Here is a 115343-nt window from a genome sequence, read left to right on the forward strand (position 1 = left end):
AAAAAAATAATTGACAAAAAAGAGCCTGTAGTTTGGGACATTCTTGAAAATGTAATCAAAGGACACCCCGTATTACTGAATCGTGCTCCTACTTTGCACCGTTTAGGTATTCAAGCGTTTCAACCCAAATTAATCGAAGGAAAAGCCATCCAGCTACACCCTTTAGTGTGTACGGCTTTCAACGCAGATTTTGATGGTGACCAAATGGCGGTTCATTTACCATTAGGACCAGAGGCAATATTGGAGGCTCAATTGTTATTATTAGCTTCACACAATATATTGAATCCAGCTAATGGAGCTCCAATTACTGTACCTTCTCAGGACATGGTATTGGGTCTGTATTATATGACCAAAGAACGTTTATCTACTCCAGATCATATCATTTTAGGACAAGATTTAACTTTTTATTCTGCCGAAGAAGTCAATATTGCTTTAAACGAAGGCAAATTGGAATTGAATGCTCGAATCAAAATTAGAGCCAAAGATTTTAATGAAAACGGAGAGTTGGTTTACAAAATCATTCAAACTACTGCAGGTCGTGTATTATTTAATGAAGTAGTACCACAAGCAGCAGGATATATAAATGATGTATTAACCAAAAAGAATTTAAGAGATATTATCGGACACATTTTAAGTGTTACGGATGTTCCTACAACGGCTGCTTTCTTAGATAACATGAAAGATATGGGATACAAATTTGCTTTCAAAGGAGGTTTGTCTTTCTCTCTTGGGGATATTAGAATTCCTGAGCAAAAAACAAAATTAATTGCAGATGCTAGAGAGCAAGTGGAAGGTATTTCTGCAAATTATAATATGGGTTTAATTACCAACAACGAACGTTACAATCAAGTTATTGACATTTGGACATCTGCCAATGCTCAATTGACAGAATTGGCCATGAAAAACATTAGAGAGGATCAACAAGGATTTAACTCGGTGTACATGATGCTTGATTCTGGAGCGAGGGGTTCAAAAGAACAAATTCGACAATTGACAGGTATGCGTGGTTTGATGGCAAAACCAAAAAAATCAACAGCTGGAGGTGGAGAAATTATCGAAAACCCGATTCTTTCTAACTTTAAAGAAGGGCTTTCTATCTTGGAATATTTCATTTCTACACACGGTGCTCGTAAAGGTCTTGCCGATACGGCACTTAAAACTGCCGATGCAGGTTACTTGACAAGAAGATTACATGATGTATCTCAAGACGTCATTGTTAATTTGGTAGATTGTGGTACTTTGAGAGGTATAGAAGTTTCAGCTTTGAAGAAAAACGAAGAAATTGTTGAATCTTTAGGAGAAAGAATCCTTGGACGTGTGGCATTGCAAGATGTTATCAATCCATTAACGTCTGAAATTTTAGTACATGCTGGTGAACAAATTACCGAATCTATTGTAAAAGCTATTGATGCTTCGCCAATTGAAAAAGTAGAAGTACGTTCGCCATTAACTTGTGAAGCCACAAAAGGTATTTGTGCTAAATGTTATGGTCGAAACTTGGCTACGGGCAAAATGACACAAAGAGGAGAAGCTGTTGGTGTAATTGCCGCACAATCTATTGGTGAACCAGGTACACAGTTAACACTCCGTACTTTCCACGTAGGTGGGGTTGCTGGAGGTATTTCTGAAGAGTCAAGTATTTTGGCTAAATTCCCTGGTCGATTGGAAATTGAAGATTTGAAAACTGTAAAAGGCGAAGATTTAGAAGGTAATGAAGTAGATATTGTGGTATCTCGTTCAACAGAATTGAAATTAATAGACGAAAGAACGGGTATTTTATTGAGTACTCATAACATTCCTTACGGATCGAGTATCAATGTTATTGATGGTCAGATTGTGTCAAAAGGAGAGTTGATTTGTAAATGGGATCCATATAATGGGGTAATTATTTCTGAATTTACAGGAAAAATTGCTTACGAAGATTTAGAACAAGGACAAACTTTCCAAGTTGAAATAGATGAGCAAACTGGTTTCCAAGAAAAAGTAATTTCTGAGGCTAGAAATAAAAAATTAATCCCAACTTTATTGGTTTATGGAAAAGATGGCGAATTAATACGTTCGTACAACTTGCCTGTTGGAGCCCACTTGATGGTAGAAGATGGAGAAAAAATCAAATCGGGCAAGATTTTAGTAAAAATCCCTCGTCGTTCTTCAAAATCAGGCGATATTACAGGAGGTTTACCAAGAATTACCGAGTTGTTAGAAGCTCGTAATCCTTCAAACCCTGCCGTAGTTTCTGAAATTGATGGAGTGGTTACATTTGGTAAAATCAAACGTGGCAATCGTGAAATTATTATAGAATCTAAATTCGGAGATGTCCGTAAATATTTGGTTAAATTGTCTAGTCAAATATTAGTTCAAGAGAATGACTTCGTTCGTGCAGGGGTTCCTTTGTCGGACGGCGCTATTACTCCAGAAGATATTTTAAGAATTCAAGGGCCAGCTGCAGTTCAACAATATTTGGTAAACGAAATTCAAGAAGTGTACCGTTTGCAAGGGGTAAAAATCAACGACAAACACTTTGAAGTTGTGATACGTCAAATGATGCGAAAAGTAAGAGTACAAGATCCAGGCGATACTTTGTTCCTTGAAGATCAATTGATTCATACTAAAGATTTTATTTACGAAAATGACAAATTGTATGGTATGAAAGTGGTAGAAGATGCAGGACATTCCTCTCATTTAAAACCAGGACAGATTATTACTTCTCGACAATTGAGAGATGAAAACTCTTTGTTAAAAAGGAATGATCAAAACCTTGTGGTGGCTCGTGATGTGATTACGGCTACTGCAACACCTGTTTTGCAAGGTATTACAAGAGCCTCTCTTCAAACCAAGTCATTTATTTCTGCTGCATCTTTCCAAGAAACGACTAAAGTTTTGAATGAAGCTGCTGTGGCTGGAAAAGTAGATTTACTTGAAGGTTTGAAAGAAAACGTGATTGTTGGACACAGAATCCCTGCTGGTACTGGTATGAGAGAATATGATAATATTATTGTAGGTTCTAGAGATGATTACAATGATATGATGATAAAAAAAGATGAATTTAGTTTTATAAGATAAATCAATGAACGAAAATCAAGAAGGTCAAATTAACATAGAACTCGACGAAAAAATTGCCGAAGGAGTTTATTCAAATTTAGCAATTATCAATCATTCATCGTCAGAATTTGTTGTAGATTTTGTTTGTATTATGCCTGGTGCACCTAAAGCAAAGGTAAAATCAAGAGTAGTATTAACACCTCAACATGCTAAACGCCTCATCAAAGCATTAGCAGAAAACGTACACCGATATGAAGCCCTACATGGCGAAATTAAAGATGCCGATGTAGCTGTACCAATGAATTTTGGAACTAAAGGTCAGGCTTAAATTTTCAAAAAAACCCTCAAAATTGAGGGTTTTTTTATTTAATAAACTCAAATCAATATATTTGGTATAACTTATTCAGAAAAATGCGACATAGATTTTGGAAAAAATGCAAATCATGATATATAGCAAAAAAAATCCTTTTAACAAATGCTAAAAGGATTTTATGTTTTTATAAACGAAATTTACTTGATTATTGTTTGTTTTCTATCAGGTCCAACAGAAACTACTTTTATTGGAACTTCTAAATAGTTTTCGATAAATGCTATATAGGATTTTAATTCTGATGGCAATTCGTTGTAAGTTGTCATACTTGTCAAATCGGCTTTCCAACCACTCAAATGGGTGTAAATAGGTGTAACATTTTCAGGCTCAATATTATATGGCAAATGACTGATTTCCTGGCCTTTATAACTATAAGACGTGGCTACTTTTAAGGTTTCAAAACCCGAAAGCACATCGCCTTTCATCATCATCAGTTGTGTTACACCATTAACTTGAATGGCATATTTTAGAGCCACCAAGTCAAGCCATCCACATCGGCGTTTGCGACCCGTAACAGAGCCAAATTCATTTCCAATTTTTGCCATAATATCTCCTGCTTCTTCAAAATCTTCGGTTGGAAAAGGCCCACTCCCCACTCGAGTAGTATAGGCTTTAAAAATACCAAAAACTTCTTTGATTTTATTGGGAGCTATACCCAATCCTGTACAAGCACCAGCAGCCGTTGTATTTGAAGAGGTAACATAGGGATAAGTTCCAAAATCAACATCTAATAACGAACCTTGAGCACCTTCGCAAAGGATGGATTTGCCTTCTTTTTGAGCTTTGGCCAAATATTCTTCACTATCAATAAATGTCAATTTTTTGAGTTGTTCGATGGCTTCAAAAAATTCTTTTTCCATTTCGGGCAAATTGTACTGAATATCCACATCATAAAATTGGATCATTTCTTCGTGCTTGTCGGCCAAATTACGGTAGCGGGATTCAAAGTCGGCTAATTCAATATCGCCTACTCGAATACCATTTCTTCCTGTTTTGTCCATATATGTAGGGCCAATGCCTTTGAGTGTAGAGCCAATTTTTGCCTTTCCTTTTGATGCCTCCGAAGCGGCGTCCAGCAAGCGGTGTGTGGGCAAAATGAGGTGGGCTTTTCTTGAAATAATCAATTTCTTTTGGATGTTCAACTGGAATTTTTCAAGACCTTCTATTTCTTTTTGAAAAACAACGGGATCTATTACCACACCATTGCCAATAATGTTAATGGCGTTTTCATGAAAAATTCCAGATGGGATAGTTCTTAAAACATGTTTGATGCCATCAAATTCTAGCGTGTGCCCAGCATTTGGGCCACCTTGAAATCGGGCAATAATATCGTATTTTGACGTGAGTACATCGACAATTTTACCTTTGCCTTCATCGCCCCATTGTAGTCCTAATAATAAATCTATCGTCATGTTGTTGTAATGTGTTGTTTGTTTTGTAATTATTTTCTTTTTGTTCCGTAAAAATACAAAGAATGGGTTTGAATTTCAATGCCAAAAATCTCTTCAATAGTTTGCTTGATGTTTTGAATTCGAGGGTCGCAAAATTCAAAGACTTCTCCCGTATCTGTCATGATAACATGGTCGTGTTGTTTGTCGAAATAGGATTTTTCATAATGTGCTTGGTTGTGTCCAAACTGGTGTTTTCGAACCAATCCACAATCGAGTAATAACTCAATAGTATTGTATAAGGTTGCCCTGCTAACTCTATAATTCTTATTTTTCATTTTGATATATAAATTTTCTACATCAAAATGTTCATTATTGTCGTAAATTTCCTGAAGTATAGCATATCTTTCAGGAGTTTTTCGATGTCCTTTGGTTTCAAGATATTTTGTAAATACATTTTTTACAATTTCTTGATTGTTGCTGTTATCTGCGGATATTTGTGTCATAATTTCGCAAAGATAAATTTATTTTTTTTACTAAAAAAACTTAACTTCTTTTTTTTAAATTTTAAGAGCCAAATTCAAAATAAAACAGCAAATAGCATTGACCGATATTGGTCGTTCCCCAAGGGTTGGGCAATCCGTTTCAAACAACGTTCATTGAGCTCCAAAAAAAATATAATATTGTGAAATAATCTTTTTGGATTACCACTTTCAGAAACTATATTCGTGCAATACAACACCTCCATTTGGGGGTAGGGGAGCTTCTTAATGATTTCCACTACTATCACTAACGCAAAATAAATAGAATTTAACCTAATGTAAGAAACATTTTTTTTTCAATTCAAATTAAAAAAACAGCTCCCAAAACAGGTTATTTTTTCAATAAATGCAGATGCTAAATTACTAAACAATTACCTAAAAAAAATGATTATTTGCTAAAATTTTAAAAAAAGAGTGTATTTTTTTTGTTAGTATCAAAAAAAGTGTTAATTTTATGAACTATTTTTTTACTAATAAATACATTCATTTATGAAGAACAATTACGATTCGGTTGTTTTCCGTATAGACACGGGGCCAACACATGTTTCAAATCAAAAAAACACAGCGCCACCATCAGTGCAACGAACCTGGCTTTCGTTTGTAATGTTGTTTGTTGCGTTGTTTACTTTTTTGACTTCACAGGCACAGACTACTTTAATTTCGCCCTCTGGTGATGGTGGCTTTGAACTTGGAAGTACTTTTGCAGATAACGGCTGGACAGCTGTAAACGCTTCTACGGATGGTTGGGCAATTGGAACAGCTCCAGTAGTTGCTGCTGGAACAAAATGTGGCTATGTATCTGCTAATGGCGGTACTGCATGGACATATTCACAATTATCAACTTATACGCATATTTATAAAGACGTGACGATACCTGCGGGTGAAAGTATTTTAACTTTAAAATTCAAATGGAAAGCTAAAGGAGAAGGAACAACCTCCTCAGATTATGATAATATGAAAGTCTTTATTGCTACTACTACAGTAACACCAGTTACTACTGCAGCTGTTAGTGGGGCAACTAATTTAAGTGGGCCAGGAGCTACAAACGGTATGTATAAATTAAATGATGCTGCATGGAATTCTGAAACAATTATTTTATCAGGAACACCAGGAACAACGTACCGATTGATTTTTTCTTGGAAAAGTGACGGTACTGATATTGTAAATCCACCTGCAGCACTTGATGAAATTTCATTAATTTCTAGAGCACCTGGAGATTTTATATCTGTTGCTACAGGAAACTGGAGTGCGGGTGCTACTTGGGATGCTGGATTTGCACCAACAAGTTTAGATAATGCAAAAGTAAGCACAGGACACGTGGTTACAGCAGATAATGTAAATAATTTAATCAAAAATTTAACGGTTGAGGGTACATTAGCTTATGCTTCTGCAGCTTCTTCTGTTACTGTTGGTGCGAATTTAACAGTAAATTCAGGTGGTTTAATAAATGTGTTTAATGGAACAACTGGAAAGTCATTAATAGTTGCAGGCAATATTACCAATAATGGTAGAATTGATGTTTCTGTTGGTTCAACAACTGCTGGTGCATTAACTTTAAATGGGACTGCTGTCCAAACCGTTTCTGGAACAGGTACTTTTGGAGGTACTGTTATTTCAACAGGAACAACTAATACAGCTGATGTAATTAGAAATTTAATTTTAAATAATACTAGTACAGCAATACCTAATATTATTTGGTCGTTTAACAACATAAAAGTTGCTTATAATTTAACTTTTACAAATGCAAAAGTGAATTTAGGTAACAATAAAATGATTTTTGGAAATTATGCCGCTGGAAATACTCTGACTGCTACTGCACCAAATGGAATAATGCCAGGTGGTAAATTTTCTAGATGGTGGACAACAGGAGCAACAGGAACTTCTTTTACAGCTGGAACAGATCCGTCAAATGGCACATCTAGATATCCATTTATTAATCCAATGGGTTTAAATAGAGCTATGTATATCACTCGTACCAATGCAACTGGAGCAGTGGCAGGTGAGTTAGCGGTTGTTTACACTGATGATACTACTAATAATACGGGGCTTTCTGTAGCTGATGGTGCTTATACCGTTACCGAAAGATTTAATGGAAATTGGACAGTTTCTAATGAAGGAACTGCTGTTTCATCATCATCTTATTTAGTTGCATTATTAGCACCAAATACACTATATCCATCAAATGGAAATGCAAGAGTAATGGCTGCTAGTGCTGCTATAAGTGGTACACATCAAAACGGAACAAATACACCAGGTGCTCAAAGAACAGGTGTTTCACAAACTGATTTATTAGCGGGGCCTTTATTCATTGGAATTGCTGCTTCTGATATTCCATTCGTTTCTACTGCAAGTGGAAATTGGAACGCAACTACAACTTGGAACAAAGGAACTTTGCCAACTTGCACAGATAATGTAACTATTGCTTCAGGACATAATGTAACGGTTAATTCGGAAACAAATGAATCTAAAGGAGTTACTATTACTACTGGAGGAACATTAACTATTGCATCAGGCGATCTAAAAGTAGGTTGTACTAATAATAACAATAATTTTACAAATAATGGAACGTTAACAGTTTCAGGAGGAACGCTTAACATTAATGGTAATTATTTGGGTAATGTGGGTGCAACTTTAAATCAAAGTGGTGGCGACATCAATGTTGATGGAAATGCTGCTGGAGTTACTGCAAATTCTGTTGCATCGGGTACTCATTTGTTTAATCATATTGCATCTGCTGTTGCTAATTTGAATTTAACTGGTGGTAGAATAACCATAGTAGATCCACATACGAGTACATCTAGTTCAGATTATGTATTTAGAATATCTCAAGGAGGGGCATATAATTCGGCATCTGCAAACCATACACTACGATTTGGTGATGGAATTTCTAATGATAATGGAGGAAATACTACTTATGGATTTTACTATTATTTATATCCTGGATCTTACCTTTATGGTCTAGGTAATTTAGAAATCAATGCTGGAACTACTGGTACAAACCGTTGGGTTTATAACGGTACTACATATTTAAATGGTAATTTAAATATTGTATCTGGTGAGTTAAGACAAGTGGGCTCTAGTATTACATGTCCTGGAAATATCACTAATAATGGTATATATACAAATGGAACTACTTTAACTTTAGGATTATATAATGGATCAGCTACGGTTGCATCAAATAACACTCAAACTATTTCGGGTTCTGGAGTTTTTAGAAATTTAATTACTGCAGAAACTGCTAATTTAAGTTCTTTAACAGTAAATAATTCAAATGCAACGGGGGTTACATTGAATATTCCATTATCAATTAGCGGTACTTTAACAATGACTTCTGGTTTAATAAATACTACAAATACTAATTTATTAAAATTAGGAACTGCATCTGTTGCGGGTACACTTTCAGGTATTCCTAGTGCTACAAATATGGTAAAAGGTCCTTTTGCTAGAACTATTGCTTCAGGAAATGCAAACACTAATTTTATCATGTTCCCAGTTGGGAAAAGTGCTTATACTCCAATAGAGTTGGCACCTGCAACAACAGCGGTAACCGTAATGAAAGCTGAAGCATTTGATAGCAATACTGGAACGTCAAACGCTTCTATTATCAACATGACAACAGGAAGAAGATGGGAAGCACCCGTTGTTTCAGGAACAGTAACAAATGTAAATGTAAGATTAACGGATGCTAATATATTAGCAACAAGTATTCCTGTTCAAGCATCTGCTGCTGCTGGAGAATATAATAACGTATTTGGTTCTGTAGCTACTGCTACAGCTGGAGTAAATACCAAATCTAATATGGCAGTATTGAGTGCTAATTATACTGGATTTTTAAGTTTTGCAGATTCTAATGCTTGTAGCGGAACACCAACGCCAGGTAATACAATTCCATCTGTTAATTCTATATGCTTGGGTACTTCTGTGAATTTAAGTTTAGAAAATGTCGTTTCTGGGTCTGGTGTTACTTACCAATGGAAATCATCAACAGATGGAACAACATATACTGCAATTACGGGAGCAACCAATGCTACATTAACAGTAACTCCAACATTACCTTTGTATTATAAATGTGAAGTAACATGCTCAACAGGGCCAGCAACAGGCTCTTCTACAGCAGTACAAATTACATTTGCAAATAGCATTACTGCTACTACACCAGCTACACGATGTGGTATAGGAACAGTAAGTTTAGCAGCAACAGCAAATTCAGGTGCTACTGTGAAATGGTATGCTGCTGAAACTGGTGGTGTTGCACTAGGGTCAGGAGCTACTTTTACTACACCAAACATTGCTGCAACTACTACTTATTATGCTGGTGCAGAAACAGGTACAGCTGGAAATGTAACATTAGGCACGGGAACAAACACATTAGGAACAGATTTGTCAGCATTTAATAATTATAGAACAAGTGCAAAATATCAAATGATTTATACCGCTACCGAATTAGCTGCAATAGGTCTATATGCGGGTGATATTAGCTCTATTGCATATTATGTAACCTCGTTGGGGGATGCTGCTACAAATCCAAATTATACTGTAAAAATAGGGACAACTACATTAGCTTCATTTGCAAATACTACTTTTACAACACCTACCCTTACAACATGTTATGGCCCTTCAACTTATACACATACAGCTAGTGGGTGGCAGACTATTAATTTTACTACTCCATTTACTTGGGATGGTACTTCAAATATTATTATTGAAGTAAGTCAAGACGGTGCTAATCTTTATTCTAGTGCAAGTACACGATATACAGCAACAACGGGTAATACGGTTTTATATTCATATAATGGAGCAAACAACACATTGTCTTCAAATAGATTTAATGTAATGTTTAACGGTCAAGTTGCATGTTCTTCTAGTAGAACTCCAGTTGTTGCAACTGTAACTACACCACCAACTTTAACTTTAAATACAAATAGCACAACTATTTGTTCTGGTAGTACTTCATCGGCTATAACTATTAGTACAGGAGCATCAGATTATGATACTTACAATTGGACTCCTGCAACTGGTGTAACTGGCAATAGTACTACAGGCTGGACATTTAACCCAACAATTTCAACAGTTTATACTTTAAATGCTTCACAATCAACAGGTACAACACCATGTAATAATATAGTTACTTTTCCAGTTACTGTAAATGCGGTACCTGCTGATATTGCAATTACTCCAGCTTCTGCTTCAATATGTGTAGATACTATTCAAAAATTAGAAGCTGCTCCAATAGATACTACTGTAACGAGAACAGTTGGAACTGCAACTACAATATCAGGAAACACTTCTCTTCCTACTGCTTTTTGTAATAGATTTGATCATTATTGGGGGCAAATGGTATTTACTGCGGCAGAGTTGAACGCTTTAGGTATTAATGCGGGTAACATAACAGCTCTAAAGTTTAATATAACTACGCAAGGAAGTGCCACTAATGTTACGGATTTTAAATTAAGAATAGGTACAACTGCCAATACCACTTTGAGTACATTTGTAACAACAGGTTTGACAACTGTTTTCAGTACGGCTACTTATAATCATGTAGTTGGCGAAAATACAATTACATTTCAAACCCCTTATACTTGGGATGGTACTTCAAATATAGTAGTCGATATTAGACAAACTGGTATAGATTCAACAAACAATGCTACTACTTATTATACCGCTACAACGGGTAATACAGTATTATATGCTGTTACTTCAACGCCAGTTGCGTCTAGTGATGCTTATGCGGAGTCTAATCCTTCTCCAAGTACAAGTGTTAATAGATTAAATACTACTTTTGTTGCTACAAATGCGCTACCATCAACTATTACATGGTCGCCTGCTACAAATTTATATACAGATGCTACTGCAACAACGCCTTATACAACTGGAACTGTCGCCTCTTCTGTGTATGTAAAATCTACATCGGCGGTTACAACTACATATACTGCAACTGCAACAGCTAACAATTCATGTACTAAAACCAAAACAGTTGAGGTAGTCGTTAAACCAAATACGACATTGACATTGACTTCTGCAACAGGAACAGATGCTCAAACCGTTTGTATAAATACGGCTTTTTCGGATATTACTTATAATATTACAACAGCTACTGGAGCATCTGTAACAGGATTGCCAGATGGTGTAACAGGTTCTTATGCAAATGGAGTATTTACTATATCGGGAACACCAACAGCATCTGGAACATTCAATTATACCATTACTCCATCAGGAGGTTGTGGAACGGCTACTGCTACAGGATCTATTGTTGTAAAACCAAACGCTACTTTGACTTTGTCATCTGCTACAGGAACAGAGGCACAAACTGTTTGTATTGATACAGCTTTGACAGATATTACATACAATATCACAACAGCAACTGGAGCTACAGTAACAGGATTGCCTGCAGGTGTAACAGGTTCTTATGCTAGTGGAGTATTCACTATTTCGGGAACACCAACGGAATCAGGAACGTTTGATTACATATTAACACCATCAAATGGATGTGGAACTGTTGCTGCATTAGGCTCAATAGTCGTTAAACCAAATACTACATTGACATTGACTTCTGCAACAGGTACCAATGCACAAAATTTCTGTTTGAATTTAACACTTATAGACATTACTTACGATATTACTACGGCAACAGGAGCCACTGTTTCGGGATTGCCCGACGGTGTAACAGGATCGTATGCTAATGGTGTGTTTACAATATCTGGTTTCCCAACGGCTTCAGGCACATTCAACTATACTATTACCCCTACAGGAGGTTGTGGTACAGCTACGGCCACAGGTTCAATTGTTGTAAAACCAATTTCAACGCTAACATTGACATCAGCCACGGGTACAGACGCGCAAACACTTTGTATTAATTCAGCAATTACTGATATTCAATACACGGTTGGTAATGCAACTGGAGCTAGCATAACAGGATTGCCAAATGGAGTTACAGGAACTTATTCAAATGGAGTATTTACTATTTCGGGTACACCAACGGAATCAGGAACGTTTGATTACATATTAACACCATCAAATGGATGTGGAACTGTTGCTGCATTAGGCTCAATAGTCGTTAAACCAAATACTACATTGACATTGACTTCTGCAACAGGTACCAATGCACAAAATTTCTGTTTGAATTTAACACTTATAGACATTACTTACGATATTACTACGGCAACAGGAGCCACTGTTTCGGGATTGCCCGACGGTGTAACAGGATCGTATGCTAATGGTGTGTTTACAATATCTGGTTTCCCAACGGCTTCAGGCACATTCAACTATACTATTACACCTACAGGAGGTTGTGGTACAGCTACGGCCACAGGTTCAATTGTTGTAAAACCAATTTCAACGCTAACATTGACATCAGCCACGGGTACAGAGGCGCAAACACTTTGTATTAATTCAGCAATTACTGATATTCAATACACGGTTGGTAATGCAACTGGAGCTAGTATTACAGGATTGCCAAATGGAGTTTCAGGTGCTTTTGCAAATGGAGTATTTACTATTTCGGGTACACCAACGGAATCAGGAACGTTTGATTACACATTAACACCATCAAATGGATGTGGAACTGTTGCTGCATTAGGCTCAATAGTCGTTAAACCAAATACTACATTGACATTGACTTCTGCAACAGGTACCAATGCACAAAATATTTGTTTGACAAATGCAATTGTCGATATTAAATATAATGTCGTAAGTGCTAGTGGGGCAACAGTTACAGGATTACCAGCGGGTGTGAGTGCAACTTTTGCTAACAACATGATAACTATTTCTGGAACACCAACAGCTACAGGCACATTCAACTACACAATTACTCCTTCAGGAGCCTGTGGAACGGCCACAGCCACGGGATCTATTGTGATTAATAATTGTCAGGTAGAATGGGCAAATTTACAAGCACCAGGAACAGCAAGTATCAATGTTGGACAATCTGTTACTGTAACAGGTCAAGTGTATAAAACGGGAGTTACTCCAGGCACAGGACAAGGTGCAAACATCACCGCTTGGATTGGATATTCAACAACTAATACCGATCCTTCTACTTGGACAAACTGGGTAGCAGCTACATACAATAGTGCTTATACTGGTTTTAGTAACGACGAATATAAAGCTACTATTGGTGCATCTTTACCAGCGGGTACTTATTATATTGCCAGCAGATTCCAATCAGTAACTGCTCCTTATGTTTACGGAGGATATAGTACAACAGGTGGTGGATTTTGGGATGGCAGCACTTTTGTAAATGGTGTATTAACCATTAGCTGCAACGTAGCTACACCAACAGGTAGCACCACACAAACATTTGTAGAAGGACACACTGTTGCAGACATCATGGTTACAACGCTTTCTGGTGCAACAGTAAATTGGTATGCCTCTGCAGCCGATGCAGCAGCAGGAACAAATGCCATACCTACAACTACAGTTTTGGCAAATAACACTACGTATTATGTAACACAAACAGTAGGCTCATGTACAAGTACGGCTCTTGCTGTTACAATTACTGTTACTTTGAAAAATGATTCGTTTGATAGTAAAGCATTTACTTATTATCCAAACCCAACATTTGACGTATTGCATTTGAATTATTCAAATGCCATTACAAAAGTAAAAGTAACAAACATGATTGGTCAAGAAGTCATTTCGATTTATCCAAATGCTACAACAGCGCAACTGGATTTATCGAGTTATGCAGCAGGAACTTATTTTGTCGAAGTAACCGCCGACACCGTATCTAAAACGGTTAAAGTGATTAAAAAATAACCTAATATGCCGTATTGAAATGAATTAAACTTCTAAACTACCCTTTTTATTATAAGAGGGTAGTGGTGAGGTTTGTAATAATTGTAAAAAAAAGGGCTGTCCTAAATGTATAGGGCAGCCTTTTTTTATTTTATATGTATATTTGGTATTATATCAAATAAATGTATAAAATGATTCTTTAATTAATTCTGTAGTAATGCTTTTAATTATGTTTTCTAAATTTTTTTATATAAGATCGTGATATTAAACTTTTTATGTAAAATTGCTTTAAAAAAAATCTAATTTTTTTTAAGATTGAAAAATATTTATAAAACATAATTATTTTACAATTTATTTTATATCTATAAATTTATTTTTTTTGTAAATACATTAAAATAAAGATTAATTAATTATTTTTTTAATGTATTTATTGAATTACTATAATAATATTTTACAATTTCAAAACGATTTAAGTTTGTTATAAATAGAAAAACGTTTTATTTATTCAATAAAACGTTTTTCTTTTAAAATAACTTTTCGATAATCATTTCTTCTGAAATTCCTTCGGCATCGGCTTTATAATTTTTAATAATTCGATGTCGTAAAATGCCTTTGGCAACTGCTCTAACATCTTCGTTATCAGGCGAAAATTTGCCGTTAAAAACAGCATGCGTTTTAGCAGCCAAAATCAAATTTTGCGAGGCTCTAGGTCCAGCTCCCCAGTCTAAATAATTTTTTATATAATCTGAAGCAAAATTGGAATCTGGTCGGGTTTTGCTAACTAATTTTACAGCATATTCAATAACATTGTCTGCCACAGGAACTCTACGAATAAGTTGTTGAAAATCAATAATTTCTTGTGCTGTAAACAACGGGTTTACAGTCATTCTAACATCAGAAGTTGTGCTTTTTACTACCATAACTTCTTCCTCAAAACTTGGATATTCAAGTTTAATCGAAAACATAAAACGATCCAACTGAGCTTCTGGCAAAGGATAGGTACCTTCTTGTTCTATTGGGTTTTGAGTTGCTAATACAAAGTATGGCAAATCTAATTTATAATGCTGCCCCGCAATAGTTACTGCCCTTTCTTGCATGGCTTCTAATAATGCAGCCTGAGTTTTTGGAGGAGTTCTATTGATTTCGTCTGCTAAAATGATGTTAGAAAAAATAGGGCCTTTAATAAATTTGAATTGTCTATTTTCATCCAAAATTTCACTTCCCAATATATCAGAAGGCATTAAATCAGGTGTAAACTGAATGCGCTTAAATTGCAAACCCAAAGCTTCTGAAATGGTATTGACCATTAATGTTTTGGCCAATCCAGGCACTCCTACTAATAAGGCATGACCTCCTGAAAAAATACTCAACAAAATCTGATCTACAACAATGTCTTGTCCAATGATGATTTTGGCAATTTCTTTTTTGAGATTATTTTTCTTTTGGACTAAATTTTCAATGGCATTTACGTCTGACATATTGTTTTAATGTTTTATTTTTTTAACCAATTGTTTGTAAAGGCACAATCCTGATAATCGGCATTGATTTTTACATACGTTTCTTTTATTTTGTTATCCATCCATTTGGCTATGGCTTTAATTTGTTTTTCTTTCAAAGCCAATTCTTTTATTTTAATATAATCTTTACCATAATCTGCCGTGTGTTCAGTAATTCTATTGGTTATAGTGATTATTTTGTATTTTTTTCCACCTTTTTGATCTTCTTCTACTAATGGAATTGTTATTTCTTTGGTTTTCAAATTAGAAATATCTGCATACAATGTAGGATTCATTTTTGTTAAGTCAAAACGAGTGTCTTGTGTTTTTGGGTTTATCAATTGTCCGCCGTTGGTACGGGTTTCTTTCTCGTCAGACATTTGTCTTGCAGCTTCTGCAAAACTAATTTCTTTGTCCTCAATACGTTTTTTTATCAAACTAATTTTCTCTTTTGCTTCGTCTAATGAGGCTTGTGTCGTTTTTGGTGTTAATAAAATGTGACGCAATTCTACATCCTGACCTTTTATTTTTTCGACCATGATGATGTGATACCCAAAATCGGTTTCAAATGGTTCAGATATTTCGCCTTCGGCCAATGAAAATGCTACATCTTTAAATTCTTTTACAAATGGTGTTTTTCTATTCATTTTATAAAAACCACCATTGGCTCTCGATCCTGGGTCTTGTGTATAAAGTACTGCTTTTGTAGCAAAACTAGCCCCTTCCATTACTTCTTTTTTAAACCCTTTGAGTTTGTCTATTACAGCTTGTTTTTCTTCTTGAGCCACTTTTGGGGCAACTACTATTTGGGCAACTTCTACTTCAGTTCCAATTATTGGTAATTCGTTTTGAGGGATTTTTTTAAAAAATGTACGCACTTCTTCAGGTGTGATTTCTACGCCATCAATAATCTTTTTTTGCATATCCGAAGTCAATTTGTTTTCTTTCAAAATATCAAAAAAATAGGACTTAAAATCCTCTTCGCTGTCTTTTTTATAGTATTTTAATACTTTTTCCATCGATCCAACATTTTCTACCATATAGTTGATGCGTTCTTCCATCATCAATTTCACATCGGCATCAGATACTACAATACTATCCTGAATGGCCTGATGGGCATATAGCTTGTCTTCTAACAACTTGCCCAACATTTGGCAACGGCTAATGTCTTTTATCGAGTTGCCCTGACTTGAAATTTCTATAAATGCTTTATCTATATCTGAATCTAAAATGATATAATCGCCCACATTGGCAACAATGCCATCTACTTTTCTTTTTTTGTTTTTGGTTGTATCTGTTTTTATTACTGCAGAAGTTTCTTTGATAATTTCTTGAGCATGTCCAATTGTAAATGCCAATAAAAACAGGCAAAAGGTTGTAAATTTAATTTTTTTTAAGTATTTCATGTTGTTATTTAGTTTGTATTTCTTTTTTTATTTTTTCAAAAATAGTCGAATTGATTTGTACTTTAAATTCTTTTTTCAAATTTTGAATCCAATTGGTTTCCAAATAATTTTGATAATCATTGATGAGACGTCCTTTGGCTTCTTCAAATGTTTTAAGTCTTTCGGGTATTACTTGATTGATTTTAGTTACAAAATAGTAATCACCTTCTTTTGTAATGTCTGATACTCCTTGCTCGATTTTGGTGTTTTTCGGAATAATCGTTTCATTATTTTCATAAATACCTTGATTTACAATAATATTTATGACCTCTTTTGTATTCAATGCTTCTTTTATTTCAGCAGCTGAAGCATTTTTATTCATTAATTTTTGAGCCTTTTTCACAACATCTTTATTAATAGACGATGCAATAATTATAGCCACACTTTCTCCTTGTTTATATTGATTTTTATTCCAATCAAAATAGTTTTTTAAACCGGTGGTATCACTTTTCGATTTTTCCCAAATTTCTTTTTCCATCAAATCAAAAAGTAGTAAACCTTCTTTATATTCTTCAACAACATATTTAAATTCTGGATATTCCATTTCTAAATGTTGATCGTAATAAGTTCTTAATTTTTCACTTTCAAACTCGTCATACAAATGATCCACCAATTGATCAATTGGTTTCAAAGTCAATTTGTTTTTTTCTTGTTCTTTAACATAGTTTAAAAATGATAGGGTGCTGATTTTTTCTTCATTAATTGTTAAAATGTCATTATTTAAAGCGGGTGTTGCCAGGGGTACTATCCATTTTTCGTTATAAATATCGTTGGTTACTGTTTTTTTGGCAGCCTCAAACGACTTCTGATTTTTTTGAATCTTGTATTTAGCTTTCAATTTTGAAGTAAGTGATTGTATGATCAATTTTGAACGGTCGTCTTTTGCCAATCGATCTTCTAAAAATGGTTTCATGTCTGTAAATGATTTTACAGGAAATTTTTCTATTAATTTTACAATATGCCATCCATAATTGGATAAAAAAGGAGCCGAAATTGGTTTTTCCAATGTCAGTCCTAAGGCCGTGTCTTCAAACTCTTCAGAATTGAGTTGTCCAGCTCCAAATCGACTTAAAACACCCCCTTTTGGTGCCGATGCTTTGTCTTGTGAATAGGTTTTAGCTAAACTTTCAAACGACTCTCCTTGTTGTAATTTCTTGTAAATGTCGTCTATCATTGCTTTGGTTTTCATATCTTCTGCTTCGCCACTTCCTAGTGTTTTACCAATCATGATATGGGCTGCAATCACCTCGCCTCTATTGTCTCTAATGTCTTCTACTTTGATCAAATGATAACCAAAACGGGTTCTAATAATTGACGACAATGCTCCTTTTGGGGTTTGATATGCCGCTGTTTCAAATGGATAAACCATTCTAAAAACCGAAAAATAACCTAGTTGTCCACTATTGGATTTTGCCGACGGATCTTGCGAATACAATGCGGCCAAAGTACCAAAGTTTTCGCCATTTTCAGCCCGTTTCTTAATATCCAATAGCTGCTGATAAGCTTTTAAAGTATCGGCTGCTGGAGCATTTTCATCACAGGTTATCAATATATGTGAGGCTTTAATTTCTTTTAAAGCCCTTTGATATGCTTCATCCAACAACTTTTGGGTTATTTTGGTATCCGTAAAATAAGTCCTAGACAATTGAGCTCTATAACCAATCAATTCATTTTTATAACGATCATTATTTTGTAAGCCAATTTTTAATGCTTTTTGAACTTTCAATTTATAACCAATATATAAATCCAAATATTTGTCTAAATCTTTTTGTGAATCATCTTTTACCAAATCTAAATTTTTCAAATACACTCTTGCAAATTCATCTGTATAAAAAGGTTTATCGTCTATTGTAAACAATATATCTTTTGATTGACTTTGAGCATAACTCTTTGTTAGTAAGATAATTATAATAAAAGAGAACCATTTTTTTAAATTCATTTTCATTTTTTTTAGATTAAACTACCGATTGATTAGCACTTTTTTTGATGTAATAAATAAGTTTTGTTACAATCAACAAAAATAACAATTTCAAAGCATTATACAACAATAAAAATTAGTATTAACAAAAAATTATAAAGTTTTAGCCTTTTTGATATGTAAATTGTATTGAAATATCCTGATTTTACATAATCAAATATCGAAAATAATAGTATTTTTGCACCTCAATTTTATATCAAAACATGAGTTTTTTAGAAGAAATACAAAGACGTCGCACATTTGGAATCATTTCCCATCCTGATGCTGGTAAAACAACACTTACAGAAAAATTGTTGCTTTTTGGAGGCGCCATCCAAGAGGCAGGGGCTGTAAAAAACAACAAAATTAAAAAAGGAGCCACCTCCGATTTTATGGAAATCGAACGTCAAAGAGGAATTTCAGTTTCGACTTCGGTTTTAGCATTTAATTATAAAGACAAGAAAATCAATATTTTAGATACTCCAGGGCACAAAGATTTTGCCGAAGACACTTTTAGAACGCTCACCGCCGTAGATAGTGTTATTGTTGTAATCGATGTTGCAAAAGGTGTTGAAGAGCAAACCGAAAAGTTGGTAGCCGTTTGTAGAATGCGAAAAATTCCAATTATTGTGTTTATCAACAAATTGGATAGAGAGGGTAACGATGCCTTTGATTTGATGGACGAAGTAGAACAAAAACTAGGGCTAACCGTTACACCTTTGAGTTTTCCAATTGGCATGGGCTATGATTTCCAGGGTATTTACAATCTTTGGGAACAAAATATCAATTTATTTAGTGGCGATAGTCGCAAAAATATCGAGGAAACCATTGCTTTTTCTGATGTTCAAAATCCAGAGTTAGAAAAAATAATTGGCCCAAAACCAGCCGAAAGACTGCGAGAAGAATTGGAATTGATAGACGAGGTTTACCCAAAATTCGACCGTCAAGCGTACTTAGATGGGCGGTTGCAACCTGTGTTTTTTGGGTCGGCCTTAAATAATTTTGGGGTTAGAGAACTTTTGGATTGTTTTACAGCAATTGCCCCATCGCCAAGACCAAAAGAATCTGAAACCCGACTGATTGATCCGAAGGAAGAAAAAATGACGGGTTTTGTGTTTAAAATTCATGCCAATATGGATCCAAAGCACCGAGACAGACTGGCTTTTATTAAAATTGTATCGGGAACTTTTGAACGAAATAAACCTTATTTTCATGTCCGACAAAAGAAAAATTTAAAATTTTCGAGTCCAAATGCTTTTTTTGCGGAAAAAAAAGAAATTGTTGATATTTCATATCCTGGAGATATTGTTGGACTACATGACACAGGCAATTTCAAAATTGGAGACACTCTTACGGAAGGGGAATTTACCAATTTTAAAGGCATTCCTAGTTTTTCGCCAGAGCATTTTAGATACATTAATAATGCAGACCCGCTCAAATCTAAACAGTTAGAAAAAGGTATAGACCAGCTGATGGACGAAGGGGTTGCACAGCTTTTTACGTTGGAACTCAACAACCGTAAAATTATTGGAACCGTTGGTGCTTTGCAATATGAGGTAATTCAATACCGATTGGAACATGAATATGGAGCCAAATGTTCTTACGAAAACTTTCCTGTTCACAAAGCATGTTGGGTAAAACCCGACGATTTGAAAAGTGACGAATTTAAAGAATTTCGTAGAATCAAACAAAAATTTTTAGCACACGACAAATACAACCAATTGGTGTTTTTGGCCGATTCTGATTTTACAATTCAAATGACTCAAAGTAAATTTCCAAGCGTAAAATTATTTTTTACATCGGAATTTGATTAAAAATAAGAAACGGATAAAACTCAAAAAAAAGGACTTCTACACGAAGTTCTTTTTTTTGCAAAAAATGATTATTAATTTGCTAAGATATTATTTTCCATAAAAAATCCGTTCTCATATAAAAATGAAAACGGACTTTTCGAATTGCAACTAAACTAAAAAACTATTTTGAATATCCTAGTAATAAGTAAAACGTCTTACTTTTGATATGTATTTGGCTAATCTAATCACTTGGTGGCTGTATCCATATTCGTTGTCATACCAAATGTAGAGTACTACATTTTTGCCATCGGCAGATACTATTGTAGCATTACTATCATAAATAGCGGGTTGAGATGTACCAACAATATCTGAAGATACCAACTCATTGTTCATCGAATATTTTATTTGCTCTACCAATTCGCCTTCCAAGGCATATTTTTTCATAATAGCATTTACCCCTTCTTTAGATGTTTTTTCCGAAACTTCTAAATTCAAAACAACCAACGAACCATTTGGCACGGGTACTCTAATGGCATTGGATGTCAGTTTGCCAGTAAGGCTTGGTAATGCTTTGGCAACCGCACTTCCGGCACCTGTTTCTGTTATTACCATGTTCAATCCTGCAGCTCTACCTCTACGGTATTTTTTGTGCATATTGTCCACTAAATTTTGGTCGTTGGTATAGGCATGAATGGTTTCTAAATGACCTTTAACCACACCTAAAGTATCTTCGACTGCTTTCAAAATAGGGGTAATGGCGTTTGTGGTGCACGAAGCTGCCGAAAATATTGAGACTTCATCTGGGTCAAATTCGGTATGATTGACACCGTGCACAATATTTGGCACCCCTTTTCCTGGTGCAGTGAGCAATACTTTTGACACCCCTTTTGATGTTAAATGTCTGGAAAGGGCTTCTTCTGTTGTAAAAGCTCCTGTATTGTCTATTACTAAAGCATCTGATATGCCATGTGTGGTATAATCAATTTCTTCTGGGCTGTTTGCTGTGATAATGTGTACCGTTGTACCATTGATAATTAAAGCATTATTGGCAGCATCGGCTACTACAGAGCCTTGAAAATCACCATGAACCGAATCGTATCGCAACAACGAAGCTCTTTTTTCGAGCGAAACGGCATCATTTTTATCACGTGTTACAATGGCTCTCAATCGCATTTGATTCCCTTGACCCATTTTTGACATTAATTCACGGGCAAGCAATCGGCCAATACGTCCAAACCCATACAATACAACATCTTTAGGTTGTATTTCGTGAAAGTCTTTTGCGGCTTGCAGTTTGTGAACTACAAAAGATTTTGCATTATTGTATATATTATTTTCATCATGAAATTCAAAAGTCAATTTACCAATGTCTAGTTTAGATGGTGGCAAATCGCTGGTTAAAATGGCTTTGGCAATTTCTACCGAATCAAAAACAGATATGGGTTTTCCAACAAATTCACCCGCATATTCGTGCAAATTGATAATTTCTGAAACGTTTTTGTCTATTAATTGGTTTCTAAAAAGCACCATTTCAATAGATTTTTCGTACCAAAGATCACTCACTATTTTGATGAGTTCTACTCCAGCCCGTCTTCTGTCTGCCTGAAAAGACAATTCTTTTTCGTATTGTGCAATTGTTGTCATGAATAAAAATAAATAATTTAAACTTGGGGTTTGCTTTAATTTGTGGCAAATGTAAATAAAATATATTATTCACGAAATCGATTTCGTGAAAAAAAATTAATTTTTTTTAAAAATCGATTTTTTAAGTAAATAATTGTCAAATTCATAATTTTGATTGGGTTACTCAATTAATTTAATACCTTTGTAAAAAATTAAAAGTTTTAAAATAAGCCCATTTTATCCATGAAAACGTCTCAAAAAGGAAAATTATACCTCATCCCAACAACTTTAGGCGAGGGAAATCCGTTTTTGGTATTGCCTCAAACCATTCAAAGTACAATAGCATTATTAGATGATTACATTGTTGAAAACGACAAAACAGCTCGAAAATTTATTAAAAATGTTTTGCCATCAAAAGTGCAATCCAGTTTGAGACTTCAAACACTCAACAAGCATACTGATGTAACAGCGCACCAACGGATGATACAACCATGCTTAGAAGGCAAAAATGTGGGACTCATGAGCGAAGCAGGTTGTCCTGGCGTTGCCGATCCTGGGGCTGTTATTGTAAAGTTGGCTCATGAAAACCATATTCAGGTTGTGCCTTTAGTGGGGCCTTCCTCTATTTTGTTGGCCATAATGGCATCTGGAATGAACGGACAAAGTTTTGCTTTTAATGGCTATTTGCCCATAGACAAATCTGAAAAAAAAGCCTCGCTCAAAACGTTAGAAAAATTGTCGTTTGACAAAAACCAATCTCAACTGTTTATTGAAACACCTTATCGAAATAACAAAATGTTGGATGACTTATTGCAAACCCTGCAACCTAACACTTTTTTGTGTGTAGCCACCGACTTGACCCTTGAATCGGAATTTATCAAAACCAAAAGGGTATTTGAATGGAAAAAAGACTCTGTTGATTTGCATAATCGACCTACAATTTTTATTATCCACAAAATCTAATCAATTAGTTAAGGTTCAAATCAAATTAATCATTCCATTTTTTTAGCACTTTGAAGGCTTTTGACCGACACTATCATTAAAAAAAATCAATTTTTTAACCATTCTCATTCATATAAAAGTTTACCTTTGCTGTTTGGATAGTTTATTTTTTATACGACTATAAAAAACCTAGTCTTTATTGATGAAAAAACATATTGCCTTTCTCGAATTTGAAACTCATGCTCCTTTATTAGAGCAATGGTATTTGCTATTAAAAGAGATGCAATTGCTTGATTATCATTTTTTTGTATCAAAAAAAGTAGCCAATCACCTTCAAAACATACCCCAAAAACATATTACGGTTTTGGATCAAATAGCAGATTTTAAATCTCAGATTCAGCATTTTGATGCAGTGGTTGTCAATACTTTTCACCGACATTTCGATCAGTACCACTTTATTTTTCGTCAAAAACCCAGTATGTGCTTGGTTCATAATATGAATTTCAGTGTTTTTTTTAATCCGTTATGTATTCAGACCATTTTCAAAGAAAAAAATAGACTTACCTATTATCTTAAATTGTATATCAAAGAAAAAATAGATTCAAAACGGAAAAATATACTTCATTTTACACAGTTGGCCGTGCTATCAAAGGCTTTGCATCAAGAACTAATCAGCAAAAATGCAATTGCTGCATCCAAAACGGTTTGCCTCAATTTGAATTTTTGCGAAACTATTCAATGTCCGCCACAAAAGCCAATAAAAATAGTGATTTCGGGTAATATTTCCAACAAAAGAAAAGATATAGACTTGATTATTAGTGTTTTAGAAGAGTTAAATCCTGAAAATCATTTGGAGTTTGAATTTTTGGGTAAACCAGAAAATACCCAAATAGAAAAAAAATTGATTGATTTGGAAACCAATTTGCATCCAAATGTTCGTATTTCGTATCATCAAAAATACATTCAATGGGACGATTATCAAACGGCCATTTCAAAAGCTCATTTGTTGCTTTGTCCAATCAAACAACAAACGTCGTTTTATTGGGTAAAAGAAAAATATGGACATACTAAAATGAGTGGCAACGAAAATGATTGTATTGTACACGGCAAGCTTGGTTTGTTTCCCTCGTATTATCCAAAAATGGAATGGCACAATTTATTTTATGAAAACAAATCTGATTTAATCGAAATATTGAATCATTTAAGCAGCGATTATTTACAAAAAGAATATAAAATATTACAAAATTACAACACAAGTTACCAATTTAATGGTGTTAAAAACCAACTCGAAAACCAATTATTAACATTAGCATCTTTACCACAAAATGTTTAAATTTTTCATACAATTGGCCTTCCATTTTTGGCCAGAACTCTACAAAAAACGATTTTTTAAATCATTAAAGTCTTTAAATACAGATACTTATAAGTGCGAACCCGAATTGGGATACCTCAATAAAATATTACATCCCAATGCTACTTTTATCGACATTGGAACCAACAAAGGAATCTATTTGTATCAAGCAGAACAAATAATTACAACGGGCAGGATTATTGGCTTTGAACCCAATTCCGATATGGTAAAATTGGCCAGTCATTTGTTTCCAAAAGCACAAATTGTTCCTTTGGCTATTTCGTCAAAAACGGGTACTGCTACTTTATTTATACCCAAAATAGCCACAGGTTTACAAGATACCCGTGGCTCATTAGAAGCGTTGGGAGATAATGTAGAAAAAGTTGAAATTCAGACTATTACTCTCGATTCATGGGTGCAAAACAATCATTTAACTACTATCGATGTGGTCAAAATCGATGTGGAAGGCCATGAATACGATGCCATTTTAGGTTGTCAGCATATTTTACAACATTTCAAACCAATTTTTATTATAGAAATAGAACTCAGACATGCCCATTATCCTATTGAAGCCATTTTTAATTTTATAAAAAATTTCAATTACAATGTGTATTATTTTGACAGAAAAAGCAAACAACTTACTCCATTTGATTACACTAAAATGCAGCTTTTTCAAGAAGATGCCTTTTTAAATAATTTTAATTTATATATCAACAATTTTATTTTTATTCCAAATCAAAACTAAAATGGGAATTGTAGCTAGACAAAGTATCAAATATAGTTTTGTAGGATATTTTAGCGTGTTAATTGGCGTTTTTACAACGCTATTTATCTATCCTTATAATTTAGAATTTGCAGGCAAATTGCAATTTGTATTGGCTACTGCATTACTCATTTTGCCCGTTGTTTCACTTGGGATTGCCCATGCCAATATCCGATTTTACCCCCGATTATCCAAAACCAACGACCACCAGCATTTGTTGCGGTTTTCGATGTTTTTTTTGGTTGCAAATGGTATTTTTGTAAGTATTTTATATGTAATTGCAGCCCTGATTTTTCCAAGTATTCAACTTACAGACATGTGGGAAATGGCTTTTTATATCTTTCCTTTATTGTGTCTTTTATCTATTATTCAATTATTATCTAGGTATATTTCTATAAAAAAACGAATAGTTGTCCCCAATATTTTTGAAAATATTTTTCCGAAATTAGGTATGATTGCTGCCTTTACGGCTTACCATATCGGTCACTTTTCTGAACTTGTTTCTATACTGATTTTTCTGTTTTTTTATGTGTTATCACTTATAGGAATGTATATTTATGTACAAAAAATAGATCCTTTTCAAAGCCGTTTCTCCTCTTTTTTTCTACATCAAAACCATTTCAAATCCGAGTTGTTACAATTTTCTTTATACACCTTTTTGGGCAGTATAGGCTCTGTAATTGCTTTAAATATAGACACTTACATGATTGGCGAGTTTTTAGGCTACGCAGAAGTATCTGTTTATAACACCACGTTCAATTTAATTCGTATGATTACCGTGCCAGCACTAGGCATCTATACCATTTCGGCACCCATAATTGCACAATATATCGAAGAGGCTAATTGGTTAGAATTGAAGGCTTTGCATCACAAAACTTCTTTATATTTATTTACTTTAGGTGCTTTACTTTTTAGTTGTATTGCCATTGGAATAGACGATTTATTCTTACTTATGAAAAATGGCGAAGCACTAAGCAAAGGTAAAAATGTGGTTTACATTATAGGATTTGCTTTATTGTTTGATTTAGCAACAGGGTTTAATGGCTACATTATTACTAACTCAAAATATTATAAATTCAACAATACATTAACTGTTGCATTGGCTTTTTTAACTATTTTGTCAAATTTATTTTTTCTTTTTTATCTAAAATTAGGAATTATTGGAGTAGCTTGGGCAACTTGTATTTCCATGAATTTATACAACTTAATCAAAATTGCCTTCAATTACAAAAAATTTGGCGTGCATCCTTTCAGCTTTCGCTATGGTTATGTTATTGGTTTTGTAATATTATCTGTTGCTATTGGATTTATATTACCCAATTCATCTTACAAAATAATCAATCTTTTCTACAAACCACTCATCCCAATAACCATTTTTATAATGGGCAATCAACTATTCAAAATTATTCCCATTCCCCAATGGTTATCCAAAAAAATGAAAATATAAATGTTTTGGGCGTTCCCACAAGGGGCCGGGCTATTCGCTATATCTTTTTTAAAACAAAAAAACAAGGCAGAAAAAGCCTTGTTTTTTTGTTTTAAAAAAGGATACCGCTGCTATCCCTAACGCACTTTCAGGACAATAGCAACACTTTTTTTCAAATAGTAAATTTATTGGTATCTGTATCCAATACCCGTTTTAATATTTTGAGAACCTCCCAATTGATTAGAGTTATAACCCACTGTGGCTTTGTCTGAAGTCATCAATACAAATGGACAACCAATGGCCGCAGCAGCCATTTTCAATTTTTTCTCGGCTTTTTTGTCTCCAGTATTTCCAGTTTGAAAATTAATCATACCTGTTTTCCCTCTCACTTCGCCTCCTTTTTTCAATCCAGCAATATATGATTTTTCTTCTAGTATCACTACTTTTTCCCAATCATCTTCGCCATTTACTACAATTTTTTCAGTAACTTCTTCAACTCTACCGCTTTTTCCATAAACAATTTTTTCAATGGCATATTTTCCAATGCTGTTTTCTGCATCTTCTCCGTCATATTTGAATACCACGGTATATTCTTCTACCTTAATAACTTTACCTTTTACTACCTCGCCACTGTGTTTAGTAATCACATCTACTTGTGCAAATGTGCAAACGGACGAAAGCAAAAACACCCATAATAAAATAATTTTTTTCATTTTTTTTGTTTATATTTGATTGATATTAATTTTTACAAAAATATTAATTTTAATTTAAAAACCAAGAAAAAATGAATAAAAATAAAGATATCGAAAACCAAGAAGATTTATACTTTTTAGTTGATAATTTTTACAAAAAATTACTTTCAGACCCTCAAATAAGCTATATTTTTACAGATGTAGTCAAAATAAAACTCGAAGAACATTTGCCCATTTTAGTAACTTTTTGGTCTCAAGCCATTTTAGGCACAGGAGGCTATACCCGAAATTTAACTCAAATTCACTTAGACATCAGCCAAAAAGAATATTTATCTCCCGCACTATTTGATATTTGGTTGCATCACTTTTTTGTAAGTGTTGAGGAACATTTTGAAGGTACAAATGCCGAAAAAATTAAAACTCAAGCTTTAAATTTAGCTACGATTATGAAGATTAAAATAATAAATCAATCAAAAAACTAAAAATAATTCAAATTAATAGTTAAAATGTAATAAATTCATAATAATATGCAAGCATAGTATTTTTTTGTTTTTGCATCAAATAAAAATGTAATTTTGCATTCAAAATCGGCAACAGATGAATATAAAAATAATTGGGTCAGGAAGTTACATTCCAAGTATATGTGTAAGTAATAAGGATTTTAGCAATCACGAATTTTTAAATGAAGACGGTACTCCTTTTGGTTATCCAAACGACGTAGTAGTTAGAAAATTTAAAGGTATCACAGGTATCGAACAACGACGGTATGCTACAAACGAACAATGTTCGTCTGATTTGGGGTTTTTGGCTGCACAAAAAGCCATAGAACATGCTCAAATTGATCCCCAAACTATAGACTATATTATTGTAGCTCACAATTTTGGCGATGTCAAACCAGGTTCTGTACAATCTGATATTTTGCCAAGTTTAGCTACCAGAATCAAAAATAAATTACAAATCAAAAACCCAAAATGTGTGGCTTTTGATATTCTTTTTGGATGTCCAGGTTGGATTGAAGGTGTTTTGCAAGCCAACGCTTTTATCAAATCTGGAATGGCTAAACGCTGTATGGTTATTGGTTCTGAAACCCTTTCCAGAGTTGTGGACGACCACGACCGAGACAGCATGATTTATGCCGATGGGGCAGGGGCTACTATTTTTGAAGCTGCAACCGATAATTCGGGTCTTTTGTCTTATGAAAATGCCACTTTTGCCATAGACGAAGCAAACTATTTGTTTTATGGAAGCTCCTATAATCAAAATTTGGACCCAAACATCAAATACATCAAAATGTATGGCCGAAAAATTTACGAATTTGCCTTGAGCCATGTGCCTCATGCCATGAAAGATTGTTTAGACAAAAGTGGCATAGCAATAGAACAGGTAACAAAAATATTGATCCATCAGGCCAACGAAAAAATGGACGAAGCCATCATCAACAGGTTTTATAAATTGTATGACAAACTCGTACCTCAAGGGATTATGCCAATGAGTATCAATTTGTTAGGCAATAGCAGTGTGGCAACGGTACCAACACTTTTCGACTTGTTAATTCATAATCAAATTGAAAACCACCACATCGAAAAAGGCGATATTTTGATTTTTGCCTCTGTGGGTGCAGGTATGAATATCAATGCTTTTGTTTATCGTTATTAATTTTTATCAAAATCTTTTGTGTTTTTGGGATGCCTTTTTCAAATTTATACTAAATTTGAACCTTCAACAATGTTTATCCTTATTCCATGAAAAAATTACGATTTCCTATTATGGCTTTAGCAGCTTTTGGGGTTATTTGGCAACAAAACAAAGCACAACAAAATATATATATCCTTTGTATTTGTGTGGTTGTTTTTATGTATGGAATGATGCAATTAAGTGGGAAAACACCAAGTAAAAATATACAAAAAGACGATGAAAAAGATTAATATAGGCGACAAGGTGGCTGTTTTGGACGATGATTTTAGTGGTATTGTAAAAAATATTAAAAACAATCAAGTAGAAATAGAAACAGCCGATGGGTTTACAATGACGTATGAAAATCATGAACTTATTGTAATGAATCATACCGAAAATTATGTAAACAATCAAAATTTTAATTACAACCAAGTCCTAAAAGAAAAAGAAACTCCCCTAAAACCCTATACTGTCAAAGACAAGAAAGTTAAAAACGAAAGAGGGGTTCCAGAATTTGATTTGCATATAGAGCAATTGGTTCCTAATAAAAAAGGCATGAGTAATTATGATATTTTGACCTTGCAAACCGAAACCGCCAAACGGCATATAGAATTTGCAATTAAAAACAGAATCCCAAAAATAGTGTTTATACACGGTGTGGGCGAAGGAATACTCAAAGCGGAACTCGATTTTTTGTTAGGTCGCTATGACCAAATCATGTTTCAAGATGCCAATTATCAAAAATATGGCTTAGGAGCTACAGAAGTATATTTTAAACAAAATAGTTAACTTAAAACAGCAATAAAAAAGGTGCCGAAATTTTTTTTCGACACCTTTTTTAGCCTTAAATTCCAGCTATGACTTTGATTTCAGCTATGATTTTTAAAGCCAATGCATCTGCAATTTCTTGAGAAAATGCTTCTGTATAAATTCTAATAATGGGTTCGGTATTCGATTTGCGAAGATGAACCCAGTTTTCTGCAAAATCTATTTTAACACCATCAATGGTAGAGATGTTTTCGTGTTTATATTGCTCCGTCATGGCTTCTAAAATAGCATCTACATCAATTTCTGGCGTAAGTTCTATTTTGTTTTTACTCATATAATACTCTGGATACGAAGCTCTTAACTCAGAAACTTTACAATTTTTATAAGCCAAATGGGTTAAAAATAAAGCCACACCAACCAAACTGTCTCTTCCATAATGCAACTCCGGATAGATGATGCCACCATTACCTTCGCCACCAATAACGGCTTGGTTTTTTTTCATCAAAGCTACTACGTTTACCTCGCCAACAGCACTGGCTTCATATTGCCCGCCATGCAAGTGGGTTACATCTCGCAAGGCCCTCGACGACGACATGTTAGACACCGTATGGCCTGGTGTTTTGCTCAATACATAATCTGCACAAGCCACTAGCGTATATTCTTCACCAAACATGTTGCCGTCTTCAGATATAAAAGCCAGTCTGTCCACATCAGGATCAACCACAATACCTAAATGGGCTTTTTCTTTGACAACCAAAGCACAAATATCGCCCAAATGCTCTTTCAACGGTTCTGGATTATGCGGAAAATGACCATTGGGTTCGCAGTATAATTTGACAACTTCTACCCCCATTTGTTCTAATAGTTGAGGTATTATGATACCTCCCGATGAGTTTACGCCATCTACCACAACTTTAAATTTTGCATCTCGTACAGCTTCAACATCTACAAGCTTCAACTTAAGCACTTCGTTGATATGAATATCCATATAAGCCTCGTTTGTAGTAACCGTACCCAAATGGTCCACATCTGCAAACGTAAAAGCATCACTTTCAGCAATATCCAATATCAATGCCCCTTCGGCACCACTCAAAAATTCTCCTTTTTCATTCAACAATTTAAGGGCATTCCATTGTTTTGGATTGTGCGATGCTGTAAGAATAATACCGCCATCGGCTCCTTCCATCGGCACGGCTACTTCTACGGTGGGAGTAGTAGAAAGCCCCAAATCTATCACATCTATACCCAATCCTACTAATGTGTTCAATACTAAATGGTGGATCATTGGCCCCGAAATACGAGCGTCTCTGCCCATAACCACTTTTACTTTTGTCTTCGATAAATTATTTTTCAAGAAAGTACCATAAGCGGCGGCAAACTTTACAGCATCTACGGGTGTTAAGTTATCGCCTACATTTCCGCCTATTGTTCCCCGAATTCCTGATATTGATTTAATTAATGTCATGTGTTCCAATTTAGGTTTAAAGTATTCAAAGGTAAAATTTTTATTTTTATTTCCAAATTTTTTTATAATTACCCTTTCTAAATTATAAACCAATCCTTTGCCTCTTCAAATATTATATTAAATCATGTTCCATAAGTTTCATTACATATACTAAACAAGACATAAACAACCTCATTTTTAATACAATTAAAATTGCATTAATATTATTTGGGCGTGTCCCTCCGCAAGCTACGGGTCGGGCTTTCCGTTACAATCTTTTTTGTTTTTAAAGAAAAAACAAAAAAGGATTTTCACTACAATCCCTCACGCAAAAAAACAACTGCATCAAAAACATTTTTTTTTTAGTTACAATACCTTTATTTTTATACTTTTCACAAAAATTAAAGTCAATGTCTTATAGTTAAACGAAATAGCATAATAATTATACTTATATATATGTCGAAATTTAAAATTTCGACATATATTATTGATACAAATAAATGCTTAACTAAACAGCAAAGATGAAATATGTAAAACCAAAAGTTGCATTTGTTAGTTGAATCTAGCTCATTTCTAAGAAATAGAAAATATTATGAAGGAACCATGATTGCACATTTAAGCGATAGGGATATGTATGATTTTGAACTAGCTCAAACATATAAAAAAAAGCTGGAACGATTATATCTTGGGAAAAACTTGCATTTATTACAATGAAAACAAACCGTAAAATTTATGGAAAATACTAAAAAAGTCTTTGAGGATTTAATAGCTAGAATTGAAAGTGATAATACACATGATGAAGACTGGGTTTAAATGCCCAGTTTTTATTAAAGTATCTTTAACTTAGTGTTTTATTTCATTATTAAATTCAAATTTAGAATTCTTGTATTTTGAGCAATTAATTCTGTGTTTTTTTCTTTTAGTTCTACTTCAATTTCTTGAATTAGGTTAGTATCAATTACATTTACTAAAAGTATTGGTTTTAAAAATAATCCGTTAAATTCTTGCAATTTTTGAAGTCTTGCCACATCATTGATTAATTTACCAAAATGTTTTCTGATTTTATTTTTTAGCTTATTAGTGGTTGTGTTTAGTTTAAACATCTTAGCTTCAACTATGTACGTATAATTTGAATCTTTAAAAATACAGTCAATTTCGATATCGTCTAAAAAGTGTTGGTTTGTTTTGTAACGATATTTTTTACTTTCCAATATATTACAGTAAGCATCTAAAAGTAATCCGTCTTTGCTTTTTACTATTTCATAAATCTCTTTATGCAATTGATAAGGAACAAAATAGGTAACTTCTTTTGAGCAAACAGGACATTTTAAGTCTTTGAGTTTACTGGGATTTATTCGTAGTTGGAATACTCCTTTGTAAGTGCCAGGATCACAATGCGAACATTCTATAAAAGCATCTTCACTACTTGGAGCAATGATTCTATTGTCATATAACAGATGAAATAATTTCAAACGAGAAGTAAAGTTATCTTCACTGTTTAACGTATTTACTAAAATTTGATTGGTGTTGTAAAGTTTTTTATAAGAATGGTTTATATACAATTCTTTAATGAATTTTATACATTCAAAAAAAGTGTTTATTGTATTCTCGTTTATTAATTCGTTGCCCTTTTTGGGTATTAATCTTCTTTCAAAATTGGTTTCAATTTGTTTAAACGTTTCAATGTTTTGGCCAATGAAACCATATTCTTTTAAGAATTTTATGCTATGCTTTTCTCTGTTTTCTGCATCGGTGAGAATTTTTATTGCTCTGAAAAACAAATTCAAACCTTTTTTATCAAAGTCATTAATTAATTTTTCAAATGATTTACGAAAATGCTTATCAAAAAAGTCTTCCAGTATTGGTGTGAAATATTCTATTTTGGCGTTTAACGAACCATCTAAAAAAATGTTATGGGTTTCGTTTCTAAATTTTATAGTATTGTGAACATTATAGCCACTTTCTTGTGCATTGGAAATAGTAATTCTTGGTAAGGAGTAGCTAAACGCATTTTCTCCATCACCAATAGTTGTTGTTTCTAAAAGTTCTTCTTTAGAAAGCATAAATAAATTTTGACAAGATTTATTTTGCCAAAATAGATTATAAAATATTTTTTTTGTTTCAGTCATTATGGATTAACGGCTTGTAGTTTGTATCATTTGTGGTTTAAATTTTATTGATCATTTACAAATCAAACTCTATTTTTGAGAATTTTTTATTTACTATTGCAGGACACATAAAAACAAATTGCTCATTTATTTCAGGGAAATAATTAAACCCTATTTTTATAAAATAACTCAACAGTTTATAGGTGATTTTTTCATAATCATCGTCCATTGCATCGTATTTCATTTTTTCTGTAAACTCATCACTAATAAGTTCTTTATCAAAATTTGTCTGAATATAAAATGGCTCTTTACAAATTGCAACGATAGCGCAACCTTGAACGAAATTTGTAACAAAATCTTTAATAAATTTGGTTCCTATTTTATGCCCTTGATATTCTGGTAAAATTTCTATTGAAGCAATAAACAAAACATTTGGATCTATAAGATTATCATTGTATTTTTCATTCAATTGTTGGTTCCAATCTTGATTTTGAAAATCATAAATTGCATTACCTAAATCTAAAGTATGTTGTTCGTTGTCAAAAATAGAATAAGCATCCCAGCCATCATTTGCACCTTCGCCAAGTAATAATTTATTGCCTGTAAGTCTTCCAATTAATTTTTTATTGTTTCCTGTGGAGTCTTCCAAAAAAACTTCTCCTTTAATTTCTTGAGAGTATCTTGCGTTTTCTCTCGCACCTAGTGAAGAACATATTTTGTACTTGGTGCTAAAATTCATATCGTCCCAGTTTATAATTTCATTCATATTTTCAAAATTTTCTAATTAAATATTTCTTTCTCAAATTCAACTATAGCTTCTTCCTTATTTTTTGCACTCAAAACATTCAATTCTTTTATTTGTGATTTAAAGGAATTGATAGTATTTATTATTTTGGTTTGTATTTCAAAAGGTGGAATAATAACATTATAATCTTTAAGCATTTGAGCATTTAGATTTGGTTGATTATTACCGCTTGCCATTTCTCTCATTCTGTCATATTCGCCCATTAAATATAACCAAAGATAATCTGTTAAAATAACTGAATTATTAATGTTAAACAATACAGCACAAGCCTGATTGGTCGATGCGTCGATACCTAATTTTGCAGTACGTCCTCTTGTTGCTCCTTGACCGTACATTGCAATAATTAAACTATCTTTTGGATAAATTTTTGCACTACTATTTTTAATGGCTTCTATTGTTATTTTTTCTTCTGTATCATATATTATATCATTAACAACTTCGCCAGTTTTTATCCAAGGAATGTTTCCTTTGTAATATTCTTTTCTTTCTCTACTTGGTGTACCTCCGCTACTAACAGTACATATATCTTTAATCTTTTTTAATTTAAATGAATTATTAGAAATTATTTTATTTGAATTGTTTTGATTTGCTCCCCATTTGTCAAATTCTGAATATTTGTAAATTTTCATAAATGACCCTATTTTTTTCTCGTAACTATTTTTTTTATGTTCAACCCCCAACTCCTCAAACAAATACCTTTCAATATCCATTTCAAGTGTTTTGGCTTGTTCTTCTTGTTGCTGGGCAAGTTGCAGTTTTGCATTATAACTGGCAACTATTCTGTTTTGTTCTTCTAATGTTGGTAATGGTATTTCAATGTCTAAAAACTCATCTTGCTTAACTCTTGCTTTTGAAATCCCTGATGTTTTGCTGTTTAATAATTTTTTAAAAGCATTACTTCTTAAAACTTTACGTAAAAAGTCGCCTGATATTAACGTTTCATCAAAAGTAAAAGTTGGATATTCATTACTTACACCAAAAGGAGTATTTCCAATTTCATTGAAATAAATACATCCGTGTCGAACATTTATTTTAGAATAAATTATAGCATTTTCGGGAACTAAATTTAGCCCTCCTTTATAGGTGTGTATTTCTTCAAAATCTCTTAAAAATAACTGTCCACCAAAATTAATTTTGGCTATAATTTGCCATTTATTTTTAATCATTTCTTCTTTTGAAACGTTCTTTTTATAAGGAATTAAAATATCTCGTAACCTAACTACATTTTCAAATGAAATATTTAAACCTTTGGTATAGCGTTTTACATCCCACAAATTAAATCGGGAAAGTGGTACTAATTTTAAGTAACTTAATTGTTGCATACTATTTACCATAAAAAATATTTTAGAAGATCTAATTTGATGCTGTTATTATATGTTTTTTTGTTCATTATTATTTTTTGGCTAAAGCCTATTTTATTGTTTATTTTTTTTTATTGGGATAAATCCCAATTCTATTCAATTCATTATTATTAAATGGGATAAATCCCATTTCTATTCAAATTCATTATTATTGAATGCAATAAATTACATTTCTATTCAATTCATTATTATTAAATGGGATAAATCCCATTTCTATTCAAATTCATTATTATTGAATGCAATAAATTACATTTATATTCCATTCATTTTTTCAAATGGCTTAATCCCATTTTCTATTCATTATTATCAAATGGGTTGCAACCCATTCCTTTTCAAATTCATTGCCTCAGTTTTATATGAGGATTTTTTGATTCAATTGCCTCCAGATTCATCTGAAGGGGTTTTGATTTCAAATTCAATTGCCTCCAGATTCATCTGGAGGGGTTTTGATTTGTAATTCAATTGCCTCCAGATTCATCTGAAGGGTTTTGATTTGAAATTCAATTGCCTCCAGTTTCATCTGGAAGGATTTTGATTTGAAATTCAATTGCCTCCAGTTTCATCTGGAGGGAGTTTGATTTGTAATTCAATTGCCTCCAGATTCATCTGGAGGGATTTTGATTTGAAATTCAATTGCCTCCAGATTCATCTGGAGGGGTTTTGATTTGTAATTCAATTGCCTCCAGTTTCATCTGGAAGGATTTTGATTTGAAATTCAATTGCCTCCAGTTTCATCTGGAGGGAGTTTGATTTGTAATTCAATTGCCTCCAGATTCATCTGGAGGGATTTTGATTTGAAATTCAATTGCCTCCAGATTCATCTGGAGGGGTTTTGATTTGTAATTCAATTGCCTCCAGTTTCATCTGGAAGGATTTTGATTTGAAATTCAATTGCCTCCAGTTTCATCTGGAAGGATTTTGATTTGAAATTCAATTGCCTCCAGATTCATCTGGAGGGATTTTGATTTGAAATACAATGGGCTTTAGCCAAAATAATATGAAATTAATCATCAATTTTTTGAAAACCATATTTCTCAAAAAATTCATCATATTCTTCTTGAAATGTTTTTTTACTATGATGTACTTCTTGATTTTTAATATAATTCCGAACTCTGTCAATCATAGATTCTGAAACCGAAACAGCAAAATATTCATCCTGCCATTGAAATTTTTCAAGTATCAATTTTTGATTATTAAACCAAAATGAAGATTCACCTTTAATCAATTGCATTGTTTTTTGAATCGTTTGATCTACTCCAAGCGATACTAAACAATGACAGTGATCCGTATAACCTCCTATAAAATCTATGAAAATACCTTTTTCTTTAGCATTTTCTCTAATATGATTCCACATTTTTATTCTCAACTCTTTTGTAGAAAGAAAAGGTTGTCTGTTTTTAGTGCTCCACACAAAGTGAATATAAATTTTTACAAAAGGCATACAAAAGTTTCATTTAGTTTCCATAAAAAGGTTTTGGTTCTCCAAGTTCCATTCTAAAAATGTTTTCGTCTATTATTTCATATTTTACTTCTTCAAGCACATTTTCCCAGAGTTTGTTGGCTTTTCTGTATGCTGTAAATTCTATTTCAAGCGGTTCTAATTCATTTTCTATTACTGAACCTGTTGTACTAATTCCTGCTTTTTCTACTTCGGCAATTGGTATTTGGTAATCAAAACACTCTTTAATTTTTTGTTTGGTTTTATTTTCTAATTGAGCTTCTAATAGCTTTAATTTTTCTTTTAATTCTTTCTTTTGTTCGGCATTTGGTTTTTCAGGAAATGTTTTAATTATCTGTTCACTTTCTACTTTGTATAATGCTGCTTCTGTTGCTTTTTCTGTTTTAACAATATGCTTGTATTGTTTTAATTCGTCATCTGTAAATTTCTTAAAAAACAATAAACTTGGTTTTACAGTTGCACCACTGGCAATAAATACATCTTGTGGAATAGAGGTAATGAGTATAATTTTTGCAATACCCTCTACATAATCTCTAATTTTTTGCAAGTTGGTATTATTTAAAACTCCTTCGGGTAAAACAATACCCAATCTTCCGCCAGGTTTCAATAAATTAAGGCAACGCTCTATAAATAACACTTCGGTAAGTGTACTCATTGTGCCTGTTTTATACAAACTCAATAACGGTTTACCTATGTTGTTGTTTACTTGTTTCAACGCTTCATCATAAGCTTTGCCGTAACGCTCTCTGTATTTTATAATTCTTGCTTCGTCTGTATATTTATCGGCTTCGCTTATTTTTAAAGATTTTTCAACCCTTGCCCCAAATGGTGGATTTGTTAAAATAACATCAAAACGATTTTCAAATATTCCGTTTACATTCAGTAAGCCATCGTTATGGTGTACGCCTCCGTGTCCGTCGCCGTGCATAATCATATTCATTTTAGCTGTACGGCTCATTCTTGGGTTGGCATCTGTACCAAAAATGCAATCGTAACTTAATATTCGTAACCTGCTTTTTTCGTTGTTTATATCAAGTTCAGCATTTAGTTTAGAAAACAAATCGTTTACAACTTCGTCCACTTTTTCTTTTTCCTTTTCAGGCATTTTTTCAAAAGCATCATCAAAATAAAGTTTTTTGATACGTTCTTTTTCTTCGTGTATTTCTTGCTCAATTTTTGTTCTTACATATTCAAACGCTTTAATTAAAAAACCACCACTACCACAACAAGGGTCACAAATAATTTCACCTTCTTCGGGGTCAAGGACTTTTACCATAAAATCAACTACAGTTCTTGGAGTAAAAAATTGCCCTAATTCTCCTCTAAATGTTCTGCCTAAAAATTGCTCAAATGCAATCCCTTTAACATCATCACTGGTAGTAGAAAGATTATAAATTTGCAATTCTTCAACAATAGCTTCAAAGCTATTTTCACGTATTCGGATAATTTCTGATGCTTCAAACAAATCATCATCTTTGAAATCTTCTTTGGTTTGCTCAAATAAAAACTGATAAAATTCTTTACCGTCTTTAGGTTTAAATTGCTCGTAACTATCTTTAGCTTTTTTGAAATTTTCTTTTGAAAATATTTGAGAACCTGTATTACTTCGTTCGTATCTAATTTTAATGAATAAAATTTTGCTTATTTCATCAAATGCGGCTTCTGGAGAAAGTTTGTCATTATTACGAATAATATTATGGCATTTGAAGAGCAGTTTAGAAAATTCATCTCTTGTAAATGCTTTGGTTTGTTTTAATAAATCGGTAATTTTCTTTTCATCATTAACAATGTCCGCTTTCGGAATATCAATAATTTCCTCTAATTTTTTGGGAATATTACCTTTAATTACTTTAAAAATTCGTGTTTCTTTAATGTTAGAAGTAACAAAAAAATCAGCACCTGCCCACGAAGCATAATTATAACCTTGAAAGTAATCATCTTCTCGAACTGTTATATGTTCAGCTTTACATTCAACAACTATAATTGGACTTTTGCTGTCGTGTTTGTCTTTGAGATTTCTCCAAATGACAATATCAGCCATTGCTCGACCTTGTCCACGTTGCGAGTTGCTTACTTTTATTTCTTGCCCCATTTGATCCAAAGTGAAACCGTAATCATTTATCAAACGACAAATATATTCTTGTCTTACTTTTTCTTCGGGTTTTAAAACTAAATATTTACCTAATAATGGAGCAAATATTTTATTGTCTTTAATTTCAACTTGCATCATTATTTTGAAATTTTAGTAGGGTTTATTAAATCTCTAACATCTATTTCAAGAAGTTTTGCTATTGTTACTAATTTATCCATTGACGGTTGCACTTCGTTTGTACACCATCGGGAAACAGTAGTTTCATTATTTTCTAATTTTTCTGCAAGCCATTTGTTAGTTTGATTTTGCTCTGCTAAAACTACTTTAAGTCTATTTATTGCTTTATTTGCCATATTAATCTGCATTTGCTGTAAAGGTATTAACTTTTAATGTATTTATAACAACACAAAAGAAAAACATAAAAACATTTTAAATCTGTGCAAAGTGTATCTATATGGCAGTTGTTAAGTATAGAAAAATAAGCTTTAAATTACATAGCCAAAAATATAATATTTTAACAACAATTATTACTACATTAAATTATTTTATTGTAAGTAAAAATTTTAAAATTATTTTTCTTATAAAATAGTAAAGATGCGACGTTATTTTTTTTTCAAGATTTTATAAAAAAATCATTTCATAGCTGGGCTACATAATTATTTTTTTTGACTCATTTTAGCAAAAAAGAACAAGTAGATTGGATTATTTTATATGTATATTTGGTATTACCATGCTTGAACCATTTTTTTTATTAAATTGGCATACATTCAACTGCTTTTCAAAATCATGTTCATCTAAAAGGAATCAATCTCATTTCAATCCATTGCCTCCAGAAATAGTTAGGAATTTATTTCTTTTATTCAATTTATTGAAATGCTTTTCGATTGATTTGTAGGGAGTTTAAATTGAAACACAGTTGATTTTAGATCAAAATCAGTACCAATTTTTGTTAAAAATACAAAAAAGCAGATTCAAACCCTTTCAAATACTTTGTTTTTTGAATCGTTAAAATGCCCACAAGAGATACAATACCAAAACAATGATCACGATCAGCGCTTTTTACATCAAAACACAAACCACTAACTTCAAAAATAAAGGTTAAATCTGTATCAATAGAGGTTAAACCTATACTAATAAAGGATAAACTTGTATCAGTAAAGGATAAACCTGTATCAATAAAGTTTAAACCTATGTTAATAAAGTTTAAACCTATACTGATAAAGGATAAACCTATAACAATAAAGGATAAACCTGTATTAATAAAGTATAAACCTATACTGATAAAGGATAAACCTATAACAATAAAGGATAAACCATTATTTTTTGTATATTTGCCTCAAAGTTTAATCAACCAAAAACCATCAACCAAAAACCATCAACCAACAACCAACAACCAACAACCAAAAACCATCAACCAAGAACCAACAACCATTAAAAAAAAATAGTATGAAAAATTTGAAGCACCGCCTAACCAACAGCACAGAATTTCCGGCAAATGGCAATTTTGTTCATTATTATTTGCATCAAAATAAGATAAGCAAAGCCGAAGTGTCACGAAAATTAGGGGTAACCCATACAACCGTTTCGGGCTATATGAAACAACAGTCGTTGCAGTTTGGAATATTATGGCAATTGAGCAAGGTGCTGGAGTATAACTTTGTGGCACACTTGGGCGAGTATTTGAAAATACCGTATCAAACAAAAGTCGAACAGGAACTTCGAGCTACGATAGAGCAACAAAATGCCCACATAAAAACCCTTGAAACCGAAATTCAGATTTTGAAAGGGCTGCGGCAGTAAGTATTACCAAATATCAAATATTCCCATTTATAGGATTATTTGTGCTATAATATTCAAAAAAAATAGTTCCTAGCCAGTGATGCCATGTTGTTTTTTTGACATTTTTTTCTAAAAAACAGCATCGCATTTTTGGACAGTATCTATATTTGGTATAAACAGTAGGGGAGGGGGTTGTGTTACTTTATTTAGGAGTATAAAAAAAGCGTCTTGAAAAACTCAAAACGCTTTTAAAAAAAAATAACAAATTAAAAAAAACTATAACGGTATGTTGCCATGTTTGCGTTTTGGTGCAACGGCAACTTTATTTTCGAGCATGCTAAATGCTTTAATTAATTTCCTACGGGTGTCTTGTGGCAAAATCACTTCGTCCACAAAACCACGCTGAGCAGCTGTGTATGGATTGGCAAACAAGTCAGCATATTCGGCTTCTTTTTCGAGCAATTTTGCAGCAGGATCGGCAGCTTCGTTGATTTCTTTTTTGAAAATAATTTCCGACGCCCCTTTAGCACCCATTACGGCAATTTCTGCAGATGGCCATGCAAAATTCAAATCGGCTCCAATGTGTTTGGAGTTCATGACATCATAAGCTCCACCGTAGGCTTTTCTAGTAATTACGGTAACTCTTGGCACGGTAGCCTCGCTAAGGGCATACAACAATTTGGCTCCATGAACAATAATTCCGTTCCACTCTTGGTCTGTTCCTGGTAAAAATCCGGGTACATCTACCAGTACAAGCAACGGAATGTTGAAGCAATCGCAAAAACGGGTAAATCTAGCGGCTTTGATTGATGAATTAACATCCAATACTCCAGCTAAAATCATGGGCTGATTGGCAATAATTCCGACACTGCGGCCGCCAATTCTGGAAAATCCAACAATAATATTGTCTGCAAAATTTTTATGAATTTCATAAAATGAATCTTCATCAATAATACCCGAAATTACTTCGTGCATGTCGTAAGGTTTGTTAGGACTATCTGGAACAATAGAAGCCAATTTTTCTCGAACCTCGTTACCTAAAGCAAATGGGATGTTTTTTGGTTTTTCGGTATTGCTTTGAGGCAAATAACCCAACAATCGTTTGATGTCTTCTAGGCATGCTACATCGTTTGCCGATGTGCAATGGGCCACCCCCGATTTGGTAGAGTGCGTGCTTGCCCCACCCAATTCTTCGGATGTAACCGTTTCGTTGGTCACGGTTTTTACTACGTTTGGCCCTGTTACAAACATATAGCTGGTGTTTTCAACCATCATTGTAAAATCGGTCATAGCAGGCGAATATACTGCTCCACCAGCACAAGGGCCCATGATAGCCGAAATTTGAGGAATAACGCCCGAGGCTTGCACGTTTCGGTAAAAAATATCGGCATATCCGCCTAAAGAACGAACCCCTTCTTGAATTCTAGCCCCACCAGAATCGTTGAGACCAATCATGGGAGCTCCCATTTTTAGGGCCATGTCCATTACTTTGCAAATTTTTTCGGCATGGGTTTCAGACAGCGAACCGCCAAAAACAGTAAAATCTTGAGCAAAAACATATACCAATCGGCCATTGATGTTGCCATATCCTGTAATAACCCCATCGCCCAAATACACTTCTTTTTCCATTCCAAAATCGGTTGTTCGGTGGGTAACCAACAGGCCAATTTCTTCAAAAGTTCCTTCGTCCATCAAATAATTGATGCGTTCACGGGCGGTTAATTTCTTGTTTTGATGTTGTTTTTCAATACGTTTTTCGCCACCACCCAAGTGAGCCAAAGCCATTTTATCGTTTAATACTTTTATTTTTGCTTCCATAAATTATTGATTTGGTAATCGTACGATTTTTTGATCTTCAAAATATTGTTTTAATGCCACAAGAGCAGCAATTTCGGCTTCTTGGGCCATTTGTTTTTTCAAAACTTCTGCATCATAGTATTTTTTTACAAAATGAGTATCAAAATTCCCTGAACGGAAGGCTTCGTGTTCAAAAACAAATTTTCCAAAAGGCAACGTTGTCGAAACCCCCTGAATTTTATAGTCTTCAATGGCTTTTAACATGATTTGCATTGCTTCTTCACGGGTTTCGCCATAAGTGATGAGTTTAGAGAGCATTGGGTCATAATAAATTGGAATGTCCATGCCTTGTTCAAACCCGTTGTCCACACGAACGCCTTTGCCTGTTGGCAATATATATTGGTCTAAATGTCCAACACTTGGCAAGAAATCATTCAAAGGATCTTCTGCATATACCCTCAATTCTAGGGCATGACCTTTTATTTGAAGGTCTTCTTGTTTTAGTGTTAAAGCTTCGCCACGGGCTACTCTGATTTGCATTTCTACTAAATCTACCCCAGAAATAATCTCTGTTACAGGATGTTCAACTTGCAAACGGGTATTCATTTCGAGGAAATAAAAATTATGGTTTTCGTCCAACAAAAATTCTACAGTACCCGCCCCTAAATAGTCGCACGATTTGGCAACTAAAACGGCAGCTTCGCCCATTTTTTTACGTAGTTCGGGTGTCAATACTGCCGACGGAGCCTCTTCTACTACTTTTTGATGGCGGCGTTGCACACTACATTCTCTTTCAAACAAATACAATATATTGCCGTGGCTATCGGCCATAATTTGAATTTCGATATGACGAGGTGAGGCCACATATTTTTCTATAAAAACAGATCCGTCTCCAAAAGCAGCTACGGCTTCGCTAATGGCACGATTCATTTGCGATTCAAATTCGGCTTCGGTTTCTACTACCCGCATCCCTTTTCCGCCACCACCTGCCGAGGCTTTTATTAATATTGGAAAACCAATAAATTGTGCGGCTTCTTTGGCTTTTGCAATATCGGTTATGGCTTCATCTACGCCTGGCACCATTGGAATATCGTAAGCTTTTACGGCTTCTTTGGCCGCTAATTTGCTTCCCATTATTAAAATAGCTTTTGATTTTGGCCCAATAAATGTGATGTTGTTTTTTTCTGCTTCTTCTGCAAATTCTGAATTTTCGCTCAAAAAACCATATCCAGGATGGATGGCATCTACCCCTAATGATTTGGCTACGGCTATAATTTTGTTCCCTAATAAATAGGATTGACTCGAAGGTGCTTCGCCAATGCAAACGGCCTCGTCTGCAAATTTTACGTGTGGTGCATTTCTATCGGCAGTAGAATAAACTGCAACGGTTTTGATGCCCATTTTTTGAGCCGTTTGCATCACTCGGATTGCAATTTCGCCTCGATTGGCAACTAATATTTTTTTCATTTTGTTATACTATTTTTATTTTTTTTTGAATTGGAAATTAAAAGATTTTGGATTCTAAATATGCTATTGTGTAACTTAAAAAAACGGTGGGTTACTATTTACCGTATTTTGCATTAGGATAGCGGTAGAAATCCTTTTAGAAGCCACTTCCAGTACCCAAAAGGGTGTGTTATATTGCACGAATATAGTTTCTGAATGTGGTTATCAAAAAAGATTATTTCACCATATTTCATTTCTTTTGGAGTTCATTGAACGTTGTTTGAAACGGATAACCCAACCCTTGTGGGAACACCCAAATAAACATTTTATAGAATTAATCCCTTAATAATTTAGAATTCAAAATATAAGGTTATTCAAATTCGATTAACAATTGTCCTTTGTCCACGGCATCGCCCGTATTGACGGCAATCGATTTGATAATACCATCTCTTGGCGAAAGAAAACTGTTTTCCATTTTCATGGCACCTAAAATCAATAAGTTGTCATTTTCTTTTACTTCTTGTCCCACTACTACACTTATTTCCAATATCAAACCAGGCATTGGAGCTTTGATGGCGTTTACTTGTTTTGAAGTACCAACTTCGAAGCCCATTTTTTTTATCAATACATCCAATTCATTGGCAATGGCCACTGTATAGGTGTTGTTATTCACTTTTACAGTATAGGATTTGCGGTTAAAATCTGTTGAAACAATTTCGGCTTTAAAAGGTGTGTTGTGGTGCAAAACATGAAATTGGTTTGCTTGTACACTAACAGCATCTAATTTTGCAACACTTTCATTATCAAGTTCATAATGAAAAGTGTCGTTTACTTTTATGTTATAATTATTACCCATGTAATTTTTTTTTTTATTGGGTGTAAAAGTAATTATATATGCTGTATTATTGTTAATGAAACCGACCTATATTTGCTAAATTAATATACATAAATTAAAAATAATGTATCATTATAACGAAATTGATACATTTTTATAATAAAATCAATCCTTTTGTTTTTAAAATTTCAATGTTTTTACTAAACCAAAAGGGTTCAAAATCATCAAAATGGTTTTCAAAATCGGATTGAATCATTTTGAAAGTGGGCAACGTGGGCTTGTTTATATGGGCTTGATTTAAAATGGCAACCAACCAATGGGCCAAAGGGGTTGCTAATCGGATTTCGAATGAGTGGTTTTTTTGATGAAATTCGAGTACCGACATTTGAAACTTTTGTCCTTTTTTGGATTTGATGTAGTCTGTTTTTTGTGGCATTGGCCCTAGCCAAATCATTTTGCTATTGGCTTTTGGTAATACCAAAAGGGGCGATTGTGCTAAGCATTTTTCTATAAAATCAGGTTTGATTTTGGTTTTTGGAATTTTAAAATCAAACCATTCTTGGAGGTTGTAGTCCAAGCAATAGCCGTGCATAAAATTGTATAACGATTTTTTTAAACCATACGAAAATTGCTCGTGCTTGATGCCTGTTGTGTCTGTAAAAGCGATGTCGTTATGGGCAAATTGAATGTTGTTTGTTATGGTTTTTAATCCAAATTGTTGCGGATTTTGACCAATGGGACTGTGAGCAGTAAGGGCAAACTGGTGCCAAAAACCCGATTGTAGTATGCCAATTTCAAACAATTGCCTTACCATTTCGAGGCTGTCGATGGTTTCTTGAACCGTTTGTGTAGGGTATCCATACATCAAATAGGCGTGTATCATGATGCCATTTTCGGTAAAATTTCGGGTAACTTGAGCCACCTGAGCCACTGTAACTCCTTTGTCTATAAGTTGCAAAAGCCTGTCCGATGCTACTTCTAGCCCACCCGAAACCGCTATACAACCCGAGGTTTTGAGTAGCAAACATACATCGGGTGTAAAACTTTTTTCAAAACGGATGTTGGTCCACCAGGTTACTATTAATTGTCTTTTGATAATTTCGAGTGCCACGGCCTTCATGAGAGCTGGTGGAGCTGCTTCATCTACAAAATGGAATCCTTTTTCGCCAGTTTGTGCTATCAATTGTTCCATTCTGTCAACAATTAATGATGCGGCAATGGGTTCGTAAATTTTGATATAGTCCAATGATATGTCGCAAAAAGTGCATTTGCCCCAATAGCAACCATGTGCCATTGTTAGTTTGTTCCAGCGTCCATCGCTCCAAAGGCTGTGCATAGGATTGGTCATTTCTATAACCGAAATGTATTGATCTAAAGGTAAATTATCGTAATCAGGTGTGCCTACTTGGTTTTGTTTGTAGTCTTTTTGAAGGCAATTATTGTAATAAACTACTTGATTGTTTTCTAATAAAAAAGTGCGTTTGTAACTATCTTTAGCAAATAAAGACGTGTCGTTATTTACTTTTGAATATAAAATTTCGATGGGCAATTCACCATCGTCTAGGGTAATGTAATCAAAAAAATCAAATACACGAGGATCCTTTAACGACCGCAATTCGGTGTTTGGAAAACCACCCCCCATTGCCGTTTTGATATTTGGAAAATGTTGTTTGATCCATTGTGCTGCTCTGAAAGCACTATATAAATTACCAGGAAATGGCACCGAAAAACAAATGAGTTGGGGTTGGTGTTCTTGTATTTTTTGATTTACTATTCGTAAAGAGATGGCATCAATATAGGTGGGCTTTTGTTGTAAATACTGATACAATTCGTCAAATGTGGCTGCACTTCTTCCCAATTTTTCAGCATATCGACTAAAACCAAAATGAGGATCGACACATTCGACAATAAAATCCGATATGTCCTCTAAATATAAAGTTGCCAAATGCTTAGCTTTATCTTGTAAACCCATTGTGCCAAATGCCAAATCAAGGTCTGTCAAGGAATGAAAACGGGAGGCTTCGGGCAAAAAATAACCACTACAAATGAGTCTGGCCAATGAAGCATTTTTGCCTTGCAAAAAAGCTATTACACTATCGATAGTTTGGATATAATGGGATTTTAGGGCCAATATTCGTTTGGCATTGTCCGAAAAATGGGGGGTACTTTGTTGTGCAAATTCAAATAAATGTTGAAAACGCTGACTCGAAAACAATTCTAAAATGACTTCAATTCCCAAATCTGTTTGATAGGATTTGATGTTTTTAGTATTTAAAAATCCTTTCAAATAAGCCGTAGCGGGATAAGGGGTGTTGAGCTGCGTAAAAGGCGGTGTTATTAATAGAATTGGTGTCAAAATATTTTTTTCTACAAAAGTATATTTTTTTTTCAAACACCCGATTGTCGTAATGCTCAAAGTTTTATTTGTCGAAATATTTATTTTTTACATTGACAAAATTTATATAAATATGTAACAAAATCGCCATTTACAACATATACATTGCAAACAAACAATAACAAATTCAATTTACCCAATACACCAGATTATCAATTACAAATTGTTAATGGTCTTGAGGTGTAGAAAATAATTGGGCATTATAAGCCATTGAATTCCCTTTTGGAATAGACAGCGATGACCAATTTTGGTTGCAATATAATTTTCCTAAAAAAACAATTTGTCCAATGTGGTATGGATAATGAGCTAATTGTCTGCTTATGGCTTCCATTACGGTATGTTTTTGGTTTCTAATATAAATTTCTTTGCACAAGTCGTCCTCTGTTAGTCCGTGCAAAGCCTCAAATAAACATGCCCATCCTTTGCCCCAACATGCAAGGAGTGAAGTTCTTGTTGTACTATCGTTCTCAAATTCAGTATCCCTGTGTCGCCACTCTTTTTCGCCATCTGTTGTCAAAAAATCAGTCCATCGTGAAAGCATATTGCCACTTAAATGTTTTACAATGGTTGCAATACTATTACTTGCGTCGTTGGGTTGATAAAAAAGGGACTCATCTGCAAGTTGTATAAAAGTTTTTTCGCCAAGACTTTTATAATAGTCAAACTGTTTGAGGGCATTTTCAATAAAATTCATTGTAATAATTTATTTAATGGTTTTGGAATGATTTGCACTTCTTTTAATCAATAGTTCATGTAAATACACGGGGGTATGTTGCAGTAAGGTCTGGAATAGCTCCCCGTTTTTTTCAACAAAAATAGCAAAAATATTGCTTAATGATTCAAAAACTTAACAATTAGAAAACAATGTCATTTAGGATTCTGCAATGTAGTCATAATGGCATTTAAGTTTTAAACTTTGACAATGATGATTGATTTGAATGTATGTTTAACTAATCGACATGGAATTAGACAAATAAATTGCTAATCGAATGTTGGTTGATAAAAAAAGTAAAAATAAATGATTCTTTTATACAATATGGATTTGTTTTTTGCGTTTGTAAAATATAAGGCAGATATAAATAAAAAAAACACTCATTTTAATGCTATACTATATGAAAAAATAATACTTAACCTTTAAATCATTTAATTATGTCAAACTTAAGTATATTTGAAAAAAAATGGATCGAACTTGTTTTTGAGGGTAAAAACAAGCTGTATGGGGCCTACCAACTCCGACAAGAAAATGCCAAAACCTCTGGAATAGCATTTTCAATAGGCATTGGATCTTTAACCATTTTTTCTGGATTAGGCATCTTGCTGAGTTCATTTTCGACAGTGCCAACAACAAAATTACCCGAAGAAGCATTGCCCGAAGTTATTAAGGTAGTAACAGTGCATACCGAGTGCCAATTAGAGCAACCTGCCATAAAAACTTTTACAGAAAAAAAGTTTTTGGACAAACAAACGCTAATAAATCCTGAAATAAGCAGTCAGGAAATGGCTACTAATACAATCAAAACAAACCTCGAGGCACAAACGACAACCTCCAACCCCAATACCAGCAATTTGGGAGGAATTCCTTCTGATGTGCCAAGTGTACCTGTAGCAACAACTGGCGGAAATGTTACATCAAAACCCAATGATGACACACCTATTGGCACCAACATGTTGGATAAATTACCCGAATTTCCTGGAGGAATGGAGAAATTTTATACCTATGTGGGTACCAATTTTAATAAATCAGATTTAGAAATAGACAAAACCATCAAAGTGTATGTGTCTTTTGTAATAGAAGCTGATGGATCAATGACACAAATTAAAGTTTTGAGAGATCCAGGTTATGGCCTAGGACAGGAGGCCGTTAGGGTTTTAAAATCGTTGAAAACCAAATGGAGTCCAGGTTTTGTTGGGGGCGAAAAAGTGAGAACCATATATAATTTGCCAATTACCATCCAAATGGAATAAAAATATTGAGTATAGTAATTTAATTTTGTTGAACCTTTGTATGGCCTAGCGATACAAAGGTTTTTTTTGCTACACTTGTAAGATACATCCAATGTTCAAAACAAAAACAACTAATAGAATACATTTTTGGCTGTTCCCCAAGGGTCGGGCTCATCCGTTTCAAACAACATTCATTGAACTCCAAACGAAATATCATATTGTGAAATAATCTTTTTTGATAACTATATTCAGAAACTATATTTGTGCAAAATAACACATCCCTTTTGGGGGCTGGGGGCTTCTAAAAGGATTTTCACTGCTATCCCCAACGCTAAATCCGTGTCTCAAAAAACCCACTTAATAATTGGACAAAATGCTAAATTTTGACAAAGCTTAATTCATATCAAAAAAAGCATCCTTTTATCTTAAAAAAAACTACCCCACAATTTGGGTGTACAACTCTTGTTTGTCGTTCAAATATTGGTATGGAAAACCCCTTTCTGTCATTTTTTGTTTGATGGATTCTATGTCGTTTCGGTTTTTGAGTTCGAGCCCTACTACAACAGATCCCATTTCTCTGTTGGTTTTTTTGGCAAATTGAAAATAAGTAATATCATCATCGTCGCCCAAAATATGATTTACAAATTCTTTTAAAGATCCAGGCCTTTGCGGAAACTGAATCATAAAATAATGCATCAAACCTTCGTATAACAACGACCGTTCTTTGATTTCGGCCGTACGTTCGATATCGTTGTTGCTACCACTAACAATACAAACCACATTTTTGCCTTTGATTTGGTCTTTATAAAAATCTAATGCAGCAATGGTTAAAGCGCCTGCTGGCTCTACCACCATGGCTTCTTCATTGTACAATCTAAGAATAGTAGTACAAACTTTTCCTTCAGGAACCAACACAATATCGTGGAGTGTTTCCTTGCAAATTTCAAATGTTTTTTGGCCCACTTGTTTTACGGCTGCCCCATCAACAAATTTGTCAATGGTATTTAGTATGGTGTTTTCGTTGTTGGCAATAGAGGTTTTCATGGATGGTGCCCCTAAAGGTTCTACTCCAATAATTTTGGTATTGGGACTCAATTCTTTAAAAACGGTAGATAAACCCGCTGCCAACCCCCCTCCGCCAATGGGTACAAATACAAAGTCAATAGAAGTGGTTGCGGCATCTATGATTTCTAAACCAATTGTTCCTTGTCCTGCAATTACTTTAAAATCGTCAAAAGGATGAATGAAAACTTTATTATTTTCTGTACAATCAGTTACGGCACTTGCATAAGCATCGTCAAAAGCATCGCCAGTAAGTACAATTTCTACATACGATTTGCCAAAAAGTTGTACTTGCTTTACTTTTTGTTTAGGTGTCGTTTTAGGCATGTAAATTTTGCCTTGAATTTTTAGAAAATTACACGAAAAAGCAACTCCTTGTGCATGATTACCCGCACTTGCACACACAATACCTTGAGCTTTTTCTGATTCGGATAAGGAACTCATTTTGTTGTATGCCCCTCTAATTTTGTAAGAACGAACCGTTTGTAAATCTTCCCTTTTTAGTAAGATATTGGCATCAAACTCCGTAGATATATTGGTATTAACTGCCAAAGGAGTAGCCTGAACTACTCCTTTTAATTGGTTTTTTGCTTGTAATATTTCTTTGAATAAATTCATTTTTATTATTGTTACTTGAAGGTGGATTTCCAACGCTTTTCAAAATCTTTTCACTATCAAGGTGGTTACAATGTAGGTTTTTTTTTTGTTGTTTGTAATAAAACCAAATACCATTTGATTTGAACTAACAAAATACAAAAGTAGCACTTACATTTCAAAAATCATACTTTTATGATTTAAAAATTCGTTATTAACCATTTTTTTAGTGGGGTCATTGCGTTCCATTTCCAAAACTTTGTTATGAACCCCCTCGCTCGATTTGATGATTGCAATTCTAGAACTTCTAACAAATTCAATTAAACCGTATTTATCAAGTTCTTTTAACAATTTATTGATTTCTTCCGTTTGGCCTGTGGCCTCAAATACCGTGTAATCGTGTCTGATGACTACTGCTTTTGCACCATATTCTCGCAACAAACGCTCTACTTTTACATCCTTCATAATAACCTCTGTTGGTACTTTGTAGAGTGCCATTTGTTCCCAAATGATTTCGTCGTTTGTGTTGTAAAGCACATCAAAAACATCAATAATTTTTTTCAATTGTCGGGCAATATTTCTAATAACCGTTTCTGTTTCGGTAACAACAATGGTAAATCTGTAAATGCCTTCTATTTCACTTGGCGATGTATTCAAACTTTCTAAGTTGATTTTTCTTCTCGAAAAAATTATGGCAATTTTATTGAGCAAACCTACTTGATTTTCAGTATAAACGGTTAGTGTATATTCTTGTTTCATTTTTTTATAATTATTTAAAATTGTTAGATTAAAAAATCTATTTTTAATTATATCAATGTCATTTAGTTATGTCTTAATAGGGTATCTTGCAACTTTGTCAAAGTTCAAAACATTGATAAAGGATTTGATGCAATGCTTATTATTTTAAATTAACTAAACTAAACATCATTAATTTATATCTTCTTTTCTCAAAACAATTTCTGCAATTCCTTTTCCTTGCGGCACCATTGGGAAAACGTTATCTTCATGTATTACTGCAATTTCCAACAAGTAGGCGTGTGGAGCTTCTAACATTGCTTTAATACTTGATTCCAATTCGTTTCTGTCCGAAATTTGTTTGCCTTGAATTTGGTAGGCTTCGGCAACTTTTACAAAATTTGGGCTTTGAATATCTGTAAAAGAATACCTGCGTTCATGAAATAATTCTTGCCATTGACGTACCATTCCTAAAAAACTATTGTTTAGAATGATAATTTTGACATTGGGTTGAAATTGCATAATTGTACCTAATTCTTGCAAATTCATTTGAGCCCCACCATCGCCCATTATCGCTACAATTTGACGGTTTGGTGCACCAAACTTGGCTCCAATGGCTGCGGGTAGTGCAAACCCCATTGTACCTAAACCTCCACTGGTAATGTTGCTTCGGGTGCTGTTTTGTTTGGTATATCTACAAGCAAACATTTGATGTTGTCCTACATCGGTAACAATTACGGCATCGCCTAGTGTCAAATCATTCAGCACTTTCATAACTTCGCCCATGGTTAGTCCGTCTGAAGTTGGGTTTAACTCATTGGTTATCAATGTATCTTGTTCAACTTGTTTTTTTGAATGGAATACTTCAAACCATTCTGGATATTTTTTTTCATTAATTTGCTGTGTCAGTAAAGGTAATGTTTGTTTGCAATTACCCCATACAGGCACCGTAACCATAACGTTTTTATTTATTTCGGCAGGGTCTATGTCCAAATGGATGATTTGTGCTTGTTTGGCATATTTATCCAAACGACCTGTAACTCTATCATCAAAACGCATACCAATTGCAATCAGCACATCACATTCGTTTGTAAGTAAGTTTGGTGCATAATTACCGTGCATGCCCACCATTCCTACGGCTTGCGGATGGTCTGTTGGCAGGCCACTCATTCCCATGATAGTCCAAGCGGTTGGTATTCCAGATTTTTCTACAAATGCCAATAATTCTTGTTCGGCATTGCCCAAAATAACCCCTTGTCCAAAAACGATAAAAGGTTTTTTGGCGTTATTGATCAGCGCAGCAGCTTGTGTAATATACTCGTTTCTAACTATTGGCTCTGCTCTGTAACTCCGAACGTGAATGCATGGTCTGTAACCTTTGTAGTTAAACATTTGTAATTGAGCATTTTTTGTAATATCAATCAATACAGGGCCAGGTCGTCCAGATTTGGCTATATAAAATGCTTTTGCCAATACTTCTGGTATTTCATTGGCATCAGTAACCTGATAATTCCATTTTGTGATAGGCGTTGTAATATTTACAATATCCGTCTCCTGAAAAGCATCTGTGCCAAGCAAGTGAGCAAATACTTGTCCTGTAATACACACTAATGGTGTCGAATCTATTTGTGCATCTGCAAGTCCTGTAACTAAATTTGTTGCACCTGGTCCGCTAGTTGCAAATACTACACCCACTTTGCCACTTACTCGGGCATAACCTTGTGCAGCATGAATAGCACCTTGCTCATGTCTTACTAATATATGATTTAATTGACTTTCAAAATCAAATAAAGCATCATAGATAGGCATAATGGCACCACCAGGATAGCCAAAAATGGTATCTACTTTTTCAGAAAGTAAAGCATCTATAACGGCTAAACTTCCTGAGGTATTAATGGTTGCTTTTTCTGTTTTTGCGGTTTGTAAGCTTTCTAATGTTTCCATTTATTGTTTTTTATAATTCGTCTGTAACACATCCTTCAGAAGCGTCTTTAACTAATCTTGAATATTTGTATAATACACCATTTTTTACTTTCAATTCGGGTGTAACGAATTTTTTTCTTCTGTTTTCTAGCTCCTCGTCCGTAATGGCTAAATGGATGCGATTATCTACGGCATCAATTTCTATAATGTCGCCATCATGTACTAATGCAATGGTTCCACCGTCGTAGGCCTCTGGAGTAATGTGTCCTACCACAAATCCGTGCGTTCCACCACTAAATCGGCCATCGGTAATTAGGGCAACACTTTTGCCTAAACCAGCACCAATAATGGCAGATGTAGGTTTCAGCATTTCGGGCATTCCTGGACCACCTTTAGGACCAACATATCGAATAACCACAACATCGCCAGCTTGTATTTTTTTGTCTTCAATGCCTTGGATTAATTCTTTTTCGCCATCAAAAACTTTTGCAGGGCCTACAAATTTTTCACCTTCTTTGCCTGTAATTTTAGCAACTGAACCTTTTTGGGCTAAATTGCCATACAAAATTTGAAGGTGGCCTGTGGCTTTAATTGGATTGTCTAATTGTTTTATAATGTTTTGATCTTCAAAATCAATATCTTGGATGTTTTCTAAATTTTCTGCCAATGTTTTTCCTGTTACGGTAAGGCAATTTCCATGCAACATGCCTTGGGCTAAAAGATATTTTAAAACCATAGGAACCCCACCTTTTTCATGTAGGTTTTGCATCAAATAATTGCCGCCTGGTTTAAAATCGGCAATCAAAGGGGTTTTGTTGCTAATGCGTTGAAAATCGTCTTGGGTAATTTTTACCCCAACACTTTTGGCCATTGCAATAATATGCAAAACAGCATTGGTACTACCGCCAAGTGCAATTAATGTTGTTATGGCATTTTCAAATGCTTTAAATGTCATGATGTCTTTTGGACAAATATTTTTTTCTAAAAGCAATTTCATGTACCCTGCAGCCTGTTTGCACTCTTCAATTTTTTCGTGACTCACGGCAGGATTGGAACTCGAAAAAGGCAAACTCATTCCTAATGCTTCAATGGCAATAGCCATGGTATTGGCCGTGTACATACCACCACAAGCACCAGCACCAGGGCACGAATTTTTGATGATGCCTTTAAATTCTTCTTCTGTAATTTTGCCAGCAATTTTTTCGCCCAATGCTTCAAAAGCCGATACTATATTCAAATCTTTTCCTTGGTATTTGCCTGGTGCAATTGTACCTCCATATACCATAATCGATGGTCGATTCAAACGACCCATGGCAATAATAGACCCTGGCATGTTTTTGTCGCAACCCGGAATGGCAATAACCCCGTCGTAATAATGACCCGCCACAACACTTTCAATACTGTCTGCAATAATTTCTCGGCTTACTAATGAATACCGCATACCATCGGTGCCATTGGTAATGCCATCGCTAATGCCAATGGTATTGAAAATCAGGCCTACCATATCATTATTGTTAACCTCTACTTTTACATAAGAGGCTAAATGATTGAGGTGCATATTGCAAGTATTGCCATCATACCCCATAGAAGCTATGCCTACAAATGGTTGTGCCAATTTGACATCGTCCAAACCTATTCCATACAACATGGCTTGTGCTGCGGGTTGGGTGGGGTCTTGTGTTACGGTTTTACTGTATCGATTCAATTCCATTTTATTTTCTTTTTATCTTCATTTTTAATATTGCGAAATATTAAATTTGAATAGTTGTTTTTTAGTTTTTTGTTAATTTTTTACTTGATTTTTTGCTTTTTTTAATCTATTTTTAACATAAAGCAAAGATAATTACTAAAATATTATTTAGTAAAACTTTTTTGCCTTCATTACAACATTTAAAGCAATTTAAAAAACGATAAGCAATTGATTTTCAGTATAATAATATCTAATTTTTTACGGCGTTTAGATATAATTTTTTTATTATTTATTTGATATTAAGAAATAAAATTAAAGGGACACATCTAAAATAAAAAAGCAGTTCGATTTGTATCAGTCTTCCTACATTATACCAATCACCATTACAAGCAATTTGATGAAATGGAATATTTATTATTTAGGGCAAATAATCATTGTTATAAAGTGTCGTTTTTTGTGTGATAAAGTGCTTTCAATGTTAGTGAATCTATTGGTATAATAATTGATTTTTATTATTAATTAAAATACGACATTTATTACAAAATTGACTTATTTTGAAGTTGTAATATTGATGTAGGTATTTTTTAAGTTAATTTTTTATATAAAATATGTTAATGTAGAAAATAAAAAGTTAAAAAACATCAGTCCACTAATAGTCTTTCGCTTCTTTACCATCAACCATCTTTGTTCGTGTCCATTGTCCACCAATACATGCTCTTTTTGCTTGCTCTCCATAATCAAGATTATAAACTTCGTTAAGCGTTTTGTCTTTAATTGTCATTTGCTCCAATGCTACAAGTTTTGCATCGTTAGGCAATTGGTCGCATGTTAGAAATTGCCAATCTCCATCATTGTCGTGAATTACATGAAGAATAGGTTTGTCAAGTTCCAACCATTGTCTTGTGGTAAAAATGCCAAGATTTTTTGCTTCTCTAAACTTGAAATTGGCATTTCTGTCTAGCAATGGTTGGCTAAATTCAAAATCCTTTTCGAAGACTTTGTCCCAAGGGAAATGATTGTTTTGGTCTGTCCAAACCAATTGAATTGCAGGAAAGTCGGAAGTTTGATAATAATTTATTGCTTGTCCAAAGTAGTCCGAAATATTTCGGGTATCAACTTTCAAAAATTGAGTGTCGCTATTTTCAAAAAAGTCGCCATAATTCTTGCCTTCCTCTATTTTATGTCCAGCTTTTGCAATTTCTCCTGCGTCATTAAGTATAATTTGCAGGGTATTTGTCGGTAAACCAAAAGAAATAATTTCAGGATGGTTAAAATTTTTCCAAAGTCCAACTGTATATGCAAAAGAAGGCAAATAGTCAGTTTCTTCTAATAACATAACAGCCCAGCCTAATTTTTCGATGTCGTCAGAAAGCTTTTTTTTATCAATACAATTATGTTCGTGTTCTGTCATCATACGGTTGCTTGCAACAATAGTCTATAAAAAAACTGCCGTTAAAATATTTTTCAAAAATAATCAAAAATATTGAAGTATAATAGTATTTATTTATAATTTTTCATAAAAAAAAGAACCAAATCCACTTAAAATGCTAACAAAACTTTTCGATAAACCCATAAGGGGGTGTGCATGTAATCGGTTTAACTCATGTTTTTTTATTTTATATAAGTACTCGTTGATTTTAATTCATTTCGGGGCTTACAGTTGCAACGAAACTCTAGGTGTTAGTGGCTGGTGTTGTTTGCTTATTAATTTTCAATTTCTATCTTTTCTTTTTTGTTATTTTTTAAGCATCAAATTGTCTTAAATGATGGTCAAAATGTTTCCACTGTGCAATCGCCCATTCATTTGGTGTCAAGCAACCAAAAAATGGATGAGGCTGTCTCGTGCATTTTTCAGGTCCATTTTCATAAAATTGTCTAACAAGTTCAATGGCTTTAGTTTTCTCTTTTTCAAAGTTCTGTTGGTCGGTGAAAATATAATTTTTACCTGTTGGACTATTTTTTGAAAACTGTTTCTCACTCACATAACGCCTCACAAAAAATCTACCCAAAATACGTCCAATTATCATTCTTTTTTGGGGATTTAGATTTAGTGCAGTTTCGAGAAAAGCGTTTAGATGAACTAACATTTGAGCCACGTCCATTTTTCCCCATTGTCTAACTGCATTTGGTTGAAGATTGTCTAATCTTTTTAATATTCCGTTAAAGTCAGTTTGGTTATATAAATTGTTCATTTTTTTCTGTAAGTTTATTTTAGGGCGGTTCTGAGACACTTGCCACCAACGTCAGTCTGTGAAAAAACCAACTCAAAAAGAGAAAGAATTCGGATACCCGTCGGAGAAAAATTCCATACAGCCAATTCTCAAAGACTCATTTTGAGTTTTTCACAGTCTGACGTTTCGTAGCTTGGCGATTTGGCGGATTAAGGAAGCCGAAACTTTCGGTTAATCACTAGCCACAAAAGTACAAAACCAACTTCAAATTAAGCCCAAAACCCGCCATTTTGACAAACTGCTGTGTGTGCCTTCGTTTTTTTTTCAGTCATTGAGTAATCTATTTCACTACAAATATTATATCTGTCAAAGCTGTAAAAGTTTTCGTTTTTCCTTTGAATTCAAATTCTATTTTTAGGTCGTCCGTTTTTTTCGTTTTAAAGTTGTCCAAATAGGTTAGGATTGTCGGCTGTAAAAGGTCGATATTTCTTTTCAATTTCCACGAATTTGTAAAGTCGTCTGTATCAACCAAAACGAGGAATAAACGATTTTCTGAACCAAACCGCATTTCTCCTTGATTTTCATAAAGCCAAGTTGCTAACATTTTTGGGTCGCCTTGTACCTCTTTTAAAATTTCTAATTTTTCGTCTTTTAAAGTTTTAAGAACTTCTAAACAGAAATCATCATTTCTGTCTTTCATCTTCTCAACTATTTCATAGAAAATGTCTGCTGGTTTTGCCTTTTTGTCAAAATTAATTTTAGCTTCTGTTGCTTTCTTTTTTAGAAAAGTTAGTTCAACAGGCAATCCTTTTTCTTTACGTCTAGTTCTTATATATTCTGCTGGTAAGTACGTAACTTTCAAATCAAATGGTACGTCATTAATGAAAAAGTCAACACTCTTGATTTGCCCAACTGTTGGCAAAACCTCTGTATGAGATTTGAAAATGTGTTCTATTAAAATACTGCTCCAATGGTTGTACCAACTATTTAAAACATAACCTTGAACAGCTACGCTAATTTCTGTTTCAAATTTTGAAAGTAAGTTTTCATAAGAAGGGTTTTGAACTTTTACATATCTGCTTACCAAATATTTGTCTAATGAATTTTGATAATCTCCGCCCCAATCAAAATTTTTTAGTTTGTATAATTCTGATACGAGGTGTTCCGTATTAAGCGCTCCAACTTGTTTCGTATTTTCCGATTTAATGAAGTTGTCAAGAATTTGATTTGAATTTATTACATCAGTGCTCAAAATGCCAAATAATTCAACGAATTGTTTAGCAAGTGCAGTTTCTTTCAGAGTAATATTGTTGATTTTTAAAAATTCAGCAATAAGTTCTTTTCTGCTAATTGATTTTGTTTTTAGCCATAAAAGACCAATGTTATCATTACTGAACTCTTCGAGTTCTTCGTTTTTATGTAATTTATCCCAATAATTAAAGTCCTTCATTTACTAATTGCTCTTTATGGTTACTTGAAACGAAATGCTTCTTTTTAGGGCTACAAACAAATAGTATTTCTTTACTACCTGCAACGCTTCCTTTTCCACCTCTTCCGTTTTGATATGTTTTTGCTTCTAATGTTACGTTTCGGTATTTTGAAATTAATTTTTCAAATTCTTCAATTCCTGGATAACTTCTATTGTTGTAGCTAATTAACCAATTCGGGATTTCTTCTGATAATTCAAATAGCTTTTCAAAAGAAGATATAACATCTCTTTTTTTGTCAAAACCGCTAAATCTTTGTGGCTCATAACGTTTAATGCCATTTATAAATTCTTTGTCTTTCCAATACTCGGTGTAGGTTTCTAACAAATGGTAAAATCCTTGATAGTCTGCGTGACTGTCACAATATGGTGGGTCGAAATAAGCTAAATCAACATTTTCGATTTTGGGTAGTAAGTCTAAAATATTCTGATTGAAGCTCTTGTTGTCTTGTTTGTTGTCAAAAACAGCGTCATTGTATTTTGGAAGTAACTCTTCAAAAATTTCTTTGACTGGTCTTATTAAACTTCTGTTGCGTTTTATCCTTTCTGGGTCGCTTGCATAGACCAAAGCTTGCGTATGACCAAAATGCCCCATTGTTATTTTTCGGGTCATACTTCTATTGATAACAGTGAAAGCAAGAGCTTGCTTAAACTCGTTTTCTAATAATGGAATATTTGCTCTGAAATTATCTAAAAACTGTGCCTCTTCTTTTTCAAAGAATACATTTGTAAATGTATTTTCAATTAAGTCAAATTCGTTTTTATTTTTTGCAGGCTGAAAAAGAATATCTAAATCTGTTTTGTCTAATTTGGTGGACTTGTTCTCAATTAAAGCTTTTCCAATTTGATTATTAAAATTTAAAAAATCGTTAGTAATTACTTTGCATCCTTGTTGTTTCAATAAAAAACCGACAGATTGCGAGCCAGCAAAGGCATCAATTGCGGAGTTTATATTTTTAGGAATAAACTGATTAAGCCAAGGCAATAAAGTATGCTTTGCACCCAAATATTGAGGTTCAGGAAATTGGTAATTAAAATATTTATATTCTTCAAAAAGCATTATTATCTGTCTTAATTTTAAGTCCGCAAGTTACTAAATTTAACTCTCTTAATTTTACGAAGCTTTGAAAAATTTGTCCAATGTCAGCTCGAACGTTTATTTTTGCACGGTCGTCCTACAATGAGGCATAACGTTTCGCATATTTGCGAAGGCGGGGATTTTTAGCACTAAACATCATTAGATGCACAAAGCTTGAATGTAGCACTTCAGTGTCATAGAAGCACGAAACCCCCGCTTTTGCAAATATGATGTTGGCGGTAGGTTTTATTTCAATCGTTCTATTAATTCTTCAATATCCTTTTTCCATTTTGGATAAAGTTCTTCGTTCTCAACCCAAAGATCATTCAGTTCAGAACCGTCACAAATAACTTTTTCCAATGCTTTCACTGCATTTGGTTTTAAGTCTGTTAAGTCTAAATGTTTGTTTTTTTCTACAAATTGGAAGAAATTTTCATCTTCTGCGTCAACTCTCGGTTTTGTTCCGTTAAGAATACTGTCAATATATGATGCAGAAACTGTAACTGCGTGACAGTCGTCAAACTCTAAATATTCAGCATTTATTGCAGTCTCAAAAGCGTTTTTGAAAATTTCTTTCGGATTGTCAGAGTTGTCAATTTCATCGACATAATCGTATGCTGTGTCATCGTCAAATATTCCGTGTCCCCAAGCTCCCATAAATTTTTGTTTTTTAAGTTAATATTTATTGTTAAGACTGATTATGCTTTATCAAGTACTGTTTCAATAATAGATAAACGTCTAATATATTCGTCTTTATGTGCCCAACCGTCACTAAGTTTTGCCCAAATTTTTTGTCTATTTATAGCAACTTGAACGTAATATTTATAATCTATTTCTATAATTCCTTCGTCCACTAACTGTCCTAATGCAGTTGCTATTATTGAAGTGTCAAGCGTATAAATATAGTGTTGGTCGTCGAAGTTTGGGTCAGCTTTTTGTCGCTTAATAAGTTCTTCATCAACGATATTTTCTTCATTATAGTCGTCATAGTTGTCGATTTCTCCAACTGAATTTATGACCCACGCAAGGCAATAGCCAACTTCAATTTTAGGGTTTTCCTTTCTCCATCGTCTAAATTCACACAAGGCTTCGTGTCCTTCGTCTGAACCAAAAGGAGCTAATTCATCACCGTTAGACCAAAAAAAATCTTCTTCCAATAGTTTAAGAGCATTCGGATGTGCTTTGCTTTTGTCTATACCCAAATAAGTGTCCTCGTATTTCGTCATACCAATTTTATTTTATCAATTTATTTTGTCTTCAATTATGGTTCGTCTAAACTTACCGCTAACTAGTAGCTACACGAAACTTATTGCATTTTTTTTCAATTTCTTATATCCTTTGCAATGGTACAAAATATAAAATTAGTGTGCAACTTTTATATAAAAAAGCCACAAAATTAGAAATTATCGTAATACAAACGTATCCATTCAACTTATTTTTTCAAAAATAGGGGGGGAGCTGGTTGTTGCTGTATAATTAGGGGAACTCTCATGTAGGCTAACGGAAGGTCGCCTAGAGGCTTCCTTTGTAAACCTAAATCATTTTTTATTACAAGTGCCATTTCTTTTGGTATCAATGCCATCTTTTTTGGTATTAATTATATTTTCTTTGGTATTAATGCCATTTTCTTTGGTATTAATTATATTTTCTTTGGTATTAATGCCATTTTCTTTGGTATTAATTATATTTTCTTTGGTATTAATGCCATTTTCTTTGGTATTAATTATATTTTCTTTGGTATTAATGCCATTTTCTTTGGTATTAATTATATTTTCTTTGGTATTAATGCCATTTTCTTTGGTATTAATTATATTTTCTTTGGTATTAATTATATTTTCTTTGGTATTAATTATATTTTCTTTGGTATTAATTATATTTTCTTTGGTATTAATGCTATTTTCTTTGGTATTAATTATATTTTCTTTGGTATTAATGCCATTTTCTTTGGTATTAAATATATTTTCTTTGGTATTAATGCCATTTTCTTTGGTATTAATGCCATTTCTTTTGGTATTAATTATATTTTTTTTGGTATCAATGCTATTTTCTTTGGTATTAATTATATTTTCTTTGGTATTAATTATATTTTCTTTGGTATTAATGCTATTTTCTTTGGTATCAATGCCATTTTCTTTTGTATTAATTATATTTTTTTTGGTATTAATGCCATTTTCTTGGGGAGTTGGTTGATGAAACCAACAAGGTTTTGAACACTTTAGCGGTTTGTTGGGCTTTGCAAGAGCGGGAGGGAAAGAAATGGTTTGGTGGTTCAGTTGCGATTTTATTTAGGCCTCGATGCAATCGAATGAAAACTATTGGTTTAAATTTTTTTTTCAATCAATAGCCTTTGGCTTTAGTCAAAGGGTGTTGTTTTGAATTGTCAAGGGGCTTTAACTCTGTAGGATTTTACTGTTTTTTGTTATGAAATAAAGTTATAAAAAAAAACTCCGTAGGACGAGCTGTTTGTTTTCTATTTTAATGGTAATTTTACCATTTTAATAATTTATTTTAGCATTTTGTTTTGTACTTTACATAGTTTTAATAAGTTAAAGTTTTATTTAGTAACTAATAAGTATTAAATCAGCAGACATTATTTATGGCTAAAGCCTTTTGTAATCATACATCCCTTGGGCTAAAGTTCAAGGCTATTTATTGTTTTTTTTTAATCCCTTGGGCTAAAGTTCAAGGTATTTCATTTTCCTCTTCCTTCTTTCCTCTTTCCTCTTCCTTCTTTCTTCTTTTTTTCTTTTCCTCTTCAAAAAACATGGGTTACACAGACTGTGGCTGCGATATAGCCCCGACAGTAGCGGCATCCTTTTTTGTTTTTTCTTTAAAAACAAAAAGATAGAGCGAATGGCGGGAACTGGCCCTGCGTGAAAATGCCTGAAGTGGCTGCTCCTGATTTTTTGGCTAACAATTGGTGTATTGTCTTGCTATTTGTTGGGGTTTTTTGGGGTATAAAATATTGTTTATGGGGTGGTTATGTCGCCCAAATAGTAGCTATCGCCCAAATAAAATGATATGTTGTCTTTTTTTAGGTTTACTTTTTTCAAATAAATTTTGTGTGTATAAACTACGTTGGTTCCAGAGCCTACGCTTGTTGTGGTTACTTCGATGGTGGCTTGTGTTGTAGTGTTATCGACTTCCCAACTTTCTGTAAGTGTGGGGGTTGTTGGGGTTGTGGTATTGCAAAAATAGGCGGTTGGCAAAGTGCCATTGTAAACCAAATACCGCAATTTGTTTGTGGTGTTGCTCAAATTGGCCACTCGTGGTGTTGTGGTTACGGCATTGGCGAAGAGGGTTGGGTCTAGGTTGTCTAGCAACAGGGCTTCTTTGTCTATTTGTGAATATAGTTTGGTTGTGGAACATTTGCTTAAAGCAGAGGAGCTAAATGGATAGGCTAGGGTGGTGCTGGTTGTAAAATTGCCAAAGACAAATGTGTCGTAACTTTGTGTTCCTACGGGTTTTTGGAAGGTTATGTTTTTGAGTATGATGTTGTGATTGTATCCTATGATGGATGTGGCTCCTGTTGTAGCATTTGGGGTTGATTTTTTGGCGGTGGTTGTAATTTGTATGGTGCCTCCTATGGCTGTCCACTCTTCGGCTAAACTTGGGGTGGCGGCTGGTGGTACTCCACAAAAATTATCTGTACTGGGTGTGGCAGAATAGGTGCGGTAGATGACTTTTGTGGTGCCTGTTATGGCTATTTCTCTTACGCCAACGGTGTTGATAAAGGCAGTGGTGGTGGCATTTGTTATTTTGATGATCATGGCGTCTGTTCCGTTGATTTTATATACCAAATCGCCACAAGAGGCAGCGTTTTCTATTTCGGTAAAACTGATGCTTTTTACGGTTACATCGCCGTCGTTGCAACTTAGGAATCCAAAAAGGACTGCCATTATTCCTAAAAATTTTTTCATATAGCTGAAATTTATTTGTTATATAGTATGTTTTTTGTAGCTTTTTGTTTATTATAGTTTGTTTGCCTCAGGCAAATTGTTTAGGGCGATTTTTTGTTGATATTTTCATATTTAATTTTGTTTTAGTCCTTGATTATCCAATTATTAAGTAGGGTTTTGTTTTTTTATTGGAATCAAAATACTTGCTTTTGGCACTTATATTTTGATAAGAAAAAACACCTAAATAGCTTTAATTAGCTTTATTGGAAGGTTTGTGTACTTAAAACGGGGGCAAAAATAAGATTTTTAATTTGTTTGAAAATAATTATCTTGTAAATTTAACTATTTGTTGGCTTCAAAAAAAAAATGGCTGTTGATTTGTAGCTTTGATTTACTTACCTTTGAGCCGAAAAATTTGACTATGAAACTCACAAAATATTATGTAGCTGCCTTTTCAGCCTTTCTGATCTGGGGTTTTTTTAGCTTGGCACTCAAGCCATTACAGGATTATCCTTCGTTAGATATTTTGTTTTTTAGGGTTTTTATAAGTGCTGTTTTGATGTTGTTGGTTAATCTAATTTTTAGAAAGGCTGTGTTACAACAACAATGGAAGCTTTTTCGATCGTTAGATAGCAAACAGCAGCGGCAAACCTTATTTTATACGTTTTCGGGTAGTTTATTATTGGCTGCCAATTGGTTTGTTTTTATTTATGTTGTGAATCATATTGGAGTTAAAACGGCTTCGTTGGCTTATTTAATTTGCCCTATTTTAACGTCGTTGTTGGCATTTGTACTTATCAAAGAAACATTAAATAAGTGGCAATGGGTTGCTATAAGCATCAGTACGATAGGGTGTTATATTTTGTCTATGCACCATTTTGGCGATATTTTATACAGTATTGTGGTAGCTGCCACTTATTCATTTTACCTCATTAGTCAGCGAAAAAATAGTTTTTTAGATAAATTTATCTTACTTTCTATTCAAATTATTACTTTGTCTGTAATATTGTTGCCGTTTTATCCGATGGTTGTTTCAGATGTGCCAAGGCAAGAGACGTTTTATACTTGTTTGTTTTTTATTACGGTATTTTTTACCATAATACCACTTTTTTTAAATCAATATGCTTTAAAGGCCTTGAGTTCCTCTACGGTAGGAATCATGATGTATATCAATCCGATCATCAACTTTAGCCTTGCTTTTTTATATTTTAAAGAAACGGTTAGTACGCTACATGTGATAGCCTATTTGCTTATCGTTGTTTCGATTGTTGTATTTAATTATAAAATTATTTTTATTAAAAAAAATCTATAAAATGAACCAAGCGATTTATTTGGACCATGCCGCTACAACCGCCATCAGACCCGAGGTGATTGTGGCTATGACCCAAGCCATGACAGAACATTATGGGAATCCATCCTCTACACACGCTTTTGGACGACAAGCAAAAAGTGCCATTGAATTAGCTCGAAAATCCATTGCCCAAGCCTTGCACGTATCGGGGCAGGAAATAATTTTTACTTCGGGTGGCACAGAGGGCAACAATTGGATCATCCAATCGGCCATTTGTGATTTGAAAGTAACCCGCATCATAACCTCCAGAATAGAACATCATGCGGTGTTGCACAGTGTATTGGCCGTTCAAGAAAAGTATGGTGTTGTGGTAGATTATGTAAATATCCTTCCAAACGGAGCTGTGGATATGACCCATTTGGTAACATTGTTGTCTGAAAATCAAAAAACATTAGTGTCGTTGATGCACGTGAATAACGAAACAGGGGTGATAACCAACATTCAGCATGTGGCACAAATTTGCAAAGAGCATCAAGCCTTTTTCCATTCAGACACCGTGCAATCTGTTGGCAAAATGGCACTGAACTTGCAAGATATTCAGGCCGATTTTATTGTTGGCACAGCCCACAAATTTCATGGGCCAAAAGGAATAGGTTTTGTTTTTGTTAGAAAAGGCCTTGTTTTGCAGCCGCTTTTTTTTGGAGGCGAACAAGAAAAGGGTTGGAGGGCCGGCACAGAATCGGTACCTCAAATTGTGGGCATGGCAAAAGCATTAACATGGGCAATGCAACATTTGGAACAAGAGCAGGCCTATATTGGTTTATTAAAAAATCAAGTCATTTTTGAGCTCAAAAACCATTTTCCCAACCTTAAAATTAATGGCGAAAATACCGTCAATTCTATTTTAAACATCAGTTTGCCACTTTTTGAAAAAAAATACGATATGTTGATGTTTCAATTAGATATGAAAAAAATAGCAGTTTCAAGAGGAAGTGCTTGTCAATCAGGTAGTTCCAAGCCGTCGCACGTTTTGAAAGAAATGCTAACCGAATTAGAATTGCAACAGCCCCATTTGAGAATTTCGTTGGGCTATGAAAACAAGCCGTCTGAAATGAGTACCTTTGTCAATGAATTAAAAAATATATGCCATGTATAAAAAAATAGTTGTTTACATAGCCCCATGTATGCTGTTGTCGTGCTACCAAAAAGAACAAAATTGTAAAGATTTTAAAACAGGAACATTCCGATTTGAAACCACCATCAACGGCAAAAAAGCAGTTACCGATTTTGTTAGAAATGATAGTATTGAAATAGAAACCTATAACGGAAAAACCGATACCGCCACCGTAAGATGGGTAAGCGATTGTGAATATATCCTACAAAAAAAACATCCAAAAAATTTATCAGAAGAAAAAGCCATTGATATAAAAATATTGTCCACAGACAAAAATACTTACACTTTTGAATATGGCATAGTAGGCGCCAACAAAAAAGAGAGAGGATTTGTAACAAAATTAAAATAACTTACGTAAAAGATAGAAATATTAACAATTAAAAAATCAAAATGGAACTATTAACCTCCGCAAATGCTTGGATTGCATTATTAACTTTAACTTTTTTAGAAATTATTTTAGGTATCGATAACATCGTTTTTTTATCGATAGTATCGGGTAAATTACCAGAAAATGATCAACCCAAGGCCCGTCGAATAGGTTTATTATTGGCCATGGCTTTTAGAATTGTATTGTTATTTGGAATCACATGGGTGTTAAGCTTGCAAGAAACCATTTTTAGTATCGATTGGCCTTTCTTTTCTGCACATATAACGGGTCAAAGTATTATTATATTTGCAGGAGGATTGTTTTTATTATACAAGTCAGTATCAGAAATACACCACAAAATGGAAGGTGAAGAAGAAGGAGCCAATGCAAAAGCAGGCAACACCTTAACGGGAGCTATTATACAAATAGCGTTGCTAAATTTGGTGTTTTCATTCGATAGTATTCTAACGGCAGTTGGTTTAATCAGTATGAAACCCATAGAAGAAGGCGGTTTTGGCTACGAAGGAGCTTTAGGAATCATGATTTTGTCAATCATTATTTCTATAACCATCATGATGATATTTGCTGGGCCTGTAAGTAAATTTGTAAATCAACATCCAACCATTCAAATATTAGGCTTATCTTTTTTAATACTAATTGGGGTGATGCTGGTTGCAGAAGGCTCACATTTGGCTCATTTCAAGTTTGGTACTGGCGTAGAAGTAGGAAGTATTCCAAAAGGATATTTGTATTTTTCAATCTTCTTTTCGCTGTTTGTAGAATTTTTAAATTTAAAGATGAAAAAATCTAAAAACCCAGTAAAACTACACAACAATACCATAAAAGACGATGAACTGAACGATGTCAATCCGTTAAATTAATTTTTTTATAAAAAAAAAACAAAAAACCCTTTCAGAAATTTTTTTGAAAGGGTTTCTTTTTCTACATTTGCACAAAATTAAATAAGATTAAATTTTTCCCCAAATTTACCATATTTACCTATTAATGAAATTTTTAAAAAGATTTTTCAACACTCCAGAAATACCCATCCAAAACTATCAAGAATTTTGGAATTGGTTTTCTGAAAACGAAAAAAAATTCTTTACCATTGTAAAAGACCGCAACAATATCCAAAAATTATTTTTTGATATTTTAAGCGACAAATTGGATCAATTGCATGCGGGCTATTTTTTTGCCTGTGGCATGTTCGACAAAAACACAGCAGAATTAATCATTTCTGCAGAGGGCAACATCAAAAACATTATTTTTGTAGAAGAATTAGTGGCTACGGCACCCCCTTTAAAAAAATGGCGTTTTACTGCCTTAAAACCCCAAAACAACCTCAATGACATTAATATTCAAATGGGTGGATTTGAATTTAGTCCAAGCAAAGTCAGTTTTATTAGTACTATAAACCATAACTTTCCAGACGAAATTGCCATTACACTCTTGCACGACGATTATTCTGAAAACAACAAACAAACCATCAGCAACGGCCTTTTTGTTTTTTTAGAGCACTATTTGGGCGAATTAAAATCAGCTACAATGATAGACGAAGTTCGATTTGAAAACCCCAAAAACATTACAGACGACATCATTCCAATTCACAAATTAAATGACTACCTCATTTGGCGAGAAAAAGAATTTATAGAAAAATATGATGCCGTAAGACATGGCACCGAAAATGATCAATATGCCATTTTAGAAGCCAAACTCCAGTCTGGCAATCCTTTGATTGCCGTAATCAACACCGATTTACTCAAATGGAATGCAAAAGCGTCCCACTCGTGGATACTTTGGATCGAAATTATATTTGATAAAAAACCTACAAGTAATGAAATATATGACGAAAAATATATTATTTTAAATCAATTTGAAGACGACCTTTTAGCCCAACTCAAAGATTTTGATGGCTACTTGAACCTAGGCAGGCAAACATACGAAGGCAAAAGAGAAATATTTTTTGCCTGTAAAGATTTTAGAAAACCCGCAAAAATAATACCCTACATGGCTCAAAAATACCAACATCAATTAGACATTACTTTTGATATTTTCAAAGACAAATATTGGACTGTCATGCAACAATTTGCAAACTAGTCGTTGAAAAAAATCGTATTAATTTATTTTAACAATAAAAAAAAGATAGGTGTTTTTAATGTTTTTTTATTTTTTTTGTAAAATGTAACTCGAAAAAAAAAGAGCAAAACCAAGAATCGAACAAAAATAGTTGAAAACTAATTTCATCTATCTTTTGATACAAGTTTCAGATAGTCGTAAAATGGTTCTGCAAAAATCAATTTGTACCATGCAATCTTTTAATGGCTACACCCGTAAACATTTTTAAAATGCGGATACATGCTAACATCATTCTAATATATACAAACAAAACACAACAATATATTGGAGCCTACGCTGCTATTATAATGTGAAAAATGCTGCAGCCTCATTATGCAAAAAACTAAAAAAAAACCATCAGCTTCAAAAAAAGTGATGGTGTATATGTCATTCAAAAAAACAAATTATATTTTCTTCATTTGATCTTTCATCAATTTAATTTGATCTTTCAACATGCCTTGTTTGTCTAATTTTTTGGCTTCGGCAATCAAGTTGGTTGCTTCTAGTTTTCGTCTTCTAGACAAAGCCACACCTGCCAAGTTGAGTTTGGCAACAGCTAAATCCATATCCATAGACAAGCCCAACTCAATGGCTTTTTTAAAAAATTTCTCGGCCTGTACCAAATTCGTTTGCGAAACCATGATGCCTTGCAAATAATTGTAGTAGCCTTGCTGCTTTTGAACCAATGCAGTTTCGGGGTTTTTTATTTTGGCTAGCCAATTTTGAGCACCTGGAAAGTCTTGTTTTCGCAATTTTAAGAAGGCCAAAAGGATGAATTCGTTCTTAAAATATAAAAAAACAGGAACGGCCGTTAAAAATAACAAGAAAATACCATTGCCAATATTTCCTTCCGAAAATTGCCAAATGCTAGTAATTACAATAAGTCCAGCGATTATAAGTTTAATATTTTTGTGAAACATAAGTTGATTTTTAATTAAGTTGCAAATATAGTAAAATGATTTTAAAATATTTTTATAAAACTATTTGCCAGAAAAAAAAACCTTTGTATATTTGCACTCGGTTTTAGAATAACGAGTTCTAAAAAAAAATTAAAAGAAATATACATAAAGATTTAAAGATAAAAAACAATGAGCAAAAGAACGTTTCAACCATCGAAAAGAAAAAGAAGAAATAAACACGGATTTATGGACAGAATGGCTTCTGCAAATGGAAGAAAAGTCCTTGCTCGTAGAAGAGCAAAAGGAAGACATAAATTGACTGTTTCTAGCGAACCTAGACACAAAAAATAATGATTGTACATTAATCAATATCAAACCGTTACTATTTTATTTTAGTAGCGGTTTTTTTTGAGTAAAAAAATGTAAATTTGTATAAATTAGTTTGTTTATGAATATTACAATTAAAACTCTTAGGAAAAATGATGATTTGATAAAACAGCTTATATCTAGTCAAAAAGAGCTAATTAAAGAATGTCATGAAGATTATAAAACTAAAAAATTTCAGGAAGTTATTAAGCGATTAAAAGCAAAAAATAAGTTGTTAAGAAGTGATTTACATGCCTGAAAATATTGCGATAACACTTGAAAAATACTTTGTCTCAATAATATGTACAGTGTTTCGTGATTTTTATCATCTTAATAATAATTCTATAACCGTTTTTATTTGTTATTCATTTGATGGTAAACAAAAGGTTTTAAAAAGAAAAGTTGGATCATTGGTTTGATGAATTTAACGATAATTCATTTGTGAAATTTGATGATATAATTTTAGATAAAGAAAACAATGAATTTCCAATTTCTTTTATATTAAAAAAGGAGAATCTAAACTTTAATAAAATTTGTAAAGATTTTATAAATACAAATAATGAAGATAAATTAAGATAACTATTATATTAAATTCAAAAAAATGAAAAAAAGTGTAACACATAAAATTTGTATTTTCACATTTATTATTTCATTTTTTCTGTGTTTATTTAATCGATTTTTAATATTTATTTACAATTTTTTCTTTCAAGGTTATATTTTTGAAAGAGTGATTTTTTTTATATTTTTTTTCTCTACTTTTTTATTACTAAATTCGAAACAAAAATTTATTTCAAATAAACATATAGTTTTTTCAACACCATTTATTTTCGTAACTAATTATATTAGAGCATGTTATGCTAATTTAATTTGTACAACTAACGAGACTGATTTCAATGCTAAGTTCGTTTTGAAAGAAAGTGCTACAATTGAATCTAGGTCTGTTTTTCAAATTTATAAAAAATTGAATTTTATAGAAAGGCAAGTTCTGGATTTCAGTAAAATTTCATGGACAGGGAAAATTTCATGGTATATCTCAACACGATAGCGAAATTAATTAAATTATTAAAATAATAAATAAATACTTAATTTTTACAAAAAAAGAAGTCAAAATAGATAATTTTAAAATTCAATAAAACTCAAAATAAACAACACAACACCATGCCAAAAGACAATTCAATCAAATCGGTTTTAATTATAGGTTCGGGTCCAATAGTCATTGGGCAAGCTTGCGAATTTGACTATGCAGGGTCACAATCCGCACGCTCCATTCGAGAAGAGGGAATCGAAGTGATTCTGATCAACTCCAATCCGGCAACCATCATGACAGATCCATCCATGGCCGATCATGTGTATTTACTGCCATTGACCACCAAGTCTATCATTCAAATCCTGAAAGAACACCCACAAATTGATGCTGTTTTGCCAACAATGGGCGGACAAACAGCCTTGAACTTGTGCTTGGAAGCAGAAGAAAAAGGCATTTGGAAGGATTTTAATGTAAAATTAATTGGTGTTGATATCAATGCCATCAATATTACCGAAGACCGTGAACAATTCAAACAATTATTGGAAAAAATACAGGTGCCAACAGCTCCTGCCAAAACGGCCACCTCTTTCTTAAAAGGTAAGGAAATCGCGCAAGAATTTGGTTTTCCATTGGTTATTCGTCCTTCGTTTACATTGGGTGGTACGGGTGCTGCTTTTGTACATAAAAAAGAAGATTTTGACGACTTGCTTACCAGAGGTCTCGAAGCCTCTCCAATACATGAAGTACTGATAGACAAAGCTTTACTGGGTTGGAAAGAATATGAATTGGAACTTTTGAGAGACAAAAATGATAATGTAGTAATCATTTGTTCCATCGAAAATATGGATCCTATGGGCATTCATACGGGCGACTCTATTACAGTAGCACCCGCCATGACCTTGTCTGACACTACTTTTCAAAAAATGCGAGATATGGCCATTTTGATGATGAGAAGCATCGGAAATTTTGCTGGTGGCTGTAATGTGCAATTTGCCGTTTCGCCCGACGAAAAAGAAGATATAGTAGCCATCGAAATCAACCCACGTGTGTCTCGTTCATCAGCCTTGGCCTCAAAAGCCACTGGATATCCTATTGCAAAAATTGCTTCAAAATTAGCATTAGGTTACCATTTAGACGAATTGCAAAACCAAATTACAAAATCGACTTCGGCCTTATTTGAACCTACATTGGATTATGTAATTGTAAAAATACCCCGTTGGAACTTTGATAAATTTGAAGGTTCTGATAGAACTTTAGGCCTTCAAATGAAATCTGTTGGCGAGGTTATGGGCATTGGTCGCTCGTTTCAAGAGGCTTTGCACAAAGCTACTCAATCCTTAGAAATCAAACGAAATGGGCTTGGTGCAGACGGCAAAGGTTATACCAATTACGAACAAATCATCGAAAAATTGACGCATGCAAGTTGGGATCGTGTTTTTGTGATTTATGATGCTCTGGCCATTGGAATTCCGTTATCAAGAATACACGAAATTACAAAAATAGATATGTGGTTTTTGAAACAATATGAGGAATTATTTACTTTAGAAAAAGAAATTGCCAAATATAAAATAGACTCTTTACCCAAACATTTGTTGCTGGAAGCCAAACAAAAAGGATTTGCCGACAGACAAATTGCACACATGATGGGGTGTTTAGAAAGTCAAGTTCACTCCCTAAGAACAGCAAACAACATCAACCGTGTTTTTAAATTGGTAGATACTTGTGCTGCAGAATTTAAGGCCAAAACACCATATTATTATTCGACATTTGAAGCCGAAATACAAACAGCCAATGGACTGAAATATGTTGATAATGAAAGTATTGTAAGCGACAAAAAGAAAATAGTAGTTTTAGGTTCTGGTCCAAACCGCATTGGGCAAGGTATCGAGTTTGATTATTCGTGTGTGCATGGGGTTTTGGCTGCCAAAGAGTGTGGCTATGAAACCATCATGATCAATTGTAATCCAGAAACGGTTTCGACCGATTTTGATACGGCAGACAAATTGTATTTTGAGCCTGTTTTTTGGGAACATATTTATGATATTATTCAACACGAAAAACCCGAAGGCGTTATTGTGCAACTAGGCGGACAAACGGCATTAAAATTAGCCGAAAAATTATCTAAATATGGCATAAAAATCATTGGTACTTCTTTCGACGCCTTAGATTTGGCCGAAGACAGAGGTCGTTTTTCAGATTTATTAACCGAATTGAACATCCCTTTCCCAAAATTTGGCATTGCCGAAACGGCAGACGAAGCATCGGAACTGGCAGATGTATTGGATTTTCCATTGCTCGTTCGTCCGTCGTATGTATTGGGAGGACAAGGTATGAAAATTGTCATCAACAAACAGGAGTTAGAAGAGCATGTAATAGATTTATTAAAATCGATACCAGGCAACAAGTTGTTGTTAGACCACTATTTAGATGGGGCTATCGAAGCCGAGGCCGATGCCATTTGCGATGGCGAAAACGTTTACATCATCGGAATTATGGAGCATATTGAGCCTTGTGGTGTACACTCGGGCGATTCAAACGCTACTTTGCCACCATTCAATTTGGGCGAATTTGTGATGCAACAAATAAAAGACCACACCCACAAAATTGCCTTGGCACTTCAAACTGTAGGATTAATCAATATTCAATTTGCCATTAAAGACGATATTGTGTATATTATTGAAGCCAATCCACGTGCTTCTCGTACTGTCCCTTTTATAGCCAAAGCTTATGGGGAGCCGTATGTAAACTATGCTACAAAAGTCATGTTGGGCGAAAAGAAAGTTACCGATTTTGAATTCAATCCGCAGCTTCATGGCTATGCCATCAAGCAACCTGTATTTTCGTTTAGTAAATTCCCAAATGTAAACAAAGCATTAGGGCCAGAAATGAAATCAACAGGCGAAAGTATTTTGTTTATAGATGATTTAAAAGACGATCAGTTTTATGAATTGTATAGCCGTAGAAAAATGTATTTAAGTAAGTAATACCAAAATATACGTATATTTGATATGAAACGGGGTGTTTAGCCCAGATTGAAGTGGAAATCCCGGAGGCTCAAAAGGAATTTTTTGTTGCCACAAAAGAGCGACCAGCGGAAGCTCCTTTTGTGGCAAACAAAAAAACCTTTTGAGCCGAGGAATTGAAACGAAAAGCTGGATAAGCTTCTGAATATAAACCATTAAACCTATAAAATGGTCTCTTACACTTGACTTTTTATGCCAAATATACATATAAAATAATCCAATCTATTGGTTCTTTTTTGCTAAAATAAGTCAAAAAAAAATAGTTCCGTAGCCCAGCTATGCAACGAATTTTCTTGAAAATTTTTTCTAAAAAATAACTACGCATCTTTGTACTATTTTATAAATATATTTGGTATTTATATAAAAAAATTACATTTCTATTGTTTTTCCTAAAAGGGACAACGCTATTTTCTGGGCACATTTTTCGCCATCGATAGCCGCAGAAACAATACCACCAGCATATCCAGCCCCTTCGCCACATGGGTACAATCCTTTGATTTGCAAGTGTTCAAGGCTTTGCTCGTTGCGTGGAATACGAACTGGCGATGAGGTCCTACTTTCTGGAGCGTGCAAAATGGCTTCGTTGGTGTAATATCCTTTCATTGATTTTCCAAATTCTACAAAACCTTGTCGTATGATTTGCGTAAGAAAACCAGGAAATACTTGCCCCAATTCGACAGAGGTTGTGCCAGGCACATAAGATGTTTTGGGGATAGATGCAGACCGTTTGCTTTGCGTAAAATCAACCAATCGTTGTGCGGGTGCTTTTTGACTATTGCCTATTTCGAGGGTGTTGCCTGCTTGTTGCCAGGCTTGTTGCTCGATACTTTTTTGAAAAGCCATACCTGCCAAAGCACCAAATTTTGCAAAAGGTTTAAAATCGTCGAGTGTAAGGGCTACTACAATACCAGAATTTGCAGTATTTTGATCTCGTTTCGATGGCGACCAACCATTTGTAACAATTTCGCCAGCTCCTGTGGCACATGGGGCCACTATGCCACCAGGACACATACAAAAAGAGTACATCCCCCTGCCATTTACTTGTTTTACAATAGAATATGGTGCTGGCGGAAGGTATTGCCCTCTAAAATCACAGGAATACTGTATGCTGTCTATCAAATCCTGTGTGTGTTCTGCTCGAACACCAATGGCAAAAGGCTTGGCTTCGATTACTATTTTTTTGGCATCTAACAATTCAAAAATATCTCTGGCAGAATGACCTGTGGCTAATATAAGTTTTTGAGCCTTAATGGTATCCCCCTTATGCGTTGTTACACCTTGTATTTCGTTGTTGTGCACGAGTATATCAGTAACCCTTGTTTCAAATAAAACCATACCGCCCGAAGCAATAATTTGCATACGCATATCTTGAATAATTTGAGGCAATTTATTGGTGCCAATATGCGGATGGGCATCTATCAAAATATTTGGAGTAGCTCCAAATGCAACTAATAATTTCAAAATCCGATCTACATCGCCCCTTTTTTTGGATCGGGTATATAATTTCCCATCAGAGTAGGTGCCTGCTCCGCCTTCGCCAAAACAGTAGTTTGAGTCTTCGTTTACTAAATGGTCTTGGTTGATGGCTTTCAAATCCCTACGACGGCCTCGTACCTCCTTACCCCGTTCAATTACAATAGGCTTTAGCCCCAACTCTATGAGTTGTAGTGCGGCAAACAATCCGGCCGGGCCAGCACCAACAACAATAACTTCTTGAGCATGAGCTACATCAGGATAGTATGGCAACTGTGGTTTGGTGTCTGTTATGGGTTCATTTTGCAAATATACAGCTACTTTCAAATTCATTTTAATAGCCTTTTGACGGGCATCTAACGACCTTTTTAAAATCGCAACATGCTGAATATCATTCTGTTGTATATGATATTTTTTGCAAATATAGTCTTGTAATACATCAGTTTGTGAGGCTATTTCTGGAGCTACTTGAAATTGAAATTCTTTTGGCATAATCAAAAAACATTGGTTTAGACTGCAAAAGTAATCAAAACAACTGATTTATTATACTATACCAACGATTGTGTGGCAACTAGTTTGTCTTTAGCAAAACAATTAAAATGAAGCCATTGGGTATTGATTTTTATAAGTTATACCAAATATTAAGGATAAAAAAATCAAAGACACAAAGTTATTTTTTTAGACTCAGTTTAGCAAACAAAACAGAACAAAATGTTTAAAATGTATATGGGGTGTCAATAGAACACAAATTTTGCACACATGAATACTTCATCATGCGTTACCACCAAAAGCCAAACAAAAAATTAAATAATCAAACACCAAAACCATTAGGGCATGCCGCCAAAAAAAAGCAAGCCCCCACGCCCCAAACCCTTCAGGCGGGGCTTCCTTTTTTTGCCGTCGGGCTATCACGAGCACATGGTGCCTTGCTCTATCCCTCATGCGGGCAACCCCCATCAGGCAGTCTCCACTCACCAAAGATATTTTCAAACTTCTTTCTTTTCGTTCTCCCACTTCTAATTTCTTGTTTCTAACCTCTTTTTTCTAATTTCTAATTTCTTGATTCTAACTTCTTGCTTCTCATTTTTATTTAATTAAAAAAGTTGTAAAATGTTTTTTTGTTTGTACTTTTGTGATGTGGATATAGAATGTTAAAAACGCAATAACTTTCGTATATCTACTAGTTATATGCCATTTTAAGGCAACAGTACAAAGATAAACATTTGTACTAAAATTTGAACATTTACAGACAAATAACAACTGAAAAAAATGTAAATTTGCAACTTAATTTATTAACTTAAAAAAAATGGCTTTAGAAAGAGATATAGAAAACATAGTTGAGCAATCATTACTAAAAAATGGTTGGGTAATCAATGTTGATGCACCCAACAAAAATGTTTTTCATCAAAAAGCAAAAACAAAAGAAGACAATAAAAAATTAAAAGCATTAAGACCTGATTTTTGTCTATATTTTGATAACAACTCTATTTCGCCTGAAATAATTTTAGAAACAAAAAAGCCAAATATGAATTTGGCGAAAACTAAAGAACAAGCAATAAATTATGCTAAACTTTTAAGCTCAAAAATTATCATTCTATTTGACGGGATTCAAACAAAAAATTATTGGGTTGAAAATCAAGAAGAACTTTTAGAAGATGGAATAGAAATAAACTCTATAAAGAGTGTTGATTTTTATAGAAAATTTATCACACAAAACTCTCATAGTTACCTAAACAATAAAATTTCAATTAATTCTAAAGAAGATTTAATTGCAGTTTTTGCTTTTACAAATCAAAAATTAAGAAAAGCGGGTATTACAAAAGGAATGGAACGCTTTTTTGAGTTTTCAAATTTACTTTTTCTAAAATTAATATCTGAAAATAATGACATTGTTTCAGAAGCAATTCCTCAATATATAAAGTGGGAAACTTATAGAAACAAAACAGGTGAAGAATTATTGAGTTATATAAACGACACTGTTATTCCAAAATTAGAAACTATTTTTAACAATAAAGGCGAAAAAACATTATTTACAAAACTAATAATAAAAGATACCGTTGCACTAAAACATATAATTGACAAATTAGATAAATTAAATTTAAGTGGAATAAAAACTGACATCAAAGGTGATGCTTTTGAATACTTTATTCAACAGTATAATTCATCAAATAATGACTTGGGCGAATATTTTACACCACGACACATTGTACAATTTTTAGTAAAACTTGCCAATCCAAAATACGGTGAAAAAGTATATGATCCTTTTTGTGGAACAGGTGGAATATTAATTTCTTCTTTTAATCACATTAAAGATTCACTTTTAAATAGCAACTATTTGACTGATACAGTTTTAAAAGATATAAAAGAAAATACCGTATTTGGTGGAGAAATTTCTTCTAATGCAAGAATTGCAAAAATGAATATGATTTTAACAGGTGATGGTCATAGTAATATTAATCAACAAGACACTTTATTAAATAAAGTAAAAGAAAAATTTGATGTTGTAATTACCAATATTCCTTTTAATTTAGAAGGAACTGCAAATAAATTATATTCACTTTTAAGCGATAACGGAAACTCTCAATCCATACAGCATATTATAGATTCTTTGAATAAAAAACCAACAGCAAGAGCTTATATAATTGTTCCTGAATCTATTTTGAACAATAATGAATTAAAGAATTTACGCAAATATTTAATTGATAATCATCTATTAAAGCAAATCATTTCTCTTCCTTCGGGAGTATTTTTGCCTTACACCGAAGCAAAAGCATCTGTTTTAGTTTTACAGGGTTTTAATCAACCAAAAATTGAAAAAATTCAATATACAATTATAAAAAATGATGGTTTTACTTTAACGCAAAGAAGAAGAAAAATCACAAATAAAATTAATGATATTGAAGAATATTTATTTGACAACTCTTTTGCAACTAAAGAAATAGAAGTAAAACAAATTCTTAAAAATTCTAACCATTCATTTATTTGGTTCAAATATTTTAATGAAGTTCCTGAAAATTATATTTTACTAAAAGAAATCTTAAAAGAAGAGCGAATAAAAAATACTGAATTATATGAAACTGCAACTGTAACAAAACATAATTTCTATGGTATTTTGAGTGGAGAGGAATATTGGGGAGACTCTTTTATGTCTGTTACTTCTGAAACTAATGAAGATTATAAAATTGTAAATCATAAATCAATAGCATACAATCCATCAAGAGCAAATACAGGTTCATTAAGTATAAACCTAACTAAAACCAAACTTGCCGTAAGCAAAATGTATGTTACATTTAAAGTTGTTGATGAAAGATTTTTACCAGAATTTGTATATTTATGTATTAAAAGCCAAGAAGGAATACAAAGCATAAAAGATAGGTCATTTGGTTCGGTTAGACAATCATTACGATTTGATGATTTATGTACCATTTCAATCCCATTTATTCCAATTGAAGAACAACAAAAAATAGTAGATTCCGTCAATAAAAAATACAAACAGTTTGTGAAATATAAAGAGGAATTAGACCAATTTAATTTAAAAGACGACTTGAAATAAAAGAAAAACGGCATATAACAGCAGTTTGGCAAAATGGCGGGTTCGGTGCTAAATCGAACATTCGGAATTCTAATAAACATTTGTGCTAAACTGAACATTTGTGCTTCTAATTCCGCTTCTTCGCAAAGCCCCAAAACGTGTGTGACTTGAACAACAACGCAGTTGTTGATGCTTTAAAAACAGATGAGAGTAGGTTTCTCAGTGACGACTTTCAGGAGTAGTTACTACTTGAGCGAAGCGGATGCACGGATACCAAAAAAACATTAAAAAATAATCCGTAAACCACTTTGCGCTACATTATTAGGAAACTATGGTGTGGTGAGCGACAAAGAAAAACGGCAACAAGATTGCTGTAGGTGTGTTTATGTGAGTTGAACATGTCCGAGAAATAATGTGTAAAAACACATTATTTAGAAGGAGGCGAGCGTAGCTCTGAACCAATGATGAAGCCTCGTAAGCGCAAAAGACGATGTCAAAAATAGGTAGTTACGTTTGTACCTATGATAGAGTGTATTGGAAACCTGATTACTGAATACACGGCATCCGGGGTTAAGTTGGCAAGACGCATCAATAGGCTGTTTTAAGGAACAAGTGAACTCTATATCGTTCTGCCAAATCGCAAGAGGAAACAGACAACAAAGGATGTGGTTGAGATATAGGGGGCAGACCTAGTCGTAGTAGTGATGAAGTTTCTGTAATGGAAATGGAGCAAAGGACTAGGCATAGTAAGTTTTACTAACAATTAACAACCAGAAATGGGATGATTGATTATTACGAAACAAAATCACAGCCAATAACTAATTTATTTTTACATTGGTTATTGGTATATCCATAAATATAATTATATTTGTGTGATTTAGTACTATGAAGAGCCGTGTGAAGGGAGACTTTCAAGCACGGTTCCGTGAGAACGCAGGGGTGAAATTCCCCTGCGTGACTCGATTAGCTGTAACCTTGACACAAAACGCACAAACAGAATTGATAATTTTAAACAATAAAATAAATTGAATTATGAGTATGATTGGAAATTTACTTCGAGTGACAAAATCTGAACTTGAAGAATATTTGAAAGATAGTTCATTATTGGAAGATAAAATCTATGATGACGAAACGGAAAACGAAAATTTAGTTGATATTGACAAATCGTGGGATGGAATAATATTTTTACTAACAGGACAGAGTTTAGCAACTGCTGAACATGATCTTGTTAGAGTTTTATTTAGCGGACAACTAATTGACGAAGAACAAGATTTAGGTTATGGTCCAGCTCACTACTTGACACCTGAACAAGTTGCTGAATTAAATAGTGAAATATCGACAATTACTATTGCAGACTTAAAGCAAAAGTTTAATCCTGAAAAAATGACCGAATTAGAAGTTTATCCTACAATTTGGGACGAAGGTGACGATGCATTTGATTATGTTGCTGACGGTTTTTCGACATTACAAAATGTTTTTGCAGACGCAACAAAAAATGGAGAAGCAATTATTACATTTCTGAACTAACCGACAGAAAAAAGGCTACAGCTAACGGCGTGTTTGCAAAAAGGCGGCTTTCGGATTAATTTAAAGATTGTGCTTTTTTGCAAAGCCAGTGTTTAAGGGAAAGTAAAGGCTTTTTTAACCGCCTCTTCGCAAACACTCAAACGTTATATGATACCCTTGAGCTACACAAACCGCCCAAAAAATCCTGCAAAAAAGAACGTTCACATTTCAAAATAGTTATATTTGCAACTATGAAAAATTTTTGGTTACTTTTTTCTATTCTAATTTTAACGCTATCGGTTTTACCGTGTGGCGATACAGTAGAATGTAACGACAAAACCAAAACAGAAATTACTGAAAAGGACAACCACGAAAAACACAATCACAGTTCAGAATTATGTCCACCATTTTGTACTTGTGCGTGTTGCGGAGTACAATTAGCAAACTTTGAAACGCAATTAGTTTCCTTTAAAGAAAATAATATCTTCACATTTCAAAAGGAAAAAATAAGTTCCTACGAAACAATCTACATCCAAAAAATTGCCGATAAAATTTGGCAACCACCCAAAATTAGTTAATAAAAATGTGCTTCGCACAAAATAACCGTTTTGGTGCTTCGCACCAAAAACGAATATTTATTTTATTAAACTAATTTTAAAATCAATGAAAAAATATATTTATGTTTTTATTGCTATTTGTTTTTTTACAAAAACATTCAGCCAAAAAAACCAAACCGTAACTTTAGAAGAAGCTATATCATTGGCTAAAGCCAATAATATAGGTTTAAAAATTGCCGATAAAGAAATTGAAAAGCAAACTATTCTCAAAAAAACAGCTTTTCAAATTGACCCTTTACAAGTGCAATATCAAGGCGGACAATTTAACAGCGTAAGTTATGACCATAACGTTTCGGTACAACAATATTTTCCTATTGGAAAAATCACAAAAGCCAATCGTCAACTACAAGAAGAATTAGCAAAACTTGCCGAGAAACGAAAAGCAATTTCTGAATACGAAATTGAGAAAGCAGTTACTATATCTTATTATCAATATTTATTCGGAATATCAATTCAAAAACTCAATGTTGAACTGAATGACATTTATACCAAGTTTCTAAAAAACGCAGAACTACGTTTCAAAACAGGCGAAAGCGGAAATATAGAAGTAATAAGTGCCAAAGCAAAAGTTAAAGAAATTGAAACTCAAAAAGCCCAAATCGATTACGATTTAGCCATTTATCAAAAGCAATTTCAATATTTTCTAAACACAGAAGATAATATTGTTCCGAATGACAAAGTTGTTTTCAAATATGAAAACACAACTAAAAACACTTCCAAAGTTGAAAATATCGTAACCGAATATTACCAACAACAAATTTCAGTATATCAAAAAGAAGCCAATACTTTCAAAGCACAAAAAATGCCTAAACTCGGTTTGGGTTATTTTGCACAAAGCATTGACACAAAAACTTTGTTTCAAGGTTTTACAGCAGGACTTCAAATTCCGCTTTTCGGAAACGTAAATTCTGCAAAGGCAAAAGCATCAGCAATAAGTATTTCGCAATCAGAACTCGAATTGCAAAAAAGCAAATTGACTTTAAAACTTCAAAATCAGCAATTGCAAGACGAACTCGACAAGCAAAAGAAAGGATTAGATTACTATCAAAACGAAGGTTTACAATTTGCCGAGCAAATCATAAATACAGCACAAAAAAGTTATGAAAATGGCGATATGAGTTATTTTACTTATATCAGTTTTCTAAATCAAGCCATCGATATTAAAAAACAATATGCTGAAACCTTGAACGCTTATAATCAAAGTGCTATTCAATTACAATTTCCATCAATTTATAACAATTAAGATTATGAAAAATATAAAATTAATAATATCAGTTTTTTCTTTTCTCTTTATTCTTTCTTCCTGCAATGACAAAAAAGTAGAAACAGAAGAACACACAGAAGAAGAAAACAAAACCGAAGTAGCTTTAACCGAAGCACAATTTAAAACCGTTGGCATAGTAACAGGAAGTTTAGAAAACAGAAATCTAAATACCATTATTAAAGCAAACGGTTATACAACCGTTCCGCCACAAAATATGGCGAATATTTCGACACTCATTTCAGGAGTTGTCAAAGATATTTATGTACTCGAAGGCACTTTTGTAACCAAAGGAAAAACCTTGGCAACTATCCAAAATCTTGAAGTTGTCGAAATGTTAGAAGATTACAAATCGGCAACAGCGAACATCGAATATTTGCAATTAGAATACAACCGCCAAAAAACATTGAGCGACGAAAACGTAAATCCTCGTAAAGTTTTTCAAGAAGTAAAATCAAAATTAGCGGTCGAACGAGCAAGAGCGCAAGCATCCAAAACCAAACTGCAAGCATTAAATGTAAGTTTAAATTCTAGCAGTTCATTAATTCCTATTGTTTCGCCTATTTCGGGTTATGTGGGGAAAATTAGTGTTACCAAAGGAGCTTTTGCAGAAACAGGAACAACACTTTTTGAAGTAGTTGACAACAGCCAAATGCACCTCGATTTGAATGTTTACGAAAAAGATTTAGGTACTATTTCCGTTGGGCAAACCATCGATTTTATATTGACAAATCAAGGAAATAAAACAATAAAAGCAACCATTTTCGGCATCAATAAATCGTTTTCTAACGAAAGTAAAACCGTTGCAGTTCACGCCAAAATCAATGCTAATGATGCAAAAGGTTTAATTTCGGGAATGTATGTTTCTGCCAATATCAACATCAACAATTCCACCGTTCCTGCTTTGCCAAAAGATGCCGTTGTTAAAGATGGCGAAAAATATTTTGTTTTTATTCAAGAAGAACACCACGAAGAACCGAAGAAAGCAAAAACCGAAGAAGCACACGAACATAAAGAAGGCGAAGCACATTCTGAACACGAAGAAGGAGAAGAAGAGGAACATAACGAAGTACATTTTGAAGCTGTCGAAGTAATTATTGGTACAACCGATTTGGGTTATACAGAAGTGAAATTTGTAAAAGAAATTCCAGCAAATGCAAAAATTGTAGTCAAAGGAGCTTTCTATTTATTATCTGCTATGAAAGGTGGCGGAGAACACGTTCATTAATCAATTCAATCAAAGAAAATGTTAGACAAAATCATACAATTCAGTATCAAGAACAAGTTTATAATACTCTTATTTACGTTGGTTCTTATCGCTTTTGGTAGTTATTCTATCAAGAATTTACCACTCGATGCCTTACCCGATGTTACTAATAATCAAGTACAAATTATTACCACAGCACCTACTCTAGCCAGTCAAGAAGTTGAACAATTAATAACTTATCCACTTGAACAAGCAGTAAAAACAATCCCAAAAGTAATCGAGTTACGCAGTATTTCACGTTTCGGATTATCAGTAGTAACCGTAGTTTTTAAAGACGATGTTGATATTTATTGGGCAAGAGAACAAATTTTTCAACGTCTTGCGCAAGCCAAAGAGAACATTCCTGCCTATGCAGGCTCGCCTGAATTGGGTCCAATTTCTACAGGACTGGGAGAAATTTACCAATACGATGTTTACGCCAAAAAAGGGTATGAAAATAAATACGATGCGGTACAACTACGAACCATTCAAGACTGGATTATAACTCCACAATTACAAGGTGTTGAAGGCGTTGCCGAGGTCAGTACTTGGGGCGGAAAACTAAAACAATATGAAATCGCAGTCAACCCAAATAAACTAAATAGTTTTGGAATAACCATCACAGATATTTTTGATGCACTCGAAAAAAACAATCAAAATACAGGTGGTGCTTATATCGAAAAAGACCAATATTCATATTTCATTCGTGGTGTAGGTATGGCAACAGGCATAAAAGATTTAGAAAATATTGTGGTTGCTAATAAAAATGGTGCACCAATTTTAATCCGAAATGTAGCCGAAGTTCAAGAAAGTATTGCCCTACGCTACGGAGCATCAACCAAAGACGGAAAAGGCGAAATTGTTTGCGGAATGGCACTTATGCTAAAAGGCGAAAATTCTAGCGCAGTAGTAAACAGGGTAAAAGAAAAAATGATCCAAATCAATAAAACCTTACCCGAAGGAGTTGTTGCCGAAGCATTTATTGATAGAGGAAAACTCGTAGATAACGCCATAGGAACAGTTACTAAAAACCTTTTAGAAGGTGCATTAATAGTAATTTTTGTATTGATTTTATTTCTCGGAAATCTTCGAGCAGGATTAATCGTAGCCTCTGTAATTCCGCTGTCAATGCTTTTTGCAGTTATATTGATGAATGCCTTTGGCGTAAGCGGAAACCTAATGAGTTTAGGTGCAATCGATTTTGGTATTATTGTCGATGGCGCTGTTATTATTGTCGAAGCCACAATGCACCATTTACAAAAACTCAAAAGACAAAAAAATTTAACCCAACTTGAAATGGATAGCGAAGTATATAAATCGGCTTCAAAAATCCGTAACAGTGCCGCTTTTGGAGAAATTATTATCTTAATTGTGTACCTACCAATCCTCGCATTAGTGGGCACAGAAGGCAAAATGTTCAAACCAATGGCAATGACAGTTGGCTTTGCAGTTATTGGTGCGTTCATACTTTCGTTAACTTATGTACCAATGATGAGTGCAATGTTCTTATCAAAAAACACCGAACACAAACCCAACTTTAGCGATAAAATGATGGCGTGGTTCGAAAAAATTTACACACCATTTTTAGACCGAGCATTACGTTTCAAAAAAGCAGTTTTAGCCATTTCGTTAGCACTATTTGTTTTTGCGGTTATTGTTTTTCAAAATATGGGTGGCGAATTTATTCCAACTATCGAAGAAGGCGATTTGGCAATCAATGCAACTATTATGACAGGAAGTTCACTTTCGCAAATGGTAAAAACTACAACCCAATACGAAAAAATGCTAAAAGCAAAATTTCCAGAAATTAAGACTATTGTTGCAAAAATTGGAAGTGGCGAAATCCCAACCGACCCAATGCCAATAGAAAGTGGCGATATGATAATTGTTCTAAAGGACAAATCAGAATGGACTGGCGACTATGATAATTGGGAAGATTTGGCAAATGCGATGAAAGAGGAAATGGAAAAAATTCCTGGTGCAAATATCGAAGTTTCGCAACCCATTCAAATGCGTTTCAACGAATTAATGACAGGTAGCCGAAGCGATATTGCCATCAAAATCTTTGGCGATGATTTAGAAGTTTTAGACAACAAGGCAAAAGAACTAATTGGAAAAATTAATAAAATTGAAGGAGTTGGCGATTTAAAGGCAGACAAAGTAACTGGTTTACCACAAATAACCATAAAATACGATTACAATAAAATTGCATTGTACGGATTAAATATTGTAGATATTAATCAAATTATTCGTTCCTCTTTTGCTGGCGAAAGCGCAGGTAAAATTTATGAAGAAAGCAAACGTTTTGATGTAGTGGTTCGAATGAACAAAGACTATCGTACTGACATTACTGATGTTTCTAATCTTTTCATTCCATTACCAAACGGGCAACAATTACCTCTTTCACAAGTGGCAACAGTTGCATTTGAACAAGGTCCAGTTCAAGTTTCTCGTGAAAACGGAAAACGAAGAATTACTGTTGGTCTCAATGTTCGTGGTCGAGATATAAAAAGTGTAGTCGAAGAAATACAAGCCAAACTAGAAACCAATTTCAAACTTCCTACAGGATATTATATTACCTATGGCGGACAGTTTGAAAATTTGGTAGAAGCAACAAAAAGATTATCAATTGCCTTGCCAGTGGCGTTAGGCTTAATATTAGTACTTTTGTTTTTTACATTCAACAGTATGAAACAATCCTTGCTCATCTTTACAGCCATTCCACTTTCAGCAATTGGAGGTGTTTTCGCACTTTGGTTGCGAGGAATGCCATTTAGTATTTCGGCAGGTATCGGGTTTATTGCCTTATTTGGAATTGCAGTTTTAAACGGAATTGTACTTATATCCTATTTCAACCAACTCAAATCCGAAGGAATAACCGACCCATTACAACGCGTTTTAATCGGAACAAAAACCCGTTTACGACCAGTTTTAATGACAGCCACAGTAGCATCATTAGGATTTCTGCCAATGGCATTATCCACTAGTGGCGGTGCCGAGGTGCAAAAACCATTAGCAACCGTAGTTATTGGCGGATTAGTTTCGGCAACATTACTAACCTTAATTGTTTTACCAATATTATATTTACTTTTCGAGAAAGGAATTAAAAGAAGAAAAAAATCTCCAATTATAAATAATCAATAATTAACATTTAAAAACGAAAATTATGGCAGTAGTAAAAGTAATCGAAGTGATAGCAACTTCGGCAATCGGAATTGAAGATGCAATTCAAAATGCAGTAACCGAGGTTTCTAAAACCATTCGTAACGTAGATTCGGTGTATGTAAAAGACACCAAAGCACACGTAAAAGACGGAAAAGTAACAACCTATGGCGTTATTTGTCAAATCTCTTTCAGAATTGATGCAGGAGTAGATCCAGAACCATCTGAATAAATTAATGGCAGGCATAAGTAAAATTATGCCTGTTTTAAAAAAAAAAATTAGTAAATGGATATTATAAACGAATTAATTATTTCTTCCAAACTTATTCTTGCACTTATTTTAGGTGCAATAGTAGGTTATGAAAGAGAAAGAGACGGCAAAGATGCAGGGCTTAGAACCTACGCTTCCATCTGTGTTGGTGCTTGTGTTTTTATGCTCATCGCATCGCACCTTACCGAAGATAAATCTGCTATTGCAAGAATAATGACAGGTATAGTTACAGGTATTGGGTTTATAGGTGCAGGTATTATTTTTAAAGATGAAGAAAACAAACCAAAAGGACTTACAACAGCTTCTACCATTTGGTGTACGGCTTCAATTGGCATTGCAGTAGGTTTAAATATGTTTATAATAGCCATTGTAGCAACGGTTTTAATCTTCTTTTTACTAGCATTGCCACATTACAAGTGGTATGAAAAATGGAAACAATCAATTAAAAACAAAGAATAAATTAACAATTAAATTTTAAAAAAATGAACAGTTCAAAACAAAGATTTAACATACAAATCAAAAAAATAAAAACACTTTTACATAACGCTAATAGTCAAGAAAACCCTGCATTGTGGTTATACCTTAACGATTTGAGAACGCCTTTTTTTATGATAGAAGGACTATCAAAAATGTATGCAGAATTGCATAACAAAAAAGATTTTAAAAAAATAAAAGAACAATCGAAGCAAATAGAAGATGCTTTGGGTGCGGTAGATTATTACATTGCTTTTCAAAAAGAATTTGCTTCTAATACCACTATTCCATCATTAGTAAAAGATTATATTGCAAAAAAATCAAAAGAGAAGTTAAATATATTAAACAAACTTTTAATTAATGAAAATTGGCTCAATGGCAAACGAATTGATAAAATACAAAAGCGTCTTAAAAAAGCAGATTGGCTTAAAGAAGAAAAAGAAATTAAGGCAATGCAAAAGTATTACCAAGATGAAATAACAGATATAATTTATTTTACTAAAAAAACAACTTTTACGTTTGATAATGTAGAAGAAGATGTACACGAACTACGCAGAAAATTACGTTGGTTAAGCATTTATCCACAAGCATTAAATGGTGTTGTAGAATTGTTTGCAAACAAAACAACCGATGAAGTTATAAAAAAATATCTTACCGAAGAAATTACAACTTCTCCATTCAATCAATTAATAACATCAAAAGAACTTACTCATTTTCTATCCATAAATAAAAATAACTTTTTAGCATTAAGTTGGATGATAGCCGAATTGGGCAAAATAAAAGATAGTGGCTTACGCATAAAAGTTTTGGAAGATGCTTTACAAGCAACAGAATTTCTTAAAAATGAAGAAGCCGAAACCAAAACAATGCAACTTTTAGGTAAAACGCAACCAAGTTCAAAATCACTTTTACAAGAAGCAAGCACCATATCTAAAACATATTTTTCAGAAAAATTATTAACCAATTTAATCAATCAATAATTATGGAACATAAACATATATACGATGCAAAAGGCAAACAAATTTGCTGCACCCAACAAGAAAAAATTTACAGCAAAGCAGGTGCATCAGTTTTATTAAAAGATGGGCACACAAAAGATGATGGACACAACCACGAAGAACACGGAGATGATGATGGACACGACCACTCGGGTTCAGACCAAACCACGTTTCAAATGTTCTTACCAGCAATCATAAGTTTTGTATTATTGATGATTGCTATTGGTTTAGATAATTATTTTCCGCAATCGTGGTTTACAGGTTGGGTAAGAATTATTTGGTATGTAGTTGCTTACATTCCAGTTGGCTTTCCAGTAGTCAAAGAAGCATTTACAAGCATTGGAAAAGGAGAAATATTCTCTGAATTTTTGCTAATGAGTATTGCAACTATCGGAGCATTTGCAATAGGCGAATATCCCGAAGGCGTAGCAGTAATGTTATTTTATGCAGTTGGCGAAGTGTTTCAAACTTTAGCAGTAAAAAGAGCCAAAGCCAATATCAAAACTTTGCTCGACCAGCGACCAGACGAAGTAACAATTCTCGAAAATAATGTTGCCAAAACTATCAAAGCATCAACGGCTAAAATTGGCGATATTATCCAACTCAAAGCAGGAGAAAAACTAGGATTAGATGGCGAATTACTTTCAGATACGGCTTCGTTTAATACTTCGGCACTCACAGGCGAAAGCAAACCCGACACAAAAGCCAAAGGCGAAACCGTTTTGGCAGGAATGATAAATCTAAATTCCGTTTGTCAAGTAAAAGTTACCGTTGCCTACACCGATAGTAAACTATCCAAAATTCTCGAAATGGTGCAAGATGCTACCGCCAAAAAAGCACCAACCGAATTATTCATCCGAAAGTTTGCCAAAATTTACACACCAATAGTTGTGCTTTTAGCCATCTTAATTTGTGTTGTTCCAATGCTTTTTGTAGATAATTATGTTTTTAGAGATTGGTTATACAGAGCATTAGTATTTTTGGTTATTTCGTGTCCGTGTGCATTAGTTATCAGTATTCCATTAGGTTATTTTGGCGGAATTGGTTCGGCTTCAAAAAACGGAATACTATTCAAAGGAAGTAATTTTCTTGATGTGATGGCAACCATTCAAAACGTAGTAATGGACAAAACAGGCACAATGACCGAAGGCGTTTTTAAAGTGCAGGAAGTTGTTTTTAATACCGATTTTAATAAAGACGAAATCTTGCAAATGGTCAACGCTTTAGAAAGCCAAAGCACACATCCAGTAGCAACCGCCATTCATCAATTTGTTGGTAAAATTGATAGTTCAATAGTTTTAAAAGATGTAGAAGAAATATCAGGACACGGATTAAAAGCCAATGTAAACGCAAAAGAATTGTTAGTTGGAAATTTCAAACTAATGGATAAATTTTCTATTGCTTATGATATTGATCCAAAAAGTATTGTTTACACATTAATTGCAGTAGCGTATGATAAAAAATTTGTGGGCTATTTAACCATTGCAGACAGCATAAAAGAAGATGCACAAATCACCATCGACAAACTAAAAGCATTAGGCATAAAAACCACAATGTTAAGTGGCGACAAAGATACAGTAGTGCAATTTGTGGCTCAAAAACTCGGAATTACAAATGCCTTTGGGGATTTATTGCCCGAAGACAAAGTAAACAAAGTCAAAGAAATCATCGCCCAAAATGAAACAGTTTGTTTTGTAGGCGATGGCGTAAACGATGCACCAGTTGTGGCATTAAGCAACGTAGGTATTGCAATGGGCGGTTTAGGAAGCGATGCCACCATCGAAACTGCCGATGTGGTTATTCAAGACGATATGCCTTCAAAAATTCCAATGGCAATAAACATTGGTAAGCAAACCAAAAAAATTGTTTGGCAAAATATCACTTTGGCATTTGTAGTAAAAGCAATTGTTTTAGTGCTTGGAGCAGGCGGTTTAGCCACAATGTGGGAAGCCGTTTTTGCCGATGTTGGTGTAGCACTTTTAGCTATTTTAAATGCTGTAAGAATACAACGAATGAAGTTTTAAGGATAATTATTATTCAAATTAAAGGTGTTTGTTATACAATTTCAAACACCTTTTTTAATATTATAAATCTATATTTTAACAATTGATTAGTATAAAATCGATGTAATTTAATTACTTTTGCGGCATATCGATATAAATATGAATAAAATTCACATTTTAGTAGTTGCATTATTTGGTTTCTTATTGATGCCAAGTAATTCTTTTGCGTGTGGAACTAAAACCGAAAAATCGTGTTGCAAAAAAGAAACAACTTCTAAAACAGAAAAAAAAGACTGTTGCAACAATAAACAACACTCGAAAGACGAAGACAAAAGTTGTGGCGGAAAATGCGGACACTCAAATTGCACATCGTCAACAACAATAAATTTTAGTTTAATTTCTTCTTACGAAATCGAATTTAAAAATAATTCTTTTGATTTTTCTGCCGAAAAACCAAAATTTCATCATTCAAAAACCTTTATTTCTTCGGGTTTTACTTCCGTTTGGCTTCCTCCTAAAATAAAATAATTTCAATCTTTGACAGCCATAAGTCTGTCTTGTTGATAGCAAATACTTTGCTGTCAAAATTATTTATTTAACAAAAATTAAAATTTTATTACAATGAAATCAATATCAAAAATATTGGTAGCAATTACAATATTGTTATCATTCACATCGTGCAATGCACAAATTAAAAACGCAAAAACAGAAACAGTTAAAATTTATGGAAACTGTGATATGTGCAAAAAAACAATTGAAAAAGCAGGTAATCTTAAAAAAATAGCCAAAGTAGATTGGAACGTAGATACGAAAATGGCAACTTTAACTTACGATAGTAAAAAAACCAATCAAGATGCAATTTTAAAACGTATTGCATTAAGTGGTTACGATAGCGACAAATTTCTTGCACCTGATAACGCATATTCAAAACTGCCAGGTTGTTGCCAATACGATAGAGTTGCAAAAGTTCCTGTAAAAATTGATGCTATTTCGGGAGCAGATATATCCAAACATTCAGAAATGACAAATCACACTAACCATACCGAAACGCCAAAAGTTGAAATTCAAGAAGTAAACCAACTAAAAGCCGTTTTCGATAATTATTTTGCTGTAAAAGATGCGTTAGTAAAAACAGATGGTAACACTGCGTCAGCAAAAGCAACAGCATTACTTTCAGCAATAAACGCTGTTAAAATGGAAACTTTAAAAACAGACGAACACAATGTTTGGATGAAAGTTTTGAAAAACATAAAAGAAGATGCCGAACATATTGCAGACACCAAAGATGCAAAACACCAAAGAGACCATTTTGATACACTTTCAAAAAATATGTATGATTTAATCAAAGTATCAAAACAAGAAACGCCAACTTATTACCAATTTTGCCCAATGGCAAACAATGGTAAAGGTGCCAATTGGTTGAGCAAGGAAAATGTAGTTAAAAATCCTTATTATGGTTCTATGATGTTAAGTTGTGGAAAAGTAACAGAAACTATCAAATAATTTAAAAATGAAAAAGATAATCATTCTACTTATTTTTTTTTCATTTTCAGTTCAAGCACAAGTAAAAGTTGGTGATACATTACCAACTTTTACTTTACTTGATTCCAATAATAAAAAAGTTCAAAGCAATACTTTTAAACAAAAATTTATTCTTATAGATTTTTGGGCGTCGTGGTGTGCACCTTGCCGTTTAGGTAACAAAAAGTTGGTGAAACTTTACAATGATTTTGGTAATGACAAAATTGAAATTATCGGAATATCATTAGATACTGATAAATCAAAATGGATTAAAGCCATTGAAAAAGATAAAATTAAATTTACACAATTAATAGATCCCAAAGGGTTTGATGCAAATACGGCAATACAATTTGGCGTAGAAGCGCTACCTTCAAAATTTCTATTTAACCAAAAAGGAATTTTAATAGCAATAAATCCAACAGATGAAGAAATAATCAATTATTTAAAACAATAATAAAATGAAAAATATAAATAAATTTAAAGCGATATTGACATTACTTGTAATCATAAATTGCTCCTATGTAAATGCTCAAATTACAAAAGCCGAAATTAGAGCAACAGGGTTAACCTGTTCTATGTGTTCCAACGCAATAAACAAACAGCTAAAAACTATGCCCGAAGTAGTTGACGTAAACACAGATTTAAACACTAATACATTTACTGTTACGCTAAAGGAAGGGAACGAATTAAATCCAAAAATATTTAAAGAAAAAGTAGAAAAAGCAGGTTTCTTTATCGGTTCATTAGTTGTTACTGCCAAATCAAATACCATAAGTCAAAGTTCATATATTATGGTAAGTGATAAAAAAAATAATGCTTCTGAAATACAGTTTCAGGTTCTTGACAAAGGATATGTTACAGAAAAAGAGTTTAAAAAACTTTCCAAGTCTTACAAAAATATTGATACGTATGCTTCAAATAATGAAGAAGATTTTCACATTAAAATTTTAAACTAATGAAAAAGATAATTTTATTTTTTGTAGCCATTAGTTACCAAACTATTTTAAGTCAAGAATTGTTTGTAGTAACAGATCCTGCCAGTAATGTTCCTGCAAATTCATTGGCAGTAAACGTGATGCAATTGCTATTTAAAGAGCAAATCAAAACTGGCTATAACTATCATCTGATGCCAGAAGTTACTTACGGTATTAACAAAAATTTAATGGTTCGTGGTTCTGCTTTTATTAGCAACCGAAGTAATCAACTGGTTACCGAAGGTGGAAGTTTTATGGCAAAATATCGCTTTTTTTCTACAGATGATTTAAATAGCCATTTTAGATTAGCTGCCTATGGTAGATATAGCTTCAACAATACCGACATTCATCAAGAACAAATTGAAATTTTAGGACATAATACTGGTTTTGAAACAGGTATAATTGCAACTAAGTTGGTTAAAAAATTAGCAATTAGTTCTTCAATTAGTTTTGAAAAAGCATCAGACAACAAACCAAATTATCCATTTCCAAAAACTATTGGAAATAACGCAACTAACTATACATTGTCGTTTGGAAAATTAATGTACCCAAAAAAATACACCAGTTTCAAGCAAACTAACATTAACTTAATGGTTGAATTTGTTGGGCAAACAATCAACCAAAACGGAAAATCATTTTTAGACATTGTGCCAGCGGTACAATTCATTTTCAACAGCCAAGCACGTTTAGATTTTGCCTACCGTCACGAGTTAACAAGTTCAATGTTACGTTCAGCTCCCAATGGGTTCTACTTCAATTTGTATTACACTTTTTTCGATTTAAAAAATTACCAATGACACATACTTATAAATTAATAGGAATGACTTGTTCAAGTTGTGAAGCCAAAGTAAAATCAGCTTTGCTAACTATCGAAAATGTTACTAATGTTGCCGTTTCAAAAGATTTAGAAACTGCAACTATCACAATGAATAAACACATTGCATTATCCGACTTGCAAAAAGTTTTAGACAACAAATACCAAATATCAGCTATCAATCACAACGAAATTGCAGAACAAACAAAATCGTGGTTTGAAACATACAAACCAATATTACTTATATTCTTTTATATCACTTTAGTAACGGGATTGGTGCAATTTACCAACCATCATTTTGATATAATGCAATGGATGCAACATTTTATGGCTGGTTTCTTTTTGGTGTTTTCTTTTTTCAAATTACTTAATATCAAAGGCTTTGCCGAAAGTTATGTGATGTATGATGTTTTGGCAAAACAAATTCCAGTTTGGGCTTACCTTTATGTATTTATCGAGTTAGGTTTGGGAATTGGATATTTAATAAATTTCAATCCAATCTTGACCAACTCAATAACAGTAATAGTAATGAGTATTAGTATTATCGGTGTTTTACAATCGGTATTAAACAAAAAGAAAATTCAATGTGCTTGTCTTGGTGCAGTCTTCAATTTGCCAATGAGTAAAGTAACCATTATCGAAGATGCGTTAATGATTGCAATGAGTGGAATAATGTTATTAATAATGATTTAAGAAGATAAAAAATGAAAAATGAAAAAATAAAAAACATATCAATATTGCCTACGGCAATATTGATATTGTTTATTTCTCAATCCATTTTCGCACAAAAAGTAGTGAGATATGATTTATATGTACGTGATACAATAGTAACTTTTGGCGACAAACCAAAACACGCCATTGCGGTAAACGGACAAATCCCAATGCCAACACTAACATTTACCGATGGCGACATTGCGGAAATTTATGTACATAATGAATTAAACGAAGAAACATCTTTGCATTGGCACGGATTATTTTTACCAAACAAAGAAGATGGCGTTCCTAATTTGACACAAATGCCAATAAAACCCAAAACGACACACAAATATTCTTTTCCAATTATTCAACACGGCACACATTGGTATCACAGTCATTCGGGACTGCAAGAACAAATCGGAATGTACGGAAATTTTGTAATGCTCAAAAAACCAACCGACCCAACTTTCAGAAAAGGAATTGACGATTTGCCAAGCATTCCAATAGTTTTAAGCGAATGGACAGATGCAAATCCTGATAATGTACACAGAATGTTGCACAACGCAACCGATTGGTTCGCTATTCAAAAAGGCACAACACAAAGTTATGCAGAAGCAATCCAACAAGGTCATTTCAAAACCAAAGTAACCAACGAATGGAAACGAATGAACGCAATGGACGTGAGCGATGTTTATTACAATAAATTCTTAATAAACGGAAAAAACGAAAGCCAACTTTCGCAATTCAAAGGTGGCGACAAAGTGCGATTACGCATTTCAAACGGTGGAGCATCAACCTACTTTTGGCTCAACTATGCAGGCGGAAAAATTACCGTTGTTGCCAACGATGGTAACGATGTAGAACCTGTCGAAGTCGATAGACTAATCGTTGCAGTTTCTGAAACCTACGATATTATTGTAACCATTCCAGCCGACAAAACCGCTTACGAATTTTTGGTAACTTCCGAAGACCGCACAAAATCCGCATCCTTATATTTGGGCGATGGCATCAAACAACTTACTTCTACCCTACCAAAATTAAAATATTTTGAGGGTATGAAAATGATGAATGATATGATGAAAATGAATGGAGATTTAGACGATATGGGAATGAGTATGTCATACAATCAAATGGATATGAACGTAGTAATGTATCCCGAAATTACAGGCGAAGCAAAACCCAAAAGCGACAAAATGGGCGATATGAAAATGACCGAAGACGATTATAATAGCAATAAACTTTCAGACATTGTAACACTAAATTACGCAATGTTAAAATCACCTTCCAAAACAACACTCCCAAAAGACGCACCAATCAGAGAATTAAAATTTGAACTTACAGGAAATATGAACCGCTACGTTTGGAGTTTAGACAACAAAGTAGTTTCTGAAACTGATAAAATTTTAATCAAAAAGGGCGAAAATGTACGCATCACAATATATAACGGCTCAATGATGCGACACCCAATGCACTTACACGGACACGATTTTAGAATTATAAACGGTCAAGGCGACTACGCTCCACTCAAAAACATCATTGATATTATGCCAATGGAAACTGATATTTTAGAATTCAACGCCAATGTAGAGGGCGATTGGTTTTTTCATTGTCATATTCTCTACCATATGATGGCAGGAATGGGCAGAGTTTTTACTTACGAAAACCAAGCACCTAATCCATTAATTTCAAATCCAAAACTCGCACAGCGCAAACTTTTTGCCGACGACAGAGCATTTCATTTTATGGCAGAAAATGATTTTGCTACTAATGGTAATGATGGTAGCGCAATGTATCAAAATACACGTTGGAGTATTGGTACGGAATGGAGATTAGGTTACAATGATATGCACGGTTACGAAATCGAAACACACATAGGTAGATATATTGGTAAGATGCAATGGCTAATGCCTTTTATTGGATTTGATTGGAGATACAGAAAAATGGAAGATAACGAGATGGAAAAAAACCTTTTCAATCAAACAAATACCAAAGACAAACGTTCTGTTTTTAGTCTTGGATTAGAATACACCTTGCCAATGCTAATAAAGGCACAAGCCGAAGTGTTTACTGATGGAAATGTACGTTTACAATTCGAACGAATGGACATTCCAGTAACCAAGCGATTACGAATGAACTTAATGTGGAATACTGATAAAGAATATATGGCAGGATTACGATATATAGTAAAACGAAATTTTGGTATAACCACACATTACGACAGCGATATGGGAATAGGCTTTGGAGCAAGTCTAAATTATTAACTCAAACTTCTTACAAAAAGATTTTTTCTCTATTTTTGATAAATAGTAATCAATTAAAAAACTACAAATATGGCATCAACATCAGAAACAGGACACGCAAAAAACGTGGCAAATCTTCAAGATTTAATTTCATTCGTAATAGGTTACGGAGCAACGTACAACCCTACCAAAAATGCTTTAATGTTGCCCCAACTTAACGCATTAGCCACAACATCACAAACAAGTTTAGCCGATGTTGTTACTAAAAACACCGCTTACAACAATAAGGTAAACGAAAGAGTAACCGCTTTCAGCGGTTTAAAAGCGTTATCAACTCGATTAGTAAACGCATTAGAAACTACTGATGCTACTGCACAAGTTATAAAAGATGCGAAAGGGTTTAACAGAAAGTTACAAGGCAAAAGAGCCACAACTGCTACAACACCAATCGACCCAAACACACCAGCACCAGCAACCATTTCAACAAGTCAGCAATCGTATGACCAACAAATACAACATTTGGCAGGTTTAATTTCGGTTTTGCAATCAGAGCCAAGCTATGCACCAAACGAAACCGATTTAGCAATTGCAACACTTACAGCCAAACAAGCCGACCTAACCGCTAAAAACAATGAAGTCTCAACTGCATATACAAATATCAGCAATTCAAGAATTGCAAGAAACAACACATTGTATGCAGACAACACAGGATTAGTTGAAATAGCAACCGAAGTGAAGAAATACATCAAATCACTTTTTGGAGCATCAAGCCCAGAATTTGCACAAGTAAAAGGAATAGAATTTAAGAAAGCGAAAAAATAACATAACCCAAAACAGAAAAGTACACCCCACATTTAAGAATATGCAAACCGCAGAAAGAAATATACTAAACGCAAAAAGAATTATTTGTTTCGCAAACAAACTTATTGCTACCGCAATAAGTTTTATCTTATTTGCGTTTAGATTTATTTCAACCGCATTTAGAATTATTCAATCCGCAGAAAGAAATATGACAACCGCAATTAGAAATATAGCTTCCGCAAATAGAATAATAGCAATCGCCAAATGGAATGAAAAAAAAAAGGGCGTCATATAACAGCAGTTTGGCAATATGGCGGGTTTAGGCTTAATTTGAAGTTGGTTTTGTACTTGCAAAGTCAGTGTTTAACCGAAAGTTTAGGCTTCCTTAATCCGCCACATCGCCAAGCTGCGGGACGTGTGTGACTTGAACAACAACGCAGTTGTTGATGCTTTAAAAACAGATGATAGTAGGTCTATCAGTGACGACTTTCAGGAGTAGTTACTACTTGAGCGAAGCGGATGCACGGATACTTAAAAACAATAAAAAATAATCCGTAAACCACTTTGTGCTGCATTATTAGGAAACTATGGTGTGGTGAGCGACAAAGAAAAACGGCAACAAGATTGCTGTAGGTGTGTTTATGTGAGTTGAACATGTCCGAGAAATAATGTGTAAAAACACATTATTTAGTAGGAGGCGAGCGTAGCTCTGAACCAATGACGAAGCCTCGTAAGCGCAAAAGACGATGTCAAAAATAGGTAGTTACGTTTGTACCTATGACCAAGTGTATTGGAAACCTGATTACTGAATACACGGCATCCGGGGTTAAGTTGGCAAGACGCATCAATAGGCTGTTTTAAGGAACAAGTGAACTCTATATCGTTCTGCTAAATCGCAAGAGGAAACAGACAACAAAGGATGTGGTTGAGATATAGGGGGCAGACCTAGTCGTAGTAGTGATGAAGTTTCTGTAATGGAAATGGAGCAAAGGGCTAGGCATAGTAAGTTTTACTAACAATTAACAACCTGAAATGGGATGATTGATTATTACGAAACAAAATCACAGCCAATAACTAATTTATTCTTACATTGGTTATTGGTACATCCATAAATATATTTATATTTGTGTGATTTAATACTATGAAGAGCCGTGTGAAGGGAGACTTTGACTACGTCGAATTTCATTTCAAGCACGGTTCTGTGAGAACGTTGGGGTGAAATTCCCCTGCGTGACTCGATTGGCAGTAATTTTACAGAACGTCGCACAGACACAAGACTGATAATAAAATGATAGACATTAATAATCCAAATTCCGAATACATTTTTAAAGCTTGTGGCTTTTTAGACCGTCTTAAAAACTATACCTGTGAGTATATTTTACAGTCTTTTGAAGAAAGACAAGAAATATTTGGAAAAATGACTTCTGAATGTGACGAACTCATATTATTCTCAAAGAAAAATTTCAAAAATCAATCAAACGAAATAGAAAAATTGACTAATGAAGTCAAGTTAGAAATTCAAAAACTAAAATCAATAAAAAATAAAACAGATGAAAACAATTGCACAGTTTGTAACGCAGAATTAAAAACAATTGACACATTAATAAAAGATAAAGATTTCAGATACATAACAATCTGTGGAGATTGCCCCAACAAAATTGTGAATTTATTAAACAAATTGGAAGAACCAACAGGAGTAATGTGGATATAAATACAAGATATGGAAAAAGTAATTAATTGTAATTTTGACAATACAGAATATAAAATTGAAGTTGTTGGAAATGTTGACAAAATAGAAGGATTTATTTACTACACCTTTAAATTTGACGAAGACAATTTTATTGTAATTTCAAAATTTGATGGCGAAAAATGGAAAATAGCAAGTATGACACAAAATAGTATTGCTGAAAAATTAGGAAGGGTAATTGAAAACCTAAAATAAAAACTACTGCCAACAAGGGTTTTGCGTCAGGCGGGCTGAAGTGCAAAATTCAACGGCAGTTTTTCAATTAAACTTTAGTAATAATACCTGCTTTTGTGCTTCGATTTCCCGCCCGAACGCAAAGCCCCAATCGTGTGTGACTTGAACAACAACTCAATTGTTGATGCTTTAAAAACAGATGAGAGTAGGTCTCTCAGTGACGACTTTCAGGAGTAGTTACTACTTGAGCGAAGCGGATGCACGGATACCAAAAAAACATTAAAAAATAATCCGTAAACCACTTTGTGCTGCATTATTAGGAAACTATGGTGTGGTGAGCGACAAAGAAAAACGGCATCTATGAATGCTGTAGGTAAGTTTATGTGAGTTGAACATGTCCGAGAAATAATGTGTAAAACACATTATTTAGAAGGAGGCGAGCGTAGCTCTGAACCAATGATGAAGCCTCGTAAGCGCAAAAGACGATGTCAAAAATAGGTAGTTACGTTTGTACCTATGATAGAGTGTATTGGAAACCTGATTACTGAATACACGGCATCCGGGGTTAAGTTGGCAAGACGCATCAATAGGCTGTTTTAAGGAACAAGTGAACTCTATATCGTTCTGCCAAATCGCAAGAGGAAACAGACAACAAAGGATGTGGTTGAGATATAGGGGGCAGACCTAGTCGTAGTAGTGATGAAGTTTCTGTAATGGAAATGGAGCAAAGGACTAGGCATAGTAAGTTTTACTAACAATTAACAACCAGAAATGGGATGATTGATTATTACGAAACAAAATCACAGCCAATAACTAATTTATTCTTACATTGGTTATAGGTATATCCATAAATATAATTATATTTGTGTGATTTAATACTATGAAGAGCCGTGTGAAGGGAGACTTTGACTACGTCGAATTTCATTTCAAGCACGGTTCCGTGAGAACGCAGGGGTGAAATTCCCCTGCGTGACTCGATTGGCAGAGATATTGACAAAAAAAAACTTAAAATACAATAATTATGAAACATACTAATGCAAAAATAATAGCTGTTTTTTTAATCCTAATTTCTTTAATTTCTTGCTCTAAAGATGATGAGATTATTCAAGAGGAAGCTGTAAATGAGAAAGTTAATGAGTTAATTGAATTTAAAATTGACGGAAAAACATACAAATCAATTAATAATGGCACGGGTTTAACGCTTTTAGGGACTAATTATCAAGGTTCTGCGTCTATATCAGTAAAAAATGGAAATATTGCTGAGTATTTTTATGATTTAAAATATATATTTACCGAGGGTGGTCAATTACTTTCCTTTGAATTAGAGGAGACTAAATATAATGCTGGTAATAACATATTAAAAATATTTAAGACACCTACTTACAAACCATTAAATTCTTTTCAAATAAATAAATTTGAAATTAATGAAACATCTAAAAAAATTACAATTGAATTTAGTGGAATTCTTAACTCAACAACAAATTCACAAGAAAGGAGGGTAATTGAAGGAAAAATTTTCCATTCATGTGGTGCTATGTCTCCATGGGGAAGAGATTATTGCTATATGAAAAGTAATGGCGGTACATCAAATTATTTATCATCTTACTTCCAAGTGGGTGGTAATGGTTCTGGAAATCAAAATATTGATTATGTTTCTGGAGATGGAAGAAATATTTCAATCCAGCTAAACCAACCATTAACTAACTTCACGAATTTAAGTTTTGATGAAAATTCTACTAATAATAAAGTTATTTACAGGAAAGCTTTATCTCCTTTTATTATTAATGATAATAATTTAGGTAGTTTGCACAGTCATCAACAATGGCAAAGTTTTCGGACCTCTGGAAATTTAGTAGTTACTAATATCTACAATGGTACAAAACCAAGCGGAGGCATTCATGTTAAGGGAATTATTAATTTAACTGTTAAAGATCAAAATAACAATATTATTGAAATTATTGATTTAGAATTTGTTACGAATAATTAATACCTCTGCCAACAGCAGTTTGCAGAAATGGCGGGTTTTAGGCTTAATTTAAAATTAGTTTAGTACTTGTAAAGTAAGTGTTTAACCGAAAGTTTAGGTTTACTTAATCCGCAACCTCGCCAAGCTGCGACATGTGTGTGACTTGAACAACAACGCAGTTGTTGATGCTTTAAAACAGATGAGAGTAGGTCTCTCAGTGACGACTTTCAGGAGTAGTTACTACTTGAGCGAAGCGGATGCACGGATACTTAAAAACAATAAAAAATAATCCGTAAACCACTTTGTGCTGCATCATTAGGAAACTATGGTGTGGTGAGCGACAAAGAAAAACGGCAACAAGATAGCTGTAGGTAAGTTTATGTGAGTTGAACGTGAGTGAACCAATGACGAAGCCTCATAAGCGCAAAAGACGATGTCAAAAATAGGTAGTTACGTTTGTACCTATGACCAAGTGTATTGGAAACCTGATTACTGAATACACGGCATCCGGGGTTAAGTTGGCAAGACGTTTCAATAGGCTGTTTTAAGGAACAAGTGAACTCTATATCGTTCTGCCAAATCGCAAGAGGAAACAGACAACAAAGGATGTGGTTGAGATATAGGGGGCAGACCTAGTCGTAGTAGTGATGAAGTACTTGTAATGAGTATGGATCAAAGGGCTAGGCATAGTAAGTTTTACTAACAATTAACAACCAGAAATGGGATGATTGATTATTACGAAACAAAATCACAGCCAATAACTAATTTATTCTTACATTGGATATTGGTATATCCATAAATATAATTATATTTGTGTGATTTAATACTATGAAGAGCCGTGTGAAGGGAGACTTTGACTACGTCGAATTTCATTTCAAGCACGGTTCTGTGAGAACGTTGGGGTGAAATTCCCCTGCGTGACTCGATTAGCAGTAATGCTACGAGCGATACGACAAACATTGACAGACAGATAAAATGAATGAAATTTTAAGAATATTTTTACCGACATATTTTATCATTTACTTCGGAATTGCTTTTGTAGTAAAAAGTGTAATTGTGGCAAAACGAATTGGCAAAAATCCACTTGTTTTACCAAAAGACGACAGTGCATATGCACTAATTGGAGTATACTTTAAATTGACTATGATTTTTATGTTCGTTTATGTTTTACTTTTTGCTTTTTTTCAGACACTTTACGAATATTTTTTACCAATTATACAACTTGAAACCTTGACAATAAAATATGTTGGACTTGGACTTTTAGCATTTGCACTAATTTGGACAATTATTGCACAAGGACATATGAAAAACTCTTGGAGAATTGGAATTGACACAGAAACCAAAACAGAACTTATTACACACGGACTTTTTGAACATTCTAGAAATCCGATTTTCTTTGGAATGATGGTAAGTTTAATCGGACTATTCTTGACAACACCTAACGCATTGACCGGGCTTTTTTTAATTTTAGGTTATATCCTAATGCAAATACTAATAAGACTTGAGGAAGAATTTTTAACAAGCCAACACGGACAAAATTATTTAATGTACAAAAAAAAAGTAAGAAGACTAATCTGACAACAACAAATAGAAACAAAAACTAAAATTTAAAACTAAAAAAAATGAACAAAAAATTTTATCAAACAGACACTTTCAAAGTGGGAGTAGGTATAGCAATAGGAATAATTCTTTACAAAGTAGTAATTGGAGTATTCTTTAACTAATTGACTAAAAAAGCACTACTGCCAACAGCAGTTTGGCAAAATGGCGGGTTCAGTGCTAAATTGAACATTCGGAATTCTATTGAACATTGTGCAAATTTTGTACATTTGTTCTTCGATTTCCGCCACTTCTCCAAGCTGCAAACCGTATGTGACTTGAACAACAACGTAGTTGTTGATGCTTTAAAACAGATGAGAGTAGGTTTCTCAGTGACGACTTTCAGGAGTAGTTACTACTTGAGCGAAGCGGATGCACGGATACTTAAAAACAATAAAAAATAATCCGTAAACCACTTTGTGCTGCATTATTAGGAAACTATGGTGTGGTGAGCGACAAAGAAAAACGGCAACAAGATTGCTGTAGGTGTGTTTATGTGAGTTGAACATGTCCGAGAAATAATGTGTAAAAACACATTATTTAGTAGGAGGCGAGCGTAGCTCTGAACCAATGACGAAGCCTCGTAAGCGCAAAAGACGATGTCAAAAATAGGTAGTTACGTTTGTACCTATGACCAAGTGTATTGGAAACCTGATTACTGAATACACGGCATCCGGGGTTAAGTTGGCAAGACGCATCAATAGGCTGTTTTAAGGAACAAGTGAACTCTATATCGTTCTGCTAAATCGCAAGAGGAAACAGACAACAAAGGATGTGGTTGAGATATAGGGGGCAGACCTAGTCGTAGTAGTGATGAAGTTTCTGTAATGGAAATGGAGCAAAGGGCTAGGCATAGTAAGTTTTACTAACAATTAACAACCTGAAATGGGATGATTGATTATTACGAAACAAAATCACAGCCAATAACTAATTTATTCTTACATTGGTTATTGGTACATCCATAAATATATTTATATTTGTGTGATTTAATACTATGAAGAGCCGTGTGAAGGGAGACTTTGACTACGTCGAATTTCATTTCAAGCACGGTTCTGTGAGAACGTTGGGGTGAAATTCCCCTGCGTGACTCGATTGGCAGTAATTTTACAGAACGTCGCACAGACACAAGACTGATAATAAAATGATAGACATTAATAATCCAAATTCCGAATACATTTTTAAAGCTTGTGGCTTTTTAGACCGTCTTAAAAACTATACCTGTGAGTATATTTTACAGTCTTTTGAAGAAAGACAAGAAATATTTGGAAAAATGACTTCTGAATGTGACGAACTCATATTATTCTCAAAGAAAAATTTCAAAAATCAATCAAACGAAATAGAAAAATTGACTAATGAAGTCAAGTTAGAAATTCAAAAACTAAAATCAATAAAAAATAAAACAGATGAAAACAATTGCACAGTTTGTAACGCAGAATTAAAAACAATTGACACATTAATAAAAGATAAAGATTTCAGATACATAACAATCTGTGGAGATTGCCCCAACAAAATTGTGAATTTATTAAACAAATTGGAAGAACCAACAGGAGTAATGTGGATATAAATACAAGATATGGAAAAAGTAATTAATTGTAATTTTGACAATACAGAATATAAAATTGAAGTTGTTGGAAATGTTGACAAAATAGAAGGATTTATTTACTACACCTTTAAATTTGACGAAGACAATTTTATTGTAATTTCAAAATTTGATGGCGAAAAATGGAAAATAGCAAGTATGACACAAAATAGTATTGCTGAAAAATTAGGAAGGGTAATTGAAAACCTAAAATAAAAACTACTGCCAACAAGGGTTTTGCGTCAGGCGGGCTGAAGTGCAAAATTCAACGGCAGTTTTTCAATTAAACTTTAGTAATAATACCTGCTTTTGTGCTTCGATTTCCCGCCCGAACGCAAAGCCCCAATCGTGTGTGACTTGAACAACAACTCAATTGTTGATGCTTTAAAAACAGATGAGAGTAGGTCTCTCAGTGACGACTTTCAGGAGTAGTTACTACTTGAGCGAAGCGGATGCACGGATACCAAAAAAACATTAAAAAATAATCCGTAAACCACTTTGTGCTGCATTATTAGGAAACTATGGTGTGGTGAGCGACAAAGAAAAACGGCATCTATGAATGCTGTAGGTAAGTTTATGTGAGTTGAACATGTCCGAGAAATAATGTGTAAAACACATTATTTAGAAGGAGGCGAGCGTAGCTCTGAACCAATGATGAAGCCTCGTAAGCGCAAAAGACGATGTCAAAAATAGGTAGTTACGTTTGTACCTATGATAGAGTGTATTGGAAACCTGATTACTGAATACACGGCATCCGGGGTTAAGTTGGCAAGACGCATCAATAGGCTGTTTTAAGGAACAAGTGAACTCTATATCGTTCTGCCAAATCGCAAGAGGAAACAGACAACAAAGGATGTGGTTGAGATATAGGGGGCAGACCTAGTCGTAGTAGTGATGAAGTTTCTGTAATGGAAATGGAGCAAAGGACTAGGCATAGTAAGTTTTACTAACAATTAACAACCAGAAATGGGATGATTGATTATTACGAAACAAAATCACAGCCAATAACTAATTTATTCTTACATTGGTTATAGGTATATCCATAAATATAATTATATTTGTGTGATTTAATACTATGAAGAGCCGTGTGAAGGGAGACTTTGACTACGTCGAATTTCATTTCAAGCACGGTTCCGTGAGAACGCAGGGGTGAAATTCCCCTGCGTGACTCGATTGGCAGAGATATTGACAAAAAAAAACTTAAAATACAATAATTATGAAACATACTAATGCAAAAATAATAGCTGTTTTTTTAATCCTAATTTCTTTAATTTCTTGCTCTAAAGATGATGAGATTATTCAAGAGGAAGCTGTAAATGAGAAAGTTAATGAGTTAATTGAATTTAAAATTGACGGAAAAACATACAAATCAATTAATAATGGCACGGGTTTAACGCTTTTAGGGACTAATTATCAAGGTTCTGCGTCTATATCAGTAAAAAATGGAAATATTGCTGAGTATTTTTATGATTTAAAATATATATTTACCGAGGGTGGTCAATTACTTTCCTTTGAATTAGAGGAGACTAAATATAATGCTGGTAATAACATATTAAAAATATTTAAGACACCTACTTACAAACCATTAAATTCTTTTCAAATAAATAAATTTGAAATTAATGAAACATCTAAAAAAATTACAATTGAATTTAGTGGAATTCTTAACTCAACAACAAATTCACAAGAAAGGAGGGTAATTGAAGGAAAAATTTTCCATTCATGTGGTGCTATGTCTCCATGGGGAAGAGATTATTGCTATATGAAAAGTAATGGCGGTACATCAAATTATTTATCATCTTACTTCCAAGTGGGTGGTAATGGTTCTGGAAATCAAAATATTGATTATGTTTCTGGAGATGGAAGAAATATTTCAATCCAGCTAAACCAACCATTAACTAACTTCACGAATTTAAGTTTTGATGAAAATTCTACTAATAATAAAGTTATTTACAGGAAAGCTTTATCTCCTTTTATTATTAATGATAATAATTTAGGTAGTTTGCACAGTCATCAACAATGGCAAAGTTTTCGGACCTCTGGAAATTTAGTAGTTACTAATATCTACAATGGTACAAAACCAAGCGGAGGCATTCATGTTAAGGGAATTATTAATTTAACTGTTAAAGATCAAAATAACAATATTATTGAAATTATTGATTTAGAATTTGTTACGAATAATTAATACCTCTGCCAACAGCAGTTTGCAGAAATGGCGGGTTTTAGGCTTAATTTAAAATTAGTTTAGTACTTGTAAAGTAAGTGTTTAACCGAAAGTTTAGGTTTACTTAATCCGCAACCTCGCCAAGCTGCGACATGTGTGTGACTTGAACAACAACGCAGTTGTTGATGCTTTAAAACAGATGAGAGTAGGTCTCTCAGTGACGACTTTCAGGAGTAGTTACTACTTGAGCGAAGCGGATGCACGGATACTTAAAAACAATAAAAAATAATCCGTAAACCACTTTGTGCTGCATCATTAGGAAACTATGGTGTGGTGAGCGACAAAGAAAAACGGCAACAAGATAGCTGTAGGTAAGTTTATGTGAGTTGAACGTGAGTGAACCAATGACGAAGCCTCATAAGCGCAAAAGACGATGTCAAAAATAGGTAGTTACGTTTGTACCTATGACCAAGTGTATTGGAAACCTGATTACTGAATACACGGCATCCGGGGTTAAGTTGGCAAGACGTTTCAATAGGCTGTTTTAAGGAACAAGTGAACTCTATATCGTTCTGCCAAATCGCAAGAGGAAACAGACAACAAAGGATGTGGTTGAGATATAGGGGGCAGACCTAGTCGTAGTAGTGATGAAGTACTTGTAATGAGTATGGATCAAAGGGCTAGGCATAGTAAGTTTTACTAACAATTAACAACCAGAAATGGGATGATTGATTATTACGAAACAAAATCACAGCCAATAACTAATTTATTCTTACATTGGATATTGGTATATCCATAAATATAATTATATTTGTGTGATTTAATACTATGAAGAGCCGTGTGAAGGGAGACTTTGACTACGTCGAATTTCATTTCAAGCACGGTTCTGTGAGAACGTTGGGGTGAAATTCCCCTGCGTGACTCGATTAGCAGTAATGCTACGAGCGATACGACAAACATTGACAGACAGATAAAATGAATGAAATTTTAAGAATATTTTTACCGACATATTTTATCATTTACTTCGGAATTGCTTTTGTAGTAAAAAGTGTAATTGTGGCAAAACGAATTGGCAAAAATCCACTTGTTTTACCAAAAGACGACAGTGCATATGCACTAATTGGAGTATACTTTAAATTGACTATGATTTTTATGTTCGTTTATGTTTTACTTTTTGCTTTTTTTCAGACACTTTACGAATATTTTTTACCAATTATACAACTTGAAACCTTGACAATAAAATATGTTGGACTTGGACTTTTAGCATTTGCACTAATTTGGACAATTATTGCACAAGGACATATGAAAAACTCTTGGAGAATTGGAATTGACACAGAAACCAAAACAGAACTTATTACACACGGACTTTTTGAACATTCTAGAAATCCGATTTTCTTTGGAATGATGGTAAGTTTAATCGGACTATTCTTGACAACACCTAACGCATTGACCGGGCTTTTTTTAATTTTAGGTTATATCCTAATGCAAATACTAATAAGACTTGAGGAAGAATTTTTAACAAGCCAACACGGACAAAATTATTTAATGTACAAAAAAAAAGTAAGAAGACTAATCTGACAACAACAAATAGAAACAAAAACTAAAATTTAAAACTAAAAAAAATGAACAAAAAATTTTATCAAACAGACACTTTCAAAGTGGGAGTAGGTATAGCAATAGGAATAATTCTTTACAAAGTAGTAATTGGAGTATTCTTTAACTAATTGACTAAAAAAGCACTACTGCCAACAGCAGTTTGGCAAAATGGCGGGTTCAGTGCTAAATTGAACATTCGGAATTCTATTGAACATTGTGCAAATTTTGTACATTTGTTCTTCGATTTCCGCCACTTCTCCAAGCTGCAAACCGTATGTGACTTGAACAACAACGTAGTTGTTGATGCTTTAAAACAGATGAGAGTAGGTTTCTCAGTGACGACTTTCAGGAGTAGTTACTACTTGAGCGAAGCGGATGCACGGATACCAAAAAAACATTAAAAAATAATCCGTAAACCACTTTGTGCTGCATTATTAGGAAACTATGGTGTGGTGAGCGACAAAGAAAAACGGCAACAAGATTGCTGTAGGTGTGTTTATGTGAGTTGAACATGTCCGAGAAATAATGTGTAAATGCACATTATTTAGAAGGAGGCGAGCGTAGTTCTGAACCAATGATGAAGGCTCGTAAGCGCAAAAGACGATGTCAAAAATAGGTAGTTACGTTTGTACCTATGATAGAGTGTATTGGAAACCTGATTACTGAATACACGGCATCAAAAATAACCTAAAACAAAACATAAAAAATTCCGATTTATTTTTGTATTGGTTATTGGTATTTCCATAAATATAATTATATTTGTGTGATTTAATACTATGAAGAGCTCCCGAAATTAATCGGGACAGGCTGTGTGAAGGGAGACTTTCAAGCACGGTTCCGTGAGAACGCAGGGGTGAAATTCCCTTGCGTGACTCGATTAGCGGAAATTTTGTTAAACCGACCGAAAAAAATTAATTCTAAACAAAATATAAAAATAAACTAATTTATGACTAACCATTTTATAGTAAACAATATTTCCATTGAAAAAGCAGTTATTAAAGATTTTCTAATAAGTAGTCGAAAAGTAGAAGCAGTAAAGTATATAATGGAAAAAGCAGGAATTGGATTAGCTTCTGCAAAAGAAATTGTAGAAATATTCCAAGAACTAAAAATAGACAACTACGATAATAAGGATGTTTTTAAAGAAATTTTCAATAATTCAGATAGCTTTCAGACATATAATAATGGAAATGATTCTATAAACCCTCAAAAACCAAAACTTAGTTTTTTAAAAAAGAGCTTACTATTTTTAGGAATTGTTATTTTTGGTGTCTTTTTATTTCTTAAATATTACATTGGATTTCAACACGTAGAAAGACATTGGCGAGATTTACAAAGTGTATTATTTGATAATCAAAATACAAGTTTTGAAGCCGAACAAACTCAAATTGCAGATACAACTGTAGTAGCTCAAGAAGCAATTGAATCACCTACGGATTTACGCAGGTGGGAAAGTTGGAGTGAAGTAGATATTCCAAAAGAAGTACAAGAAGAAATTGAAAGATATAAGAAAAGAGATTTTTCAAAATTAGTTGTTTCTGAAGAGGCTCCAACCGATAAGGAAGCTGAAGAGGCAATAGTTCATTACTATAAAGATGAAGTAGTAAGTTTACTGCAAAAAGAAAATGCTCATATTAAAATTGGTACTTGTTATAAAGCACCGTTACAACAATCTAATGATGGCGATCTGGAAATTACAAGAGTAACAGCTATGGTTTCAGCATTCAATAAAACTCGAGGCAATTTAGGCAATATACAACTTCCATTAAATGTTATTTATGATTTTGTGAAATTTCAGTCAGACCCCGAAACTTGGTATATAACCGATTTTAGCCAAAACATTCCCTATGATAAAAAATTAAATAAAGAAATGTGGTAAGATTTTTTAATATATTAGTTCTTGTTATAACTTTTTTTTCTTGCAAATCAGACAAGCCTGAAAAAAAACTTAATACAATGTACCTTACGACTAATGCAAATGATGTTTATGCTTTTGATATTCAAAATAAAAAAATAAAATGGCATTTCCCTGCATTAACTAAAGAAGAATTTAATTCGCCATCCTATTTTACAATAGATGACAATATAATGATAAAATCGTAACAAGACGGAACGATTATCCAATTTGATAAGACAAATGGAAAAGTAATAAGCAAATATCAAGATAAAGAAGATGAATCTCATTCTTACTATGGCTATGATTTTATAAATGTTGCATTTTTACATTTTTTTCAATATCCGCTGATTTTTCAAGGCAATGCCATATTTTCTAATAGTCACGGAGAAATAAAATCAATAAATCTTAAAAAGCAAAATAAAAAATGGGTTTATATTCAAAATCAAATTATTTATTCAAGCCCCAAAATTGCAAATAATATTGTTTATGTAAATACCAATTACGAAATAGTAGCATTGGATGTGAAAACAGGAAAAAAAATGTTTAAAACAGCATTAGAACAAGTATCTTCAAATGAACTCATCATTAAAAATGATAAAATCTATACTTTAGGAGATGATGGTATGTTAATGTGTTTTAATCTAAAACTAGAAAATCAATGGACATTGAAAGTTGAAAATACTATTGAAAGTAGCACAAGAAACCTGATAATAACTGAAAATTGTATTTATTTCGGAGGAAGTATATTGTATTCTGTAGATAAAAATACTGGAAAAGTAAAATGGAAAACAAAAATTTATGAAAACAAAAATTCACATAACGGATTACTTTCAATTGAAAAAAATGAAGATGGCGTTATGGTAATGACATCTGGAAAATTTATTAAGATAGATGAAAATGGAAAAATAGTAACCACTAAAAATTGGATCGAAATACCAATTGGAAATTTATTTTATTGCAATAATTGGTATTATTACCTAACCGAAAAAGGAAATTTAATGAGGATAAAATCGGATTTGAAGCAAGAAGAAGTATTTTACAAAGGAATAAATATACCCAATCATAGAGTTGACGATACATACTTTTATGCAGAATGAAATTACAACAATGCAAAAACTAACACTAAATAAAAACAGCCGCCAACAGCTAGAGTTTCGTTGCGGCTGAAAGCCGAGCAATGAATTGTAATCAACGAATACCAATAAAAAATAAAATCCATGAGTTAAACCGATTACATTCACACCCCTTATGGGTTTATCGAAAAGATTTTAGATAGCATTGTAAGAGGATTTAGTTCCTCTTTTTATAAAAAAATTATAAATAAATGTTATTTTATTTCATAGTTTTTAATATTTTTGATAAATAATTAACGGTAAGTTTTTACACAGACTGACGTTGTGCGAGATTTTGAAAAACTAAAAAAATGAAAAAAATAATTTTAATACTTACGATTTTAATACTATTATCAAATAATACTTTTTCCCAAGTAAAAAAATATGAAATTCCAGATTACAAGTTAATTAAAAAAAATATTGAAGATAAATCCTCTAATTATTATTATCCAAAATTATTGGAAAGAATGACATCCAATGATTCTCTATTGAATAACGAAGATTATAGACATCTTTATTTTGGCTATGTTTTTAACCAAAAATATAGTTCTTATTTTAGATCGCCAGACGAAGAAAAACTTAAAAAGTATTATCAAAGTGATAAGATAAATGAAAAAGATTATAATGAAATTATAAAATTAGCCGAACACTCAATTAGTTTATTCCCATTTGATTTAAGACAAATGAATTTCCTTGCATACATTTATCACTTAAAAGGAGATGAAATTTCAGCAAAAAATATATCAAACAGATTTCATAAAATTATAGAAGCAATTATTTCATCCGGAAATGGAGAAAAGTGTGAAACAGGATTTCACGTAATTTCGGTAAGTCACGAATATGTTTTACTAAATCTATTTGAACTTCAAAACAATTCACAAAGTCTAGTTGGAAATTGTGATTATATGGCGTTTGAAAAAGGGAAATACAAAATAGATGGAATGTATTTTAGTATTGAAAAAATATTAGAAAACGAGATGAAACCTTTTGACGGAAAATAAAACCTCGCACAACAGCTAGAGCTTCGTTGCGACTGCAAGCCGAGCAATGAATTGTAATCAACAAATACCTATAAAAAATATAGTTAATGAGTTAAACCAATTCCATTCATTACCCTTATGAAGTTATCGAAACATATTTAGATAGTATTTTTAAGGGGGGGGGTGAAAAATAATATTATATTTTGATGTATTTCATTTTTTTCTATTTTGGAATAATAATCAAAGAGCCTAAATACAACCAAAAGCCAAACAAAACACAACAAATTTAGCAAAGGACTTCAAAAAATGTTTAAATTTGTCTCGATATTTTAGAGCAAAACGATGAGAGCAAAATACATCAACCCATTTACGGATTTTGGATTTAAAAAAATTTTTGGAGAAGAGGTCAACAAACCTTTGTTGATAGATTTTCTGAATGCACTGTTGCCTCAAGCCAATAAAATTGTAGATCTAAATTTTAAAAACACAGAACAATTAGGACAATCGGATGCTGATAGAAAAGCCATATACGACATTTATTGTGAAAATGAAAAAGGCGAAAAGTTTATAGTAGAACTCCAAAAAGCAAAGCAAAATTATTTTAAAGAAAGAACCATTTATTATTCGACATTTCCCATTAGGGAGCAAGCCGAAAAGGGCGAATGGAATTATCATTTGAAGGCAGTTTATTGTGTTGGGATATTAGATTTTACGTTTGACGACTACGAAAACGAACCAGAAAAAAAGGAAGTAGTACACACAATTAAATTAAAAAACCAAAATGGGAAGACTTTTTATGAAAAATTGACTTACATTTACCTTGAAATGCCCAATTTTAAGCTCACAGAGTCAGCCTTAATATCTCGTTTGGACAAATGGTTGTACTTTATCAAGCATTTGGAAGATTTTCAATCTATACCTACAATTTTTAAGGACGAAGTATTTACCCAAGCATTTGAGAAAGCCGAATTAGCAACTTTTGGACAGGCCGAACTAGAGCATTATGAAAGTAGTTTAAAAACATACCGAGATCTAAAAGGAGTTATAGACACCGCTTTTGACGAAGGAAAAATGGAAGGAAAAATGGAAGTAGCAAAATCTGCCAAACAAATGGGGCTTGCTATTATGGATATTATGAAATTGACAGGCCTTTCTGAAAGAGAGATTGAGAAATTGTAAAAAAATAATTTGCTTTTTATTTTTAATGTGATACATGTTTGAAAACGGGAAGCCCTAGCCCAGATTGCAATGGAAATCCTTTTTGTTTTTTTTGGAATAAAGTTGGTTTGAAAGCAGGATTTTTATGTTGTTTGGTGTGTTTATAAAAAAACGATAAAAAAACAAAAAGATTGAAATGAAAAGCTGGAAATAGCTCCTAATAATTTATATTTTTATAAGATTTTGACCTATAAAAAATAATTTGTAGTGTTGTATTTTTTATAGGCCAAAATTTTGTTATTTGTCTAATGGGAAATCGTAATTCACCAACCATTGAATACCAAATTGGTCGGTAAGCATGCCGAAGTAAGCATTCCAAAACGTTTTTTCGAGGGGCATTGAAATGGTTCCACCAACTGCAAGTGCATTAAAAATGTGGTCTGCTTCTGAAACGGAGGCCGTGTTGATGGACAGCGCAATATTGTTGCCAAAAACCACTTTTCCGTACTTGCCTTCAATATTATCGCTACCCAAAAGTATGGTTTCATTACTGATAGGCAAGTTGATGTGCATGATTTTTTGTGCTACTTCGGGCAAAAGAGGTTCGTTGTCTTCGGATGGAGGCATGTCTGAAAAACGACCTACATAAGCAAAATCGCCTCCAAAAACTGATTTATAAAACAAAAAGGCTTCTTCGCAGTTGCCATTAAAAGTAAGATACGCATTGACTGTTGCCATAATGTGTTGATTGTAAATTAGTTATTAGGTTATGTTAATTTTGGGTTTGTTCTGTATATTTTTTAAAATTATCTAATATGGCCTGCCATCCCGCTTGTTGTAATTCGTGTGAGTTTTGGTTTTCGGGTTCAAAAGTTTCGGTAATGATTACGCCATTTGGGGTGTTTTCAAATGCTATTTGCACGGTTCTGTGGTCTGCCAACGTAAAATGGAGGTTTTTTTGAGGGTTTATAAGTGTATATTGTCCACCAAAATCAAAGCTAAATGAGCCATCTTTGGCCGCCATGGTATAGCAAAAAGTCCCATGAAGTTCGAGTTGGTTGGTGGCTTTTGTAGTATGCCAATCGGCAGAAGCATGGTTCCAATGCAGGACATGCTTTGGATTTGTCCAATATTCCCAAACGGTTTCTAAGGGAGCATTGACTTGTGTTTGTACTGTTATCATTTTAGTTCAAGGTTTTGTTTGAAATTCAAATGTATAAAAATATTTGAATAAATGGTTTTTTGTTTGTCCAATTTTCAATCAATACCATAAAAGTGGATGGTAATATGCCAAATATACATTTAAAATAGCCCAATCTATTGGTTCTTTTTTACTAAAATGAATCCAAAAAAATAGTTCCGTAACCAAGCTATGCAACGATTTTTTTTGAAAATTTTTTCTAAAAAATAACTAC

Annotated in this window: 89 protein-coding genes (1 of these 89 running past the window's edge); 55 read left to right on the forward strand and 34 right to left on the reverse strand. The window is 33.6% G+C overall.

The window, feature by feature from the left end; genetic code table 11:
- Both rpoC and FBFL15_RS04015 read left to right on the forward strand, forming a co-directional pair.
- A protein-coding gene (gene rpoC / locus FBFL15_RS04010; RefSeq protein WP_014083375.1) for a DNA-directed RNA polymerase subunit beta' crosses the window boundary here: on the forward strand, positions 1 to 3063 show its 3' portion. 1251 nt of this gene lie to the left of the window's left edge; only the last 3063 of its 4314 coding nucleotides appear in the window; its start codon lies off the left edge, out of view; its stop codon occupies positions 3061 to 3063.
- A gap of 4 nt (positions 3064 to 3067) precedes the next feature.
- Positions 3068 to 3370, forward strand: a complete 303-nt coding sequence (locus FBFL15_RS04015) for a DUF3467 domain-containing protein (protein ID WP_014083376.1) — start codon at positions 3068 to 3070, stop codon at positions 3368 to 3370.
- Positions 3371 to 3552: 182 nt separating this feature from the next.
- On the opposite strand, the gene FBFL15_RS04020 is transcribed toward FBFL15_RS04015, so the two are convergent.
- Positions 3553 to 4824 carry an adenylosuccinate synthase gene (locus FBFL15_RS04020; protein WP_014083377.1) on the reverse strand — a complete coding sequence of 424 codons (1272 nt, stop codon included), beginning with the start codon at positions 4822 to 4824 and terminating at the stop codon, positions 3553 to 3555.
- A gap of 29 nt (positions 4825 to 4853) precedes the next feature.
- On the reverse strand, positions 4854 to 5306 hold the full coding sequence (locus FBFL15_RS04025; RefSeq protein ID WP_014083378.1) for a Fur family transcriptional regulator: 453 nt from the start codon (positions 5304 to 5306) through the stop codon (positions 4854 to 4856).
- Between the two features lie 525 nt (positions 5307 to 5831).
- On the opposite strand from FBFL15_RS04025, the gene FBFL15_RS04030 reads away from it, so the two are divergent.
- Positions 5832 to 14096, forward strand: coding sequence for an Ig-like domain-containing protein (locus FBFL15_RS04030; RefSeq protein WP_044032140.1), 8265 nt, complete (start codon positions 5832 to 5834; stop codon positions 14094 to 14096).
- A 503-nt stretch (positions 14097 to 14599) separates the two neighbouring features.
- On the opposite strand, the gene FBFL15_RS04035 is transcribed toward FBFL15_RS04030, so the two are convergent.
- From FBFL15_RS04035 to FBFL15_RS04045, 3 genes are read right to left on the reverse strand one after another with little or no spacing between them, the layout of a single operon-like run.
- Complete coding sequence (locus FBFL15_RS04035; protein ID WP_014083380.1) at positions 14600 to 15553, reverse strand: AAA family ATPase; 954 nt, start codon at positions 15551 to 15553, stop codon at positions 14600 to 14602.
- Between the two features lie 14 nt (positions 15554 to 15567).
- Positions 15568 to 16977, reverse strand: a complete 1410-nt coding sequence (locus tag FBFL15_RS04040) for a peptidylprolyl isomerase (protein WP_014083381.1) — start codon at positions 16975 to 16977, stop codon at positions 15568 to 15570.
- Positions 16978 to 16981: 4 nt separating this feature from the next.
- Entirely contained in the window at positions 16982 to 18961 is a 1980-nt protein-coding gene (locus FBFL15_RS04045; RefSeq protein WP_231847489.1) for a peptidylprolyl isomerase, read from the reverse strand.
- A 236-nt stretch (positions 18962 to 19197) separates the two neighbouring features.
- On the opposite strand from FBFL15_RS04045, the gene FBFL15_RS04050 reads away from it, so the two are divergent.
- Complete coding sequence (locus FBFL15_RS04050) at positions 19198 to 20787, forward strand: peptide chain release factor 3 (RefSeq protein WP_014083383.1); 1590 nt, start codon at positions 19198 to 19200, stop codon at positions 20785 to 20787.
- A 174-nt stretch (positions 20788 to 20961) separates the two neighbouring features.
- Here FBFL15_RS04050 and FBFL15_RS04055 read toward each other — a convergent pair whose 3' ends face one another.
- Complete coding sequence (locus FBFL15_RS04055) at positions 20962 to 22410, reverse strand: glyceraldehyde-3-phosphate dehydrogenase (RefSeq protein ID WP_014083384.1); 1449 nt, start codon at positions 22408 to 22410, stop codon at positions 20962 to 20964.
- A gap of 222 nt (positions 22411 to 22632) precedes the next feature.
- Here FBFL15_RS04055 and FBFL15_RS04060 point away from each other — a divergent pair, with 222 nt between their 5' ends.
- The 4 genes from FBFL15_RS04060 to FBFL15_RS04075 all read left to right on the forward strand — a co-directional run bounded on the left by FBFL15_RS04060 (position 22633) and on the right by FBFL15_RS04075 (position 26892).
- A complete protein-coding gene (locus FBFL15_RS04060) occupies positions 22633 to 23352 on the forward strand; it encodes an SAM-dependent methyltransferase (protein ID WP_014083385.1) in 720 nt (239 codons plus the stop codon).
- A 181-nt stretch (positions 23353 to 23533) separates the two neighbouring features.
- Entirely contained in the window at positions 23534 to 24664 is a 1131-nt protein-coding gene (locus FBFL15_RS04065) for a hypothetical protein (RefSeq protein ID WP_014083386.1), read from the forward strand.
- Entirely contained in the window at positions 24657 to 25427 is a 771-nt protein-coding gene (locus tag FBFL15_RS04070; RefSeq protein ID WP_068801148.1) for an FkbM family methyltransferase, read from the forward strand. Before FBFL15_RS04065 ends, FBFL15_RS04070 begins: the two co-directional genes overlap by 8 nt.
- 1 nt (position 25428) lies before the next feature.
- Positions 25429 to 26892, forward strand: a complete 1464-nt coding sequence (locus FBFL15_RS04075) for a lipopolysaccharide biosynthesis protein (protein ID WP_014083388.1) — start codon at positions 25429 to 25431, stop codon at positions 26890 to 26892.
- 164 nt (positions 26893 to 27056) lie between these two features.
- Here the strand turns inward: FBFL15_RS04075 and FBFL15_RS04080 are convergent, their stop codons facing one another.
- Entirely contained in the window at positions 27057 to 27584 is a 528-nt protein-coding gene (locus FBFL15_RS04080; RefSeq protein ID WP_014083389.1) for a hypothetical protein, read from the reverse strand.
- A 71-nt stretch (positions 27585 to 27655) separates the two neighbouring features.
- Between FBFL15_RS04080 and FBFL15_RS04085 the strand changes: the two genes are divergently transcribed.
- The 4 genes from FBFL15_RS04085 to FBFL15_RS04100 all read left to right on the forward strand — a co-directional run bounded on the left by FBFL15_RS04085 (position 27656) and on the right by FBFL15_RS04100 (position 30026).
- On the forward strand, positions 27656 to 28045 hold the full coding sequence (locus tag FBFL15_RS04085; RefSeq protein WP_014083390.1) for a group III truncated hemoglobin: 390 nt from the start codon (positions 27656 to 27658) through the stop codon (positions 28043 to 28045).
- Positions 28046 to 28160: 115 nt separating this feature from the next.
- Positions 28161 to 29219, forward strand: a complete 1059-nt coding sequence (locus tag FBFL15_RS04090) for a 3-oxoacyl-ACP synthase III family protein (RefSeq protein WP_014083391.1) — start codon at positions 28161 to 28163, stop codon at positions 29217 to 29219.
- 86 nt (positions 29220 to 29305) lie between these two features.
- Positions 29306 to 29488, forward strand: coding sequence for a hypothetical protein (locus FBFL15_RS04095; protein WP_014083392.1), 183 nt, complete (start codon positions 29306 to 29308; stop codon positions 29486 to 29488).
- Positions 29475 to 30026, forward strand: a complete 552-nt coding sequence (locus FBFL15_RS04100; protein WP_014083393.1) for a Smr/MutS family protein — start codon at positions 29475 to 29477, stop codon at positions 30024 to 30026. The genes FBFL15_RS04095 and FBFL15_RS04100 overlap by 14 nt, the downstream gene beginning before the upstream one ends.
- A 55-nt stretch (positions 30027 to 30081) precedes the next feature.
- Here the strand turns inward: FBFL15_RS04100 and glmM are convergent, their stop codons facing one another.
- From glmM to FBFL15_RS04135, 7 genes are all read right to left on the reverse strand, one after another.
- Entirely contained in the window at positions 30082 to 31470 is a 1389-nt protein-coding gene (gene glmM / locus FBFL15_RS04105) for a phosphoglucosamine mutase (RefSeq protein WP_014083394.1), read from the reverse strand.
- Positions 31471 to 32300: 830 nt separating this feature from the next.
- On the reverse strand, positions 32301 to 33512 hold the full coding sequence (locus FBFL15_RS04110) for a hypothetical protein (RefSeq protein WP_044032141.1): 1212 nt from the start codon (positions 33510 to 33512) through the stop codon (positions 32301 to 32303).
- Between the two features lie 121 nt (positions 33513 to 33633).
- On the reverse strand, positions 33634 to 34323 hold the full coding sequence (locus FBFL15_RS04115) for a hypothetical protein (RefSeq protein ID WP_014083397.1): 690 nt from the start codon (positions 34321 to 34323) through the stop codon (positions 33634 to 33636).
- Positions 34324 to 34337: 14 nt separating this feature from the next.
- Positions 34338 to 35696 carry a restriction endonuclease subunit S gene (locus FBFL15_RS04120; RefSeq protein WP_014083398.1) on the reverse strand — a complete coding sequence of 453 codons (1359 nt, stop codon included), beginning with the start codon at positions 35694 to 35696 and terminating at the stop codon, positions 34338 to 34340.
- A gap of 1030 nt (positions 35697 to 36726) precedes the next feature.
- A complete protein-coding gene (gene tnpA, locus FBFL15_RS04125) occupies positions 36727 to 37164 on the reverse strand; it encodes an IS200/IS605 family transposase (RefSeq protein ID WP_014083399.1) in 438 nt (145 codons plus the stop codon).
- A 13-nt stretch (positions 37165 to 37177) separates the two neighbouring features.
- Positions 37178 to 39409, reverse strand: a complete 2232-nt coding sequence (locus tag FBFL15_RS04130) for an N-6 DNA methylase (protein ID WP_014083400.1) — start codon at positions 39407 to 39409, stop codon at positions 37178 to 37180.
- A gap of 2 nt (positions 39410 to 39411) precedes the next feature.
- Complete coding sequence (locus tag FBFL15_RS04135; RefSeq protein WP_014083401.1) at positions 39412 to 39627, reverse strand: helix-turn-helix transcriptional regulator; 216 nt, start codon at positions 39625 to 39627, stop codon at positions 39412 to 39414.
- Between the two features lie 1093 nt (positions 39628 to 40720).
- Here FBFL15_RS04135 and FBFL15_RS04140 point away from each other — a divergent pair.
- Positions 40721 to 41074: a helix-turn-helix domain-containing protein gene (locus tag FBFL15_RS04140; RefSeq protein WP_014083403.1), complete on the forward strand. Its 354-nt coding sequence runs from the start codon at positions 40721 to 40723 to the stop codon at positions 41072 to 41074.
- 255 nt (positions 41075 to 41329) lie between these two features.
- On the opposite strand, the gene FBFL15_RS04145 is transcribed toward FBFL15_RS04140, so the two are convergent.
- The 5 genes from FBFL15_RS04145 to FBFL15_RS04165 all read right to left on the reverse strand — a co-directional run bounded on the left by FBFL15_RS04145 (position 41330) and on the right by FBFL15_RS04165 (position 48220).
- Positions 41330 to 42871, reverse strand: coding sequence for an acyl-CoA carboxylase subunit beta (locus FBFL15_RS04145; RefSeq protein WP_014083404.1), 1542 nt, complete (start codon positions 42869 to 42871; stop codon positions 41330 to 41332).
- A 3-nt stretch (positions 42872 to 42874) separates the two neighbouring features.
- On the reverse strand, positions 42875 to 44317 hold the full coding sequence (gene accC, locus FBFL15_RS04150) for an acetyl-CoA carboxylase biotin carboxylase subunit (RefSeq protein WP_014083405.1): 1443 nt from the start codon (positions 44315 to 44317) through the stop codon (positions 42875 to 42877).
- A 349-nt stretch (positions 44318 to 44666) separates the two neighbouring features.
- Positions 44667 to 45152 carry an acyl-CoA carboxylase biotin carboxyl carrier protein subunit gene (locus FBFL15_RS04155; protein WP_014083406.1) on the reverse strand — a complete coding sequence of 162 codons (486 nt, stop codon included), beginning with the start codon at positions 45150 to 45152 and terminating at the stop codon, positions 44667 to 44669.
- A 133-nt stretch (positions 45153 to 45285) separates the two neighbouring features.
- Positions 45286 to 47487, reverse strand: coding sequence for a B12-binding domain-containing radical SAM protein (locus tag FBFL15_RS04160; RefSeq protein ID WP_014083407.1), 2202 nt, complete (start codon positions 47485 to 47487; stop codon positions 45286 to 45288).
- A gap of 205 nt (positions 47488 to 47692) precedes the next feature.
- Complete coding sequence (locus tag FBFL15_RS04165) at positions 47693 to 48220, reverse strand: DUF1572 family protein (protein ID WP_014083408.1); 528 nt, start codon at positions 48218 to 48220, stop codon at positions 47693 to 47695.
- A gap of 455 nt (positions 48221 to 48675) precedes the next feature.
- Here FBFL15_RS04165 and FBFL15_RS04170 point away from each other — a divergent pair, with 455 nt between their 5' ends.
- Positions 48676 to 49491 carry an energy transducer TonB gene (locus FBFL15_RS04170; protein ID WP_014083409.1) on the forward strand — a complete coding sequence of 272 codons (816 nt, stop codon included), beginning with the start codon at positions 48676 to 48678 and terminating at the stop codon, positions 49489 to 49491.
- Positions 49492 to 49905: 414 nt separating this feature from the next.
- Here FBFL15_RS04170 and ilvA read toward each other — a convergent pair whose 3' ends face one another.
- The 10 genes from ilvA to FBFL15_RS04220 all read right to left on the reverse strand — a co-directional run bounded on the left by ilvA (position 49906) and on the right by FBFL15_RS04220 (position 61435).
- The gene (gene ilvA, locus FBFL15_RS04175; protein WP_014083410.1) at positions 49906 to 51150 is read right to left on the reverse strand and encodes a threonine ammonia-lyase IlvA; all 1245 of its coding nucleotides are present in this window, start codon (positions 51148 to 51150) and stop codon (positions 49906 to 49908) included.
- Positions 51151 to 51297: 147 nt separating this feature from the next.
- Positions 51298 to 51885, reverse strand: coding sequence for an acetolactate synthase small subunit (gene ilvN, locus FBFL15_RS04180; protein WP_014083411.1), 588 nt, complete (start codon positions 51883 to 51885; stop codon positions 51298 to 51300).
- Positions 51886 to 52053: 168 nt separating this feature from the next.
- Positions 52054 to 53805 carry a biosynthetic-type acetolactate synthase large subunit gene (gene ilvB, locus FBFL15_RS04185; protein WP_014083412.1) on the reverse strand — a complete coding sequence of 584 codons (1752 nt, stop codon included), beginning with the start codon at positions 53803 to 53805 and terminating at the stop codon, positions 52054 to 52056.
- 10 nt (positions 53806 to 53815) lie between these two features.
- Positions 53816 to 55495 carry a dihydroxy-acid dehydratase gene (gene ilvD / locus FBFL15_RS04190; RefSeq protein ID WP_014083413.1) on the reverse strand — a complete coding sequence of 560 codons (1680 nt, stop codon included), beginning with the start codon at positions 55493 to 55495 and terminating at the stop codon, positions 53816 to 53818.
- Positions 55496 to 56123: 628 nt separating this feature from the next.
- Positions 56124 to 56888: a DUF4262 domain-containing protein gene (locus FBFL15_RS04195; RefSeq protein ID WP_014083414.1), complete on the reverse strand. Its 765-nt coding sequence runs from the start codon at positions 56886 to 56888 to the stop codon at positions 56124 to 56126.
- 328 nt (positions 56889 to 57216) lie between these two features.
- On the reverse strand, positions 57217 to 57666 hold the full coding sequence (locus tag FBFL15_RS04200; protein ID WP_014083415.1) for a DUF1569 domain-containing protein: 450 nt from the start codon (positions 57664 to 57666) through the stop codon (positions 57217 to 57219).
- 319 nt (positions 57667 to 57985) lie between these two features.
- Positions 57986 to 59095 carry a hypothetical protein gene (locus FBFL15_RS04205; protein WP_014083416.1) on the reverse strand — a complete coding sequence of 370 codons (1110 nt, stop codon included), beginning with the start codon at positions 59093 to 59095 and terminating at the stop codon, positions 57986 to 57988.
- Positions 59082 to 60191 carry a DNA adenine methylase gene (locus FBFL15_RS04210; protein WP_014083417.1) on the reverse strand — a complete coding sequence of 370 codons (1110 nt, stop codon included), beginning with the start codon at positions 60189 to 60191 and terminating at the stop codon, positions 59082 to 59084. Before FBFL15_RS04210 ends, FBFL15_RS04205 begins: the two co-directional genes overlap by 14 nt.
- A gap of 264 nt (positions 60192 to 60455) precedes the next feature.
- Positions 60456 to 60866: a DUF4259 domain-containing protein gene (locus FBFL15_RS04215; protein WP_014083418.1), complete on the reverse strand. Its 411-nt coding sequence runs from the start codon at positions 60864 to 60866 to the stop codon at positions 60456 to 60458.
- A 41-nt stretch (positions 60867 to 60907) separates the two neighbouring features.
- Positions 60908 to 61435, reverse strand: coding sequence for a hypothetical protein (locus FBFL15_RS04220; RefSeq protein ID WP_014083419.1), 528 nt, complete (start codon positions 61433 to 61435; stop codon positions 60908 to 60910).
- A gap of 361 nt (positions 61436 to 61796) precedes the next feature.
- Here FBFL15_RS04220 and FBFL15_RS04225 point away from each other — a divergent pair, with 361 nt between their 5' ends.
- Complete coding sequence (locus tag FBFL15_RS04225; protein ID WP_148267893.1) at positions 61797 to 62399, forward strand: hypothetical protein; 603 nt, start codon at positions 61797 to 61799, stop codon at positions 62397 to 62399.
- 779 nt (positions 62400 to 63178) lie between these two features.
- On the opposite strand, the gene FBFL15_RS15700 is transcribed toward FBFL15_RS04225, so the two are convergent.
- Positions 63179 to 64129, reverse strand: a complete 951-nt coding sequence (locus FBFL15_RS15700) for a hypothetical protein (protein WP_014083420.1) — start codon at positions 64127 to 64129, stop codon at positions 63179 to 63181.
- 400 nt (positions 64130 to 64529) lie between these two features.
- Between FBFL15_RS15700 and FBFL15_RS04235 the strand changes: the two genes are divergently transcribed.
- The 5 genes from FBFL15_RS04235 to FBFL15_RS04255 all read left to right on the forward strand — a co-directional run bounded on the left by FBFL15_RS04235 (position 64530) and on the right by FBFL15_RS04255 (position 69037).
- A complete protein-coding gene (locus tag FBFL15_RS04235) occupies positions 64530 to 65420 on the forward strand; it encodes an EamA family transporter (protein WP_014083421.1) in 891 nt (296 codons plus the stop codon).
- Position 65421: 1 nt separating this feature from the next.
- Positions 65422 to 66555: a cysteine desulfurase family protein gene (locus FBFL15_RS04240; protein WP_014083422.1), complete on the forward strand. Its 1134-nt coding sequence runs from the start codon at positions 65422 to 65424 to the stop codon at positions 66553 to 66555.
- Positions 66548 to 66922 carry a hypothetical protein gene (locus FBFL15_RS04245; protein ID WP_014083423.1) on the forward strand — a complete coding sequence of 125 codons (375 nt, stop codon included), beginning with the start codon at positions 66548 to 66550 and terminating at the stop codon, positions 66920 to 66922. The genes FBFL15_RS04240 and FBFL15_RS04245 overlap by 8 nt, the downstream gene beginning before the upstream one ends.
- Positions 66923 to 66963: 41 nt before the next feature.
- Positions 66964 to 67821 carry a TerC family protein gene (locus FBFL15_RS04250; RefSeq protein ID WP_014083424.1) on the forward strand — a complete coding sequence of 286 codons (858 nt, stop codon included), beginning with the start codon at positions 66964 to 66966 and terminating at the stop codon, positions 67819 to 67821.
- 124 nt (positions 67822 to 67945) lie between these two features.
- The gene (locus tag FBFL15_RS04255) at positions 67946 to 69037 is read left to right on the forward strand and encodes a DUF695 domain-containing protein (protein ID WP_014083425.1); all 1092 of its coding nucleotides are present in this window, start codon (positions 67946 to 67948) and stop codon (positions 69035 to 69037) included.
- A gap of 422 nt (positions 69038 to 69459) precedes the next feature.
- Here FBFL15_RS04255 and FBFL15_RS04260 read toward each other — a convergent pair whose 3' ends face one another.
- Positions 69460 to 69975, reverse strand: coding sequence for a hypothetical protein (locus FBFL15_RS04260; RefSeq protein ID WP_014083426.1), 516 nt, complete (start codon positions 69973 to 69975; stop codon positions 69460 to 69462).
- Positions 69976 to 70143: 168 nt separating this feature from the next.
- Between FBFL15_RS04260 and rpmH the strand changes: the two genes are divergently transcribed.
- The 3 genes from rpmH (at position 70144) to carB (ending at position 74331) form a co-directional block, all read left to right on the forward strand.
- Complete coding sequence (gene rpmH, locus FBFL15_RS04265) at positions 70144 to 70305, forward strand: 50S ribosomal protein L34 (protein ID WP_008464848.1); 162 nt, start codon at positions 70144 to 70146, stop codon at positions 70303 to 70305.
- 97 nt (positions 70306 to 70402) lie between these two features.
- Entirely contained in the window at positions 70403 to 70579 is a 177-nt protein-coding gene (locus FBFL15_RS16460; RefSeq protein ID WP_014083427.1) for a hypothetical protein, read from the forward strand.
- 899 nt (positions 70580 to 71478) lie between these two features.
- Positions 71479 to 74331: a carbamoyl-phosphate synthase large subunit gene (gene carB, locus FBFL15_RS04275; RefSeq protein WP_014083430.1), complete on the forward strand. Its 2853-nt coding sequence runs from the start codon at positions 71479 to 71481 to the stop codon at positions 74329 to 74331.
- Between the two features lie 408 nt (positions 74332 to 74739).
- Here the strand turns inward: carB and FBFL15_RS04285 are convergent, their stop codons facing one another.
- Positions 74740 to 76335: an NAD(P)/FAD-dependent oxidoreductase gene (locus tag FBFL15_RS04285; RefSeq protein ID WP_014083431.1), complete on the reverse strand. Its 1596-nt coding sequence runs from the start codon at positions 76333 to 76335 to the stop codon at positions 74740 to 74742.
- Positions 76336 to 77149: 814 nt separating this feature from the next.
- On the opposite strand from FBFL15_RS04285, the gene FBFL15_RS04295 reads away from it, so the two are divergent.
- From FBFL15_RS04295 to FBFL15_RS04445, 32 genes are all read left to right on the forward strand, one after another.
- A complete protein-coding gene (locus tag FBFL15_RS04295; protein ID WP_014083432.1) occupies positions 77150 to 79396 on the forward strand; it encodes an N-6 DNA methylase in 2247 nt (748 codons plus the stop codon).
- A 1011-nt stretch (positions 79397 to 80407) separates the two neighbouring features.
- Positions 80408 to 80902, forward strand: coding sequence for a YfbM family protein (locus FBFL15_RS04300; protein ID WP_014083433.1), 495 nt, complete (start codon positions 80408 to 80410; stop codon positions 80900 to 80902).
- Positions 80903 to 81132: 230 nt separating this feature from the next.
- Positions 81133 to 81459 (forward strand): DUF6660 family protein, encoded by a 327-nt coding sequence (locus FBFL15_RS15705; protein ID WP_014083434.1) that lies wholly within the window; start codon positions 81133 to 81135, stop codon positions 81457 to 81459.
- Between the two features lie 85 nt (positions 81460 to 81544).
- Positions 81545 to 82741 carry a TolC family protein gene (locus tag FBFL15_RS04310; protein WP_083839236.1) on the forward strand — a complete coding sequence of 399 codons (1197 nt, stop codon included), beginning with the start codon at positions 81545 to 81547 and terminating at the stop codon, positions 82739 to 82741.
- A gap of 4 nt (positions 82742 to 82745) precedes the next feature.
- Positions 82746 to 83987: an efflux RND transporter periplasmic adaptor subunit gene (locus FBFL15_RS04315; protein ID WP_014083435.1), complete on the forward strand. Its 1242-nt coding sequence runs from the start codon at positions 82746 to 82748 to the stop codon at positions 83985 to 83987.
- Between the two features lie 18 nt (positions 83988 to 84005).
- Positions 84006 to 87149, forward strand: a complete 3144-nt coding sequence (locus FBFL15_RS04320) for an efflux RND transporter permease subunit (protein ID WP_014083436.1) — start codon at positions 84006 to 84008, stop codon at positions 87147 to 87149.
- 22 nt (positions 87150 to 87171) lie between these two features.
- A complete protein-coding gene (locus FBFL15_RS04325; RefSeq protein WP_014083437.1) occupies positions 87172 to 87399 on the forward strand; it encodes a dodecin family protein in 228 nt (75 codons plus the stop codon).
- Between the two features lie 54 nt (positions 87400 to 87453).
- Positions 87454 to 87897 carry an MgtC/SapB family protein gene (locus FBFL15_RS04330; RefSeq protein ID WP_014083438.1) on the forward strand — a complete coding sequence of 148 codons (444 nt, stop codon included), beginning with the start codon at positions 87454 to 87456 and terminating at the stop codon, positions 87895 to 87897.
- Positions 87898 to 87920: 23 nt separating this feature from the next.
- The gene (locus FBFL15_RS04335; protein ID WP_014083439.1) at positions 87921 to 88892 is read left to right on the forward strand and encodes a hypothetical protein; all 972 of its coding nucleotides are present in this window, start codon (positions 87921 to 87923) and stop codon (positions 88890 to 88892) included.
- A 2-nt stretch (positions 88893 to 88894) separates the two neighbouring features.
- The gene (locus FBFL15_RS04340) at positions 88895 to 90934 is read left to right on the forward strand and encodes a heavy metal translocating P-type ATPase (protein WP_014083440.1); all 2040 of its coding nucleotides are present in this window, start codon (positions 88895 to 88897) and stop codon (positions 90932 to 90934) included.
- 138 nt (positions 90935 to 91072) lie between these two features.
- A complete protein-coding gene (locus FBFL15_RS04345) occupies positions 91073 to 91441 on the forward strand; it encodes a hypothetical protein (RefSeq protein ID WP_014083441.1) in 369 nt (122 codons plus the stop codon).
- Positions 91442 to 91534: 93 nt separating this feature from the next.
- Entirely contained in the window at positions 91535 to 92416 is an 882-nt protein-coding gene (locus FBFL15_RS04350) for a DUF3347 domain-containing protein (protein WP_014083442.1), read from the forward strand.
- Between the two features lie 7 nt (positions 92417 to 92423).
- The gene (locus FBFL15_RS04355) at positions 92424 to 92888 is read left to right on the forward strand and encodes a TlpA family protein disulfide reductase (RefSeq protein WP_014083443.1); all 465 of its coding nucleotides are present in this window, start codon (positions 92424 to 92426) and stop codon (positions 92886 to 92888) included.
- A 4-nt stretch (positions 92889 to 92892) separates the two neighbouring features.
- Positions 92893 to 93390 (forward strand): heavy-metal-associated domain-containing protein, encoded by a 498-nt coding sequence (locus FBFL15_RS04360; RefSeq protein WP_014083444.1) that lies wholly within the window; start codon positions 92893 to 92895, stop codon positions 93388 to 93390.
- The gene (locus FBFL15_RS04365; RefSeq protein WP_014083445.1) at positions 93390 to 94205 is read left to right on the forward strand and encodes a hypothetical protein; all 816 of its coding nucleotides are present in this window, start codon (positions 93390 to 93392) and stop codon (positions 94203 to 94205) included. The genes FBFL15_RS04360 and FBFL15_RS04365 overlap by 1 nt, the downstream gene beginning before the upstream one ends.
- Positions 94202 to 94915 (forward strand): heavy-metal-associated domain-containing protein, encoded by a 714-nt coding sequence (locus FBFL15_RS04370; RefSeq protein WP_014083446.1) that lies wholly within the window; start codon positions 94202 to 94204, stop codon positions 94913 to 94915. The genes FBFL15_RS04365 and FBFL15_RS04370 overlap by 4 nt, the downstream gene beginning before the upstream one ends.
- Positions 94916 to 94926: 11 nt before the next feature.
- Positions 94927 to 97179, forward strand: a complete 2253-nt coding sequence (locus tag FBFL15_RS04375; protein ID WP_014083447.1) for a multicopper oxidase domain-containing protein — start codon at positions 94927 to 94929, stop codon at positions 97177 to 97179.
- A gap of 69 nt (positions 97180 to 97248) precedes the next feature.
- Positions 97249 to 97980, forward strand: a complete 732-nt coding sequence (locus FBFL15_RS04380; RefSeq protein ID WP_014083448.1) for a hypothetical protein — start codon at positions 97249 to 97251, stop codon at positions 97978 to 97980.
- Between the two features lie 40 nt (positions 97981 to 98020).
- On the forward strand, positions 98021 to 98254 hold the full coding sequence (locus tag FBFL15_RS04385; protein ID WP_014083449.1) for a hypothetical protein: 234 nt from the start codon (positions 98021 to 98023) through the stop codon (positions 98252 to 98254).
- A 993-nt stretch (positions 98255 to 99247) separates the two neighbouring features.
- Positions 99248 to 99670, forward strand: a complete 423-nt coding sequence (locus FBFL15_RS04390) for a hypothetical protein (protein WP_014083450.1) — start codon at positions 99248 to 99250, stop codon at positions 99668 to 99670.
- Positions 99671 to 99679: 9 nt separating this feature from the next.
- Positions 99680 to 99901: a hypothetical protein gene (locus tag FBFL15_RS04395; protein WP_014083451.1), complete on the forward strand. Its 222-nt coding sequence runs from the start codon at positions 99680 to 99682 to the stop codon at positions 99899 to 99901.
- A 1000-nt stretch (positions 99902 to 100901) separates the two neighbouring features.
- Positions 100902 to 101867, forward strand: a complete 966-nt coding sequence (locus FBFL15_RS04400) for a hypothetical protein (protein ID WP_014083452.1) — start codon at positions 100902 to 100904, stop codon at positions 101865 to 101867.
- A gap of 954 nt (positions 101868 to 102821) precedes the next feature.
- Complete coding sequence (locus FBFL15_RS04405; RefSeq protein ID WP_014083453.1) at positions 102822 to 103424, forward strand: methyltransferase family protein; 603 nt, start codon at positions 102822 to 102824, stop codon at positions 103422 to 103424.
- 1162 nt (positions 103425 to 104586) lie between these two features.
- A complete protein-coding gene (locus tag FBFL15_RS04410; protein WP_014083450.1) occupies positions 104587 to 105009 on the forward strand; it encodes a hypothetical protein in 423 nt (140 codons plus the stop codon).
- 9 nt (positions 105010 to 105018) lie between these two features.
- Positions 105019 to 105240: a hypothetical protein gene (locus tag FBFL15_RS04415; protein ID WP_014083451.1), complete on the forward strand. Its 222-nt coding sequence runs from the start codon at positions 105019 to 105021 to the stop codon at positions 105238 to 105240.
- 1000 nt (positions 105241 to 106240) lie between these two features.
- Positions 106241 to 107206, forward strand: coding sequence for a hypothetical protein (locus FBFL15_RS04420; protein ID WP_014083452.1), 966 nt, complete (start codon positions 106241 to 106243; stop codon positions 107204 to 107206).
- A 954-nt stretch (positions 107207 to 108160) separates the two neighbouring features.
- Positions 108161 to 108763 (forward strand): methyltransferase family protein, encoded by a 603-nt coding sequence (locus tag FBFL15_RS04425; RefSeq protein ID WP_014083453.1) that lies wholly within the window; start codon positions 108161 to 108163, stop codon positions 108761 to 108763.
- A gap of 964 nt (positions 108764 to 109727) precedes the next feature.
- Positions 109728 to 110660: a hypothetical protein gene (locus FBFL15_RS04430; RefSeq protein ID WP_014083455.1), complete on the forward strand. Its 933-nt coding sequence runs from the start codon at positions 109728 to 109730 to the stop codon at positions 110658 to 110660.
- A 77-nt stretch (positions 110661 to 110737) separates the two neighbouring features.
- Complete coding sequence (locus FBFL15_RS16465; RefSeq protein ID WP_014083456.1) at positions 110738 to 110884, forward strand: hypothetical protein; 147 nt, start codon at positions 110738 to 110740, stop codon at positions 110882 to 110884.
- A 243-nt stretch (positions 110885 to 111127) separates the two neighbouring features.
- On the forward strand, positions 111128 to 111775 hold the full coding sequence (locus FBFL15_RS04435; RefSeq protein WP_476729678.1) for an outer membrane protein assembly factor BamB family protein: 648 nt from the start codon (positions 111128 to 111130) through the stop codon (positions 111773 to 111775).
- 326 nt (positions 111776 to 112101) lie between these two features.
- Entirely contained in the window at positions 112102 to 112791 is a 690-nt protein-coding gene (locus FBFL15_RS04440; protein ID WP_014083458.1) for a DUF4919 domain-containing protein, read from the forward strand.
- A gap of 321 nt (positions 112792 to 113112) precedes the next feature.
- Entirely contained in the window at positions 113113 to 113949 is an 837-nt protein-coding gene (locus tag FBFL15_RS04445) for an Rpn family recombination-promoting nuclease/putative transposase (RefSeq protein ID WP_014083459.1), read from the forward strand.
- 276 nt (positions 113950 to 114225) lie between these two features.
- On the opposite strand, the gene FBFL15_RS04450 is transcribed toward FBFL15_RS04445, so the two are convergent.
- Positions 114226 to 114666 carry a VOC family protein gene (locus tag FBFL15_RS04450; protein ID WP_014083460.1) on the reverse strand — a complete coding sequence of 147 codons (441 nt, stop codon included), beginning with the start codon at positions 114664 to 114666 and terminating at the stop codon, positions 114226 to 114228.
- A gap of 34 nt (positions 114667 to 114700) precedes the next feature.
- Positions 114701 to 115111 carry an SRPBCC domain-containing protein gene (locus FBFL15_RS04455; protein ID WP_014083461.1) on the reverse strand — a complete coding sequence of 137 codons (411 nt, stop codon included), beginning with the start codon at positions 115109 to 115111 and terminating at the stop codon, positions 114701 to 114703.
- Positions 115112 to 115343: the final 232 nt, after the last annotated feature.

Origin of the sequence: Flavobacterium branchiophilum FL-15 (assembly GCF_000253275.1) — a bacterium.
GTDB lineage: Bacteria > Bacteroidota > Bacteroidia > Flavobacteriales > Flavobacteriaceae > Flavobacterium > Flavobacterium branchiophilum.

What these genes read in the sequence shown, in the direction of transcription:
- FBFL15_RS04095 (WP_014083392.1), top strand. Translation starts at nt 29,306, where the DNA reads ATGAAAAAATTACGATTTCCTATTATGGCTTTAGCAGCTTTTGGGGTT.
- FBFL15_RS04375 (WP_014083447.1), top strand. Translation starts at nt 94,927, where the DNA reads ATGAAAAATGAAAAAATAAAAAACATATCAATATTGCCTACGGCAATA.
- FBFL15_RS04210 (WP_014083417.1), bottom strand. Translation starts at nt 60,191, where the DNA reads ATGCTTTTTGAAGAATATAAATATTTTAATTACCAATTTCCTGAACCT.
- FBFL15_RS04080 (WP_014083389.1), bottom strand. Translation starts at nt 27,584, where the DNA reads ATGAAAAAAATTATTTTATTATGGGTGTTTTTGCTTTCGTCCGTTTGC.
- rpmH (WP_008464848.1), top strand. Translation starts at nt 70,144, where the DNA reads ATGAGCAAAAGAACGTTTCAACCATCGAAAAGAAAAAGAAGAAATAAA.
- FBFL15_RS04115 (WP_014083397.1), bottom strand. Translation starts at nt 34,323, where the DNA reads ATGAATGAAATTATAAACTGGGACGATATGAATTTTAGCACCAAGTAC.
- FBFL15_RS04145 (WP_014083404.1), bottom strand. Translation starts at nt 42,871, where the DNA reads ATGGAAGCAAAAATAAAAGTATTAAACGATAAAATGGCTTTGGCTCAC.
- FBFL15_RS04445 (WP_014083459.1), top strand. Translation starts at nt 113,113, where the DNA reads ATGAGAGCAAAATACATCAACCCATTTACGGATTTTGGATTTAAAAAA.
- FBFL15_RS04425 (WP_014083453.1), top strand. Translation starts at nt 108,161, where the DNA reads ATGAATGAAATTTTAAGAATATTTTTACCGACATATTTTATCATTTAC.
- FBFL15_RS04065 (WP_014083386.1), top strand. Translation starts at nt 23,534, where the DNA reads ATGAAAAAACATATTGCCTTTCTCGAATTTGAAACTCATGCTCCTTTA.
- FBFL15_RS04450 (WP_014083460.1), bottom strand. Translation starts at nt 114,666, where the DNA reads ATGGCAACAGTCAATGCGTATCTTACTTTTAATGGCAACTGCGAAGAA.
- ilvB (WP_014083412.1), bottom strand. Translation starts at nt 53,805, where the DNA reads ATGGAAACATTAGAAAGCTTACAAACCGCAAAAACAGAAAAAGCAACC.
- FBFL15_RS04365 (WP_014083445.1), top strand. Translation starts at nt 93,390, where the DNA reads ATGAAAAAGATAATTTTATTTTTTGTAGCCATTAGTTACCAAACTATT.
- FBFL15_RS04140 (WP_014083403.1), top strand. Translation starts at nt 40,721, where the DNA reads ATGAAAAATTTGAAGCACCGCCTAACCAACAGCACAGAATTTCCGGCA.
- tnpA (WP_014083399.1), bottom strand. Translation starts at nt 37,164, where the DNA reads ATGCCTTTTGTAAAAATTTATATTCACTTTGTGTGGAGCACTAAAAAC.
- FBFL15_RS04205 (WP_014083416.1), bottom strand. Translation starts at nt 59,095, where the DNA reads ATGAAGGACTTTAATTATTGGGATAAATTACATAAAAACGAAGAACTC.
- FBFL15_RS04015 (WP_014083376.1), top strand. Translation starts at nt 3,068, where the DNA reads ATGAACGAAAATCAAGAAGGTCAAATTAACATAGAACTCGACGAAAAA.
- FBFL15_RS04300 (WP_014083433.1), top strand. Translation starts at nt 80,408, where the DNA reads ATGAGTATGATTGGAAATTTACTTCGAGTGACAAAATCTGAACTTGAA.
- FBFL15_RS04130 (WP_014083400.1), bottom strand. Translation starts at nt 39,409, where the DNA reads ATGCAAGTTGAAATTAAAGACAATAAAATATTTGCTCCATTATTAGGT.
- FBFL15_RS04320 (WP_014083436.1), top strand. Translation starts at nt 84,006, where the DNA reads ATGTTAGACAAAATCATACAATTCAGTATCAAGAACAAGTTTATAATA.
- FBFL15_RS04220 (WP_014083419.1), bottom strand. Translation starts at nt 61,435, where the DNA reads ATGACGAAATACGAGGACACTTATTTGGGTATAGACAAAAGCAAAGCA.
- FBFL15_RS04165 (WP_014083408.1), bottom strand. Translation starts at nt 48,220, where the DNA reads ATGAATTTTATTGAAAATGCCCTCAAACAGTTTGACTATTATAAAAGT.
- FBFL15_RS04135 (WP_014083401.1), bottom strand. Translation starts at nt 39,627, where the DNA reads ATGGCAAATAAAGCAATAAATAGACTTAAAGTAGTTTTAGCAGAGCAA.
- FBFL15_RS04285 (WP_014083431.1), bottom strand. Translation starts at nt 76,335, where the DNA reads ATGCCAAAAGAATTTCAATTTCAAGTAGCTCCAGAAATAGCCTCACAA.
- FBFL15_RS04235 (WP_014083421.1), top strand. Translation starts at nt 64,530, where the DNA reads ATGAAACTCACAAAATATTATGTAGCTGCCTTTTCAGCCTTTCTGATC.
- FBFL15_RS04420 (WP_014083452.1), top strand. Translation starts at nt 106,241, where the DNA reads ATGAAACATACTAATGCAAAAATAATAGCTGTTTTTTTAATCCTAATT.
- FBFL15_RS04250 (WP_014083424.1), top strand. Translation starts at nt 66,964, where the DNA reads ATGGAACTATTAACCTCCGCAAATGCTTGGATTGCATTATTAACTTTA.
- FBFL15_RS04390 (WP_014083450.1), top strand. Translation starts at nt 99,248, where the DNA reads ATGATAGACATTAATAATCCAAATTCCGAATACATTTTTAAAGCTTGT.
- FBFL15_RS16460 (WP_014083427.1), top strand. Translation starts at nt 70,403, where the DNA reads ATGAATATTACAATTAAAACTCTTAGGAAAAATGATGATTTGATAAAA.
- FBFL15_RS04020 (WP_014083377.1), bottom strand. Translation starts at nt 4,824, where the DNA reads ATGACGATAGATTTATTATTAGGACTACAATGGGGCGATGAAGGCAAA.
- FBFL15_RS04090 (WP_014083391.1), top strand. Translation starts at nt 28,161, where the DNA reads ATGAATATAAAAATAATTGGGTCAGGAAGTTACATTCCAAGTATATGT.
- FBFL15_RS04245 (WP_014083423.1), top strand. Translation starts at nt 66,548, where the DNA reads ATGTATAAAAAAATAGTTGTTTACATAGCCCCATGTATGCTGTTGTCG.
- FBFL15_RS04385 (WP_014083449.1), top strand. Translation starts at nt 98,021, where the DNA reads ATGCAAACCGCAGAAAGAAATATACTAAACGCAAAAAGAATTATTTGT.
- FBFL15_RS04430 (WP_014083455.1), top strand. Translation starts at nt 109,728, where the DNA reads ATGACTAACCATTTTATAGTAAACAATATTTCCATTGAAAAAGCAGTT.
- FBFL15_RS04075 (WP_014083388.1), top strand. Translation starts at nt 25,429, where the DNA reads ATGGGAATTGTAGCTAGACAAAGTATCAAATATAGTTTTGTAGGATAT.
- FBFL15_RS04050 (WP_014083383.1), top strand. Translation starts at nt 19,198, where the DNA reads ATGAGTTTTTTAGAAGAAATACAAAGACGTCGCACATTTGGAATCATT.
- FBFL15_RS04455 (WP_014083461.1), bottom strand. Translation starts at nt 115,111, where the DNA reads ATGATAACAGTACAAACACAAGTCAATGCTCCCTTAGAAACCGTTTGG.
- FBFL15_RS04240 (WP_014083422.1), top strand. Translation starts at nt 65,422, where the DNA reads ATGAACCAAGCGATTTATTTGGACCATGCCGCTACAACCGCCATCAGA.
- FBFL15_RS04260 (WP_014083426.1), bottom strand. Translation starts at nt 69,975, where the DNA reads ATGTTTCACAAAAATATTAAACTTATAATCGCTGGACTTATTGTAATT.
- FBFL15_RS04025 (WP_014083378.1), bottom strand. Translation starts at nt 5,306, where the DNA reads ATGACACAAATATCCGCAGATAACAGCAACAATCAAGAAATTGTAAAA.
- FBFL15_RS04035 (WP_014083380.1), bottom strand. Translation starts at nt 15,553, where the DNA reads ATGTCAGACGTAAATGCCATTGAAAATTTAGTCCAAAAGAAAAATAAT.
- FBFL15_RS04345 (WP_014083441.1), top strand. Translation starts at nt 91,073, where the DNA reads ATGAATAAAATTCACATTTTAGTAGTTGCATTATTTGGTTTCTTATTG.
- FBFL15_RS04340 (WP_014083440.1), top strand. Translation starts at nt 88,895, where the DNA reads ATGGAACATAAACATATATACGATGCAAAAGGCAAACAAATTTGCTGC.
- FBFL15_RS04070 (WP_068801148.1), top strand. Translation starts at nt 24,657, where the DNA reads ATGTTTAAATTTTTCATACAATTGGCCTTCCATTTTTGGCCAGAACTC.
- FBFL15_RS04045 (WP_231847489.1), bottom strand. Translation starts at nt 18,961, where the DNA reads ATGAAAATGAATTTAAAAAAATGGTTCTCTTTTATTATAATTATCTTA.
- FBFL15_RS04415 (WP_014083451.1), top strand. Translation starts at nt 105,019, where the DNA reads ATGGAAAAAGTAATTAATTGTAATTTTGACAATACAGAATATAAAATT.
- carB (WP_014083430.1), top strand. Translation starts at nt 71,479, where the DNA reads ATGCCAAAAGACAATTCAATCAAATCGGTTTTAATTATAGGTTCGGGT.
- ilvD (WP_014083413.1), bottom strand. Translation starts at nt 55,495, where the DNA reads ATGGAATTGAATCGATACAGTAAAACCGTAACACAAGACCCCACCCAA.
- FBFL15_RS04255 (WP_014083425.1), top strand. Translation starts at nt 67,946, where the DNA reads ATGAAATTTTTAAAAAGATTTTTCAACACTCCAGAAATACCCATCCAA.
- FBFL15_RS04215 (WP_014083418.1), bottom strand. Translation starts at nt 60,866, where the DNA reads ATGGGAGCTTGGGGACACGGAATATTTGACGATGACACAGCATACGAT.
- FBFL15_RS15705 (WP_014083434.1), top strand. Translation starts at nt 81,133, where the DNA reads ATGAAAAATTTTTGGTTACTTTTTTCTATTCTAATTTTAACGCTATCG.
- FBFL15_RS04380 (WP_014083448.1), top strand. Translation starts at nt 97,249, where the DNA reads ATGGCATCAACATCAGAAACAGGACACGCAAAAAACGTGGCAAATCTT.
- FBFL15_RS04030 (WP_044032140.1), top strand. Translation starts at nt 5,832, where the DNA reads ATGAAGAACAATTACGATTCGGTTGTTTTCCGTATAGACACGGGGCCA.
- FBFL15_RS04355 (WP_014083443.1), top strand. Translation starts at nt 92,424, where the DNA reads ATGAAAAAGATAATCATTCTACTTATTTTTTTTTCATTTTCAGTTCAA.
- FBFL15_RS16465 (WP_014083456.1), top strand. Translation starts at nt 110,738, where the DNA reads ATGTACCTTACGACTAATGCAAATGATGTTTATGCTTTTGATATTCAA.
- FBFL15_RS04330 (WP_014083438.1), top strand. Translation starts at nt 87,454, where the DNA reads ATGGATATTATAAACGAATTAATTATTTCTTCCAAACTTATTCTTGCA.
- FBFL15_RS04040 (WP_014083381.1), bottom strand. Translation starts at nt 16,977, where the DNA reads ATGAAATACTTAAAAAAAATTAAATTTACAACCTTTTGCCTGTTTTTA.
- FBFL15_RS04310 (WP_083839236.1), top strand. Translation starts at nt 81,545, where the DNA reads ATGAAAAAATATATTTATGTTTTTATTGCTATTTGTTTTTTTACAAAA.
- FBFL15_RS04325 (WP_014083437.1), top strand. Translation starts at nt 87,172, where the DNA reads ATGGCAGTAGTAAAAGTAATCGAAGTGATAGCAACTTCGGCAATCGGA.
- FBFL15_RS04360 (WP_014083444.1), top strand. Translation starts at nt 92,893, where the DNA reads ATGAAAAATATAAATAAATTTAAAGCGATATTGACATTACTTGTAATC.
- FBFL15_RS04400 (WP_014083452.1), top strand. Translation starts at nt 100,902, where the DNA reads ATGAAACATACTAATGCAAAAATAATAGCTGTTTTTTTAATCCTAATT.
- FBFL15_RS04350 (WP_014083442.1), top strand. Translation starts at nt 91,535, where the DNA reads ATGAAATCAATATCAAAAATATTGGTAGCAATTACAATATTGTTATCA.
- FBFL15_RS04200 (WP_014083415.1), bottom strand. Translation starts at nt 57,666, where the DNA reads ATGAACAATTTATATAACCAAACTGACTTTAACGGAATATTAAAAAGA.
- ilvN (WP_014083411.1), bottom strand. Translation starts at nt 51,885, where the DNA reads ATGAAACAAGAATATACACTAACCGTTTATACTGAAAATCAAGTAGGT.
- FBFL15_RS04405 (WP_014083453.1), top strand. Translation starts at nt 102,822, where the DNA reads ATGAATGAAATTTTAAGAATATTTTTACCGACATATTTTATCATTTAC.
- ilvA (WP_014083410.1), bottom strand. Translation starts at nt 51,150, where the DNA reads ATGAATTTATTCAAAGAAATATTACAAGCAAAAAACCAATTAAAAGGA.
- FBFL15_RS04370 (WP_014083446.1), top strand. Translation starts at nt 94,202, where the DNA reads ATGACACATACTTATAAATTAATAGGAATGACTTGTTCAAGTTGTGAA.
- FBFL15_RS04155 (WP_014083406.1), bottom strand. Translation starts at nt 45,152, where the DNA reads ATGGGTAATAATTATAACATAAAAGTAAACGACACTTTTCATTATGAA.
- FBFL15_RS04395 (WP_014083451.1), top strand. Translation starts at nt 99,680, where the DNA reads ATGGAAAAAGTAATTAATTGTAATTTTGACAATACAGAATATAAAATT.
- glmM (WP_014083394.1), bottom strand. Translation starts at nt 31,470, where the DNA reads ATGACATTAATTAAATCAATATCAGGAATTCGGGGAACAATAGGCGGA.
- FBFL15_RS04440 (WP_014083458.1), top strand. Translation starts at nt 112,102, where the DNA reads ATGAAAAAAATAATTTTAATACTTACGATTTTAATACTATTATCAAAT.
- FBFL15_RS15700 (WP_014083420.1), bottom strand. Translation starts at nt 64,129, where the DNA reads ATGAAAAAATTTTTAGGAATAATGGCAGTCCTTTTTGGATTCCTAAGT.
- accC (WP_014083405.1), bottom strand. Translation starts at nt 44,317, where the DNA reads ATGAAAAAAATATTAGTTGCCAATCGAGGCGAAATTGCAATCCGAGTG.
- FBFL15_RS04055 (WP_014083384.1), bottom strand. Translation starts at nt 22,410, where the DNA reads ATGACAACAATTGCACAATACGAAAAAGAATTGTCTTTTCAGGCAGAC.
- FBFL15_RS04110 (WP_044032141.1), bottom strand. Translation starts at nt 33,512, where the DNA reads ATGCTTTCTAAAGAAGAACTTTTAGAAACAACAACTATTGGTGATGGA.
- FBFL15_RS04315 (WP_014083435.1), top strand. Translation starts at nt 82,746, where the DNA reads ATGAAAAATATAAAATTAATAATATCAGTTTTTTCTTTTCTCTTTATT.
- FBFL15_RS04120 (WP_014083398.1), bottom strand. Translation starts at nt 35,696, where the DNA reads ATGGTAAATAGTATGCAACAATTAAGTTACTTAAAATTAGTACCACTT.
- FBFL15_RS04195 (WP_014083414.1), bottom strand. Translation starts at nt 56,888, where the DNA reads ATGATGACAGAACACGAACATAATTGTATTGATAAAAAAAAGCTTTCT.
- FBFL15_RS04100 (WP_014083393.1), top strand. Translation starts at nt 29,475, where the DNA reads ATGAAAAAGATTAATATAGGCGACAAGGTGGCTGTTTTGGACGATGAT.
- FBFL15_RS04295 (WP_014083432.1), top strand. Translation starts at nt 77,150, where the DNA reads ATGGCTTTAGAAAGAGATATAGAAAACATAGTTGAGCAATCATTACTA.
- FBFL15_RS04060 (WP_014083385.1), top strand. Translation starts at nt 22,633, where the DNA reads ATGAAAACGTCTCAAAAAGGAAAATTATACCTCATCCCAACAACTTTA.
- FBFL15_RS04335 (WP_014083439.1), top strand. Translation starts at nt 87,921, where the DNA reads ATGAACAGTTCAAAACAAAGATTTAACATACAAATCAAAAAAATAAAA.
- FBFL15_RS04170 (WP_014083409.1), top strand. Translation starts at nt 48,676, where the DNA reads ATGTCAAACTTAAGTATATTTGAAAAAAAATGGATCGAACTTGTTTTT.
- FBFL15_RS04410 (WP_014083450.1), top strand. Translation starts at nt 104,587, where the DNA reads ATGATAGACATTAATAATCCAAATTCCGAATACATTTTTAAAGCTTGT.
- FBFL15_RS04085 (WP_014083390.1), top strand. Translation starts at nt 27,656, where the DNA reads ATGAATAAAAATAAAGATATCGAAAACCAAGAAGATTTATACTTTTTA.